The organism is Gilliamella sp. ESL0250, from assembly GCF_013345045.1.
In the GTDB taxonomy this organism is placed as follows: Bacteria; Pseudomonadota; Gammaproteobacteria; order Enterobacterales; family Orbaceae; genus Gilliamella; species Gilliamella apicola_H.
This window is the reverse complement of sequence record NZ_JAAEDV010000003.1, coordinates 1-115343: the sequence shown is the minus strand read 5'-3', so window position 1 is coordinate 115343 and position 115343 is coordinate 1. Positions and strand designations below refer to the sequence as shown.

Below are 115343 nucleotides of genomic sequence, written 5' to 3'. Positions count from 1 at the left end.
TAAAACAACATATTCCTCATCAAGAATATCATGGTCTAAACTTGGGACTCCTAAACGTACTTTTATGAGCCAATAGAGATGGCATTGGTTAAGGCATAATTCCCCAATTGTTGTTTAAAGTCACAACTAAATTTTTTGACAACAATATGTGCTGCTATGATTTTTATTTATACTATAGCGATCATCTTTCTCCTCTTTTTGGCAAGGAGAAATAAGTTGCCATCTGATTCCAATAAGATGAAACGGTATAGAATCCAGAATAATTTTTACAAGCAGAAGACTAAAATAAAAGCAAAACGGTCAAAAATGCGTGTCGAGAACAAAACATACGTTAGCATAAAAAACTAAGGCAAAGCGAATTGCAACTAGCTGATAACCGAAACAGTCAGGGAAATGAATAATAAGCAACACCAATGATGAAAAGAGGAGGCTATCTGAATTTTTGATAGAAGATAATAAAAAAGCCCACTTGGATAAGTAGACTTTTTTATTGAAATTTGGTCGGCGAGAGAGGATTCGAACCTCCGACCCACTGGTCCCAAACCAGTTGCGCTACCAAGCTGCGCTACTCGCCGTTAGATGCTCTTTGCGTTCTATAAATGGGGTGGCTAATGGGATTCGAACCCACGACAACTGGAATCACAATCCAGGGCTCTACCAACTGAGCTATAGCCACCATAGAAGCAGGACGAAATATTACGCATAAAAAATAACATTGTCCAGCAGAATTTTAAAAAAACTCACTGATTGATTATATAAGAAGCGCTAAAAGTATAAAATTTGATAATCTCCAATTCACTCTTTAGTAAAGGCACTTTTGGCTGAAATACTGATTTCTTTGTTGGATCTATTATTGTTAGCAATTTTAACACGCCCAAATCAATGAGTTGCTAGTAATCCCTTTTTAGCATAATGTTTTGGTACTTTAAGTTCAACATTAGCACATCAGTAACTACGCCTGTAAGCTATGGCTGTTCACATATACCTTAGATTCTAAAGATAATGGGCATGCTTTTTTATTAAATTAGGAAAACATAAGCATTTTTTAATAGTTAGTTTTAGCTATTTGGTGGTAACAGAAGCAGAAAAGACAACAATATTGGTTTTGTCAATCCTAAAGCCTGTAAGACGTCAAACTTCAGAAAATTTATTCTTTCTTAATTACTTGTAGTTTTATTTTTTATCTCCATATTCTATCCATAAAGTAGATATTTGATAGTGAAACATTAAAATATTACTTTATTATGTTTTAGCTGAGAATTGAATGATGTAATTGCAGAATAAACAATCAATTCTACTTATATTCTTGGGTTAGAACATATGCTACAACATATAGCTAACCTAAAACTTTTTACACTATTAATAACAGTAAATTAAAACATCTGGGATCGTTCAAAATATGTAATATTTTAGTAAAAGAACCTGACTTTTTTTTTATTATTGCAATAATGTAAAAATCTAAATTAATTAACAATGGCGATTGCGATTATGATAAATATTTTATTAATTGATGATGATATTGAACTATCACAAATGCTTAGCGAATATTTGACTAATGAAGGTTTTAATATCAAAAGTGTTTATTTAGGTAAAGATGGTATTGATGAAGCATTATCAGGAAAATATCGTGCCGCAATTTTAGATGTCATGTTACCCGATATTAATGGCATTGATGTTCTTAAAAGCATACGACAACAATGTAATATGCCAGTTATTATGTTAACAGCCAAAGGCGACAATATTGATCGTGTATTGGGGTTAGAATTGGGGGCGGATGATTATATCCCTAAACCATGTTATCCTCGAGAATTATTAGCCAGATTACGTGCTGTTTTACGTCGTTTTGATGAACGTTCAGTTGAAATGGTTGATGATAAAAAATATCATTTTAATGGTTTAACTTTAGATCTACCACAACGATTATGTACTTGGAATGGACAAGTCATTGATTTGACATCAACCGAGTTTAATTTATTAGTCTTATTGGTAAAACATAGTGAGCGAGTGGTGACTAAAGAAGAGTTATCGGAAATCGGGCTTGGTCGAGCACGAGAACTTTACGACCGCAGTGTCGATGTTCATATTAGTAATATTCGTCAAAAATTACATCAAATAGCACAAAATGATGTAACGATTGAAACAATTAGAGCGGTCGGTTACCGTATCCGTTAACGACCAATAGGCTTTTAGTATGAATCGTCGATTATTTTGGAAAATACTCATTATATTTTGGGTTATTTTTTATCTCACCTTCCAATTAACTTGGATTGCATTTTCGATTTATGTAGAAAATAAAAATCAAAGATTCCTCAATCATATGCCGACAAAAGTCGATATGATTGCTCAGTTATTACATGTGGCAGGTGAAGATGAAACACTTAATTTTATAGCACATTTGCCCGAACAAGAAAGGGCTTTATTATCAATAAAATTGGTTTCTCCAATAAATGAGCAAGTCAATATACTGACAGATGAATTAGAAACGCCAACATATGTTTATCAACGTATGGCAGCAGCGCCTGACGGAACGCTTTATTCTGTTTCATTTAAAGAAGATAAGGACGATCATACTAAAAAAACATTGTTCAATATGCCAATGCCAATAGTGTTAATGGGAATATGCGTTGGACTTGTCTTTAGTCTTTTTTTAGCATGGAATTTAACTAGGCCGATGAGACTATTAAGACAAGGTTTTTTCAGGGTCTCTCAAGGCGATCTTTCTGTCCGATTATTCAATAAATTAAAACCTCGCCGCGATGAGTTGAGTGAACTCGGTAAAGATTTTGATATGATGGTTGAACAACTTAATATCTTGATATCTGATCGTCAATCTCTCCTTCATGACGTCTCACATGAGCTCAGAACGCCACTTGCTCGTTTACAGCTAGCAATTGGGCTTGCTCAACAAAATAAACAAAACATTGATACGGCTTTGGCTAGGATAGAGTTAGAATCACAACGATTAGATCAGCTAATTGGTGAGATTCTAAATTATTCTCGAGCCGAAATGAATAACCGCACCGATGAATATTTTGACTTAAAAGATTTAATAAGTGTAGTTATCAATGATGCTAACTATGAGGCGAATCACCAGTTAATTGATGTACATTTTATTTCATCACCAATTACTCATTCAATTGTTAAAGGCAATTCAGAACAAATACGCCGTGCTATTGAAAATATTATCCGTAATGCTATTCGCTTTTCACAGGCAGGACAAGCAGTAGAAGTTTCATTAAAAGAAACAGGCAAGTATTTGCAAATTGAAGTAAAAGATCGTGGACCTGGTGTTGAAGCTAATAAACTATCCAGTATTTTTGAACCGTTTGTTCGTATTCAGTCTCCGCAATTAGGCAAAGGTTATGGGTTAGGGTTAGCAATAGCCAGAAAGACGGTCATTATGCATAACGGTACTATCCAAGCAACTAATCGCGATGGTGGTGGTCTTATTGTAACAATAAGTTTGCCATATTGGAGAAAACTTCAATAATAAAAACATGTTAATAACAATCAGTATTAACAGTTAACACATACTCTTTAACTAGGTTTTCTAACTTGATTTTATCGTGACCTGTAAAAGTTAAGGCTTTCATGATAGCATTTGGATCGCTTTCTAATATAGCTTTATATTGTGCGATATATTGGCTAGCGATCGGTTTGTATGACCAATGCCATTCTTCAGGTTGATATCCTCCTTTTCTTCCATCATTAAATGCTTGGCAAAATCCATATTTGGGAAGATTTTCTTGAAGCCACTTATAAAGAATTACGCCTTTTTTATCATTTCTAAAATATTCAGAAGAAACACTCGTAATATCGATATCAGTACCCCAATGATGGCGAGAAGTACCTGGCATGGATGAGTATTTTAAAATCTGTTTCGCAATTTTTTGCGGATCATTGAGCTTAGCAAACAATGCATCCCATTTCCGTTGCCAAATTCCATTTTGGTAAGTGTAATTTCGCGTTGCACTTACTACAACAAAAGGAATATCTGGGTGAACTTTTTTAAAGTCATTATAAGCCTTTATAAGTTGTCTAGTTGGCTCTTTCTGCAGGTACATTCCTTTTTTATTAACAGGCAGTATGGTTGAGTCCAAGGCGATAAAGTTATCGTCTTTTTTTTCATCAAACTGTCCAATCAGTTTATTTAATGGGATTTGTTTTGCCATAGTAAAAGTAGAAAATAGAAGTAACGCTAAGTTTAAAGCCAACCTACCAGTTTTTTTAAATATTATGGATTTTATCATCTTTTAGCATTACCAATATTCTATTAGCCAGATTAAGTTAAAAACAGTATAATCTTTTTCCTAAAAATTGAAATAGCCATAATGTGTAAAAACGAGGCCTTATGTTAACACCATCTACATCCAACACGTCTATTAATTGTTCAGGCGTTACAAATACAATGAATCTTAATACAACTAATCACACAAACGAAAAAATAAATTTACTCAATTTTACACGCCAACAATTAAGAGAGTTTTTTATATCACTTGGCGAAAAGCCATTTCGAGCCGATCAAGTGATGAAATGGATCTATCATTTTGGGATAGATGATTTCGATAAAATGACCGATATCAATAAAAAGTTACGTGAGCAACTAAAAACTTTAGCTGAAATTAAAGCACCGATGATTGCAATGGAGCAACGCTCATCAGACGGCACAATTAAATGGGCGCTTGATGTTGGAAACAATCAAATGATTGAGTCTGTTTATATTCCTGAGCGTGATCGTGCAACATTATGTGTTTCATCACAAGTTGGCTGTGCATTAGCGTGTAAATTTTGTTCCACAGCACAACAAGGATTTAATCGAAATTTAACCGTTTCTGAAATTATTGGTCAAGTATGGCGGGCATCAAATGCTATTGGTGTAACCGGTAAACTGGCTGATAGACCTATCACCAATGTCGTTATGATGGGGATGGGAGAGCCACTACTTAATTTATCTAATGTGGCACCAGCTATGGAAATCATGTTAGATGATTTTGGTTATGGTTTATCAAAAAGACGTGTCACACTATCAACGTCAGGAGTTGTTCCCGCTTTAGATAAACTAGCTGGTATGATTGATGTAGCATTAGCGATCTCACTCCATGCGCCAAATGATACTATTCGCAGTGAAATTATGCCAATAAATGAAAAGTATAACATGGCAATGCTACGAGATTCTATTTTACGCTATCTTTCTACTTCAAATGCCAATCATGGTAAAGTAACAATTGAATATGTATTACTTAATCAAATTAACGATGGCGTTGAGCATGCGCACGAGCTGGCAAAATTTCTTAAAGATGTACCTAGTAAAATTAATTTAATTCCTTGGAATCCATTCCCTGGAGCACCGTATGCTCGCTGCTCTAATACACGCATTGACCGTTTTATGAAAACACTGATGGCATACGGTTTTACAGTAATTGTTCGTAAGACACGTGGTGATGATATTGATGCAGCATGTGGACAATTGGCTGGCGAGGTTGTTGACCGTACCAAAAGGACACTTTATAAAAAACAAAATCTAGTTCAGCAAACAATATAAAGATAACTCTTTATAAAGGAAGAATAGATGCAAAAATCGTTAATTATATCTAGCTGTTTTTTGATGGTGATACTATCAGGCTGTCAAATGAAAAACAGCAATGAGTTTGATCCAGAAAAGGCGGCTTTAGCTAGAATGCGACTTGGATTAGGTTATCTTGCTAAAGCAAATGAATCAGCAGAAAATATCAAAGCAGCACATTATAATCTAAAATTAGCGGCACAATATTCCCCAAATAATCCTAAAGTTATGTTAGCTATGGCAATGTTTGATCAGCATGTGGGTGAATACAAAGAAGCCGAAATAATTTACAAACGTATTACGCAAATGCAACCAGGTAATGGATTATATCATGTGCATTATGGTTCTTTTTTATGTGGTCGGGATCGTTATCAAGAAGCACAGCAGCAATTTCAGCAAAGCCTTGATTTAGATCGCCACCGTTGGAAAGCCGATGCTTATGAGCAATATGGCTATTGCGCTATCCAAAATAAAGATAAAAAAACAGCTGACTTAATGTTTAACCTACTTTTTCAATATGATGCAAACCGTCGAGATAGCGTCAAACAAACAGCTGAACTATATCAAAGTAAAGGCGATATTAAAGTCGCAAATTATTTATTTTCAGTAACAAAAAAATAAATCATAACAAATTATTATTTAATAATAATTAAATTAATATAATGTAAAGCAAGAGTATATGTCATGAGTTTTTGGGCTATTTTGTTGTTAGCACTGGCTATGTCAACCGATGCCTTTGCTGTCGCTGTATGTCGTGGAGTTACGCTTAAATCAACCCGATTTTTAGGGGCACTCAAAGTCGGTATTTTATTTGGTTTTGTCGAAGCTATTACGCCATTACTGGGTTGGTTAATTGGTTATATTGCACTGCAATATATCGAACAATGGGACCATTGGGTTGTTTTTGCTGTCATGTTATTTTTGGGTATTAACATGATTTACAGTAGTTTTAAAAATTCTGATGAAGATTGCCAAGATGATAATGGAGACTCATCAAAAAAATCTTCTTTAATATTAATTTTTACAGCAATATCAACCAGTATTGATGCATTTGCTGTTGGGATTGGACTGGCATTAGCAAGCGTCAATATCTTTTTTGCTGCAACAATGATTGGGATAGCAACCTGTTTAATGGTTACCATTGGGCTATTGGTAGGCAATAAATTAGGATGTTTAATTGGAAAGCGAGCAGAATTTTTAGGTGGCTTGGTACTTATTCTGATTGGTATAATTACACTTTATCAACACCTATCCAATTAACCTTTTCTGACTTTCATCTAGCATAATACCCCTTGATTTTTTAAAGGGGGAATTATCATAACAATATACTCTAACATTGAGATACGCAACGGGTAACATTGGAACCAATTTTGGTAATTTTCCATAAACCGTTACCACCTAAAGGTAACAGTTTATGAAAAGCACTTCTATTTGTCCTTTTTAAATTTTACAAAATGTCATATCAAAACTATGTGTATCTTGATTATAAACTGCTTTGAATGTGCCTTTATCATGATGGTTTTATAAATTGAGTAATCATTTGTTAACGATTAAGTTGCAAATCTTTACTGGCTAACATGACCATTTTTTTATTTTGTAGAATTTCTATATCAATTTATATTTTATATCTATCAATTAAATTTTATATTTTTATTTAGCTTTAACTAATAGTTCTCGGAAGGGGGAAATTATGAAAAAGCCATCTGCATCAGCGGATGGCTTAAGTTGATTTGTATCGGTTGGATTATCGCCGAAAATTACATCATTCCGCCCATACCACCCATGCCGCCCATACCACCAGCAGCACCTAAATCAGCTTTATCATCTTTAGGTAAATCTGTCACCATACATTCAGTAGTAATCATAAGACCAGCAACAGATGCAGCATATTGTAATGCACTACGAGTTACTTTAGTTGGATCTAAAATACCCATTGCAATCATGTCACCATATTCTTCAGTCGCAGCATTATAACCGTAGTTACCTTGACCACCTTTAACTGCATTGATAACAACAGATGCTTCTTCACCACAGTTAGTCACGATTTGGCGTAATGGTGCTTCCATTGCACGAAGTGCAACTTTGATACCGACGTTTTGATCTTCATTCGCACCTTTAAGTTCTACAATTGCCGACGCAGCACGAACAAGAGCAACACCACCACCAGCAACAACACCTTCTTCAACAGCTGCACGAGTTGCATGTAAAGCATCTTCTACGCGAGCTTTCTTCTCTTTCATTTCAACTTCAGTTGCAGCACCCACTTTAATGACAGCAACACCACCAGCAAGTTTGGCAACGCGTTCTTGAAGTTTTTCTTTATCATAATCAGAAGTTGATTCTTCGATTTGTTTACGGATTTGCTCAACACGAGCAGAGATTAAAGACTCTTCACCAACGCCATCAATAATTGTAGTATTGTCTTTATTGATAACAACACGTTTGGCTTGACCTAAATCTTCAAGTGTTGCTTTTTCAAGTTCTAAACCGATTTCTTCTGAAATAACAGTACCAGCAGTTAAGATAGCAATATCTTGTAACATTGCTTTACGACGATCACCAAAACCAGGTGCTTTTACCGCAGCAACTTTAACAATACCACGCATAGTATTAACAACTAATGTTGCTAATGCTTCACCTTCAACATCCTCTGCGATAATTAATAAAGATTTACCTGCTTTAGCTACAGCCTCTAAAACAGGTAATAATTCACGAATGTTAGAGATTTTTTTGTCTACTAATAAGATATAAGGGCTTTCTAATTCAACAGTTGCCGTTTCTGGTTTGTTGATAAAGTATGGAGATAAATAACCACGATCAAATTGCATACCTTCAACAACATCAAGCTCATCTTGTAAGCCTGTACCATCTTCAACGGTGATGACACCTTCTTTACCTACTTTTTCCATTGCTTGCGCAATTAAAGTACCAACAGTTTCATCCGAGTTTGCAGAAATTGTACCAACTTGTGCAATAGCTCTAGAATCGGCACATGGCGCAGATAATTTTTTAAGTTCTTCAACCGCAGCAACAACCGCTTTATCAATACCACGTTTTAAATCCATTGGATTCATACCCGCAGCAACAGCTTTTAAACCTTCATTAACAATTGCTTGAGCAAGCACGGTTGCAGTAGTTGTACCATCACCCGCTGCATCATTCGCTTTAGAAGCGACTTCTTTCACCATTTGTGCGCCCATGTTTTCGAATTTATCTTCTAATTCGATTTCGCGAGCAACAGAAACACCGTCTTTAGTAATTGTTGGTGCACCAAATGATTTATCTAATACTACATTACGTCCTTTTGGACCTAAAGTCACTTTAACTGCATCAGCTAATACATTAACGCCTTGAAGCATTTTGATGCGAGCATCATTACCAAATTTTACATCTTTAGCTGCCATCTTCGTATTTCTCCTAAATTCTGTCTATAAGTTTAATTATTTGCTGGTTATGCTTGAACAATAGCTAGAATATCGCTTTCTGATAAGATAAGCACTTCTTCATTATCGATTTTTTCTGTTTTAACGCCATATCCTTCATTAAAAATTACGATATCACCAACTTTAACATCTAACGGCTGAACTTGGCCATTTTCTAAAATGCGACCATTACCAACAGCTAAAACTTCACCACGTGTTGATTTACCAGCTGCTGAACCAGTTAAAACAATACCACCAGCTGATTTTGATTCTACTTCTTTGCGTTTAATGATCACACGATCATGCAATGGACGAATTTTCATTAGTTATCTCCTAGCACTAATTTTTAAATAGACAATTATTAAAAATAAATCATAAAATTACGATTTTATAATATAGTCCACTTTACATGGGGACTATTTTAAAATCTTCAAGAGGAAAAAATTAAAAAAAATTCCAGTTGATTATTTATTCATCATCCTTACGTTTAAACTCTCCCTCAATAATATCCTCATTTTGGTAACGTGTTTGTGATGATGCAAATGTTGATTTAATCGGCATTTTTTTAACAATAAATTTAACAATATGTTCTTGAACATTGGGTATTAATAAAATTGCACCTAAGATATCCGTCAAAAAACCCGGGATAAGCAATAAAAAACCAGCAAAAAGCAAGGCTACACTTTTAATGATTTCATTTTTAGGACTTTGGTTATTTGCTATCTTTTGTTGCATAATACTAAGATTCTTTAAGCCTTGAGATTTAACTAATGAAAAACCAAGAATAGACGTTGCAATAATACAAATTAAAGCAAGGAAAACCCCCATTGTATTTGCAACTGTTATGAAAAAGCTAACCTCAAAATAAACATAAATAAAAAAAATAATAAAACCAATAAATCGCATATAACAATTCCTATAAGCATAGAGACATATTATTAGACACTAGCTATTAATATGAAGATGATTAGCTATTTTTCAACCAAACGATATATTTTTTTCAAAAAATCTTACAAAAGGGATTGACTGATAATCACGAATCGTGTTTAATGTGCATCCATTGTTGCCCGGATAGCTCAGTCGGTAGAGCAGGGGATTGAAAATCCCCGTGTCCGTGGTTCGATTCCGCGTCCGGGCACCAATCACCAAATTCTAAGACCTGCTTCTAGCAGGTTTTTTTATGTCTGAAGCCTTTTCAGATAAGCCTTTCACCTTGTTTCACTACTCAACTGAATTCAACTGGAATTACCCCAAATCAAGTGGAAAATCGGATACAAACCCGGATACATTTGGTTCGATAATGGCATGTATCCATAAAATGGCTTTAAAGATTGTTTATAAAAGTAATTATAGGAAGCAGATCCTCGCAAAAAAAAGTGAACAAAAGTCGCCTCTATGATATAAACAAAAATCATAGGAGACAAATATCATGGTCAAAAAATTTAGTATCGAATTCAAAAAACAAGCTGTCGATTATGCGTTATCTCATACACACCTTTCTATAAGCGAATTTACCCAGAATAAAACTAGTCATCGAGAGTTAACGACTGAGTAACAGCAAATTATGGTGCTAGGGGGTAAGATATCGAGTTTCAGAAAGGACAATTAGCCGTGTTTTACAACAATTGGAATTGCGGAGTAAAGCAGCACGTAAATTCAAGTATAAAACAGACACGGCTCATCGCAATATTGCGCTCAACACGTTAGATAGGCAATTTAACCCTGATAAGCCGAATACGACATGGGTAATCGATATTACCTATATTAAAACAGGTGAAGGTTAGTTCGATTTATATGGACAAAAAGTGATTGCTAGGTAAACCAGTCGCTCATAGACCATCATTTAGTGTGTAATACATTAAAGAAGCTTTGTTTCGTCGTCACTTTTCTAAAAATGAACTCATTCACATTGACCAATGTAAACCAATATTGCAGTGCTGATTTCAAGCAGTTATTGTTACAATATGGACTAAGGCAAAGCATGAGTCGAAGAGGAACTGCTTTGATAATGCGGTTGTTGAGAGTTTTTCCCATACACTCAAAACACATATTATTCATGACTTTTACTACAAAACGAGGAAACTGGCTAATAAAGCACTATTTGAATATATTGAAATCTATTATAATCGGATACCCGTCATTCAGCCAATGGCTGGGTATCACCTGAACAATATGAACAACAATATTACCAAAACGAAAAAGTGATAGAGGTGGGCACTGTCTAATATTTTGGCGAGGATCACTTCTGGGGTGCAGTTCACCGAAGGTTAGTATCACCCAATGAAACAAAATCCGCTGGTTTATATGTTAATGGTATTATTGATATAATCATTCTTAATTCAACTTGTTTCTAATATATGTTATATTTTGTCTACTTTTAGCGATGATCTATAATACATGAAATTTTTATGAAAAAAGAAGTTCAAACAGATTTGTGGGTTTATGATTTATTAAAAGAGGCTAACATTAAATTAGATCCTCAAGGAAGCCAAATTAAAGAGATTAATAAAGCATTGAAAACGGCTTCAAAATCAAAAACAGGAAATGTTGGATTTCCTGAATTTTGTGGTGTTGTTAAAGATTTTTTAATTGTCATTGAGGATAAAGCTGATTTATCGAAACATATTAATAGGACAGATACAGATTTAATTGCTCAAGATGTTAAAAGTATAAAAGATTATGCTGTGAACGGGGCATATTTTTATGGTATGCATTTAATAGAACAGACTAATTACACAAAAGTAATTGCAATTGGTGTTTCAGGAAATGAAAAGCGCCATAAAATTACTCCCATTTTTATTAATGAAAGAAAAGATTATATAGAGTTACCCGATATAGAGACATTTATCTCCTTTAGTGAAGAAAATATTGATGAATATTATACTAAAGAAATTTTGAATGAAATAACTGACGTTGAAAAAGAAACATCTGAAATATTAAAAGATGCGGCAGAACTTCATGAAGACTTAAGAAATTATGGCAGTATTCAAGATAAAGATAAACCATTAATTGTTTCTGGAATTTTATTAGCATTAAGAGAAATTGAACATAAAACCTTTTCAATCGATTCTTTAAATGGCGATAGAATTAAAACAGATGGTCAAAAAATTTATGATGCGATTAAAAATAATCTTGATAGGGCAAATGTTACACCTGAAACAAAAAAAGATAAACTACTCAGTCAGTTCTCAGTAATAAAAGATACGACAAAAATTAATTATATCAATAAGACACTAAAGAAAACACCATTAAAGCACTATACCGAATTTCTCTATAAAAGCATTTATCAAAGCTTAAAATATACAAGTTCGGCAGAAGATTACTTGGGGCGTTTTTATGGTGAATTTATGTCTTATTCGGGTGGTGATGGTCAAACATTGGGGATTGTATTAACGCCGAAACATATTACAGAGCTTTTTTGTGAGTTAATTGATATTAAACCTGATGATAAAGTCCTCGACCCGTGCTGTGGTACAGCTGGTTTTTTAATTGCAGCCATGCATCATATGTTAGCGCAAACAGAAGATGAAGAACAAAAAAGGAAAATTAGACAAAATCAGCTTTTTGGCATAGAAGATCAATCTTATATGTTTACCATTGCAACAACGAATATGATTCTACGTGGTGATGGAAAAAGTAATTTACAAAATTTAGATTTTTTGACTGAAAATCCATCTAAGCTTCAGTTAAAAGGTTGCACTGTTGGCATGATGAATCCACCTTATTCTCAGGGTTCTAAAACTAATCCTGATTTATATGAAATTAATTTCACCGAACATCTATTGAATTCAGTTGTAGAAGGTGCTCGGGTACTAGTGATTATTCCCCAATCTTCTGTCACTGGTAAAACGAAAGAAGAGCAAAGTATTAAGGCTAATATTCTCAAAAAACATACACTAGAAGGTGTTATAACTTTAAATAGAAATACTTTCTATGGTGTTGGTACAAATCCGTGTATTGCTATTTTTACTGCAGGTATCCCTCATGATACCAAGAATAAAAAATGTAAATTTATTAACTTTGAGGATGATGGCTTCGTCGTTGCTAAGCATATCGGTTTAGAAGAAACTATCAGAGCAAAAGATCGTAAACAGCATCTTTTAGATGTATGGTTTAATCGAATTGAAACTGAAACTAAATTTTGTGTTGAAACGACAATAGAAGCCAATGATGAGTGGTTACACTCATTTTATTATTTCAATGACGAAATTCCAACAGATGCGGATTTTGAAAAAACAATGGCTGATTATCTCACCTTTGAATTTAATATGATATCTTCTGGGAGAGGTTATTTATTTGAAGAAGGGAATGATAATGATGAATAAATTATCTCTTGGACAAGTAGAGTGGAAAGAATTTTTAATTGGTGGCAAGGATGGTATTTTTTCCATCTCATCATCTAATAGTGGTATTGATAAAAGTAAACTGATAGAAGTTATTGGCAAAATTCCCTATATTACTCGTTCAGAGGTTAATAATGGCGTAAATTTATTTGTAGGAAAAGAGCAAAGTAAAAAATACTCTTTAAATAAAGGTAATGTCATTACTATAGGGCTAGATACTCAAACTGTATTTTATCAGTCACACTTTTTTTATACTGGTCAAAATATACAAATATTAGAACATAAAAATATAACAAAATATATTGCCTTATTTATTATTCCACTATTAAAAATTCAGATGAGAAAGTTCAATTGGGGGGGAAATGGCGCAACTCTTACGAGATTGAAACGAACTAAAATTCTTCTTCCAATTGATTCTTTAGGTAACCCTAATTGGAAATTTATGGAAGATTATATGAAAAGAATAGAATCAGAAAAAATAAAAACCTATTTTCAGAAAAAGAAATTAACTTATTAAATCTAAACAGGTTTTATACTATAAAACCTGTTTCACCAAATTTTGAATATATTTATTTTTCCAAAATTTTCTCAACTTTTTTAGTGTAATTATTTCCTAAAATACGAGTAGATAATGGACCCGTATTTTTAATGGATACCCATGATATTCGGCCAGTTTATCTAAGTAACGGGTAATTCTTCCTGTTGGTAAGCTTACTGCAATATCAATGCCTAGCGCCTCACGATTAAAGTCATCAATGACATTGAATGTCCTAAAGCGACGTTGATTACGACTACAGTCACTCATAAAATCCATTGACAGCATTCACCTTGCTTCTTGGGTAAGTTATAACTGTTTTGGCGCTCGTAGTGGAATACGCTTTTTACGCTTTATTCTAATATTAAGTTTTAACTTACAATATACCCGATAAACACGTTGTAAATACCCCAAACTCAGTACACAACTAACGTAGAAGGTTCCCCATCCTATTTTAATAATTTATATTCAATAACGTTTATGCTATTTATTTCTTCGATATTTAAACACCACTTCACCTGTATATCAATTTGCTATACAATGCATATTCATACTAAATTAAAAAACGGCAATTAAAATGAGAACTGAAACCAAAGAATCGCCTATTAATATTAGAGCTAAGGCATCCCAAAAAGAATTGATTGATATTGCGGCTCATTTACTATCTAAATCACGCACTGATTTTATTTTAGAAGCGGCCTGCTCAAAGGCTGAAGATGTTTTGCTTGATCAGCGTCTTTTTTTAATCGACGATGAACAGATAAATGCTTTCAATCATGCAATCGAAGCCTCTTTTGATAGTAATGAAAAAATTCAAGCTTTGTTGTCACGGAAGTCACCATGGGAAAAATAGAAGCGCCACATTTATTGAATGAACATCATGATTTTACGTCATTTGACTGTGAAGAGTTGTCTTTGAATGAATGGTTGAAGAAAAAATCCTTAAAAAATCAAAAAAGTGGTGCTTCTCGTACATTTGTCATTTGTGACAATAACAAAGTAATCGGTTTTTATTGTTTATCAACTGGCAGTATCCAACATCGACAACTAACATTGAGTAGATTTAAGCGCAATATGCCCGATCCTATTCCGGTTATTATCTTAGGCCGTTTAGCTATTGATAAAAATTACAAAGCAAAAGGATTAGGTGCAGCATTATTAAAAGATGCTATATTACGCTCGAAAGAAGTCTCTAAACAAGTTGGTTCTAGAGCACTATTGGTACATAGCTTAACAGATGAAGCCAATGCGTTTTATATTAAATTTGGATTTGTTGATTCTGGGATTCAGGAAAGAACAATGCTAATCTCTTTATGGTAATAAAATTGAGCTTAATTGTACATTTTTAAAGCCGCTTAATTTAGGGATACAAATACGGGTACATTTTTCATCTAAATTTTTCAAATCCAGTAACCACAAGAATTCAACCCACATCTTCGATTCCGCGTCCGGGCACCAATCACCAAATTCTAAGACCTGCTTCTAGCAGTTTTTTTTATGCCTAAAGCCTTTTCAAATAAGCCTTTCACCTTGTTTTACTCCTCAACTGTGTTCAACTGAAATTAAGCTAAATCCAGTAATAAGTTAATTTTACATCATTAATTTAATGATTATTTTATTTACAATAATTATAATAGATTCTATAAAAATCAATTATTAAGTAACAAACTCTATAATAAATTTAGAACTATATAAATTAAACAAAATTCAAAGAACATATTTATATGCTCTTTTTTAGTATTACCTTTAATATGAATTTGTGAATTAAAAATGGCACTATTTTTGCATGTTATATCTGTTACACAGTACTTAACTGCCGTTATGCTCGTGTTAGAAATTATTTTAATCAAAAATAGAATGTTATTGTAAATTGCTAGGCAATATCGTAATTTTAATTATGGTGCATTTTTGCACCATAATGGTGCGATAGATAGCGAAAATATGAATTTAAACAAAGTAAAAATTAATTGATGTAACAATCAAAATTAGAGTGTTTTACTAAATCTGTATTAAAAAAATATTAGAAATACGAAGATTTTAACTTTGTATAAGTATTACAAAATCGGTTTACAGTTAAATAATTGGGGTGATTTTATGAGGAATCTAAGGAAATATAAACGTAAATTTTTGTTGGGCGCAGGGCTAATAACAATGCTTGCTAGTGCACAACTTCATGCTGCGGGGACGTTAGTCTATTGTGCAGAGGCTTCACCTGAAACATTTAGTCCACAGTTAGTGACAAGTGGTATTTCAATGGATGCGAGTGCAGTTCCTGTTTTTAACCGTTTGGTGGAATTTAAATTAGGTACTACCGAAATTGAACCTGCTTTAGCGAAATCTTGGGATATCAGCCAAGATGGTTTAACTTATACTTTCCATTTACGCGATGACGTTAAATGGCATAGCAATAAAGAATTCAAACCAACCCGAAACTTAAATGCTGATGATGTTATTTTTACATTTATGCGACAAAAAGATAAAAATCATCCTTATCACAAAGTTTCTGGTGGACAATATGAATACTTTGAAAGCATGGGATTCCCAGATTTAATCAAAGAAATTAAAAAGATTGATGACCATACTGTCGTATTTGAATTAAACCATCCAGAAGCTCCTTTCTTAGCAGATTTAGCAATGTCATTTGCTTCCATTTTATCAGCCGAATATGCCGATGCTATGCTTAAAAATGGCACACCCGAAAAAGTTGATTTAGTCCCCGTTGGTACTGGTCCGTTTACCTTTGTTCAATACCAAAAAGATTCAAGAATTCTTTATAAAGCAAATCCCGATTATTTTGGCCCTAAAGCCCAGCTTGATCGTTTAGTGTTTTCAATCACCCCAGATCCTGCAATTCGTTATGCCAAGTTACAAAAAGGAGAATGTCATGCTATGCCATATCCAAATATAGCAGATATTGAACGAATGAAGTCAGACAATAATATTGTTGTTAAAGAAATGGCAGGGGTTAATATTGGTTATTTAGCCTACAATATGGATAAGCCACCACTTGATAACTTGCAAGTTCGTCAAGCATTAAATATGGCCGTGAACAAAGATGCGATTATAAAAGCTGTTTTTCAAGGTGCGGCAGAACCAGCTAAAAACTTTATTCCACCATCAATGTGGGGTTATAACGATGAAGTAAAAGATTATCCTTATGATCCAGAACAAGCAAAAGAGTTATTAAAATCAGCGGGATTAGAGAAAGGGTTTACTATCAATTTATGGGCAATGCCAGTACAACGCCCATATAACCCAAATGCACGCCGTATGGCTGAAATGATTCAAGCTGATTGGGCTAAAATTGGTGTAACAGCTAAAATTGTGAGTTATGAATGGGGAGAATATCTATCTCGTATTCGTGATGGTGAACATGATGCAGTGCTAATGGGATGGTCGGGAGATAATGGCGATCCTGATAACTTTTATTCTGTTTTAATGAGTTGTGATGCGGTTAAAGCAGGTTCAAACTATTCACACTGGTGTTATAAACCATTTGATGATTTATTACAGCAAGCTCGCATTGAGCCTGATCATGAAAAAAGGGTTAAGCTTTACAAACAAGCGCAAGTTGAGATGCATAACCAAGCGCCTGCATTAATGATTGCTCATTCAATGATTTATCTGCCATTACGTAAAGAGGTTAAAGGCTATATTATGGCTCCTTTAGCATTACATAATTTTAACCAAGTTACGCTTGAAAAATAGTATTCCTAACGATTAACCACCAATGTGTGGTTAATTACTACGTTGGGTTTTGCTAAATTTAGAGCTATAAATCTATTTTTTAATAACAATAAAAATTTTATCTATTTTATAAACGATAGTTTAAAAGAGCTACTACATGTTTCAATTTATTCTAAAGCGGTTAGGTGTACTTATTCCGACTTTTATCAGCATAACACTGCTGACTTTTATTTTCGTTCATCTCATTCCTGGTGATCCCATTATGGTGCTTGCAGGAGAGCGAGGTTTAACCCCAGAACGCCATGCTGAATTAATGACTCAACTGGGTTTAGATAAACCACTGTATCAACAATATTTTCAATATATTATAAACATGCTTCATGGCGATTTAGGCATCTCTTTTAAAAGCCAAATTCCAGTATGGGATGAATTTGTACCCCGATTTAAAGCAACTTTTGAGCTTGGATTTTGCGCGATGTTGTTTGCAGTTAGTTTTGGGATTCCAATTGGCGTGCTTGCAGCAGTAAAACGCGGTTCAATATTTGATCATACAGCAATAGGTTTGTCTTTAACGGGTTATTCCATGCCAATTTTTTGGTGGGGAATGATGCTCATTACGTTAGTTTCTGTGCATTTAAATTTAACTCCAGTATCAGGTCGTGTTAGCGATATGCTTTTCTTAGATGAAAGTAAACCTTTAACCGGATTTATGTTAGTTGATACTTTATTATGGGGTGAAACAGAAGATTTTATCGATGCAGTTACTCACTTAATTTTACCTGCCATTGTATTAGGAACCATTCCATTAGCGGTCATTGTCCGCATGACTCGTTCTTCTATGTTAGAAGTATTAAGTGAAGATTATATTCGAACTGCACGAGCTAAAGGCGTTAGTCGAATGCGAATCATCCTTATTCATGCATTACGCAATGCGATGATCCCAGTGATGACAGTCATCGGCTTACAAGTTGGTACAATGCTTGCTGGTGCAATATTGACCGAAACCGTCTTTTCATGGCCGGGAATTGGTCGTTGGTTAATTGAAGCGCTACAACGTCGAGATTATCCCGTAGTGCAAAGTGGCGTTTTAATTGTTGCGGTCATGATTATTTTGGTAAATTTATTAGTTGATATGTTATACAGCGTTATCAATCCGCGTATTAGACATAAATAAGAGTGTGTTTACAGATGAATAAACAGGTTATTACTGAATCGACCAATACGAGAGACACCAGTTTGGTTGAACCTAAACCATTAACACCTATGCGTGAGTTCTGGTTTTATTTTTCAAAAAATAAAGGTGCTGTCGTTGGATTAGTTTTTATTATTATTATTGTTTTACTCGCTATTTTTGCTAATTTTGTTGCACCACATTCTCCTTCTGAACAATTTAGAGACGCCTTATTAGCACCACCTGTTTGGATGAAAGATGGCAGTTGGCAATTTATTTTAGGCACAGATGATGTGGGGCGAGATATCTTATCGAGGCTCATTTATGGTGCGCGTTTATCTTTATTAGTTGGTTGCTTAGTCGTCATCATCTCATTGATTTTAGGGATTACAGTAGGATTGATTGCCGGTTATGTAGGCGGTTTTTTAGACAACATCATTATGCGTGCTGTCGATATCATGCTTGCTTTACCCAGTTTATTACTTGCACTTGTTTTAGTTGCGATATTTGGCCCATCGATTGTTAATGCCTCAATTGCATTAGCTTTTGTTGCGTTACCTCATTATATCCGTTTAACCCGCGGAGCAGCGCTTGCTGAAATTAATAAAGATTATGTGATTGCTTCCCGAGTTGCTGGGGCAGGTGCTTTACGGCAGATGTTTATAAATATTCTGCCAAACTGTTTAGCGCCATTAATTGTGCAAGCTTCATTAGGATTTTCAAATGCGATTTTAGACATGGCCGCATTAGGTTTTTTAGGTATGGGTGCACAGCCACCGACCCCTGAATGGGGAACAATGCTTGCTGACGTATTGCAATTTGCACAATCTGCATGGTGGGTAGTCACCTTTCCGGGCTTAGTAATTTTAATGACAGTGTTAGCTTTCAACTTAATGGGAGATGGTTTGCGAGACGCGCTTGATCCTAAATTGAAGCAGTAATGGAGATACAGTCATGGCACTATTAGAAGTAAAAGAATTATCTGTTCAATTTGGTGGATTTAAAGCGGTAGACCACATTAGTTATGACGTTGAACAAGGGCAAGTTGTTGGCATTGTGGGTGAATCAGGCTCAGGAAAGTCAGTGAGCTCACTCGCCATAATGGGGTTAATTGATTTTCCAGGTAAAGTCAATGCCAATGCATTACATTTTGATGGCAAAGACCTGCAACAGATCTCAACCAAAATGCGCCGTAAAATTGTGGGTGCAGATGTTGCAATGATCTTTCAAGATCCGATGACGAGCTTAAACCCATGTTTTACCATAGGTTACCAAATCATTGAAACCTTGAAAATTCACCAAGTTGGCAGTAAAAAAGCACTCAAAGCAAGAGCGATTGAATTGCTTAAATTAGTGGGTATTGCTGATGCAGAAAATCGATTAAATGTTTATCCGCATCAGTTATCTGGTGGCATGAGCCAACGCGTCATGATCGCAATAGCAATTGCATGTAACCCAAAGCTCTTAATTGCTGATGAACCAACAACCGCGCTTGATGTTACAATTCAAGGGCAAATTATCGAGTTATTGCTTGAGTTGCAACGCAAAAATAACATGGCATTAGTTCTTATTACGCATGACTTAGCGTTAGTTTCTGAGGCGGCACAAAAAATTATTGTGATGTATGCTGGACAAGTCGTTGAAATAGGTGATACTGAAATTATCTTTAAAAAGCCATTACACCCTTACACACAAGCATTATTACGCTCGCTGCCTGAATTTACGCAAGACAAAGAGCGATTAGCATCATTAGCGGGTGTCGTTCCAGGAAAATATGACCGGCCAACAGGCTGTTTACTCAATCCGCGTTGTCCTTATGCTACTGAACGCTGTTATACTGAAGAACCTGCATTAATGAGTTATTCTGCAACTAGAAAAGTAAAATGCCATTATCCATTATCAAGCGAAGGGATACCACAATATGAACAATAATATGGAAAATAAAGAATTACTGCTTGATGCCCGAAACCTGACAAAATATTATCATGTCAAAACGGGGTTCTTTTCTGAAGCTAAACAAGTTAAAGCTGTTGACGGTGTATCTTTTACATTAGGTAAAGCCAAAACACTTGCGATTGTTGGTGAATCGGGTTGTGGTAAATCCTCATTAGCAAGATTATTGACCATGATCGAAAAACCCACATCAGGAGAACTCTATTTTAAAGATCAGAATCTGTTGGATGATGACCTGCAAGCTCAAAAATTGCGTCGCCAAAAGATCCAAATTGTTTTCCAAAATCCATACTCATCACTCAATCCACGCAAAAAAATCGGTTCCATATTAGAAGAACCGCTAATTATCAATACCGATTTAACAGCCAATGATCGTAAAGCAAAAGTGCTATCAATGATGAAAAAAGTTGGATTAAAAGAAGAGTTTTATAATCGTTATCCGCATATGTTTTCAGGAGGACAACGCCAACGCATTGCTATCGCAAGAGGTTTAATGCTTGATCCCGAAATAGTGGTTGCTGATGAACCCGTTTCAGCACTAGATGTTTCTGTGCGTGCACAAGTACTAAATTTGATGATGGATCTACAGCAAGATCTAGGTTTATCTTATGTTTTTATTTCTCATGACCTTTCTGTCGTTGAGCATATTGCTGATGACGTAATGGTGATGTATTTAGGGCGTTGTGTTGAACAAGGACGGAAAGATGAAATATATCGCAATCCAAAGCATCCATACACTCAGGCGCTATTATCAGCAACACCAAGATTAAATCCAGATCTTAGACGGGATAGAATCAAATTAGAAGGGGAATTACCAAGCCCTCTTAATCCTCCTTTGGGTTGTGCTTTTAATGCCCGGTGCCGTTTAGCATTTCCACGTTGCACAATTGAACAACCGCAACTTATTAACTATAACGAACATAAAATTGCCTGTTTCTGTATAGAGGAAAAAGTTCATAATGAATAATAAAGGTGACAGTTAATTCTGTCACTAAATTCTATAATAAACCTACTTATTGTATTTCTCTTGTTTACAATAGGAATTGTTGATTGTTATATGTGAATACTAAATCGGTTAAAAGGAAAAAATATTGTCTAAAACTCATTGGGTTAATAACGCTGAGATCTGGATGAGTAAAACAAACTCAATACCTAGTGATATTGCAACATAAACAAAATACAATGCTAAAAATTTAGAATAGCAATTGATTATAAAAACAGCCCAAACTAACAAAGCTTGGGCTGTTTGCTTGATCACGCTTTAAACGTGATCCAAGGTTTAAGTTTTACCACTGACTGAATTAAATCAGCATTTTCTTGCGATTCGATTACAGGTGTGATCGGTTTATAAGCCGCAGGGGCTTCTTCACGTAGACGTTCTTCTTTTAAGGTGATACATTGCCATGGCAAATTAACCTTATCAGACACCACTTTTTTGCTACGCATTGATTGCCGTCTTTCAGCTCTACCCGCACCATGCGAACAAGACCATAACCAATCCGAATTCCCTTTACCAACCGCCACATAAGAGTAATCGCCCATCGAGCCGGGAATTAATACTATTTCCTCTTGATTAGCTGGCGTTGCCCCTTTGCGGTGAATATTCATGCCATGCTCAGGTAAAATAATATTATGCGAAATATCCACGATTAACTGACTATTATCGTGTTTAAAGATCGCCATGAATTCTTTACGTATCAATTCCGTGATAACAATTCGGTTGATCCAAGCATAACGTGCTGCAACGCCCATAGCTTGCAAGTAATTTTGAGCATTATCATCGGCCAAACCAAATAATCCTGATGTTGGATATTTTTCGTTTACTGGCCATAATTCTTTGGCTTTATCTTGCCAACGCTTGCCAATATAAAATCCCACATCACGTGAACCAGTATGAATCATTATCACAACAGCATCTTTCTTTAGCCCCATTTGATAAGCTAAATGTCGATCAAGGATCTCATCAACAATTTGTAACTCAACAAAATGGTTACCTGAACCAACGGTACCTAAGCTTGCTGGACGGATAATACTGCGTGACTCAAAAAAGGCCTCTGGCGCGTATTTGCTATCAGCGGTGATTAACGACTGCCCCGATATTTGGTTAATTTCGGCAAGTAATCGCTTAACATTAACCTCTTGCCACAAACCTTGTTGTGGTAGGGCAGCAATCCATTGCGCTATTCCTTGATCAAACAACGCTTGAAAAGATTGCGGCGTAACAGGAATATCTCGTTCATCTTGCAATAATACGCGTTTTAGTTGCGCGATAATTGCTGATTTTTGGTCATGCACTTGATCATAGCTTAAGCCAGTTGTCAAAAGGCGCATACCACAGTTAATATCAGTGCCAATAGCTGCTGGAATAATTAAATCTTCCGTTGTTGCCACAATACTGCCCACTGGCGCAATCGCACCTGGATGGAAATCGGGAGTAGCACGTGCAGCACACACGTGTCCTAAGCTATTAGGCACTTTAACCGATGCAAAATCCAGTAACTGCTTGACAGCTTTTTCTTCTAAAGGTAAAGCCTGCGGTAATAAAACTTGAGCGGTCGTATTTTGTTGATTAAAAGTATAAATATCATTATAAAAATGACTTTCAATCCCTAGTCGGGATAAACGTTTTTGTAAACGGGTAAATGTAGACATCATTGCCACCTAGAAAACAATAAAAAACGGTCTCCTCTGTTGAGAAGATAATTACTGTTTTCCTGCAGCAGCACGATTCAGGAAAGCGGGCTTATTCTATACAAAAGGTAACAATCTGTAAAGTGTCAGTAATTATTAAGTTTTGTGCAAATTAAACAACATCTTTTTAACTTAATAAAGTTAATATAATTAAGTAATAACATATGGCTTTGGTCGAGACTGAAAAATTTTTCTTCTAATATCATAGTATTAACAGGAAAAGTAGCTAACTTTAGTTTACCTATTATCCATTTGGATATAAAAAACATTGAATATTTTCAAGATAACGACAACAATTCGTTAAACCATATCGAGTTAACAAATTGTAGATTGTAGAGCAAAGCTAAATCGGTATAACCACATTGCAGCCATAATTTAGTTTTCTAATAGATTATTTTTGCTTTTATTTCTGATATGCTTTTTTCGTTATAAAATAAATTAACTTTTAGATTAACTAAATATTATTGCATTTTAAGTGATAATTTTATTGTTTTAAATCACTGAAATACTTTAAGGAATAAATTGTGACTTATAAAACTATAACACCACTATTTCCAACATATGCCCAGACAGCAGCAATGATTAAAGCAGTATCTGGATATACTAAAAAGTCTGTACATGGCATGATTAGTGAGATTCGAGGACAGTCTGGGACACCACAAAAACCAGTGGACTGGTCAAACCCTAATAGCTGGATCGATGAACGACTAAGTGGCGAATACGCTGAAATAGCGAATAAAATATGGTCACAGGATAACCACGTATTAAATCCTCGTCATAGTTATGGTACTTATATGTTTATAAATAATGGCAACCTAATGACTGTCGATATACAAGGCTGTTGGCAACCCTCAGCAAAAGGGAAAGCTTTTTTAAAAGGTGATAAAACAGTTTTGCGAGAATTGGATGATGCAGAAGCAATATTACAACTATTAGAATTACTTAGTGTACGTGGACAAGCTAAAAATGGCGATTTATTACCAGAATGGATCACTTATTTGCGCCAGAATTCAAAATGGAATAGTGAACGTGCATGTAAATCAACTTTATATGCTCGACTAGTGAATTTAGTCGATCGCAAACTTGTTAAACGTAATGGTATTGTTTATCAGATAACGGATAGTGGTCAAAAATGGTTAGATGATCTTCCACAAACTAAATTACGTGACCCATTGGATGACATTATGGATTCTGTTGTTCGATATAATGAACAACAAAAAGCATTATTATCAGAACAATTACATAATATGAACCCTTATCATTTTGAAATATTAATTGGTCAATTATTACAAGCGATGGGTTATGAAGATGTTACGGTTACTAAAGCTTCGGGCGATAAAGGTATTGATGTAATAGGTAATGTACAAGTGGGTATTACGCGTATTACAGAAGTCGTTCAAGTAAAACGAATGCAAAATTCAGTTAATCGCCCATTGATCGATCAATTAAGAGGAGCTTTACCTTATCATAAAGCTATCCGAGGCACATTAATCACAACAAGCAAATTTTCATCAGGTTGTGCAGAAGCAGCTAACTACCCTGGTGCTGCGCCAATTACCTTAATTGATGGCTCAAGATTAATTGAATTACTTATTGAAAATGGGGTAGGTATAAAACGTAATAATTCTTTAGAATTACTTAGTATTGATATGTCAGTATTTGAAGAACAAACAGAAGATTAAAATAAGAGTTTTGTCTTTGTATGCAGAATCTAATAATTTGTTAGCCAACCTTTCAACATTTAATCATCAGTCATAATTAAATTGAATAGCTAAGACTTTGGTCAAAATAAATCCACTTTTGATACCAGTGGATTTACCTCTATCATGTTAGGATTAAATGATTTGCTATTGATGAATCACCTCCCAACTCAAACCAAATTTAGCTAAATATTTCTTTAGCCGATCTGCATCATTACTACGTTGTTTTTTGGTGCGAGAAACGGCAAATAAATGCCTGCCTGCGGCAGATAATGTTTCACTTTTTTGGCATATTTCGATCACTTTTTCTAGTTGGTAGCGATCAAATTCATCAATATCCGTTGGGATTAAAGAATGATCATTTCTGCTTTGTCCCCAATTTTGTTTTAAGCGCGCAATCTCTTTTTCAACTTGTTCAAGCGTGATATTAGCTTGTGGTGCTAACGTCGCCATTCGAATAATCGAACTATTTAGTTCACGAAAGTTACCCAACCATAAAGCATCGGGACTGGTGGCAAAGGCCAAATAGGCGCGTCGTGATTGTTGATTAAAGCGTGGCATTATGCCATATTCTTTGGCATAACGTGCCAACTCATAATCAATGTTCGGTTCAATGTCTTCTTTACGTTGAGCTAAACTTGGCAGTTGATAACTCCATAAGTTAATTCTGGCGAACAGATCTTCTCGAAACTCGCCTTGTTTTATTGCCTGTTTCAGATCTTTATTCGTGCCAGCAATTAGCTGAAAATCACTCTGTATCGGTTTATCACTACCAAATGGATAAAATTGCTTTTCTTCAATCGCTTTTAATAACATGGCTTGCTCATCAAGCCCCAGTTCACCAATTTCATCTAAAAACAATAAACCGCCATCAGCATTTTTAAGTAATCCAGTGCGGGCAAGATTAGCACCAGTAAAGGCGCCTTTAACATGACCAAACAAGGTTGACATTGTACTATCTCCACGCAAAGTGGCGCAATTGATTTCAACAAACTGACCGCTAATTTGATGATTACTGTGTTTAAGCAAATAAATCTGTTTAGCTAAAAATGATTTACCTGCACCTGTAGGCCCACACAACAAAATAGGTGCATGCGATCGACTAGCGACTTGTTCTATTTCGGCAATTAACTGATTGAATTGTTGATTACGCGTTGCGATACCTGACTTTAATAAATCGGTTGCTTGATGGGCATATTGTTGAAAACGAGTTAAGATTTTATCGTAACGATGCAAATTTAAATCGATGATATTCATTTTACCGCAAGGCACTTGCCTAATCAGTTCATTTTCGGTTAACTCCATATAAGATTGCGAGGCAGACTGATGTTTCTCTGGCGGTGACATTTGTAATAATTTAGCGGGATAATAGCGTGACTCAGCCAGTAAAAACCAACAAATCTGAGCAACATGCGTGCCTGTTGTAATATGAACATAATAGTTTTCTTGTTCTGGATTAAATGCGTAATTCTTGGAAATATCAAAAAGGCAGGTATAAACTTGCTCAAAATCCCATGGATCGTCTATGTTTATTGCAATTGGTGTTACTTCGATTTGCGGTGATAAAGTTTTAATATCTTTAATCACTTCACAAAGTAGATGATAATCATTTTGATAATAAAGTAGTTCTAACCGATTAAAGCCTATCTCTGACTGATAACATAAATCAATAGTCGGTCGCCAATGCCGCCAGCGTCGTTTACCTTTACCACGTTGATCCAGTACATTTCCTAAAAAACCAAATACTACATTCTTTTTCATTTTTATAAATATTTATAAAATAATATATAAAATTATAATAAATCAGTAATAAAAAAACCATTACAATTCAATCTTAATATATAAATTATTTTTTATTTAATTATAAATCAATTAATTATGTTTTTATTTTAATATTTTTTATTTTTTGGCACGCTTTTCGCAATATTACCTATACCTAAGCAAACAAAACTGTTTTTGATAACAGTAAGGTACATAGCGAATACTTAAGCGAATTATCTATAAGATGAAAACGTAAAAGATTATCAACATGTATTCCTGATTGGGTGATTAGGTTGCTGTGTAAAAGCAATTTTTGAATAGTTCATCAGGTAGAACAATCGATACCATCGATATGTAGTAGGTTCGAGTCCTACTTCAAAAACCAAGAAACAAAAGAAGTAATAAACACAGTCAGTTATCGTGTTGGATAAGAAAGGTATAAAGTTGTATGGCATCAAACTTATCCACTAGTTTAAACCGATTAACTTAGTGATTAATTAGGATGACTAAGATAAAAAAACTGGATAATAGGCAGAAAGTTAAATACCAATAAGAAGGGTTATTTTCTTATTCGCTTTAATACTCCCCCTATTATTTCGTTACTTAAGCCGTTTAAATTAGCACAAACACGATGGCTGATTGTCATAAAAAGGACAATAAAATGATTAAAACAATTAAAGTAAAAAAATATGAAATTGCCGTGTTATATAAACATGATGAGATCGATCAGATCTTAACTGCGGGTGTATACCGAAAAATCGATCCGCTAAATACAATAAGTTACAAAATCATAGATTTAGCATTTCCTAGAGTATCAGATGAAATGACCGAACAGTTACTTAACTTCTATCCAGACATCGTTAAACAATATTGTTATTTGGTTGATGTAGCTGATAATGAGATCGTGTTACGTTATGAACAACAAAAACTGGTTGAAGTGATTTTACCTGCGACCAAAACATTGTATTGGAACAGCTATAAATCGCACTCAATAAAAAAAGTGTTATTACAACAGGATTATGAATTACCAACAGAGATCGCTAACGAATTAATAGAAGCAAAAAATACTAACGCAACAATTACTCATATCGATAAATTGGTTCTACATCATTTTATTCATGAACAAATCGGTACCTTATTTGTTGATAATCAATTAATAAAAATCATTGCGCCAGAAACTGTAGTCGGTTACTGCCAATTTAAACACACCATCGTACTGGGTAAATTTAATTTACGAGAAAGCCGTATTGATGATCGGATCGCTAATGCAATCGAACAACGTGCGCCACAACAACTATTACAATTTTGTGTTGCGATGGAAGTTGGAGCCAATGAAGTAGGGCTACGTTATGAAAATGATTTACTCGTTGAAATTCTATCACCTGGAACCAAACGACTTTACTGGCAAAACGGTGATAAACAACATATAACCAAAGTTGATTTAAACCAAGGATATACTTTAAGTGATGAAATAATTGAACAATTATTACAACCAGAATTACGACAAAAAAATATCATTGGTAATAGTGGCGTATTGATTGCCCAAGTGCCTGCTTATTATGTTGGAATACTAAAGGTAAATGGCAAAATCGAGCAACTATTAACCGCTGGCATTACCGCCTATTGGCGTTTTAACCGTGAAATATCGGTTGATGTTGTTGATATGCGCTTACAGGCTTTAGAAGTAACGGGACAAGAGATTTTGACCAAAGATAAAGTAAATTTACGTATTAATCTAGTCGCAAACTGGCACTATACCGATGTATTAACGGCATTTGAAAAAACAGCAACCCCAGTAGAATTGCTCTACCGAGAGTTACAATTTGGTTTACGTGAAGCGATTGGAACCCGAACACTAGATGAATTGCTTGAAAATAAAAATATTATTGATGAAGTAGTAACTAAACATGTGCAAATACGTTTAGACGGTTTTGGATTAACAACGGTTTCACTTGGCGTAAAAGATATTATTTTACCCGGTGATATGAAATCGATTTTATCGCAAGTTGTAGAAGCTGAAAAATCAGCACAAGCCAATGTAATTCGCCGTCGAGAAGAAACCTCAGCCACTCGTTCATTATTAAACACGGCTAAAGTGATGGAAAACAACCCAGTTGCTTTACGCTTGAAAGAGATGGAAACACTAGAACGCATTGCCGAACGGATCGACAAAATCTCGGTGGTCGGTGGGCTTGATCAAGTGTTACATGGTTTGATTAATATCCAACCGAAAATGTAGATATAACCGTAAATATAACCAAAGATATAACATCATGCCATTAACCACGGCATAATAAAACCAAGGAATGAAAAAATGAATCAATATGAAGTATTAAAAACCGAAAATGCTAAGCCAATAAAAATGTGGACAAAAGGTGTACCTGTTGAAGATGAAGCTAAATCACAATTAACCAAAACCGCACAATTACCATTTATTTTTAAACATATTGCTGTAATGCCTGATGTGCATGTAGGTAAAGGATCGACTATTGGTAGTGTGATCCCAACCATGGGCGCAATTATTCCAGCGGCAGTGGGTGTTGATATTGGTTGTGGAATGATTGCGGTGCAAACTTCCTTAATGGCGAGTGATTTGCCCGATAATTTATCACCGTTACGGCATGAAATTGAAAAAGCGGTACCGCATGGCATAACACCAAAACATAAAGGGCGAGATAGCGGTAGCTGGCAAAATCCACCATCACTAATCGATGGCTATTGGCAACAGCTATTACCGGGTTTTGAAAAATTAACCGAAAAATACCCACGTTTTTTAAATACCAATAACTACCGACATTTAGGCACACTCGGTACCGGCAACCATTTTATCGAAATCTGTTTAGACGAAGCCGATCGAGTTTGGATTATGTTGCATAGTGGATCACGTGGTGTAGGTAATGCCATTGGCAGCTTTTTTATAGAAATGGCTAAAAAAGATATGGAAGCCCATATTAAAAATCTACCCGATAAAGATTTGGCTTATTTACAAGAAGGCACTGAACATTTTCAAGATTATGTTGATGCCGTACATTGGGCACAAGAATTTGCAAGGCTCAACCGTGAAGCCATGATGAATAATGTCATCTTAGCGATGCGTAAAGTCATTACTAAACCGTTTACTACACATATGTCGGCGGTTAATTGTCACCATAACTATGTGCAAAAAGAACAGCATTTTGGTGAAGACATTTTTATTACTCGTAAAGGAGCGGTATCAGCTCGTAAAGGTGAGCTAGGGATTATTCCGGGCTCAATGGGCGCTAAAAGCTATATTGTCCGTGGACTTGGTAATGAAGAAAGTTTCTGTTCATGCTCACATGGTGCAGGGCGAGTTATGAGCCGAACAGCGGCCAAAAAACAATTTACCATTGAAGACCAAATCAAAGCCACCGCACATGTTGAATGCCGTAAAGATGCTGATGTGATTGATGAAATACCAATGGCATATAAAGATATTGATGCGGTAATGACAGCCCAAAATGAACTGGTCGAAATTGTCCATCAATTACGGCAAGTCGTGTGTGTGAAAGGGTAAAAAATATCGAGGAGCAATCCTCGGTATTGGTGGAAATAAAAATATAAACAACTTCAATTATATCAATTACAATCTAAAAATAATGCATAACTATCGCGATTATTCAATTTAATTTAAATAACTGATTAATCATTCTAACAATAAAATATTTAAAGGATTAACGATGAAAGAAAATACTCAAAATTCAACCACAGAACCCTCAAATAGGGCGACTACTCAACCATTTCCAATGGTATGGGATAACAATAAAATCAGTATTTATCAATTTTTACTGCCTTATCAACATGCTGAAAAACTGCCTGAAATAGCCCAAACACTTCCTGATGAATCATCTGATGATACAAAATTAAAATGGGCAGCCGGGGCGATGGATGGGGTTAGCAATCATCATGGCGCATCATCTGAACAAACATGTGTTGAAGAAATTTTAACGTTACTAATCACAATATCAACACAACCCAATAAACACGATATCGAAAAACTTTACACCTTAATAAATACGGAAGGTACTTTAAGTTTTATTGATGATTTGAGTGATGCAATACCAAAAATTGACCTTGATTTTGATAAGTTATATGAATTTACCTATTGGTTAGCAACAAATAGCCCTGATCGTGAAATCATTAAGTTTAGTATTGCTGTATTAGGATGTTTTACTACCGAACAAACTGACTTATTTTTATTATTAGGCATGCATGAAGAGTTTACCTTATATTCAGCAGTTGCATTACAAAACACCTTATCATCACCAGAACAAGTCGAAAATGCCTTAGTTACTTTAGCTAAAAAAGTGGATGGTTGGGGTAGGATCCATATCGTTGAACGATTAGCCGAATATCAATTATCATCAACAACTAAAGATTGGTTATTAAGAGCGGGTTATCAAAATAGCGTTATGAACGAATATCTTGCTTATACTTGCGCAACCACAGGTGAATTAAATCAGGGTTTAGAACAAGATTATGTTGATTTACCTTTATTAGAATCTGCGGGTGAAATTTTAGAGGCACTCATCATGGGCGGACCAGCCGAAGATATGCATTGTTATGAGGAAGGTGCTATTGTTTGTTTAAATTATTTAAAACATTTACTAAAACTACCCTCATTAGCTAAACTCCCCCCTTTACGGACAGTACTGACTATACGTGATTTTGTTAGCAACCAGCTTAATGAAAGCTATCCTAATTGGAATGAAAAAATAAAAAACGCAATTATTGAAAAAGCGAATGAGTTTATCCATCAAGATAAATGGTTAGCATTAATTGAGCATGATTTAATGGCTGATGATAGCAGTAAATTTTGCCTAGCTGCTGATCTTTATACGCAATTTGGATTTGATGCATGGGATGCGCGTTTTGCATATCAAAAAAATCATCAGGGTGAACAGTGGTATTATTTAATGCAAACCGATGATATACAAAGAGTACAACAAGTTATACAGTTAGCTGGGCAACAATATGACTTTACAAAACTCGCAACTGGGCCAGCGCTAGAATCTGCATTTGGCATCAAATATAAAGCACACCGTGCATTGGATGCTATTTTACAAGAGCTCAATCGATTTCTGGGTATGGGTGAAGATCTTATATTAATAGGTCTAAACAGCCCAGTAATACGCAATCGAAACATGGCATTAAATGCCATTGAAGCTTGGGATCGGCAATGTTGGACAGATAAACTAACGCTTGCCCTGCAAGAACTTATTGCAAACGAACCTAATGATGAAATTAAACAAAGGTTAGCAACGCTACTTGCTTCTCACAATAGTTAAATATTCTATTTATGTGCTAACAAACTTAAAAAGATCGACGCAGTTATGGCCGCCCCAAATGGGGGGCGGAATTGTCGTTTAAGCTGTAACTCCGTTACAGCTTAAGAAAATAAAAGCGCCAATAAATCAATTTAGTTTTTAACTAATTTTTGCCCATAAGCATTAATCTGGTTATTTTCTACTTTGTATTTAAATTGCCATTTCTTATTCAGTTCTTCGATTATTTTTTGGTTCAAAGCTATATTTTTAAAACTTGAGCTTTTTTCTTCTATAAATAGGTTTGAAAAAAAACTTTGATTTGTAGCATCTTGCTCTATTGTTTTGAGTGCCTTATATGTTTTTTTGGCATCTAGATGCGGTATATGGTTACATAATAGGGTGTACTTATCATCTAATGAAAACGCTTCACATGTGAATAACTCGATTAATAAGTTATAACAAATAGACTTAATTTGTTTAGTTTGTTTTTTATATTCTATGCATAATTGTTTTATTTTATTTTTTATTATATTAGTTGTGAAATTATAGTATTGATTATTCGTGATAATGGCTAAATCATCAGTATTAAAATTATTTTCTAAAATGTGCTTTTGAAGCTCTACTGAATCCTTTGCATAATTAATAGAAATAGGATCATTTGTTAAACCTAACAATAACGTTTTTTGCGCTACACTTAAATCTGTTGATAATAGGTCAATTATCTCCGTGCGCTTAATAAGTGAAGCATCCTTTGTTAGTTTATTAATATAATCGTCAAAATTATGGGTAATAAGTTCTAAAATATTGTCTGGATAGCTTTCTCTTATAAAGTTCAGATCTTGTTCTACTCCCAGCCTAATAACTTTATGCTTAATTAGAATTGATATTTTTGTTTTTTCAATATTTTCATAATTAAAATTTTTATAATATCTACGATTAAACCACGATATTAACATGCGGTACTTAGTATCATCTAAATTTGAATTTATAGTTATTCTTCTAAAAAATAGACTTTGTTCATCGTCTTTAGGAATTAGACTTGTTAGATTCGCCTCGCTTGATGAGATATTTTTAGTATTTTGATTGATAAACTTGACGAGCTGCTCATTGATTACTCTTGTTTCGCTTTTACCATCAGCTAGTTTATAATTGAAGAAATAGCCGACAATATTTTTTGCTGAATAGGCTATTTTTTGCTTTTCAAGCAGCTTATCCCAAACGCCCTTATCGGTTATTTCATTTAAATTAGTCATAATGGTGGCAAGTTTATTTATATAGGCGGTTTTAACCACCAAAGAGATATCATTATGATTCAATATAAATAATGCAGTCTGTTCACTATCATCGATCGTCGGGATATCGGATTGAGCAATAGATAAAACTAACGCTTCAGTCTGATTCTGAAAATATAATTTAATTGGAGCATCATCATTTAATGCCAGTATAGTTTGAATAATGTGACCATCAAAATGAGCCAGATTATATTGATTTTCTAATATATATTTGGCGTTAATATAATTTAGTTGATAGTGATTATTTTCTTCAACTAATTCTAATAGTTTTGGTGTTGACATATCAATTTGTTTGAATTTAATGTCTAATTCCGAAAAAACGATATCTATTATTCTCAAATTCTTCTGATTAAGTAGTCCAAAAATCGTACTCGACTCATCATCAATAAATAAAAAATCAGTTGAATTTTCAATGTGGTTTTTTAAATCACCGCCTTCATGTATTTTATTTATCTCTTTTGGTTGATTTTGGATAAACGAAAGATAAAGATAAAGTTTTTGGTCAAAAAGATTAATATATTTCCATAGTTGGGGAAATTGTTCGTTGAATTTTTCTATAAATAAATATAGAGAATTTGGAGCATAACTAGTATCTTGATTTAATAAGAAAGCATAGTATCTAGCTAAATATTCATTCACAAAATCAGTTTTAAAATATGACTTTAATATAGTAATAAATCGAGATAAATCGTTTGTTTTACTTTTTTCTAAGATATAATCTAGCAAAGAGTAATTTAAAACAGACTTTCCAGTAAACCTACTTGCATTATCTGCATTCAATCTTTGTAGAACTATCTCCGGTTTTTTTAATTCATGCTTCCATTCAGTATTGATATGCTCATTAATATTACGCAAAAATAACGTGTCATTTTTGGACAATCCTTGCTCATCAAACAAGCTGGTATAGTCACTATAATATTCATCAATATAACCTTGAATAATCAGTACACGCAAAAGAGGAAAATAACATGAAGATGATAGTTTTTCATACTCAGCCTTATATAGTTTAGACCTTTTATTTTCTCTTATCAGTTCTGCTTTTTCACTGATATGTGCTTCAAATAATGCCTCAGTAGTAACGGTATCACCCTGATTAATCGTGAATATTTCTTTGATTTTTTTAGGTAATTTTAATTGTGATTTTTCTTGCTCTAATTTTTTAATTTCAGCTTCAAGTGTTGATTTGTTATTTGTGGTAATAATTTCAATTTTTTTCTTCCTTGCTTGATATTCCAAATTTTGCTCAAGCTCATTAAAATATTGTTTGCAGTCATGTTCACGATAATAATAAAAACTATCTTTTGAATCGCCGTTGGCGATTTTCAAATTATTTTTCTTTAAGGCATAAATAAACTCTTTTGGGTTTAATGTGAAAATATCGTCACCATTTATATAATGATATTCATTTTTAATATTCTGTGGGATATTGATATATAACGCTTCTAGCTCATCAAGATTTTTTAGATGACAGGTTTCTATTGTATTAATATTTTCTTTTCTCAACTGAATTTCATTATTAATCTTTTTTAGTTGTTGTTGATGAAATTCACTTTGATAAAATTCATTTTTTTCTGCTTTAATGATTCAATAATTCGATGAACCACACCTTGCCCTAACCCCAATCGCGTTAAAGCGTAATCTGCTGGAAAAATATTTTTATAAACGATAATGGCTAATAAGTTTTCATTTTTAAACCAACCAGCGCTGTGGGCTAATTTAGTTTTATAAATGATATACTCGTTACAAATATTTTTTATCAGTCGTATATCATCTAAGTAGTCAGAAAGGATATCCAAGAAAGTATTAGTAAAATCACTATAAATATTTTGGCTTTTAAACAGTTCATCCATTTTGCCTAATGAATTTGAGTTATCCATAACAGGCACAATCGGTAAAATATAATCAAAAAATTTTGTTCGCTCTTTTGATTCAAATATCTCATCTTTGATTAAATAGAAGAATTTAATCGGTTTTGGTTTATTTTTACTCTGTTTTTTATTATAAGTGTAATTGAGTTCCCTTAATTTATTAAGAATCAAATTATCATCATAACGGTCAATATCTTCAAAAACGATATAATCTAATTTTGATTTATCTAAAATATAAATAATTTCATTTAAATACTTATCAAAATAAGAAACATCACATTCCGATGATGAAATATCAATTTCATTCTCAAAAATTTTCAGTTTTCTAATTAGGTTGTTACGGCTTTGCAGGTCAAGTATTTTATAAAAAATGAAATATACAATTGAAAAAAAAGAAAATACTATCAATAGTAAAACAATATTATTGTGTTCACTTTGCCAATTAGTTAGCCAAGTTTTATCGATAAAAATTAAAAAAGAGAGAATAAACGTAATAGCTCCCGCCCAAATTGCTTTAGTTAAAATTGTTGATTCACTTTTTACTTTAAATTCGGTCGCAGGAATTTTGTCTGGCTCAATTTGATGAATAAGTTGGTTGATAATTTTCCTTTCTAACATTAATTCATCTTCAAAGGCTAATTCATGATCTGTCTTTTTACCTTTAATTTTTGATTCTAATGTGGGCGAAAAGTAGGAAAGTGAAATGTGAATACCATTAAGTTTTTTGTGATTTTCTTCATATGTTTTAATCACACTGCTTTTTCCTGAGGCATATGGCCCAGTAATAGCAATGTTAAGCAAATCATCTTCTTGAAATACAAAATCAAGGGCTTGGGTATAACCCTGCATTTCATCATCAGAAAGGTATGTCGGTGTCAGTTTTTCAAAGGTAAGTTTCTTTTGGGATTCTTGACTAGATGATTGTGCTCCACTTTGGTTATCTGTCATTCTATATTCCTTATTATGATTTTTTATTTTTAAAAGCAATTAGTTTGTTTATAAAATGCACTATTATTTTAAATTAATAATTCCCTTAACCGCCCTCACGGTAATGCCCAAAATCTTCGCAATATTTTCAATCGATACGCCCTTTTCCAGTAACGCATTAATCAGTATTTTCTTTTCAGTTTCGGCTTTTTGTTTTATCTCTTTTAGTTTCTGCTGAGCTGTTTTGGTCTTATCCCTCTCAACCGCTAACTTCTCTTTCGCAATTTGCTTTTCTTGTTTACGGATGCGTTCAACCACTTGGTAAGTCGGAACATATTTCAGGCTTTGTTCAAGTTCTGCCATTAGTTTGATGCTGCGAAAGCTGATATAGGTTTTTGGAGTGATAATTAAGTGGTCGATAAGCTCGATATTTAAAATATGGGCAACTTGAATTAAGCGGTCGGTGATGTCTTTATCCGCCTCTGAGGGGATCAGCGATCCTGACGGGTGGTTATGCACCAAAATCACGCGAGAGGCGTTTTTCATCACCGCAACACGAAACACGTTCATTGGCTCAATGTTGACCGATTTATACGACCCAAGCGCAATTAGTTCAATATACAGGATATAACCCGCTTGATTCATACCAATAATCCAAAGATGTTCCTTTTCTTGGTCGATCTTGTTTTCACGCAATAACACACGCTGCATAATACTGTACACGTCGTCCGTGCTTTCAATATAGCGTTTGTCATGTTTGGTTAGTTTAATATCCATCTTATCGCCTTGTAAAATCATACAAAAAATAATATAGCATATTCTGTTTATGCTGGGCAGTCGTTAACCAAATAATTCCACCTGTTCACTTTTTAGGTTATATTATTTGTAAAAAATATTCAGGAGTCTATACCGTTTCAAAGGGGATCAACAATGTATCACTCTATTTTACCCGACGAGCAGCATTCTGCTGCTGAGCGATTTTTGCAACGAGTGCCAGCGTTAATCGCAACAAGTTCATTATGTCGACGCCTTAAACCTGTCGCATTACTGATTGATATTGCGCCCATGACGTTAATTGCCCTGCCACATAGCTTGATTGCCAATAAATTTCACCTGTCACCGCGAGCTGCTCAAAGGCGAGATAACGTTATTCGTCAGTGGCTAGCGCAGTATGAGCCTGATCTTTATCAAGCGGTACTTAACCTTACACAAACGATGCCGGCAGAAGTGTCTCGACAAGCTCAGGCATTTAAGTCATGGCTAGCCGAGCTACTTGGTACGTCAGTTATGCCTTGCGATTATTGTGGATCGCTCAGTACAGTTCGCATTGGGCATCGTCTTAATTTTCGTTGCCGAACCTGTCACCGAACGTTTAATCCACTGAAAAAGTATTACCTTGATAAGTTATCTTATTGTGAACTGTGGTTGCCTTTTGTTGATTTATTGCTACAAGGTGAAACATTTAAAACCATTAACCAGCAATTGGGAATTAATACCGATACCGCCGCTAAGTGGCAACGTTATTTTTTTGGGGTAATGGAATTACAAGGATTTTTAGCATTGGCTAACTATTGTCAAATAAAGCGACGCCAACGTTACCGTCAAACATGGTTAGACGTTCAAGCAGATACCACATTTTTACCGACTGGTAAGTCGCATTTTAGATCTAAGTCATAGTAAAAATTAATACGGTTGTAAAAAATATTCAGGAGTCTATACCGTTTCAATCATAACTCATTATGTTCAATGATTTTTTAATAGTAATAGGCAAAGGGCTTTAAAAGCCTTAAAAGCAACCATGACTGAATTAACGCCTATTACTATCGAGCCAAAAATCTTATTGTTTATTGAACAATCCATGAGTAAGATTAGTGAAAGCGTACAAGCTATTGCTGAACAACATTTTAAGGCAGATAAGTTAGATCACTTTTTTATACAAACATTGATGAGCTTAAAATAAGACAAGGAATACAGGATGACAATCCAATCTGATGAGTTCCATAGTATAAAATAGTTGGGCGATTTTCTGGCTGATTTTGGCAATTGATTATTGCTTCAAAGCAAGCTTACTTGATATTTTTTGTATCCCACCAATAGAATAATGACAGCATAATAAAATTGCCGGATATATTATAAAATTAAGGGTTACCAGTGATGTGATACCTAAAAGTCCCATAATAAAATCTAGATTAAAAACCGATTTATTAATATCTTCCATAACTAACATGAAGACAATAGGTGACAGTAAGGTAATTATAATACCAATTAGCACTCCACAAATCACTAAATCCATCGGTTGTTTTATTTTATTTAAAAGAAAGATTGAAATCAGAATAAAACAGAAATAACACAAACCATAACATATCAAATAATATAATTCTGGTGTGCGATGTTTTGCGATAATCATTCGATAACACCATTGGTAACTTAGATAGGCACCTATAAAATTAAATAAAATGATAATTAATAAATTAATTATTTTCATTAGGTTGTCCTTTATTATCTTCAATCTCTTTTACAGCTTCTTCCAAAGAGCCAGGTAACAAATAAAGTTCTTGTAGACCATATTCATCTAAAACAGATGAAATGGCATATGCGCAATATGGGAAATAAGGAGGGATTGCATAATTACCATTAATAATTCTTTTTTCAATATTTAGGGCAGTAAGCATAATCCCCAATACAAGCGACCCCTTCAATTGCGCAAAAACTTTGATCCGATGCTGAAATGATTTTGCCACCGGTAGTGGTATTATCCCCTAGAACGGCTATCCGTTTAATCATAATGATGCTTCTGTTGTTTATTTAAGCATGTATTGGATTATATTGTATTAATTAACCAAATGGCAATGCTATTTTATTGGGTTGCTGGAGGATAAAGGATATGTGGCATTGGCTAACTATTGTCAAATAACGCGATGTCAACGTTACTGTCAAACATAGTTAGACGTGCACACTGGTGACACGTTTTTACTCGCTGGCGGGTCGCATTTTAGATCTAAATCATCGTAATGTTTAATGCGGTTGTAAAAAATATTCAGGAGTCTATACCGTTTCAATCATAACTCATTATGCTCAATGATTTTTTAATAGTAATAGGCAAAAGGCTTTAAATGCGTTAAAAATTCAGATATAAAGTAAAATAAATAACCTAAAGGAATAGTTGCAATGCAAAACCGAATAAAACAAAAGTTAGCAGAATTAGCACAACAACATAATATCCATATACTTTACGCCTGTGAATCAGGTAGTCGGGCGTGGGGGTTTCCATCGCCGAATAGTGATTATGATGTGCGTTTTATTTATGTGCATCGGTTTGAGAAATACTTAGCCATTGATAATCCTGCTTCACATTTAACTTTTCCTATTGATGATGAGCTGGATTTGCATGGTTGGGATTTAAAAAAGACTTTACAATTGATCCGTAAATCGAATACTACCCCGTTTGAATGGTTGCAATCACCCATTATTTATCAACAAAATGCACCAATTGCTAACCAATTATGGCAACTTTGTGCTGATTTTTTTAATGCTCGTGGCAATATTCATCACTATTTAGGGATTGCTAAAAGCGCCTTACAAAGCAGTGAAGGGCAGCAGATCGGTGTCAAAAAACTGTTTTATGTATTAAGACCATTATTATGTGCCAAATGGTGTTTAGAAAAACAGCAAATCGCCCCCATGGCCATTACGCCATTATTGACACTATTACCTAATGAGTTAAGCCAGCAAATCAATGATATTATTGCCTTAAAAGCAACCATGACTGAATCAACGCCTATCACTATCGATCCAGAAATCTTATTGTTTATTGAACAATCCATGAGTGAGATTAGCGAAAGCGTACAATCTATTGCTGAACAACATTTTAAATCTGATAAGTTAGATCACTTTTTTATACAAACATTGAAGAGCTTAAAATAAGACAGGAATACAAGATGACAATCGATGATTTAAAAGCACAAAACTTAATCTTATTTGAAGTCATCAGCGGTAGCCGTGCATTTGGTTTAGCCACTGAAACATCAGATACCGATATCAAAGGCGTTTTTTATCTACCTAAAGATAAATTCTATGGAATTGATTATATTCCACAAATTAGTAATGAAACCAATGATATTGTTTATTATGAATTAGGGCGATTTGTGGAGCTGTTACTGAAAAACAACCCGAATATTTTAGAAGTGTTAGCCTCGGATCCAAGCTGTATTGTTTATCAGCATCCAATAATGCAGCATTTGACACTCGATCTGTTTTTATCCAAACAGACCAAGCAGACCTTTGCCCACTATGCCATGTCGCAAATAAAAAAAGCCAAAGGATTAAATAAGAAGATTAATAACCCCGTTGCCGTAACACGTAAAACCGTGCTGGATTTTTGCTATATTATTGAAGATCAGCGGGCTTATCCATTAAATGATTGGCTAACTGAGCATGGTTTTAAACAACATTTATGTGGATTAGTGAATGTGCGGCATGGGCGGGATTTATATGCCCTGTTTTACGATCCATTGGGCAGTTGTGGTTATCATGGCATAGTACAGCAGCAAGATTCGACCGAGCTTTGTTTATCTTCCGTAAAAATAGATACCCCTGTGACAGCTTATTTAAGTTTTAATCGTGATGGTTTTTCATCGCATTGCCGTGACTATAAAGCCTATTGGCAATGGGTCGAAAAGCGTAATGAACAGCGTTATCAAAGTAATATTAAAAGTGGCAATGATTTTGATGCAAAAAATATGATGCATACTATTCGCTTATTGCAAGTGGCGCATGAAATTATGACACAAGGCACAATAACCAATAAACGAGCTAATCGCGATGAACTGCTCGCAATTAAAACGGGTCAATTAAGCTATGATGAGATTATGCATATCGCAGAAACATTGTTAAGCAAAATTGAAACCGCATCAATCACTTCACTATTGCCAGAAGTGCCTAATTTTACAAAAGCGATTGCGCAGTTGGTAAAAATGCGTGAATGTTTATATAACCATTAGTGATATCACTCGATAATAATGGTTCTTGATCGAATCATAAAAAATTAGAAATAACGCAATTGGTTATTTCTAATGTATATCATTTTGTTGATAGTATTTTACTTCCTAAGCTAACCTAATTTGGATATTAAATTATTTTAATTCCGCTTTTTTGGTTTCTTTTCTTTCTTTTAGCGCTTTTAATTCAAATTCCCAAACCTGCCAAAAATCCATGTTTGTTGGTTCTAAAATATTCATTTCGTGATTAAATTTTACAATATCACCACTTTCGTTAACACAATACATATCGGCATCATTAATAATTTTCAAAATTGGGATTGCTTTAAGCCCTGTTTCCTGCATAAATTGATGAGCAACCAAATCAAGCCTCATCCAATCAGCACTTAATTTAGAAGCCGTATAAGTATGAAAACCATATAAAAATGTCCAAAAAGGTCCTACATCCATTGCTTGTGGACGACGCCAGATCTCTTCTTTTACTTCAATATAAATACCTCTATTGGGGAGAGCATCGCAATCTTCAGCAAGTAAATGAGCAACATATTCATCAGGAAACTTCATTGCTAAACTATTTTCAATATCGCGGATATCTTGCAACGCTGTTTTATCTTCAGCCATTGGAAAAACACGATAATCACTGTCTAAATACTGGTTCATTAATAAAATTGTTTTGTCTTCCATCATCATGCCTCTTTAATTTTTTAGATTTATCCATTTTTTAAACAAAATATTATAACTTTTAGGCTAATTTTTAAAAGGTATTTTAATCAAATCGATCAACCATTTGGCACTAACAATGAGTGATTATCGTACATAAAAATGGACAACCTGTTATAGATTGCCCATGCCACTTGCTTAATCCGCTTGTTGTAACCAATATATAGCTTCATAAGGTCTTAACCTTATTTCAGCACCTAGCGGTGAGTTATCTTGGTAATTACTCAATAAATGCTGCCAATTTTGGTATTGTAACGATTTGGGTAATGACCAAGTTTGCATTTTATCGGTTAAATTGGTGATCACCAGTAATTGTTGGTTATTCCAATGGCGACGGTAGCACCAATACTCGGCAATATCTGCCGTTAGATCTTGATAATCGCCAAAAATAAAGAGCGGATATTCTTTGCGTAATTTAATTAGGTTTTGATAGCAATAAAATACCGAATCAGGATCATCTTGTGCCATCTTGACATTGATTTGCGGATAATTGTTAGCAACTTCAATCCATGGCTTACCTTGTGTAAAGCCCGCATTGGCAGAACTATCCCATTGCATGGGCGTTCGGCTGTTGTCTCTGGATTTACTGGCTAAAATAGCTAAGATTTCCTGTTTTGCCATGCCTTGCGCAAGTTTTTCGTGATAGATATTAAGGCTTTCTACATCGCGATACTGAGTAATATCAGTAAAATGGGGATTAGTCATCCCAATTTCTTCGCCTTGATAAAGATAAGGTGTGCCTTGTAAACCATACAGTAGCATCGCTAACATTTTAGCTGATTGTGTATGATATTGGTTTTCATTGCCAAGGCGCGAGACAATGCGCGGTTGATCATGATTACACCAAAAAATTGCATTCCACGCCTTACCCTGCATACCCGTTTGCCAATAACCGATAATTTTTTTAAGTTCGATTAAATCTGGTTTGGCTAAACACCACTTATTCCCATTAGGATAATCAACTTTGAGATGATGAAAATTAAAGGTCATGGTCAACTCTTTGCCGTCTAAATTGGCATATTTTTGGCAGTTTGCTAATGTGGTAGATGACATTTCACCGACTGTTTGGAGTTGATTAGGTTGAAATACCTCACGGCTGATCTCTTGTAAAAACTCATGAATGCGAGGTCCATCGGTATAAAATCTTCGCCCATCGCCCTTGCCATCATCTGGAAAATCTTGCTGTTTTGATACTAAATTAATCACATCCAGTCTCAGAGCATCTACCCCTTTATCGGCCCAAAATTGACACACTTTTTTGATTTCATTGCGAACGGTTGGGTTTTCCCAGTTAAGATCAGCTTGCTCTTTAGCAAATAAATGCAAATAGTACTGCCCTGATGGTTGATGCCATTGCCAAGCTTTACCACCAAATTTCGATACCCAATTATTAGGCTCGTGCCCGTCTGCATTGGCATCTTTCCAAATATAAAAGGAGCGATACGGACTGTTTTTATCTAAAGCGGCTTTAAACCAAGGATGTTCGGTTGAAGTGTGATTAAACACCATATCCATCATAATTCGCATCCCTCGCTGGTGCGCTTGTTTAACCAGTAATTCAAAGTCAGCCATTGAGCCATAGCTTGGATCAATATCATAATAATCAGACACATCATAACCGTTATCGATTTGTGGTGATGGATAGATTGGCGTTAACCAAATTGCACTAATCCCCAGCGTTTGCAAATAATCTAAGCGCCGAATAATACCTTGCAAATCACCCGTTGGGCTTGTGCCACTAGCTTGAAAGCTTTTGACATAAATTTGGTAGATAGTGCCATTTTGCCACCAAGGAATATTGATTTTGTTCATTGTGTACTCTTTTGTTAATCAGTTGAAAACTGCCATTTGATTAATATAAATGGCAAGCTGTTACCACATATGGCTTAGTGAATATTTAACGTGCCCTTTTTTAGTTTTATTTTATAAACTAGTGCGGTTAAGGTGATTGGTACTACTATCGCCACCAACATAGCGACAGCATAAATCGTCCAATATATCGGCTTAATAGTTAAAATTCCAGGTAATCCCCCCACGCCAATTCCGTTAGATAGCACACCCGCTAAGCCACAAATTAATCCCGCTAACGCCGAACCAATCATCGCACACAACATCGGGAACTTATAGCGTAAATTGATGCCATACATGGCAGGCTCGGTCACCCCTAAATAAGCCGATATCGCCGCTGGTACTGACACTTCACGTTCATTTTGTTTTCGACTAACCCAAATAATGCCCACCACCGCCGAGGCTTGCGCAATATTGGATAGGGCGATAATAGGCCAGATTGGCGTTCCCCCCATACTATTGGTCATCTGTAAATCAATTGCGAGTGTCGTATGATGAATGCCAGTAATCACCAATGGTGAATAGATAAAACCAAAAATGGCTGCCCCAATAAAGGCATAATTTCCCGTCATTAAATATTTAACAATATCAGCTATGCCATTGCCTAACATTCGCCCCGCTGGACCTAAAATAAAATGGGCTAAAAAGACCGAAGTGAGTAACGCAACAATAGGTACAATCACTAAATTTAAATAATCAGGAACGATTTTTCGTAAATGAGTTTCGATCCAGCCAAGAGCCAGTCCTGCAAAAATCGACGGAATCACTTGTGCTTGATAGCCAACTTTAGCAATCGTAAACCAGCCAAAATCCCACACTTCGGGTATTTTGCTACCAAGATCATAGGCATTCATTAACTGGGGGGAAACCAACGTAATGCCAAGCACAATACCGAGCACTGGCGAACCGCCCATTTTTTTAGTAGTTGACCAGCAAATAGCAACTGGTAAAAAGTGAAAAATCGCCTCGCACGGCAGCCAAAGCAGACTATAAATCGGCACTAACCAAGAATAGCTATCAGTAAGTGGCTTGTTATCAATAAATGGCATATCACCAATCACATTACGTAATCCCAGCAATAATCCACCTGCGATTAAAGCTGGCAATAGGGGGATAAAGATTTCGGCTAAATTGGAAATCAGCCTTTCAAAAATCGACATATTCTGCTTGGCTGCGGCTTTGGTCTGCTCTTTGCTTGCCTCAGTAAGATTTAATTGTTGGATGAGTACTTTGTAATAACGATCAACATTGGTACCAATAATCACCTGAAACTGCCCAGCATTTATAAAGCATCCTTTGACAAAGGGTAATGCTTCTATAGCATCAATCTTGGCTGCCTTGGGATCAACCAGTGCAAACCTTAACCTTGTCAAACAGTGGGTGACACTGGCAATATTTTTACTGCCACCAACAAAATCGATTAGTTGCTCGATTGATTCTGTGGTTATGTTTAAATCTGTAGCCATAATAACATCCCCTTTTTCCGGTAAAAACTCAGCCGACATCATTTTATTTTTATCAATAATCTGGCTATTTTTTGATTGAAATTAAGCATAGATTGAATTGCTAAATTAATAAATGGGAACGTTCCCTTTTTTGTGATTAATATCACAGATTAGAGTGAAATAAGCACAAATTAAATAGTTATGGCTGAAACTAGCTTATTAAACGACAAGGAACAGTGATGCAGTTAAGCTCAAAATGATTTTGTAACAGATTCAATAACGCTTGCGCTGCATAGCGACCTGCTTGATCAAAACCGAGCTCAACCGCACATGTCTTTGGGAAAAGAAAACTCAGCAGCTCACTATTACCAATGCTGGCAACGGTAATATCATCAAGCTGTTTTTCGTGTAAATATTTATTTAATCCTAAGGCGATGCTATCAGTTGCACAAACAATCGCTGATGGATTTTGCGCTAACACCAACTCGGCAAGCTCATAACCTGAGCGATAACTTAATTGCCCTAAAGCCGAATTCGGGGTAAGTTGATATTGCTGGCAAAAATCCACATAGGCTTGATAACGCAGTGCGCCAGTGGTTTGGTCTTGTTGCTCAACACCGATATAGCCAATTTTTTGATGTTGTTGCGATTGATATAAATGGGCAAGTAACATGTTTACCGCGCCCACATCATCATAACAAATACAACTGTGTGCGGGGAGTTTTCTTGCGATCACCACGCTTTTATCTCGCCAGACGGATAATAACGACTGCTCAAGCCCAGTAAAAGCAAAGATAATAACGCCATCAGCTTGCTTGTCGTTGAGCATGGATAGATGTTCGTTAACTTTGGTGGTACTAAATTGACTCTCCATAATGATCGGATCATAACCATGCTGGTAAAAAATAGGCAACATACTTTGCACCGCTTGGTTTTCAGACAGTGAATCAAGCCGAGTGACAATAATACCAATAACTTTATTCCCATAGCCACGCATGGCTCTAGCCGATTTCGACGGTATAAATTGATGCTGTTCAATGATTGCCATTACATTGGCACGGGTACTTGCTTTCACCATCGGATCATGATTAATCACCCGTGAAACCGTCGATTTACTCACCCCACAAAGCTTGGCAATATCTTTAATGGTTAAGTGATTTGAAGATCTGCTCATCATAAATTAGCCAACAAAAATCAATAAAATCATACTAAGCTATTTTAGAAAAAATAGCGATTTCAGATTGTTTATGTTGAAAAGTATTTATTTTGATTTTTTATTAAAAACAGTAAGGTTATTATTGTTCTTTTATCATCTTTGATACAATCATCAAAATTAATAAAACGGATTGATTAAATGTTCACGATAAAAACGCATAATGATGCAAAATCTGAAATTCTAGATTTACCTGTGGAATTGCAAGGTCGAACAATTAAATTGATTGAAAAGCTGGAAAAATTTGGCCTAATGCAAATGTTGCACAGCAACTCCTTAGGAAGTGGATAATTAGAATTACGAGCGTTAGAGCGCATACAAAACTAAAAGAGATGATTGATGATGAGTAAAAAACACAGTACAACGTTTAGTGAAATAAAAAATATCGCGCTTGCTGATCCGGTGGCGCGCGCTGCTTATGATGATGCAGAAGATGAGTGGAAATTGCGTGAATTTTTGCTGAAAGCACGAAAAAAAGCTAAACTATCTCAAACTGAGCTAGCGAAACGTTTAGATATTGAACCATAGAACATAAAAGAATTGAACGTGCACCACTCAATACAAATATAAAAATGATTTTAAAATATTTAAACGTGTGTAATACAAAAATGGATATCAATTTATCTACACTATAAATTTATGTTATTCTGAAATTTTTGTTCATTCTTATATCTAATTAATTTACATCAATGCGATGTCAATAAAATACGTTATTTTTTCCACAATTTTAACTATCCTTCATTGCTTTCTTGCATGTCTATCTCAATAACACATTGTAATGTATATATTTTTACATTAGCTTCATTAATGAACAATTCTTGAGTGTTTTTATTTGGCTCTACAGACGTTAAATTATTAACGGCATTTATTGCGTTATATGCTCTGTCATGTTGCTCGGCTGTGATTTCAACAGAATCGGCGGAGATTTCATTATTGATTTTATCAACATAAAAAGACTGTATTCTGTGATTATAAAAACGTTGTTTGGTAGATGGGTATTGCTAACCAATAACTAAAATCAAAATAAGATTTAATATAATATTGACCATTTAACCATTGATATTAAAATAACTTTATTTAACTAAATTTTGATAAGCGCTATTCGATAAAATCATTTTTTGTAATAATATGAAATAATTGAAATGATGATTTTAAAAGGAAAAAAATAAAGGTGCCATACAAATTTTTATGCAGTTCACTGCTCATTTTCGGTTTCTCAACATATGCATTAGCGACCGAAACAAATAATACAATTGAAGCACAATTTAAAGCGGCTTTATTATGCAAGGTTGCTCCAATTGATGGTCGTGATGCAAAAGTGGTTAAACAACTTAACCAACAAAACATTACCGTAAAAAACTTAGAAGATGATGGGTTGATTAATTTAGAGTATCACTTTGCCAAACCGCTGGAAATAATGAATACGACTATATCGCAAATTAAATACCAAGGCGATAGCGGTTCATATTTTTATGCTGTTGCCAAAGGTGATATAGATACATTTGCCAAAGCAATGGGAGCAATCCCAATCCCTGCCCATTTAAAAGAACAAATGTCTTGGGGTGATATAGGACAATATTATCAATATACAGCCCCAATCACAGAAGAAAATCATTTTCCTAGTATCATTCTTATCGGTCGTGACAAAAATGCCAACTCAGATGAGTTTTATTTTGGCTGCGAAGAATTTGATAGTTAATTATGATTGATTGACGGATGAGGAAAAGGTGACTCATCCGCACTTAATTTGTAAGCCTTTCCCCACGCTAACATGGCATCATGCACCTGTTTTAGACTTTGTCCAACCTCGGTTAATGTATATTCAACTCTTGGTGGAACCTCGGCATACACTTTGCGGGTTAATAACCCATTTTTTTCCATAGCTCGCAGGTGCTGAGTTAAGACTTTTTGTGATATGCCGGTCAGCGATTTTTTTAGTTCACCAAAGCGTTTGGTTCCCGTAAGCAGATCTCTCACAATTAAGACTTTCCACTTATCACCCATTAACATTAATGTTATTTCAACAGGGCAAATAGGCAAATCATTATTTAATTTAATCATTAATCCTTAAAATTCAACAATAGTTTCAAAAAAGTTACTATAGCACTATTTGGTACCTACTTTACAGTAGAAACGTTAAAGACTAATCTAAAACCATTCTTATATCATGTTAATCATTAAACGCTTGAAAGGAGCAAAGTATGAAAATTGCAGTCATTGGTGCTAGTGGTAAAACAGGGCAACTTTTAGTAAAAGAGGCGATTTCACGAGGACATGACGTTACCGCAATAGTGCGTAAAGCAAGTCAACAGCTCGATCCCAAAGCAACCGTGATGATTAAAGATCTATTCGAATTAACCTATACTGATTTAAAACCCTTTGATGTGATTATCGATGCATTTGGTACTTGGGCACTGGAATCACTGCCATTGCATCAAACCAGTTTAAAACATTTAACGGATATATTAAGCGGTAAAACAAATCGCCTATTAGTGGTGGGAGGAGCAGGCAGTTTATATGTTAATCCACAGCATTCACTGCGTTTGGTTGATTCACCTGATTTTCCTGATGCATTTAAACCATTAGCCACCAATATGGCCAAAGCACTTGATGCGCTTAGAACGTGCGATGATGTGCAATGGACTTATTTAAGCCCAGCCATTGAATTTAACGCTGACGGGGAAAGAACTGGGCATTATATCTTGGGCGGTGAAGAGGTGTTATTTAACAGCCAAGGAAAAAGCCAAATCAGCTATGCCGATTATGCCATTGCCATGATTGATGAGGCAGAAAAAGCGAAGCATATTAAGCAACGTTTTACTGTTGCTAGTGAGTAATATTGCTAAAATACTGCAAATAAGCTTTCTTATGCAGAAATAAGCACCGATTTTTCATAATAACGAATACAATATCCCAACATATTTTTCAACACGCTTCAAGGTTTATTATTTTAGGAACGAGTTGGATCTGACTTGGGATATTTTTGAATTTTAGTGAAAAAATGAATTTAACGGCAACGTATTAACCAAAAGAGGGTGAGTAGCCAAAGTCAAAAATCTTGTCAAAAAGTTTCAGGTAACTATACGTTTAAGTATAAAAACTGTTTTTTAGGCAAAAAATAGACCTAAAAAAGCAAATATTCATCATCTTTTTTAATGAATAAATTTAGTTTAGATTACGTTTTTAGAGCCTCTCTCACTTGCATCAAAACTTCACCAAGTAGATTTTTGCCGCGCCATTTAGTCATATTAAATCTCATTTCGTCATCAATGCTTAAACCAATTCCCCAGATCTTGTCATAAGGGCTTGCTTCGGCTAACACTTTATCTTTAGTTGATAATAGATATTGTTTAAGTTCATCATTTTGCGAAAACTTGGCATAATTACCGGCAAAAACAATCTCTTTTTTATGCTGATTCCAGATATTATCATCAAAATGACGTACTGCTTGCCCCAACTTTTTTTGCATTTTGGATGACGGGATAGATAAAATGGCGTTGGCACTGTCGATATCTTTAAATAACAACGCTTTAGAATACATCATCCACTGTTCTGCACTAGTAAATTGAATATTATCAATAATAAAATGGCAAGGATACCACTGAGACAAATAATGATCAGGGCTAAAAAAGAAAATCATTTTCTTCTTTCCGACTTGTTTCATCGATTGAAATCGCTCCTTTTGCAAAATAGATAACCTAAAAATAAATCAACTGACCAATACAATCTAGCTGTTGATAAAAATGATAAAGATTGTATTGGTTTTATCGTATAATTGCTAATTTAAAAAATCGGTTATGAGTAATCAGCTCTCATTTTAATGGACAGTTTTGCCTATGTCTGTTTATTTTCAATATTTAAAAGGCAATAAAGAATTCAAATGTGAATATTTTGTAGGTGATGATAATAATCTTGAATATAATAAAAAAATCATTAAGTTATCCCAGCTATATTTTCTCACTTATGCTAATAAAACTATTCTATTTTTAACATAGAGTCGCAATAATAACCTTACTCTTTTGTGTAAAACTTACGAATCTTGATAAAAATCGCTTAGGTATGGCATTGATCTTATTGAAGCTTTCTTTAATATTTTTAATTAAAATCAAAAAGTTATAGGGTGATTGCTATTTTAGTAGTTAGGTTTCTGGCGTATTCGGTTTTGACGAAAATGAAAATACGGGTCAAAACGTTTGGGCAGGTATGTTTATGTAAAAAAATAGTACATATTTACTCAATAGTGTTTAAAAATGGCGCGGTTGAGTTAAATAGGTATTGCTTTATTATTTTATTACTATAAGATAACTATCTCTTTGACGCGGGGTGGAGCAGCTTGGTAGCTCGTCGGGCTCATAACCCGAAGGTCGTTGGTTCAAATCCAGCCCCCGCAACCAATTCCTATCAATTCTTGATATATCCTTTTTTCCTCATCACTATTTTGATTTTGGTACAGCTAATAACGTTGCGACTGCTTCGCTGATGCGTCTGGCTATGTAGCTATTGTTCATAGTGTATAAATGAATGCCATCCACATTTTGTGAAACTAAATCAACAATCTGATCAATTGCATAAGCAATACCCGCATCACGAAATGCATCAGGATGATGTTCATATTTTTCCATCATTTGTTTGAATTTTTTCGGTAAATTCACCCCACACATCGATACCATGCGCTCAATTTGGTTTTTATTAGTCACTGGCATAATGCCTGCTTCGATCGGCACATTAATGCCCATATCGTGTGCTTTATCTAAAAATGCATAAAAATAGTCATTATCAAAAAATAGCTGTGAAATAAGTTGATCAGTACCCGCATTGACCTTTTCTTTTAAGTGGATCAGATCTTGTTTTAGAGTTGATGCTTCAAGATGACCTTCTGGATAACATGCACCAATCACGTTAAAATCACCGTTTTCTTTAATAAATGTCACCAGTTCGCTGGCGTATCGAAAATCATCTTTAGGCGGTACATTCGGGCTGATGTCACCACGCAAAGCAAGCACATTATCAATCCCTGCACATTTAAGATCGTGAAGAATTTTTTGCATCTCAGCTTTAGCAAAATTAATGCCGGGTAAGTGAGCAACACTTTCAATCCCATAAGTATGTTTAACAGAATGCGCAATATCAATAGTGGTTTGACCATTTAAGCTGCCACCAGCACCATAAGTAACACTAATAAAATCGGGCTTAAAATAACCAAGCTCGCGCAGAGTGCTGTAAATGGTTTCTAAAGGTGATGTTTTTTTAGGAGGAAAAACTTCAAAAGAGAACACCGTTTTTTGATTAAATAATAGATTTGTTTTCATTTGTATCATCCATTCGTTATATCACTTATTTTCCTTATTAATATTTCCGCCACCAAAATAGGCGACGGAATTTTCAGGCTCGTAAAGTACGATGTCTTAGTAAATAAGCTCAGTTTTTTGTAAAAACAGTGCCTAATTCAGTGTTTTTCTTACTGCTAATGTAGCCTCAACAAGATGCTGTAAGCTTTCAACGACTTCTTTTTCGCCACGTGTTTTTAACCCACAGTCTGGATTAATCCATAATTTTTGCTTATCAATCTTCGCCAGTAATTTTTCGATCGTCGCTTTAATTTCAGCAACAGGTGGAACGCGTGGCGAATGGATATCGTAAACGCCTGGTCCAACTTCGGTTTTAAAATTATTGGCATTGAGTACATCGATTAATTGCAGATTAGAGCGAGAAGCTTCGAACGAAATCACATCGGCATCCATTGCATCAATATCTTTAATGATGTCAGCAAATTCGCTATAACACATATGTGTATGAATTTGAGTATCAGCTTGTACTTTGCTATGTACTAATCTAAATGCCGGAATCGCCCAATCAAGATATTCGCTGTTCCAATCCGCTTTACGCAGTGGTAATTTTTCTTTTAACGCGGCTTCGTCAATTTGGATAATCTTAATGCCAGCAGCTTCAAGATCTAACACTTCGTCACCAATGGCCAATCCAATTTGGAATACCGATTCTTTTTGGGAAATATCTTCACGTGGGAATGACCAATTTAAAATGGTGACAGGCCCTGTTAACATTCCTTTAACTGGTTTATCAGTCAGGCTTTGTGCATATTTTGAATATTCAACCGTAATTGGTTTAGAACGTGAAATATCACCCCAAACAATCGGTGGCTTAACGCAACGTGTACCGTAAGATTGTACCCAAGCTTTTTCGGTAAACACAAAGCCATTTAAGCTTTCACCAAAATATTCGACCATGTCATTACGTTCAAATTCACCATGCACTAACACATCAATGCCGATCTCTTCTTGCAATTTAATACACTCAGCAATTTTTTGTTGATTAAATTCAGTGTATTGATTCAAGCAAATTTCACCTTTTTTGAATTTAGCACGATTTAAACGCACATCAGGCGTTTGCGGGAATGATCCAATGGTTGTGGTCGGTAATAATGGTAAATTAAAGGCCTTTTTCTGCGCTGCTTCACGCACTGAAAACTCAGGTAAACGGGTAAAATCAGACGCATTTAATGCCGCCACTTTTTGGCGAACCGCGTGGTTTGCACCTTCACGTTCACGGGTAAATAGTGTTTGATTGGCTTTATAAGCCGCATTATTTTCAGGATTTGCTTCTTTAAATAGCAGACCAAGTTCAGCAAGCTCTTGTAACTTTTCTTGAGCAAAAGCAAAATAAGCACGTTGTTGAATGGTTAATTTGGTTTCATTTTGCAATGTATAAGGAACATGCAGTAATGAACAAGATGTATTAATTACAATATTTGTGGCTTTTTGTTTGATTTTGCCAAGTAAAGCTAAAGTTTTTTGGTAATTGTTTTTCCAGATATTTTTGCCATTAACAACACCAGCAAATAATACTTTATCAGCAGGGAAGCCATTATTTTCAAGTAAAGCTAATGACTGTTTACCTTCAACAAAATCAAGCCCAATCCCATCAAAAGGTAAAGCGACAAGTTCTTTATAACAATCACGCACATCACCAAAATAGGTTTGTAGAACAATTTTGGTGTTACCTTTAACTGATAAAATCGCTTGATAAAGCTCGGTAAATAAGGCGATATCGTCTTGATTAAGATCGGTTACTAAAATTGGCTCATCAATTTGGATCCATTCAGCGCCAAGCGTTGTGAATTTTTGGATGATCTCTTGATAAGCTTTGATAATATCCGATTTAAAATCACCAAGCTGTTTTTTACCTAAATACTGCGCTAATTTAAAAAAGGTTAATGCACCAATCACAACTGGCTTGGTTTGCACGCCTAGCGCTTTAGCTTCTTGATATTCGTCAAAAGGTTTCGTACCTGTTAACTTAATCTGTACTGAATCTTCAATTTCAGGCACTAAATAGTGGTAATTGGTATTAAACCATTTTTTCATAGCCAGCGCACGCACATCACCTTTTTCGCCCTGATAACCACGCGCCATGGCAAAATAACGGTCAAGTTCAGGTAAACCTAAATCTTGATAACGTTTTGGAATGACATTCAACAAGCATGCGGTATCAAGTACGGCATCATAAAATGAAAAATCATTCGATGAAATAAAAGCAATTTTTTGTGCGGCTTGTTGTTTTAAATGCTCGGCGCGTAACGCCTTGGCTTCGTTTAATAATTCAGCTTGGGTTTTATTGCCTTTAAAATAGGCTTCTGTTGCAAATTTAAGTTCACGAAGCTTACCAACTCGAGGATATCCAATAACAGCAGTATTCATTTTTATTTCCTTTTTATCGTTTTTCTTTAGTGATAAAAAAGATAACAAAAAAAACAGATATTGAATAATTCTAGTTTTTTATGGATTGTTATAGTTTTTAACTATAACAACTAAAATAAAAAATCCCACTATTTAAATAGTAGGATTGAACATTAACAGATGAAAGCTAAGCCAGTTATTGGCGCCAGTTACCATGAATTGGTCTTGCAAAATGAGCAAGTACCGCAATCATACACACTTCGATCGATGCACCCCAATAGATATGACCTAGAATTTCACTCCAAAGCTCATAACCATTTAAATTCCATAACCAACCAACCGTACCTTCCGCATCATAAGCAGGATGGCGGAAACCAAGCAATGGAATTAAAAAGCCGTGCATCACAACGGTAATAATAATGCCGTACAATGCCCCATACCATAAGCGGATTTTGTTGCAATAATATGCACCTGCAACATAAACAAAGGCGAAAGCAAAACTAAATAACCAGTGATAAAGTGTCACTGCACCTAAAACGCTTGCCCCTTGGTAAATATAATCAAGCGAGTGGGAATTAATCCCAAGCCAACCAAGCCACGCATCAATATGTGCCGCTGGTGGCGAAATTTCGCCAGGTACGCGCGGAGGCATATTGACCTCTGAACCCCATTTTACTAATGAACTAAAAAATCCGCCAATAATGGTGGTCCATATAATAACTTGGCGATTTGTTTTATTTCCAAACATACTGGGTTTCCCATAGTTAAAATAAATACGTTATCGAATTATACTCCACAGCAGTAGATAAAAGAAGAATAAATGGGATTGGCTGATTGTAAAAGTTATTGGAATGATGGGGATGATTATTGATTAAAATAATCCTTGAAATCTTTATAAAGTGTTTTATGCCAACTTTAGGTAAAGGTAATTTTCAAAGCAATTAGTCCATGTTGTTGAAAAATAATCGAGCATAACCACTATGTAAATCTAGCTTAAATAAATCATTGAATGTGATTATTTATTATTAAAACGGTATAGAATCCTGAATATTTTTTACAAAAAATATAATTTAAAATGTGAATAGGTAGAATTATTTGATTGATAAATGTTCAATACAAATAGAATGTGTTATATTATTTTCGTGTGATTTTACAATATGATCGGGTAGGTGTTAGGCTGAACTTGTAAATACCCCAAACCTAGTACACAACTCACGTAGAAAATTAAGCTGCCTGTTTTAGTGTTTTATACTCAATCGGCGTCATATTATTTAGTGCTTCATGAGGTCTTTCGGTGTTATAACTGGTTAGCCATTCTTCGGTTACCTTTCTTACTTGTTCCAGATTATTAAATAAATATAAATCTAATCCTGCCGGTAAGCTTACTGCAATATCAATACCTAACGCCTCACGATTAAAGTCATCGATGACATTGAAGGTCCTAAAGCGACGTTGATTACGGCTACTATCACTCATAAAATCCATTGACCAGCATTCACCTTGTTTATTAGGAACCAATAGCTTTTCTGGTGTTCATGGGGAGATACGTTTGTTACGTTTAGCTCTAATATTAAGTTTTAACTCACAATACACCCTATAAACACGCTTATGATTCCATTTATAGCCGAGCTTTCTGATGCGATTAAAACATTTGGGAAAGCCCCAGCGTAAATGCTTGTCAGTGATAGTACTTAATACTGATATAATCACCGAATCATCCGGTAATTTAGGTTGATAATAGTAAGCACAACGACTTAAGCCAACAATGGCACAACTCATAGCAATAGTAACAGAATGATTTTGTTGTAATTGCTGTGCCCACGTTTTACGTGCCTTTGTGGGCACTAAAGCTTTTTTATGATTTCTTCCTGAAGCTGGGATTTTAAGCTCAGTTCGGCAAATATCTGCTTAAGCTTGCGGTTTTCGGCCTCCAGCTCCTTTAAGCGTTTGATGTCTGAAGTTTCCATTCCGCCATATTTTTCCCGCCATTTATAGAAAGTTGAATTCCCCATGCCATATTTACGACAGAGCTCCTTGACAGGAATACCGGCTTCAGCTTCTTTTAAAATAGATACAATCTGATGTTCAGTCATTTTTTTCATAATTAAATCCCCCTTTTACTTTTATCATAGAGAATTTTCTACTTTTTTGCTGTACTATTTTAGGGGATAGTTACATTGAAATTAATGCTTTACTAAGAAAAGGCGTTTCAATTGCGAAAATTTTGGCGATTACGATGGAAAGTATTGTTGGAAAAATTAAGGACAATTGATATTGCCCTTTTCATAACCATGTGTCGTTAAATTAATTTATTACCATCCGTTGTCCAACGTTTTCTTACAAACTGATCAAATTCAGGCTCATCTGCATGCTCCAGTAATATTACTTGAGTATCAACATTATATTCATCCTTTATAGTCTGAATTTCTCTGAGGATAACATTAAATATATTTTTTACTTGAATGATATTTTCATCAAATGTTTTTTCAGGATCAGCACCTTCTTCCAAAGAAGTAATTTTCGTAATTGCTCTTGGAAAATAAACTTGACTTGGTTGATCAATAAAAAGGAATGCTGGCATTGAAGAGTTTTCTTTGCAAATTAAATGCAATAATGCGAGAAATAAAGATAGATGACAAGCTAGCCAGTTTGCTCCACTTCCCATCTCAGACAATCTTATTTTTTCGTTATTGTGGTTATAATAAAATTCAAAATCTTTTAAATTAAAATACATTCTACCTGGTTGCAACTCTTTCTCAAAATCTAATTGCTGACTGATAGATGTCATTTTTTCACTTAAAAAATAATTGGCGCGATCAATTTTTTGTTCTAAATTATATATTTTTAATTGTTTTTTTATATCTCTAATTTCTTTTTCATAACCTATAACATCAAAAAAGTTTTCCCCTAATGTTGGTTTTTCTTGAATTTGTTCTAAGACGATTTGAATTCTTCCCTTCAATACCAATAAACTATCGCGTAAACTTCTATGTTTATTATTTTCTTTTAAAGTTTCTTGTAGGTTTCTAATTTGAGCATTAATTTCACGGATTTTATTTTTTAATTCATCTTTTTTTTCTATCAGCAATAATAAATGTTCTGTATTATCACTTTTATAAGATACTATTTTCCTTAATTCCTTTAATAGCTCAATTCTTGACAAATGAGCTAGCTCGACTCGCTTATTAACTTCATTCACATGGTTATTACATAAAGGGCATTCATAATTGGTGTGATCATTTTTTTCAGGAATTGAATCTATTATTCTAGTTATATTCTTTTCATATGTGAAAAGCTCACTACCATTATTATCTATTTTTTTTATTAATTTATTAGTTTCACTTAGCTGCTCTCTAAATTTTATGCGTTGTTCTTCTAAGTTCTCTAGTGTTTCTGCAACATCGCTATTTTCATAAATATTTTGGGGTATTCCTGGTAATTCTTTGGCAATTTTTTTTAATTCATCAATAGTAACATTATCTTCTAAAACTAATCCCAATGCTTGATAATATTGTAAAATAGGCATTCTTAATTTGTATAATTGTTCTACTAACTTCTTTTCTTTACTAATTTTATCTCTTGTATTTTGCTTTAACTCTTTATTTAATCTTTCTAAACGTTGATTTAAAGCATAATATTTACCATCAACCCAACCTAAAAAAATAGGAAATTGAGAGATAACATCTTTTCTTTTATAAAAATCATCAAATCGATAAAAAAAACTATGTTTATTTGCAATCAGGTTTTGATGTTGAAAAATTAAAGATATCGCATTTCTTATGGATACTTTACCAGCTAGCCTTCTATCTGTATCTTTGCTTACTCTTGTATCGGATACAAACAACCCAAATTGTTCTTCAGTTTCTTTTTGAATTTCTTTAAAAGGACGAAGTTGTTTATGATTAAAATAACTTAAATCAAAAGAATCAAGAAAAGTTGCATCAGATTCAATGGAAAAGTATTCACTTGCTCTAAACTCACTATTCCAATTTGGTCTAGCTAATACAATAAAACATGTTTTAAACTCTAATACAATTGAATATAGATAAGTAAATTCAGTTATTTTACCCACAGGAATTGTTGAACGTGAAGCAAAAAGACAATAATCAACTATTTCTAAAAGAGCACTTTTCCCTGTTTTTGAATCACCAGTTATTACATTTAGTCCTTTCTCCAAAGAAACTTCTCTTTTTCTACCATCCTTAGCAAAAAGAACAATACTTTTTAATGTTGCCTTCATAAATTTGTTATCCTAAATTTTAAAAAAATAGTAAGGTAGTCCTCTTTAGCCAATATAATTCCTAATTGGTAAGCTGCTTTAATGTAATCTTTTTTACTATTTGAAATATTTTTATATAATAATGGATTTGATATTGAAATATATTTGTCAAACTTTAGTTGAGTAAAATTGCTTAAGTAAATCAAACCATTTTGTGTTGTATTCTTAAATCTTAGGTATTGGTCATTTTGCTCTGCTAAGGCGTTTTTTAAGTCTAATGATACATTATTAAAAAATGTTGTATTTATATTTGAATTAGATCTTGAAATGATTAAACGGTTTCGAATTGCTTCATTAAAGATAAATGGTAAAACCATATAAATAAGCTCTAATTTAATGCCTTCAGCTTTTACTGATTGTGCTCCACTTAAGAAATAATGTAAAAGCTCTGCAACCCATGGGGGAGAATAAATTGCATTAGCTAGTCGACCGATTTTCATGTAATATCCTCGTCATTAAATACCCAAGAAAATTTTTCTTCATCAACATTGTGATGTATTCTACCATTCTGATAATACATTCCTGTATCACTGACATTTGGGATATCTATTTTTTCAGTATTCCCGACACAATCATGGTAAAGTTGCCTAGAAAAATATAAAAGCTCCTCGCTATTAATATTTTTTTCTTGAATATTTTCTGCATGTTTCTGTTTTTTATTTCTTAAACGATCCAAAATAGTTTCATTATGATTTTCTAAAATATTAGAAAGAGTATCTGCATATTTATTTATTAATTGTATATGGCTATTTTGTGCACGAAGGTAATCTGAAACAGCAGTTAAAATAGCCATTTTTTTTAATTTTATTTTTTCTAACTCGTTAATGAATTTAAATTTGCACTCTTTAATATCAAAATGTATTTCGTTTTGAGATACAAAAGGAAATGGGATCTTTTCTCTTTTAAAAACTTTAGAAAATAATGTTAGTTTTTCATCCATATCATTAACATCTATGCACCATTTTTTATGTTCAATAATTGCTTGTTTATTGAATTGCCCATATAGCCAATGTAATGCATCTTCTTTAGATTTACAAAAATGATGAATAAGTCGACCATCCTTTATTAAATTATTCCATTTATTTTCAACTGATTCCTGAGATGATTTAATTGAAAATCGCTCAAGAACGGAATTAAGTTTAACTTTTAACTTATCGGAAAAAATGAAATCATAGTACTTTTGTATAGTACTCACTGGACTATGTGATTTTAAAATTTCATATTTTTCCTTAACATTTTTATCATTCCAATTATAAAAAATTGACTCAATAGGCACATCTGAGGTGGTATGTAAAATGAAATATTCAACAGTATCAGTATTTTCTTTTAAAAAGTTATATAATGTTTTCCAGAAATCTACAGAATTACTTGTTAAATCATGATGTTCTAAATGACTTTTAGTTTCAATAATAGTAGTACCATCATATATATCACCATAGCATTCTAACCAAATAGTTTGGTTCTTTTTTGCATTAAAATAAGATTCAATAGCAATTAAAACTTGATAGACATACCCTAAATATTTGGGCGTAGCTTGATTAGAAAATATTTTATCCATAAAAGCTAACCTTTTATTTTTAGTCATTTTAATTATAATGATTGGCAAAATTATTACATAAAATAAGTCATCAGTAAAACCTTTCATTGAATTAAATTTAATCACAATATTATAATAAGAAATCACCATAACCACGATTCCTTTCAATCATTTTGATGAATCAACTGTAAATCATATAAAAATATTGCATACCGCATAGGTGGATTTGTTACGATTTCATATAAATAACGCTTACTTAATATAATGGGAAGCTGCGTATTGATAAAACCCGAAATACCTAAAGTTAGGTTTCCTTTATGCACACAAAGTGGGAATATCTTGACTAAGACTATACGTAAATTTTGCTTTTGGAGGTGCACTTAATCATTATTGTCAATATTGATACGGCAGAATCCCCCCGTGTGCTTTCCCCCCAAAATTTCGAAAAAATAAAAACAATCACCTGTATTTATTTACAGTGTTTTTACTGCTATACTGCCAATATTATAACTAGCCTTATGTATTAATTTATTATGATAACTCAACTAACTATTAATAATTTTGCTATTGTGGATCAGCTTCTTGTTGACTTTACTACGGGGATGACCACTATTACGGGTGAAACGGGCGCGGGGAAATCTATTGCTATTGATGCATTAGGATTATGTTTGGGTAATCGTTCTGATGCCTCATCTATTCGGCATGGTGCTGATCGTGTTGATATTTCTGCAAGCTTTGTGCTTGATGATACGCCGGCTGCATTTGCGTGGTTGAGAGAAAATCAGCTTGATGAGGGCAATGAATGCATTTTACGCAGAGTGATTAATCAAGATGGGCGTTCTAAAGCATTTATTAATGGTCGTGCGGTACCTATTTCGCAATTAAAAGATTTGGGGCAAATGTTGATTCAAATTCATGGGCAACATGAACATCAGCGCCTGTTACGCAGTGATTATCAACAGTTGTTACTAAATCATTATATGAATGAACCCACCTTGCTCGCCCAAATGCAGCAAGCCTATAAACAGTGGAAAGAAGCAACACGAGCTTACCAGCAATACCAAACTACACGGCAAGAGCGTGATGCACATATACAACTTTTGCAATATCAGTTAAAAGAGTTAAACGAATTTTCACCAATTTCTGGTGAATATCAACAAATTGATGAAGAATATAAACGATTGTCCAACAGTGAACAATTAATCAATCTAAGTCAACAATCTGTAATGTTGTTAGATGAAGCCGATGAATATAACGTCAGTAATTTGCTCAGTAGTGTTAAAAATAGTGTTCAAGAATTGGTTGAGCTCGATCCAACTTTACATAATGTTTGTAACATGCTTGACGAGGCTTCCATTCAGATTAAAGAAGCTAGCTACGAACTTCGTCACTATAGTGAACGTTTAGAAATTGATCCAGCTCGCGTTATGCAGCTTGAACAGCGATTATCTAAACAAATTGCTTTAGCGCGTAAACATCATGTTGCTCCCGAAGCATTACCCGATTTGCATCAGACCTTGTTAGCTGAATTTAAACAAATTAATCAACAGGATGAACAAAGCGAACAACTTAAAACCGATATTAGCAAATACCATCAACTCGCGGTTGACATTGCCGCTAAATTGCATCAAAAAAGGATCACAATAAGTAAAACTTTAGCCAAAAAAGTAACCACCATTATGCATGAATTATCCATGCCTAATGGGCAATTTAGTATCGATATCGCTTTTGATGAAAATCGATTAAATGAAGATGGCGCCGATCAAGTCACTTTTTTAGTCAGTACCAATGCGGGGCAAAGTGCACAACCGCTCGCTAAAGTGGCATCTGGTGGTGAATTATCACGTATTGCCTTAGCCATTCAAGTTTTAACGGCGCAAAAAATGGATACTCCTGCTTTAATTTTTGATGAAATTGATGTTGGTATTAGTGGTCCAACTGCCGCTAAAGTGGGGCAACTATTAAGGCAACTTGGGCAATCGACCCAAGTAATTACCGTCACACACTTACCACAAGTGGCAGGGCAAGCAAATCAGCACTATTTTGTGAGTAAACAAACAGATAGCAAACAAACCTCAACCGATATGCAAAAATTGGATGAAAATGGACGGTTAAATGAGTTAGCCAGATTATTAGGTGGCGATAAAATTACAGAAGCAACATTAGCCAATGCAAAAGAGCTACTTATTATCTAACTGAATTGTGGTAATATAGCGCTTTCATCTTGATGTGAAGGAAGCTTGATCATGAGTCTATCGGGTAAACATATTTTGTTAGGCATTACAGGTGGCATTGCTGCGTATAAATGCCCTGATCTTGTTCGCCATTTAAAAAAAGCAGGAGCGCAAGTGCATGTCGTGCTGACGGATTCAGCTAGCCATTTTGTGACTAAAATGACCCTGCAAGCTGTTTCTGGCAATCAAGTATCTTGTGATCTCTTTGATCCATCGGCCGAGCTTTCTATGAGTCATATTGCACTGGCCAAATGGGCTGATTTAGTCTTAATTGCGCCAGCAACTACCAATATTATTGCCAAAATGGCCAATGGTATTGCTGATGACCTGTTATCAACTATTTGCTTAGCCACGCCAGCACCAATAGCCATTGCTCCAGCAATGAATCAACAAATGTATAAAGCTGTGGCAACTCAACATAATTTATCAGTATTAGCCTCAAGAAATACCTTAATTTTAGGACCAGATAACGGGTTTCAAGCCTGTGGTGATATTGGACCTGGGCGTATGCTTGAGCCACACGCAATTGTTGAAGAACTTGCACTCTATTTTAAAGCAACTTCAGTACTTTCAGACATATCCATTACCATTACAGCAGGCCCAACGATCGAAGAAATCGATCCAGTTCGTTACATTAGTAATTACAGTTCAGGAAAAATGGGCTTTGCAATTGCAAACGCGGCGGCGCAAATGGGGGCTACCGTTACATTAATTAGTGGACCAGTCCATTTAGATACGCCAAATGGTGTCAAGCGAATTGACGTTAAAAGCGCTAAACAGATGTATGATGAAGCATTAAATTGCGCGCAAAAATCAACTATTTTTATTTCGTGCGCAGCGGTTGCCGATTATCATGCCAAAACAATTGCGACACAAAAAATCAAAAAAACCAGCGATAACGAAGAACTTATTATTGAATTAGTAAAAAATCCCGATATTGTAGCAAGTGTCGCAGCACTAAAAACGAATCGCCCTTTTGTGGTAGGATTTGCAGCAGAAACTCATGATGTCAAAACTTATGCACTAAAAAAATTAATCACAAAAAATCTAGATTTAATTTGCGCTAATGATGTTTCAGATAAAACCATCGGCTTTAATTCTGATCAAAATACATTAACGCTATATTGGCAAAATGGTGAGCAAACGTTACCATTAAGCAGTAAACAACAATTAGCAACACAGTTACTTCAAGCTGTTATAACACGATATAAAGCGAGTCATGATGAAAAGAAAAATTGATATAAAAGTATTAGACCAACGTTTGGGTAATGAATTTCCACTCCCAACCTATGCAACCGAAGGATCTGCTGGCATTGATTTACGCGCGATGTTTGATAAAACCACCGAAATCAAACCAGGTGAAACAATCTTAACGCCGACGGGCTTATCAATGCATATTGCCGATCCTAGTTTGGCTGCTTTAGTATTACCTCGTTCAGGGCTTGGTTCAAAAAATGGTATTGTGCTTGGTAATTTGGTCGGTTTAATCGATTCTGATTATCAAGGCCAATTATTTGTTCCAGTTTGGAATCGTAGTCAAATGCCTTTTGTTATTGAGGCAGGCGATCGAATTGCCCAATTAATTATTGTTCCGGTTGTACAAGCCGAATTTAACATTGTTGATGAATTTGTTGAGTCAGCGCGTGGAGAAGGTGGATTTGGGCATTCGGGTAAAAAATGACTGTGAGTAGCAAAAATAAAAATCGTAAAGAAGATATTTTACAAGCATTGGCAAAAATGCTTGAATCTAATGAAGGTACTCAACGAATTACGACAGCCAAATTAGCCGCAACAGTTGGTGTGTCTGAAGCAGCGTTATATCGACATTTTCCAAGCAAAACAAAAATGTTTGAAAGCTTAATTATCTATATTGAAGATATTTTATTGTCGCGCATTAATGTGATTATTCAAGATGAGCCTAATACCTTTACGCGTTTACAACTTATTCTTGCCTTGATATTAGGTTTTTCTGAAAAAAACCCGGGATTAACCAGAATTATGACCGGTCATGCATTAATGTTTGAGCAAGAACAGTTACAAGAGCGAATTAGCCAGCTATTTGAACGCATTGAAACTCAAATTAAACAAGTTTTACGTGAACGAAAAATTCGTGAGGGAGTGGCTTTTATAACAGACGAACGGATTTTATCTAGCCAGTTATTAGCTTATTGTGAAGGTATGATGGCGCGTTATTCTCGTTCAGGTTTTAAATATCTACCAACCACTAATTTTGATACACGTTGGACTTTATTAGTTAAACAACTGGTTTAGCCAATTTTGTACAAAAACACATTAACAGAAATTTCTATTCCCTATTACCGAGGATAATAAGATGAATTTTGAAGATTTCTTAAATCATACCCTTACCTTTATCAAACGATATGATGGGGTTGTATTTAGCTATATCGCTCATTTCTGCTTTGCTATTCTTATTTTTGTTATTGGTAGAACTATTGCCAGATTTATTAGCAACCAATTAAAACGGATATTATTCAACCGACACGTTGATCCGACCGTTGTTAAATTTGTCAGTGCTTTGTCGTACTATGTCATCATTGTCATGACCTTGGTTGCCGTTTTAGGTCAATTAGGCGTACAAACGGCCTCGATTGTTGCTGTTATTGGTGCCGCTGGTTTAGCGATTGGTTTAGCATTACAAGGTTCGCTATCTAACTTTGCCGCTGGGGTTATTTTAATTATTTTTCGCCCATTTAAAGTGGGTGAAACTGTCATCATCAATAGCCAGCAAGGCGTTATTGATTCTATACAAATCTTCTCAACCTCTATTGTTACCCCAACGAATGAACTTGTTGTGATCCCGAATAGTCAAGTAGTGAGTGCCAATATTATTAACTATACACGTTTGCCTGAAAGACGTTTAGATTTGGTGATTAATGTGGGTTATAATTCAGATATTCAAAAAGTTTATCAAGTATTAAAACAAGCCGTTGATAAAACCAATAATATATTAACCACCAAAGAGCCAACCATTCGATTAGATGTATTAGATGCTTCCTCAATGAATTTTAATGTTTTAGTTTGGACATTAAATGAAAATTACGGCACCGTAAAAGGTGAATTGCTTGAAAATATCAAAAATGGGCTAACTGAAAATAATATCAATATTCCATATCCAACCATGGATGTAAACCTTAATACTAAGTAACAGTTATACAAAACGCCGTCGATATCTATTTGCGGCGTTTTTTATTCTTTAATAACAATTAAATATCTTGATCCATATTTAAAGCTGGCTTGTCGCAATCAGGGCAACCCACCACTTTTGCTGGCACGCCGGCAACGGTGGTATGCGGTGGCACAGGATCTAACACAACTGAACCTGCACCAATTTTAGCCCCTTTGCCTATTTCAATATTGCCTAAAATCGTGGAGTGTGCACCAATCATCACACCCTCACGAATTTTTGGGTGGCGATCACCATTTTGTTTACCCGTGCCACCTAAGGTGACAGATTGTAAAATAGAAACATCGTTTTCAATTACCACGGTTTCACCAATCACAATGCCTGTCGCATGATCAAACATCACCCCATAGCCAATTTTTGCTGCTGGGTGAATATCTACCCCAAACACTATCGCAATCTGGCTTTGTAAAAAAATAGCCAATGATTTACGGTTTTGCTGCCAAAGCCAATGTGCAATTCGATAAGCTTGTAGTGATAAAAAACCTTTGTAATAAAGCAGTGGCGTTGAATAATAATGAGTTGCTGGATCGCGAATATAAACAGCTAGAATATCGTTTATTGCGGACTGAATAATATTTTCATCAGCTTTATATGCTTGCCGAGCAATTTCACGAATTTCAATAGCCGGCATAACCTGAGAAACAAGCTTATTAGCTAAAATATAGCTTAAAGCACTACCCAGATCTTCATGATTGAGTAAAGTTGCATGGAAATAACTCGCCAGCATTGGTTCACTTTCGACTAATGTCGATGCTTCTTGTCGAATGGCTTGCCATAACATCTCGGGTTTAACAACTATTTTTGCATCGTTCACGACATGTTCCTGTACACAATAACTAAAATTGTTAACATTGTTTCGCAAACTTAACCTAGAAGCAAGTTTTGTATTCATTTATCATCACGTTAAAAAACAAAATGGAAATTCCATGTTTCCATTTTGTTATTATTGTTAGTGCGAATTTAAAATTATTATTGTTTTGATTTTTGCTCATCGCTTAAAGTAAATATTGCTATCACCGAAGTCAGTAAAACAACCCCGGCAAGGACATAAAATGTTGTCGCATATCCGGTATTATCAAATAATTTACCAACTAACCATGACAACACAATAACGCCAAGATTGGATGAAATATTAAACCCAACTAAATAAAGGGTCGCTGATAATCTTGCATCAAAATTACCCACAATATATTTGAACATTGCCAAAATAAATAGTGGAATTTCAATCGCATGAAAAAGTTTAACGAAGGAAATCAAATAAATATTATCCAATGTTGCCGATAACGCAATTCGGCAAATCATAACCAGTGCGGCAACTAATAATGATTTTTTAGCCCCCATTTTATTAATAAAATAAGGCGCAATAATCATACAAGTTGCTTCTAAAAAGACTTGGAAAGAATTTAAATAGCCATAAACTTGATAACCATCTTCTTTCTTTTCAAAAAAACTGGTATAAAAATTCGGAAATAATTGCTGATCATAGATGGTATAAAAGCTGTAAGTACCAATAACAAACAAGACAAACAACCAAAATTTTTGTAAGCCAAATAGTGAGAAAATTTCACCCATTGTGGGTATGGTCGATGTTTTTTCTGTTAAAGCAGTATTGTTATTTTCGGTCTGCGATCCTTGATAGTGTGTTGGTTTAAATACAATATTAATAATTAAAAAGATAGCAGCAACAACCGATGCCATCCAAAAGTTAATATGCGGATCAATACTAAATAAAATACCCGCAACAAAGGTGGCAGCCGCATAACCAAACGATCCCCAAAAACGCGCAGGACCGAATTCAAAACCAAATAATCGACTAATACGCTCAATAAACGAATCAATCAAAGCACTACCTGAAATAAAGCTAGCACTTAAAACAGGGGCGCCGATACACACACCAAAAATAAAATCATTTTTCAATAAAGGTTCATACACATAAATTAAGAATGGACCAATAAGCACCATAATAATACTTTGAAAGGTTACTACCGCTTTTCCTATTTGTAATTTATCTTGGATAATGCCATAGAAGATCATAAAAAACATGGCTGCGGCAGAATTAGCTGCATAAACAATACCTAACTGTTCGCCCGATAAGCCAATTTTACCTTTTAACCAAATGGCATAAAAAGACCACCAAAGCGACCACGCAGCGTAAAACGTAATAAGGTAACCAGACGAGAACCAATAGTTTCTATTTTGTATCATATTCATGTTTATTACTCTTATATTGTTGAAATTTGATAAAGTTTAACGTTAACATGTTAATGTTAACATTATGACCATATTTAATACGAAATAGATAGAATCGATTATCATAAATGTTAACCTCCTCACACTTTTTATCATTTATATTTGTGGTATCATCTCCCATAAGTAATGACCGATAATAATTTTATCTTGTTAAGCAAAAGGATTAACAATGGCTTCACTTAAGGATGTTGCAAAATTAGCATCTGTTTCACTGATGACGGTTTCACGTGCAATAAATAATCCTGACAAATTAAATAAAGAAACTTATAAACGCGTTAAACAAGCTATTGAGCAACTTAATTATGTGCCTGATTTATCGGCAAGAAAGATTCGTGGTGATAACTCAGGACCTTCTGCTATTGGTGTTTTAGCATTAGAAACCGCCATGACACCGTTTTCAGTAGAATTGCTCCAAGCCATAGAAAAAACAGCCCAAAATCATGGATGGAATACTTTTATTGTTAATTTATTTGATGATAAAGATGCCGATCATGCCATTAATACCCTACTGTCATATCGCCCTAACGGTATCATCTATACCACAATGGGATTAAGAAAAGTTGAACTACCTGAAAAGTTATTAGATAAAAACGTTGTATTAGCTAACTGTATAAGCGATTCAAAGCAACTTGCTTGCTACATTCCTGATGACTATTTAGGTCAATATCAAGCCATGCTACAGGTCATAAATAAAGGCTATAAAAAGCCGCTATGTATCTATTTATCAGAAAACACATTAGCAGGTAAAACCAGACGTAAAGCCGTTGAGCAAGCGTGGCTCGATGCGGGTTATCATTTAAATGCTCTTACCAGTTATCACACCTCAATATTATCGGGTGACCTTGCACAAGAATATATGATGACGGTTGATATATTGAAACAACATTGTCATAAAACACCTGATTTTGATGTACTGATTTGTGGTAATGATCGAATCGCTTTTGTTGCTTATCAATTTTTACTCGGTCAAGGATTAAGTATTCCAAATGACATTGCTGTATTAGGTTACGATAATATGGTGGGAACGGGTGAACTATTTTATCCTCCATTAACAACAGTCCAGTTGCCTCATTATGAAATTGGCCAAAAAGCTGCGTTACATATTATTCATGGCAAAAGCCAAAAAGAGATAATACAGGTAGCATCACCTTATTTAGAAAGAGCCTCTTTGTAATTGAAATAAAATATATTAGCTCAAACCAAATAAAGGCATAAAAAAACAGATCTAAAACGTTGTTTAACCGCCAATGCCCAATCCCATTTTCAATTTTGTCTATTTTGCTTTTAATGATGACGGTTAATGCCGTCATTAAATCCTATAATAAATAGATCTATTGCAACGGTATCATTTAAATTTGCATGGTTAGATTAAAATTTTTAAGCAATAAAAATATTATAACTTTCAAAGATAATGAGAAAATTATTCATTGTACAATGGGTTAAGTTCTATTATTATAAAAAATATAATTTCATTATGGAGTATACCTGTGTAGCTTTTTGCGCGTTCTTTCTATCAAGAATAATTATAGTTACTCGCGTGATGCACACAAGTCATATCTTCCCTATCAACTTTTGATAACCTTATAAGTGCATTGCTTCACGCGGCAATTTTCTTTTTTTCAGTGGTGATTAAATTCAATGCAATCTTTACGTAAACAATGGTTTTCCAATATCAGAAATGATGTTCTATCGGGCATAGTTGTAGCACTTGCCCTTATTCCTGAAGCAATTGCTTTTTCTATTATTGCCGGTGTTGACCCTAAAATGGGGCTGTATGCGGCTTTTTGTATAGCGGTTATTACTGCTTTTGCCGGTGGTCGCCCAGGAATGATTTCTGCCGCTACTGGTGCAATGGCGCTCGTCATTGCCGGACTGGTTAAAGCACATGGGGTTGAATATTTACTGGTCGCGACAATCTTATGCGGTATGTTTCAGATTATTGCTGGTTTTCTTCAATTAGGGAACTTAATGCGCTTTGTTTCTCGCTCTGTGGTAACGGGTTTTGTTAATGCATTAGCCATCTTAATTTTTTTAGCACAACTTCCTGAGCTAACCAATGTCACATGGCATGTCTATGCAATGACCATTGCTGGGCTTGGCATTATTTACCTGTTCCCTTATATCCCCAAAGTAGGAAAAATCATTCCTTCACCGCTACTTTGCATTCTTATTCTTACCGGTATCTATATGTATTTTGGCATGGATATACGCACGGTGGGTGATATGGGTACATTACCCACCAGCTTGCCTACGTTTTTACTCCCGAATGTCCCTTTTAACCTTGATACCTTATTGATTATTCTGCCTTACTCTCTTTCATTAGCCATTGTCGGCTTATTAGAATCAATGATGACCGCAACCATTGTAGATGATATTACCGATACACCGAGTGATAAAAACCGAGAGTGCAAAGGACAAGGTATTGCTAATATCGTGACAGGCTTCTTTGGCGGTATGGCGGGGTGCGCAATGATTGGGCAATCAATTATAAATATGAAGTCAGGCGGACGAACGCGTCTATCCTCATTTATCGCTGGAACTGTACTTCTATTATTAGTTGTTTTTTTACAAGACTGGGTAAGCCAAATTCCAATGGCTGCGTTAGTAGCAGTGATGATCATGGTTTCCATTGGTACCTTTAGCTGGGACTCGATTAAAAACCTGAAATCATACCCACTTTCAACCAATATTGTGATGCTGGCAACTGTAGTTGTCGTTGTATTTACCCATAACCTTGCTTATGGCGTATTTGTTGGGGTATTACTGGCATCGCTGTTTTATGCCAATAAAGTCGCTCATTACCTACAAATAAAAACAGAGCAACCCAGCAAGGAACAACGTATTTATACCGTGTATGGACAAGTATTTTTTGCTTCCTCTACAAAATTTATTAGTTCATTTGATTTAAAAGAGGTTATACAAAAGGTAACAATCGATCTTACCCATGCACATTTTTGGGATATAACCGCTGTAGCGGCTTTAGATAAAGTGGTGATTAAATTCCGCAAAGAAGGTGCACAAGTGGAAGTGTTAGGGCTAAATAAAGCCAGTAGTACAATTGTAGACCATTTTGGGGTTTATGATAAACGAGATGCAAAACAAAAGCTAAATAATCACTAAACCAATAGAGTAGTGAAAAAATAATGCGCTGCATTGATAGTTTTAAATCATGATTTATTGTTTGTGATTATATGGAATAGGGCGATAAAAATGCAGTTTTTAAAACGAAAATTCACTGCCAAAAGGCAGTGAATTGATATTACGCATAAATAGATTTCAATTGCCAACTTTCCAATTTTTTAACTTTCGCTTTTCCGTTTTCAGCAAAGAGGTTGATGACTCGCTCGGCCGGTAATTGTGGATAAATACGACTAGTGAGACTATACAAATCATCATTAACAAAAACCTCGACAGAGGAGGCATCAACAAAAATATGCAAAGTTAGCTTATCTGTTTTTGGTAGCGGTACGCTACGATAACCGGTTAATTCAGGACCGGATAAACTGCGATCAAGTATAAGGCGTTCTGATTGTAGATCAATATACAAAAGTGTCGCCTGCTTACCATCATTAGTTGCTGCTAGTTGTAAACCAAAGCGTTCAGCGGTACTTTGTGTTAAATCAAATTCAATAGTAAGTTCGCAACTAATGGATTGAATATTGGTGTGTTTAATTTCACTACTCAGCATTATTTCACCAAATAATTCCGGATTTTCTCGCAATGCTTCAAGTTCTTTAATCGGGCGGTTTCGGACTTTATTATCTTGATCTAAAATGAGTTCACGCGGCAGCGTAAATGCACCAGCCCATTTATCTTTTTTGCTCGGCATCGCTGACTCCCACATATCCATCCAAGCAAACACAATACGACGCCCATCAGCAGCAAGAAATGATTGCGGTGCATAAAAATCATGCCCAAAATCCATCTCTTGAAAAGGTTTAACCGTTGAAAATTGTTGCCCTGGTTGCCAATCACCCACAATATAACCTGATTGAAATCGATTACGGTACTGATAGCCTGTTGCTTTCATACCCTGTGGCGAGAACATCAAAACCCATTTATCACCTAGCGGAAAAAAGTCTGGACATTCAAGCATATAAACATCAGGATCGATATCACTTACCACGACATGATCAAATATCCAATTTTTTAAGTCATCTGAACTATAAAGTAAAACTTGCCCCACATCATTTGGTGTTCGTTGACCGACCACCATCCACCACTTGCCATGTTGTTGCCACACTTTAGGATCGCGAAAGTGCATAATACCATTTTTTGACGTAAGTACTGTACCTTGCTTTTCAAAATGAATACCATCTTTGCTACTTGCCAGACATTGGACTTGCCGAATCTGCTCATCATTACCCTGACCTGCTAACCAAAGATGACCTGTATAAATTAAGCATAATTCACCATGGTTATCAACCGCTGAGCCAGAAAAACAACCGCTTTTATCAAATTCTTGATCAGGAGCAATCGCGATTGGCAATCTACGCCATGTAACCAAATCATCACTAACAGCATGTCCCCAATGCATTGGCCCCCAATTTTCATCGTAAGGATGATGCTGATAAAAAGCATGATATTGACCGTTAAAGTAAATCAAACCATTAGGATCATTCATCCAACCTGCTGAGGGTGCTAAATGAAAATGAGGATAGTATTGCTTATTCATCACTTTTTCTAAATTTTTAACAGCTTGATTAGCTTTATCTATAGCAGTAGACATAAAAACCCCTTTTTATCCAATAGTAGATATCTTTATTTAATAGTATCTTAATTTAATTGTTAACGTTAACTATTAATGAAATTAGCGATAAAATATGTGATGATAGTCACACATTTTTAACGTTAACAATGAATTTTTTGCCAAATGATTTAGTCTATGACAAACTTTTAAAAAAATAACCATCATTAATTCAACAATAAATTAAACATCAATGACTTTATTAAAAAGCAAAAAGATGACATATTTTACAAAGCTTAGCGGTAATCTATATTTATTCTAGATTACCTTAGTCACTAATTATAATCGAGTAAAAAATGAATAATACTAAAGTTTGGTCTCTTGGAGATGCTGTTATTGACTTGTTACCATTTGGCGATATGAATTATCAAGCTTGTGCGGGTGGCGCACCGGCTAATGTCGCAATTGGTATTGCAAAATTGGGGTTACCTTCCGCTTTTATTGGCCGAGTGGGAAATGATCCTTTTGGTCATTTTATGGAAAAAACGTTCCTTGAATATCATGTTGATTGCCAAAGCCTTGAAAAAGATGATCACCATAAAACAAGTACTGTTGTTGTTGATTTAGGCCAAAATGGAGAACGAAGTTTTACTTTTTTGGTTTCACCTTCTGCTGATCAATTTTTGTCTCAGCAAGCGATACCTGATTTTAACCAAGATATTTTGCATTTTTGCTCTTTGGCACTCGTGGGACACACTTGTCGGCAAACGCTTAAAACCGCCATTGAAAACCTTACCGCTAAAAATGGCTTAATTAGCTTCGATGTTAACTTGCGTGAACAGATGTGGGCAAATAAAGATGAAATGCGCACAACTATTACTCAATTTTGTCATGATGCCGATATCCTTAAGCTATCAGATGAAGAACTATTTTGGCTCACGCAATCCAATGACTGGCATGAAGCATTAAGTAAACTACAACAACACTATGAGGCACCATTAAAGTTAATTACTAAAGGTAAAGATGGCAGTATTGCCTTATGGCAAGGCAAAACATTTTCGTTTGATTCTTACCATGTAAATAGTATTGATACTACCGGTGCGGGCGATGCCTTTGTGGCAGGACTACTTAGCAGTATTGCCTCATCAGGAATGCCTGAAGATAAACTCATGTTAGAAAGCATGATGACAATAGCTAGTGCTTGTGGTGCCTTAGCGACCACCCAAAAAGGCGCGTTAACTGCGCTACCCGATAGCAGATTTTTACAATCATTTATTAGCGATAATCCAACATTAACCGCTAAACAAATCGCTTAGTCAAGAAAAGCATGAATAGGGCAGCAACGTTGAACATAATACTTTCAAAATGTCATTGCGATTGACTGCCCTTACGACCTATTTAACTCACTGTTTATAAAAATCAAATCGCGTTTAGTGCTGGCCACATTGCGATCTTGCCCACTGATCAATCATAAAAACCTCGTCAATTGTCCTTGGCTCAGGGAAAGCTAATTGATCTAATACTTTTGCTACATTTTTGGCAATATCCATAAAACCAATTTCATGTTGCAAAAATGCTTCTACCGCAATTTCATTGGCTGCGTTAAGTGCCGTTGTGGCAGCTTGCCCTTGATTGGACGCTTCTATTGCCAATTTTAAACAAGGATAACGATTAAAGTCAGGCTGTGTAAACGTTAAAGCCGAAATTTGACAAAAATCCAAAGGCGGTACACTTGAAGCAACCCGTTTGGGGTAAGACATAGCATAAGCAATCGGCGTACACATATCAGGCACACCTAGTTCTGCCACCACACTACCATCTTGGTAACGTACCATGGAGTGAATAATCGATTGCGGATGAATAATAATTTCCATTTCGTCGGCACTTGCATTAAATAACCAACGAGCTTCGATATACTCAAGTCCTTTATTCATCATGGTTGCCGAATCCACAGAAATCTTTTTACCCATCGACCAGTTAGGATGTGCAACTGCTTGCGCTGGCGTAACCGATGCAAGCTTATCGAATTCCCAATCACGAAACGGCCCACCCGAACCCGTTAAAACTATTTTAGTAATACCCTGTTCAGCCAAATTAGCAAAACCTAAATTATGCTGTACCGCTATTGGCAAACTTTGAAAAATCGCGTTATGTTCACTATCCACAGGTAACAGTTCAGCGCCATACTCTTTAACCGCTTGCATAAACAGATGCCCACAGGTCACAAGAGATTCTTTATTGGCAAGCAAAATACGTTTACCTTTTTTAATTGCCGCAAGGGTTGGTTTTAGCCCAGCAGCACCAACGATAGCGGCCATCACTTGATCGACTTCGGGCAACTGCGCTAAATCACAAATGGCTTGTTCACCGCTTAACACTTCAATATCCAATTTTAGATTAGCAAGATTTGCTCTTAGCTCCTTAGCCGCTTGCGCTGTTGCCATAGCAACGTATTTAGGCTTAAATGCCAAACATTGCTCAGTCATTTTGGCAACATTATTGCCACCCACTAAGGCATACGCCTTAAACAGATGAGGATTTTGAGCAATAACCGCTAGCGTACTGCAACCAATTGAACCAGTCGACCCTAAAATTGTGATATTTTGCATATTAATACATTAGTTTTAAATTATGGTTATTGAAAAAAGAGATAAATTCTTTAGTCGGGGCTTTATCGGTAATAATTTGATTAAACAGCGTTAATTCACTAATAAAAGCCGGCTTGACTTGACTAAATTTAGTATGATCGGCAATCAAAATACGCTGATCAGATTGTTTCATAGCTTGCAACTTCATATCAAGTTCATCAAAATGGTAACAAGTGACTCCTCGTGATATATCAACCCCAGCAGCTGAAATAAACGCTTTATTTGGGCAAATCGAATTTAATTGGCAATGCTGTCCAATAGAGGTAAAAATAGCATTATTAACCTGATAATAACCACCACATAAAATTGTCTTACAATTAGGTTTTTTTTGTAATGCTAAAAATGCGTTTAATGAATAACAGATAGCGGTAAAGGTTATTTCATCATCAATAGCATCAATGATAAAAGGGATTGTGGTACCGCAATCAAAAAAAACGGTATCGTTTGCAAAAACAAGTTTGCTAGCTAGTTTAGCAATATGTAGCTTTTCGTTAACTTGTTTATCTTGCTGATCGGAAACAAAATATTGCGTTGCTTGATAACGAGCTTCACTAACAATATAACCACCTAAAACCGTTAATGATGTAGGGATGTTACTTAAATCACGTCGAATGGTCATTTCAGAAACCGCTAACAACTTAGCGGCCTCTTTTAAATGGATCTTATCTGTTTTTTTTAAAATTTGAATGAGGTCATTAATTCTTTTTTGCGATTGCGTTTCCATTCAGATTCCATCAATATCAATAAGCGACATAAAGTCGCTTATTGATAAGTTTATTGATTAATAACTGCTTGATGATGTGGTATCACCCGATACAATAGCAATGCCTGCGCTTGCACCTAAACGCGTTGCACCTGCTTGAATCATTTTTTCAGCAGTTGCACGATCGCGAATACCGCCCGATGCTTTAACGCCCATCTCTTTACCTACAGTATCACGCATTAATTTAACATCCTCAACAGTTGCACCCGACAAGCTAAAGCCGGTTGAAGTTTTCACAAATGCAACGCCAATTTCTTTACAAATTGTACAAACTTTAACAATTTCTTCTTTGGTTAATAAACAGGTTTCTAAAATGACTTTTAATGGCACTATACCGCAAGCTTTAAATACCGCTTCAATATCCCGTTTAACGGCATCGAAATCATTGCTTTTTAACCAACCTACATTAATAACCATATCGATTTCTTGCGCGCCAGCTTTAACCGCCATTTCAGTTTCAAACGCTTTAGCGCTAGTGAGCATAGCACCAAGTGGAAAGCCAACCACCGCACACACTTTTACATCACTACCGTTAAGTAAACTTGCTGCTAAAGGCACATAGCCTGAATTTACACAAACCGAATAAAAATGATATTCCTTAGCTTCATCACAAAGCTTACGAATTTGATCTTCCGTCGCATTCATTGCGAGTAAAGTATGATCAATATACTTTGCATAACTCATAACGAGATCCTTAAAATGTCTTTGTAATAATGTTTAATTAAATATTGTTAGTATGTAAATAAATAGGGATGTTATAAAAATAACAAATATAGCCAAGTACTGTTATTTTTATAACATTATGGCGTAATTGATTGAAATAGTACAGATAAAAATAGTGTTTAAAAAGTCGCGTGTGATTTTAAGACTTGTGGTAGAGGTCATTGGAAAACGGTTGGATTTTAGATGTTTTAGACTTTTTGTGAAAGAAATAACATTCATGTCAACGCCTCGTCAAACATTCCTGTTTGGCATGCTGACCTCACTTAGTTATCGGCGCACTCTGATGCAGGAATAAGACAAATAAAATAACCTTGGAACGTTCATTCTTACTAGCTAAAGGAATAAATAGCTTCAACCTGACTTTCTTTAGCACTTTATAAATGGTCGGACGACTAACCATAAACATTTAGCCAAATCAATAACGGTTATCTGCTCTTTATGATATAAGCGCCATATCGCTTGTCTGTGATACGATGTTAGAATACGAAAATGAAAATTACCACATTGAGCCACCCACAGACGTGGTAGCAATTAAATTTAGAATGGAACAACAAGACCTAACGGTAAAAGACCTTTCCCAAGCAATTGGATGACCGAATCAAGTTTATGAAAGATTAAACGACAAACGTAAATTAACGCGACCAGTGATTAAAAGATTTAATCATCTGTTTAATATCCCACTTGATAGCTTAATCCATTAATCGAAATCAATCCCTCGCTTGAGGGATTTTTAAAAGAGCCCTATGCTTATTTTTGTGCACGTTGTTATTAATATAGGAAATTATATTTCTTTCAGTGGCAACAAGCGCAAGCTAATGGGAAGCCTAAACTGCGCGAAGGCTTGTTTCTTTGTTATATTACCCTCTATTTGCTCCATAAGCGCCCTCCACCCCCTAACTAAGGAGTAGTACAAACAGCAGGATGTTTGCCGCCGCGGTATCTGTAGACGTAACCATTATCCGAGTTGACATCAAAATTAGTGTCGTATATTGCATCACTCGTCCAGTAGCCTCTGAAACGGCGGAAGCCCGCATCGGCGTAATAGCCCATGCTACCCCACTCCGTAAAAAACCCTGCACCTATTCGACGCTGGTAATACCTAGCATCTGATGACGGCTTGGCGCCATCTATCCCATCTACACATGGAAACCCATCATCCGCCTGTACACCACATTTTGCATTGGTTAAATCCCTTATCCTAGACAGACGATAGCCCAAACTACTACACCATGTTGTTTGACGTGAAGGAGTATCCTCTTTATCAGCCCGATTGACAAACCACTTCTGCAATACAAAACCGTACTTAATCACCACATTACCACTTTTATCCCTACCCTCTAATTCAAAGGTCTGAGGTAAAATAGGTCTACGAAGTGGACTAGGATTATCTGACTGTATTCGCGCATCATCCGCTCTAGGACCATTTAATGTTACCCGCGTTACATACATGGATTTATCAGAAATCCATGTATCATTATCGTTTGGTTTTACCCATGTGACAATAGCAGTTATCTCACCATGAGGAGGAACCGAAGACCAAGTCAACTGACTTGCATCAACCCCGGCTATATCTAAATCAAAAAACAATCCATAAGCACCCGTAGTAGGGAAATTAAGCCCATAAGATGATGGATTTATTGACTGAGTAAGAAAGCCCTTATTACGATTCCATATGTCTTTACCTGCGTTATCTCCAATGTAACTAACATTCGGCCTTGCGTAACAAACTTTAGGCGGTGAATTTGGATTGATATAATACGTTACCCTACTACCTCCGAAAGTCCTGCCTTTCGGTATGCCATACTGAGTAGTTAAATTACCATTTGTACTACTTAATATTACCTTATAAGGTGCACTACATATATCTAATGTATCGCTACGACTTACTGTACTGCCATTCTTATCAGTAAAACTCACCGATATACGCCCTCCTGATGCCATTACACCATTAGTACCCTGACCATCTCCATCATCATCTCCCCAATTACCTTGAGTAATTAAGTCACTTAAGTTTACTGTGTTTACCCCTAGCGGCAGCACCATGTGTATATCATCAAAAGTACTTCCATTTGTTATCAGTATCGGATTGGTTGCACTTGAAGTATTGGATGAAGGGGTGACCTTTGTACCATCCGGCAAAATAATAGTCAATAAATCATCATTTGAAGTTACCTTAGTTCGACCTCCATCAAACGTTAAATAAGGCGCACTACCCTCAATCACCCTTGTTGTTTTTGCCGATAACGCCTGTGTATCAAACGAACACGGCAAAAACAACAAGGGCGCAAAGACCAATGAATACATTGATAAGAACGATAAAAGCTTAAACCTAGACCTCAACGACAGCCCTGCCGATAAACACAGCTTCGCTACGCGAAATGACTTAGTTGATAAAAATAAGAACTGTGCCTGTTTCTGACTATGGTGAAATTGAAAAAGATTTATAGCGGAAGTTTGGAAGGCAAGATGCCGTAGATGGTAACGCATTTCGATTACCCCTTCAATTAATTATTTGTTTTATTTTATTTTTTATGGTTAACCACTCAACTAATGAGCTTTCCCTTGCTTTGAGGGAGTTTGGATTATAGCCGGTTGATTAATAATGCGCTAGTTTTTTTGTTAAAATTTTGTAAAGATTTGTTAAGTGAGTAAAGTTGAGCTTTTGACGGCGTGTTTTGGAGAATGGTTTTGGCGGTGTTTTTTGAATAAAAAAAGCGCCAATAAAAACTTTAATAAAATCAGCACATTTTCTGACCGATTTTTAACAAAAAACCATCTAAAACACTCATCTGTGTAAGTCCAAAGCTTATTTGACTTTTTGCCAAATGCTCTATGCCAATTAACTCGCTTGGCAATACTGAGCGGTAACAAAGAGTAACCTATCCAACTTAAATCATTTGTGATAAAACATCTGATGATTTTTAAAAGATTATGTTAATAATGGAAGTAAATATTCGTCATATTCTGACATAACATTTTTTAAACATAAAAATCAAATAATTGTTAAACAAGAATGATGGGAAAAGGAAATGATAGATATAAAAATTTTACGTTATTTTCTTGCTCTTGCTAAAGAAGAAAGTATTACCGCTGCCGCCAACCATTTGCATCTAACTCAACCTACCTTATCTCGTCAGTTGATGGAGCTTGAACAAACACTTGGCACCCCCCTATTTATTCGTGGCAGTAGGCGAATTACCTTGACCGATGAAGGAATACGATTACGTAAACGTGCCGAGGAAATACTGGAACTTGTGCATAAAACAGAAGAAGAGTTTCAAGCACCCACCGAAAGTATTAGTGGTGATATTTATATTGGTTGTGGTGAAACCGATGCAATGAAGTTGGTGGTGAATGTGATTAAATCAATGCAAGAGGTTTACCCACACATCCGCATCCATATTTATAGTGGTAATGCAAATGATGTCACCGAACGTATTGATAAGGGATTACTTGATTTTGGTGTGTTAATTGAACCGACTCATCTAACAAAATATGAATCATTGTGCCTTCCTCAACAAGATACATGGGGAGTATTAATGAGAAAAGATTGTGCGTTGGCAAACCTTGAAGTCATTTCTCCATCTGATTTATGGTCATTACCACTGATTGTTTCCCAACAAAAATATGTTAGTGATAGCATTGAACAATGGTTTAAACGAAACTATGAAAAATTAAATATTATTGCAACATATAACTTAATATTTAATGCTGCTTTAATGGTTGAACAACATATTGGGTATGCCTTGTGTTTAGATAAACTGATTAATACAACAGGCAATAACCCGCTTTGTTTTAGACCTTTATATCCAAAATTGAAAGTAGATGTGAATATTGTCTGGAAAAAATATCATGTATTTTCTAAAGCTGCTGAACTGTTTTTAAAACAGCTAAAAGAACATTTTTGATATTCATCTGCTATTTTATAATGATGAGCAAAAGCAAGGGAGCTTCGTAAATTCTTACTCCCTTTGCTATGGGACAACATTTCATTAAAAATTAATGGCTATTTTAAATGCGTTTTAAAAAAGGTTGTTAATTTATCAAAAGGGATTAAATCGATTCGATCATAAAGATCAACATGCCCAGCTCCTTTTACATAATAGAGTTCTTTCGGCTCTATTGCGCGATTATAAGCATCTTCACTGAACTCTTTAGAATGAGCCTGATCACCTGTGATAAATAACATTGGTCGTGGTGAAATGGTTTCAATATCGTTAAATGGATAGAAGTTCATAAATTTTACATTACTGGTTAATGTTGGGTGAGTCGTTAGTTCTGGCGTTGAACTGGCTGGCGTATATTCACCACGAGGCGTACGATAAAAATCGTAAAATTCATGGGCAATTGGACCATCTTCTGGTTTGAGTTGCCCTTTATTGACCGTACCACTTGTATATAATGTCTGACCACCGGTAAATTCAACATAACGTTGTTCTGCCGCCTGTTTAGTGATCTGTTTTCGCTGTTCAAGTGTTAACGAATGGTGAAGAGCATGGCGATTGGCCGAACCCATATCGTACATACTTACCGTTGCAATAGCTTTCAAACGAGGATCAATTTTAGCGGCACTAATAACAAAACTACCACTACCACAAACACCAATTACGCCAATATTGTGACGATCCACAAAAGTTTGAGTACCTAAATAATCAACTGCAGCACTGAAATCTTCTGCATATATATCGGGCAATACAACATTACGCGGCTGCCCCTCACTCTCGCCCCAAAAAGATAAGTCAATGGCTAATGTAATAAAGCCTTGTTCAGCCATTTTAGTCGCATATAAATTGGCACTTTGTTCTTTAACCGCACCCATTGGATGTCCAACAATAATGGCTGGATATTTATTTTTTGGATCAAGCGTTTTAGGCATAAATAAATTTCCAACCACGCTCATTTTATATTGATTTAGAAAACTAACTTTTTGCATAGTGACATTATCGCTTTGATAAAAATTATTCGCATTGTTAGACATATCGGCTCCCATTACTGATGGTGATAAAAATAACCCAAAAAGACTTAAAAAGACGATTAAAGCAGTACTATCTTTGAAATAAAATAAAACCTTTTTCATTAATGTGATCCTTTTAATAAGTGAATTTTAATTTAATATTTTCAATCAATTGCAAAAAATATTACTATGCAATAGGATGTGCTGTTACACGAGTAAATAACCAAAAGCTGAGTTTAATTAATATCAAGGCACATAAAAAAATTAGCGCAGAACTAAAAAAGATACCTTGCATCCCCTTATGATCAAAGATGATGCCTCCCATTGCCGCTGCCAATCCGATAGAAAATTGAATCGCCGCAACAGATAATCCGCCCATCATTTCGGCTTTATCGGCAAGTGTACGTACAATCCAAGTAGACCAACCTACCGGAATAAAACCAAACATCAACCCCCAAACAATAACGATTAACATATTGAATGTTATATTTTTATTGATAAACATTAAAATAATAGCAAGCATCAATAAAATAAAATGAATAACTATCATCGTTATTTTAAATTGTTTACCCATCACAAAACCGGCAATAAGGGTGCCAATACAGTTAGCAATGCCAAATAGAAGTAAAAGCGTAGAGAGGGTATTTGTTTGCAAGGCAAGATTATGTTCTAAAAATGGTCTTAAATATGTAAAAAATATGTGATATCCCCCATAACTAAATATCGTAGCTACTATTCCTATCGTTATCCAGCGCTGTTTTAAGAGAAAAAACATATTTTTAAAACTATTACCTTGCTGTGCAGGTAAAGTAGGTAATGCAATAAATTGCCAAATAAAGGCGATAGCACCCAGTAATGCCGATAGCAAAAAGATATTTCGCCAACCAATCAGATTACCTAAATAGCTTGCTAATGGTAGTGAAATAATCGTTGCCACTGAAACACCAGCATAGATAATACTTAATGCACGAGATAGATCTTTTGTCGGTACAAGTTGTAGCGTCACCGCTGAGGCCATGGACCAAAAGCCACCAACACATATCCCCAATATGCTGCGCCCTATCAGTAGAATGATATAATTAGGTGTAAATGCGACTAATATATTAGCTATCATCAATAAAATAGAGAGCGTTAATAACACTAATCGTCTATTTATTTTTTTTGTTAGCGGCGCTAGTAGCAAACTTGCAATAACAGCAAAAATCCCAACAGCAGTGATCGTTTGACCTGCCATTCCTTCAGTAATTTTTAATGTTTGTGCAATAGGTGTTAATAAACTAATAGGAATAAACTCAGCCGCAATAAGGCTGGTTACCCCCATAAATAATGAAAAAACAGCAGACCAATGGGATGTTTTTTCTGATTCTGTCTGACACGATAATAGTGTTTTCATGACATAAAGTACCTTTTATTCAACTAGCTCCATAGTGGAATTAACGTTGAAACCTTGGCCAGTAAAATGCCTCTAAACCAAAAACCAACTTATCTATATAGATAAGATTAGAGCGGATAACACAAGCAGAAATAGTTTAAAATAACTAACTTCAAAAAAGTATAGGCACTTCATCAATCTATGTAAAATACTTATATTTTATAGTTATGTATGCCTTAAAAGCATGGGATATAAGCCGGTTTTGTTGAGGATAATTAGGTTGTTTTTTTTGAATAATAGTTAAAAAAGTAAATATTACATCTGTCTATATTACATTTTTAAATGCTTTTTTACCGTTATCATTGAGGGGGGACTTTCTATATTTTTTAAATGGGCTATTTTTAAAGGTAGTAATAGTTAAGAGTTTGGCGCTGAGTCATTTGATAAAGGTATAAATTCTTCTATATCTTGTATAAATTTACTAGCTTTAGCTATACTAAGTTCGGCTTCTTTTTTGTCTAATGTTTCTTGTAAATGGTAATCACATTTAATTCTAAGTGCTTTTTGCTCTAACAATCTTGCCCTTAAAGAAATTAATTTCATTCTTGGAATGGCTTCATCTTTACCCGGAGCTGCTAAATAATCGGTCACACTTTTATGAGATGGTTCATCTTTAGGTAATCTAAAATTGATTGGAGATAAGATAGCATGGTAACAACTATAATATGCTCTAGCAATTGCATTACGATAACAGATTTCATCATTCCGTTTTAATGAATCTTCAGCAAAAGAGAGAAAGTCTTTGCAGTTTACTGACACTTACTTTCGCCTCCTAAGTAATAACTTGATATTCTGATTTTAGATAACGAATAGAGACGCCGAAAGCCTTATCATGAAGGAGTTCATTTTCAGCAATTTTATCAGTCAACTCACCATCTATTTTAGCCAAACGTACAAAATCAGTTTCGTTGGTTGTTAGTATCATAATATTAATATCATCGTCTGGATAATACTCACAACAAATTTGAGAATGTGATAACCGATAGGTATCTGCTATATCAAGAAAAGTTTTAAGTAAAAATTGCATATTTTCATCACTCAATTTTAAATTACTTTGAAATTGACGCCATGAATCAAGGCGTTGAGATAACTCAGAAATAACATCTTTTTTATTTAATTTATCAAGTTCTTGATATACTTTATTAATTCCCTCAAAATTACCATTCCATAAATATGCATCAAACAAATATATTAAAAAATTAGAGTTATTTGAAATTTGATTATTTGCCCTAATGATTTCTGCAATATGTTTTTTAATGAAACCTATATCAAATAAATAGGTTATATAATTCATCATAAAATAAGATTCATTATAAGAAAAAGATTTTTCAAATAGCGATAATGCAGTTGAAACATCCCTCTTACAAGCATAAAAAAATGCCCACAATTGATCCCCAATTAAGTCTCCTTGAGGAAAAGGCTTCAAATCTTTACGGAACTCAAATTCTTCACAACCTTCGAAAGTTCGTTCAGAAAAAAGAATCTGTATTAGCTTATCTAATATCATTGTGCTTTTTGTTGCAGGTACATTAGATTTTGCCATCGTTGATAATCCTTATACAGAATTGAATTGAATTGAATAATACATAAAATAACTAAGCGATAGTAATATCGGACGTCCAGTAATTAATCATTATAAATTATTGCTTATGATTAACAAGAAAAAGATTTTTCCTATCAACCAATAAAAATTTAGATTACTTATATTGGTATTTTCCATCCTAAAATAGGTTTCAGTATAAAAATTAGTTTTTCAAGGGAAAAACGCTCTGCTTTATAAAACAGAGCGTTTAGAAGAAAAGGGAAAAAGTAGAAGAATTAGAATTCCATTAACTCTTTTTCTTTATCGGCAAGCACTGTATCTAATTTTTTAATTGCGGCATCTGTCGCTTTTTGGATTAAATCTTGTGCTTTACGTTCATCATCTTCTGAAATTTCTTTATCTTTTAGTAACGCTTTGATTTGATCGTTGGCATCACGGCGGATATTACGAATAGATACACGACCTTGTTCCGCTTCGTTACGAACAATTTTAGTTAAATCACGACGGCGTTCTTCTGTTAGTGGTGGCAATGGTACGCGAATAACAGTACCTGCTGATGCTGGGTTTAACCCTAAATCAGACGTTAAAATTGCTTTTTCAATAGCTGGGGTTAATGATTTATCAAATACGGTGATAGCTAGCGTTCTTGCATCTTCAGCAACGATGTTGGCTAGTTGACGCAGTGGCGTTGGGCTGCCGTAATATTCAACCATAATGCCATCTAATAAACTTGGTGATGCACGACCGGTTCGAACTTTAGAAATATGATTTTGAAACGCATCAATGCTTTTTTCCATGCGCGTTTGCGCTTCTTTTTGAATCTCGTTTAACATAATAAAAGCCTTATTTAAAATAAAGATAATTAACTGGTTACTGTTGCTTTGTTATTAATTAATGTCCCTTCTTGTTCACCTAAAATAACGCGACGCAATGCACCAGGTTTATTCATATTAAAGACACAAATGGGTAGATTATGATCTCTTGCTAATGTGAATGCAGCTAAATCCATCACTTTAAGTTCATCATCAAGCACTTTGTCATAACTTAATGTTTTATAAAGTGTTGCTGTTGGATCTTTAACGGGATCGGCCGAATAAACACCATCAACTTTGGTGGCTTTTAAAACAACATCAGCTTCAATTTCAATACCACGTAAACATGCTGCTGAATCGGTGGTAAAAAATGGATTGCCTGTTCCAGCAGACAAAATAACCACTCTACCATGACGAAGCAAGCTAATTGCTTCGGTCCAGCGATAATCATCACATACACCGTTTAATGGAATGGCTGACATTAAACGGGCATTGACTTCAATTCGGTGTAACGCATCTCGCATCGCAAGACCATTCATTACAGTTGCTAGCATTCCCATATGATCGCCAACAACTCGGTTCATTCCCGCTTTAGCAAGCCCTGCACCCCGAAATAGATTACCGCCCCCAATAACAACAGCGACTTGAACATTCATTTCAATTAGCTCTTTGATTTCTTGCGCCATGCGATCTAGAACGGTTGCATCAATACCAAAACCTTCGTCGCCTTGTAGTGCTTCGCCACTGAGTTTAAGAAGAATACGTTTATAGAAAGGGGTCACCATACTGAAGTCTCACTATTTCGTTGTTTTATTACTCAATAAGCTAAAAAATTAGCCTATAGTAATTTTAAAATATTTTGTAGATAAACAAAACCGCCTTAACGGCGGTTTTTTGAAACGATTAAGATTGTTTCGATATTGCAGCAACTTCTGCAGCAAAGTCAACTTCAACTTTTTCAATACCTTCACCCACTTCAAAACGGATGAATGAAGCAACTGCTGCGCTCTTTTCTTTTAATAATTCGCCAACTGTTTTTGCAGGTTCCATAACAAATGGTTGTCCAGTTAGTGATACTTCACCAGTGAACTTACGCATACGGCCTTCAACCATTTTTTCAGCGATTTCACGTGGTTTACCTGATTGCATTGCGATATCGATTTGAATGTTACGTTCATGTTCAACAACATCAGCTGGAACATCGCTTGGATCAACATATTCTGGTTTGCTTGCAGCAATGTGCATTGCAATATGTTTAACTAATTCATCATCAGCACCATTAGCAGCGACTAATACACCAATACGCGCACCATGTTGGTAACTACCCACAACATCACCAGCGATTTGTGCAACGCGACGAATGCCGATGTTTTCACCAATTTTAGCAACTAAAGCTGTGCGCTCTTCTTCAAATTTAGCTTGCAGTGCAGCAATATCACTAGTGCGTTCAGTTAATGCTGCTTCAGCAACTTTATCACTAAATGCTAAAAATCCAGCATCTTTCGCAACAAAGTCTGTTTCACAGTTCACTTCTAAGATAATACCAAATTTTTTGTCCGCAGAGATTTTAGAAATAATAACACCTTCAGCCGCAACACGACCTGCTTTTTTAGCGGCTTTTGCTTGACCTGATTTACGCATGTTGTCAATTGCAAGTTCGATATCACCATTAGCTTCAACTAATGCTTTTTTACATTCCATCATACCTGCGCCAGTTCTTTCGCGCAGTTCTTTTACCATAGAAGCGGTAACTTCAGCCATTTTTTAATCCTCTATTTAACCATTGTGATAACTTTCATTAGAATAGGTCGATAGCATTAAGTATCGACCCTGAAAATATTTGAGTTTATTACTCTGCTGCTGGAGCTTCTTCTACGAAGCTTTCTTCAGATACTGGAGATTGGTTTTGCTCGCGACCAGAACGTACTGCTTCAGCAACTGCATTAGCATATAATTGAATTGCACGGATTGCATCATCATTACCTGGTACGATGTAATCAATTCCATCAGGATCTGAGTTAGTATCAACAATAGCAATGACTGGAATACCTAAATTGTTAGCTTCTTTGATAGCGATATGTTCGTGGTCTGCACCAATCACAAAGATCACATCAGGTAAGCCACCCATATTTTTAATTCCGCCCAAGCTATTTTCTAATTTAGCCATTTCACGAGCACGCATAAGTGCTTCTTTTTTGGTTAATTTATCAAATGTGCCATCACTAGCTTGTGTTTCTAAATCTTTTAAACGTTTGATTGATTGACGTACTGTTTTCCAGTTAGTCAACATACCACCTAACCAACGGTGATTAACATAGTATTGTCCACAACTTTCAGCTGCTTGTTTAATTGCTTCGCTAGCTGCACGCTTTGTACCAACAAATAAAATTTTACCTTTACGAGCAGCAACCTTGTTTAATTCAGCTAATGCTTCGTTGAACAATGGTACTGTTTTTTCAAGATTGATAATATGAACTTTGTTGCGTGCACCAAAAATAAATGGTTTCATTTTTGGGTTCCAATAACGAGTTTGGTGTCCAAAGTGTACACCCGCTTGTAACATATCGCGCATTGATACTGTAGTCATGATTTCCTCATTTTGACGTTGGGGTTATGCCTCCACATATCCGCTTTAACCGACCTAATTACACAAGATAAAAGGCACCCCGGAAAAGTGTAATGATATGTGTGTGTTATAACGTTAATTAATCATTAAATTTAATACTTTTATTCATCATTAATTTTACAAAAAAATAATATGAAATGTAGCGCGCGTTTTATACCATAAAAAGTATAAGATTACCAGCTTTATTTCTATTTATTAGCTGTTAGAGAAGCTAATTATCGTTATTTAGATGTAGGTAAGTTTTATTAAGCTTACATTATTTATTTAATAAGCAAATATTAAAACAAACAATAAAAACTTAAATAAAATCAATATTTTTTATAACAATTTTTGAGCGGTGATTTTTATATTAGATTATATTTTTTGAGGGGGTAGGTTGTTCTGTAAGCGTCCGCTTACAGAACAATGATAATAAAAATTAGCTGAATAACTTATGGCACTGTAGGCAGATCCAATCCCATATACCACCGAAAAATCCTGTTTCTTCGATGTTTTGTAAAGTAACCAGAGGTTGTTCGCTAATCACTTTGCCATCTAATAGAAACTGCATTTTACCCACTGTAGTGCCTTTAGTGATTGGGGCATAAATATAATCATCAATTTTATATTCAACTTGCACATCTGCAGAGCGGCCTTTTGGTACAGTGATATAAGATCCATCAATCGCACCTAATTGAACTTTATTTTCATCACCATACCAAACCGTTTCGGTCGCTAATGGCGTACCTGCTTTTATAGGGTTTGCGGTTTCAAAAAAGCGGAATCCCCAGACTAATAACTTTTTACTTTCTTCTTCACGGCCTTTAAAGGTGCGACCACCCAGTACCGCTGAAATTAAACGAGTATTGCCATCAACCGCTGAAGCAACTAAATTGTAACCTGCGGCATTGGTGTGACCTGTTTTGATGCCATCTACATTTAATGTGGTATCCCAAAGTAATCCATTTCGATTAAGTTGGGGTTTTGATAGGGTATAGGTAAATTCTTTTTGTTTATAAATGGAATATTCTTCAGGTAAATCACGAATTAATGCTTGTCCTAAAAAGGCCATATCTTTGGCTGTTGTGTATTGCCCTGGTGCATCAAGTCCATGTACAGTTTCAAAATGGGTATGATTTAGTCCAATTTTTTTGGCGTAATCATTCATTAAATTAACAAAAGCACCTTGGCTACCAGCAACATGCTCAGCCATAGCAATACACGCATCGTTACCAGATTGGATAATGATGCCTTTGTTAAGATCAGAAACCGATACCGTTTTACCGACTTCTAAAAACATTAATGATGACCCTTTTAACACTGGGTTACCTGTCGCCCATGCGTCTTTGCTGACCACAACCATATCATCATTTTTAATGCGCCCTGTCTGTAGCGCTTGACCCACCACATAGCTGGTCATCATTTTTGTTAGACTTGCCGGATCGCGCTGCTGTTCAGCATTATATTGCGCCAAAATTTCACCTGATTTTGCATCGATTAAAATATAAGATTCAGCATCTAACTGTGGAATAGCTGGAATAGGAAATGCCATTTCGGCCGATGCTGATGAACAAACTGTAAGCACGAAAAAAGCAAAAGATAATTTAAATTTCTTTGTCATTTATTTAAATTCCGTTAAATATTTTTAGATAACATATATCGATGTGTGTGGATAGACATCATAATGCCAAAACTTGCCATTAATACGACTAAAGATGAGCCCCCATAGCTTATGAGTGGTAATGGTACACCAACTACAGGTAAGATTCCACTGACCATACCTATATTAATAAACACATAAACAAAAAACACTAAAATTAGCCCACCCGATAAGATTCGCCCAAATGTGGTTTGGGCTTGCGTAGCAATAATCAGCCCGCGCACAATTAAGCATAAAAATAGAATCAGTAAAACGATAGATCCAACAAAACCAAACTCTTCAGCAATAACTGAAAAGATAAAATCGGTATGCCTCTCTGGTAAAAATTCAAGTTGCGATTGTGTACCTTCAAGCCAACCTTTACCCCATATACCGCCCGATCCAATTGCTATTTTCGATTGAATAATATGATAGCCAGCCCCACTTGGATCAAGCTCAGGGTTGATCAGCATTAATACGCGTTTTTGCTGATAATCATGCATTAAAAAGAACCACATAATCGGTAAAAATATTGCTATTAAAATAAGTGCAACAAGAATATAGCGCCAGTTCATGCCCGCTAAAAAGATAATAAAAATGCCTGACATGACAATCAAAATTGCGGTACCTAAATCGGGCTGCATCGCAACAAGTAACGTCGGTACGCCAATAATAGCAAGTGTTTGTAAGGTGGTGTTTAATGGTGGCGGACATCCGTCACGATGAATGAATTTGGCAACCATTAATGGCACCGCTATTTTGGCTATTTCGGAAGGTTGAAACCGCAAAATACCTAAATCTAACCAACGTTGTGCGCCTTTACTGGTATAACCAAAAATATCCACTAATAATAGAATCAAAATACAAACGACATATAGATATGGTGCCCACTTTTCATAGGTTCTGGGTGAAAACTGAGCCAGTACAATCATTACAATAAATCCAAGCAATATTTGTATTACTCGCTTTTGTATCATATCAATACTTTGCCCAGTTGCACTCCAAAGAATATAAAGGCTATAAGCAAGCAATAATGTAATAAATAAAAAGAACAGGGGATCAATATGTATTTTTTGCCAAAAACTCTTTTTGATATTATTCATCATTAGTCCTCTATTCCTGTATTGGATGATAGTTCATCTAGCTCTGTTGAATTATTACCAATAAGGTAAAAATCTAAGATTTTACGCGCTACCGCACCACCGTTCGAGCTTCCGCCCCCACCATTTTCTAAAACAATGGCTAATGCAATTTTTGGCTTATCGTAAGGGGCATAAGCAATAAATAATGCGTGATCGCGTAAATGCTCAGGGATCTTATGCGCATTATAGATTTCATCTTGTTTCAAACCGTAAACTTGTGCGGTACCTGATTTACCTGCTGCCTGATATTTTGCATCAGCATAAATCTTACGTGCCGTTCCTCGTGATCCAAACATGACACGGTTCATACCTTCTTTAGCAAGTGACCAATAAGTTGGGTTGACATCAACTAAGCTATTTGTTTCGATATAATTTTCAGAATTAACTATTGGTTGATGTTCATTTGAATTTAAAATATCACTCTTTTTATATAATAAAAAATGTGGTGTGTAAGTTTTACCATTATTGATCAAGGTCGTTAATGCTTTTGCCATTTGGATTGGGGTTGCCGTCCAATAACCTTGACCAATACCAACTGGAATGGTATCGCCTTGTAACCAAGACTTTTTATGGCGCTTCATTTTCCATTCACGGCTCGGCATAACCGCACGAGTTTCTTCGTTTGGTGATATATCAATACCTGTTCGCTCACCATAACCAAATTTAGTCATCCATAAATTTAAGCGATCAATCCCCATATCATAGGCAACTTGATAAAAGTAGGTATCAACTGATTCTTCAATCGCTCTTAATACATCAACGCGACCATGCCCCCATTTAAGCCAGTCTCGATAACGTCGTTCAGTACCAGGTAATTGCCACCAACCGGGATCGTTAACCACACTTTTTGGTGAAATAACACCTTCACTTAAAGCCGCAATAGAAATAAAAGGTTTCACAGTCGAAGCAGGCGGATAAGCGCCCAGTAAAGCCCGATTAAAAAGAGGCTTATTTGGATCTTTAAGCAATTCGCTATATTTACTACTTGATATTCCGCCTACAAATGGATTGGAATCATAGCTTGGGCTAGAAACCAAGGCTAAAATCTCACCATTATTCGGATCAATAGCAACTACGGCTGCTTTACGTCCAGCGAGTAATTGCTCAATATAAAGCTGCAATTTAAGGTTAATAGATAAATAGATATCCTCGCCTGCTTTCGGTGGATGCTGGTTAAGTTGTCGGACAATACGCCCTCGGCTGTTGACTTCAACCTTTTCATAACCCGGCGTTCCGTGTAATACGTCTTCGTAATACCTTTCTATTCCCATTTTGCCGATATTAAACGTTGCCACGTAATCACTGGTTTTATTTTCATCATCTAAACGCTGTTTATCTTGGCTGTTAATTTTAGAAATATAGCCAAGAATATGAGTAAGAGATGCACCATAAGGGTAGTAGCGATGCTGTATATCGGCGATTGAAACATATGGAAACCGATGCTGATCAACAACAAAACGAGCAATTTGTTGTTCGGTCAAATTATCTTTTAATGGAACAGGCCTGTGCGCTTTATAATTACGACGTTCTTTTTGGAAATTTTCAATATCTTCATCAGTTAAATCGACGATACTTTTTAACTGTTCAAATTGTTCATTGAGATTTTTTATCTTATCGGGAATGATATTTAATTGATATGTAATATTATTAATGGCTAATGGGGTACCATTACGATCATAAATCATGCCGCGATTAGGTGGAATAGGAATAATTTCAATGCGATTATCATTGGATTTTGTGCTGTAATAACTGTAATTCAAAATCTGTAACCCCGAAAGGTTAACCAGCAAAATAATAATTAAAATAATAATAACAACAAATGAAAATAACGCTCTGCGAAAAAACAACGTTGCTTCTGCTGAATGATCTCGAATGTTCGTTCTCTTTTTTTTACTTGATATAGAGATAATAGAGCTCCTCTAAATACTTTTTTCTGTTTGTGGCTTATGTTGCTGTTCTTCCCATTTTTCATAAGCGTTAACAATTCTAGCAACCACTGGATGACGCACCACATCTTCACTATTGAAAAAATTAAAGCTAATTTCTTCAACTTGGCTGAGTACTTCAATAGCATGACGTAAACCCGATTTTTGATGACGAGGTAAATCAATTTGGGTGATATCGCCAGTGATGACCGCTTTTGAATTAAAGCCAATACGGGTTAAAAACATTTTCATCTGTTCAATAGTCGTATTTTGGCTTTCATCAAGAATAATAAACGCATCATTTAACGTTCGCCCACGCATATAGGCGAGTGGTGCAACTTCAATCACACTTTTTTCAATTAATTTTTCGACTTTTTCAAAGCCAAGCATTTCAAATAAGGCATCATAAAGTGGACGTAAGTAAGGATCCACTTTTTGGCTTAAATCACCAGGTAAAAAACCCAATTTTTCACCTGCTTCAACAGCAGGTCGAGTTAATACAATACGGCGAATTTGTTGCTTTTCAAGCGCATCAACTGCGGCAGCTACTGCTAAATAGGTTTTACCTGTTCCAGCAGGTCCAATGCCAAATGAAATATCATAATCTAAAACATGCGCAATATATTGTGCTTGGTTCGCGGTTCGGGGTTTTATCAAACCTCGTTTAGTTTTAATCGTTACTAATTTTCCGCCTTGATGATCGATATAAGCAGGTAAGTGTTCACTGACCTTTTCAAGCGCACCTGTTTCTTTAATTGCTAAATGAATTTGCTCAGGTTCAATATCAATAATTTTATCTTTTATTTTGGTTTGTTTATAAAGAGACTGCAAAATATCGACAGTCGCTTGCACACAAATTCTATCACCAGTTATTGCAAATAAATTCCCACGGTGATTAATTTCAATACCTAATCGGCGCTCAAGTTGTTTAATATTGTCATTATAAGGACCACAAAGACTATTGAGCCGCTGATTATCAGCTGGTTCAAGCATGGTTTCATGTGTCGTAATATTCAAAGATAAAACCTCTAATCAATTAGTTTTAATTACTAAGACGCTGTTCACATAAAGAACATTTTTCAACGCCTTTAAAAAAATCCATTTTACATTGATGACAAGAAACAATGTTTCCGTTAACAACATTATCTACTGCATTTGTTGATTGTTTTTCATCAAATCCTTGTGCCTTTAATTTATTGACCAGCATTGAAATAGGTGTTCCGCTTTTTAACTCTTGTTCAACATATGATGCAACTTGTTCTTCAAATGTTGGCGGCACATATTCGAGCACTTTTTCATTATAATCACTATTGCACTCATTACACTTTATATAACGCCCTAATGTTTCATAACTGAAAATAGGAATAAAAAACAGTGTAAAATACTTAGCTACTTTTATCTGCGTATATTTTTGTTGTTTTTCGTCGTTAGTAATATTTTGTTGTGAACAACAATTTGGGCAATTAAATTGTCCACTATGTTCGTCAACTTCTCTTCCGCGAGTTCCAAAAATAATAAACATATTTTCCTTTCTATCCTTTATTTAATTATTTTCTAAGTTCTATTATAAAAACTAGCTAAATATTTTACGTTTCACTTTTACGGTTGATAGATCCCAACGCCTAAATCATTTTCCTTTCGGGTTCGTGATATAACTGACATTGGTGATTCGCTTACACGTAGATCCATTTCATCTTCAGTCCTAATCACTTTTCCTCGTAATGAATTTGGATAAACATCAGTAATTTCAACGTCAACAAACTTGCCAATCATATCAGGACGACCTTCAAAGTTAACAATTCGATTGTTTTCTGTTCGACCCGTTAATTCCATAAGGTCTTTTTTGGACGGACCTTCAACTAAAATACGTTGAACAGTATTTAACATACGACGGCTAAATTGCATGGCTTGCTGATTGATTCGTTCTTGAAGAATGTAAAGACGTTGCTTCTTCTCCTCTTCTGATACATTATCTTCCATTTCAGCAGCCGGTGTACCTGGGCGCGATGAATAAACAAAGCTATAACTTAAATCAAAATTAACATCAGCAATCAGTTGCATGGTTTGTTCAAAATCTTCTTGTGTTTCGCCCGGAAAACCGACGATAAAATCCGAACTAATTTGAATATCAGGGCGCACTTTACGTAATTTTCGAATAATGGATTTATATTCAAGCGCGGTATGCGTACGTTTCATTAAGTTTAATACACGATCTGAACCACTTTGTACCGGCAAATGTAAAAAATTAACTAGCTCTGGTGTATCACGATAAACGTCGATAATATCATCAGTAAATTCAATTGGATGACTGGTAGTAAAGCGAATGCGATCGATACCATCAATGGCTGCTACTAAGCGTAATAACTCAGCAAAGGAACAAATATCACCATCAAACGTTGGTCCACGATAAGCATTAACATTTTGACCTAATAAATTGACTTCACGCACACCTTGTTCAGCCAGTTGCGCAATTTCATAGATGACATCATCACAAGGTCTGCTAACTTCTTCGCCACGAGTATAAGGAACCACGCAATAAGTACAATATTTATTGCATCCTTCCATTATAGAAACAAATGCGGTTGGTCCCTCGCTACGAGGCTCTGGCAGGCGATCAAATTTTTCAATTTCAGGAAAACTAACATCGACAATATGATTATCGTTACCACTACGAATCTGTTCAATCATTTCAGGTAAGCGATGAAAAGTTTGCGGTCCAAAAATAATATCTACAAATGGTGCACGTTTACGAATTTGAGCACCTTCTTGCGAAGCAACACAACCACCAACACCAATGATGATATTTGGATTATGTTGTTTAAAGTTTTTCCAACGTCCCAATTGATGAAAGACCTTTTCTTGAGCCTTTTCTCGAATAGAGCAGGTATTTAGTAATAAAATATCAGCTTCTTCGGCATTGTCTGTTAATGTTAAACCATGGGTGGATTCAAGGAGATCTGCCATTTTTGTTGAGTCATACTCATTCATTTGGCAGCCCCAAGTTTTGATATGTAATTTTTTGCTCATCAATAACTCAGCTATATTTAATTGTTAAAATGAAAACGGGTTTAAATCCGCGATTTTAGCGAGCCATATTGTAATCCTTTGTAGTTATAGGGTCTATAATAAAATAAAAAATGGCAACGCAAAACGTTAGATAGGCCTTTTAGAATCCCTAAAAATACTGTCAAGAAGTTTCAGGTAGATATGTGTTTTAGTATAAAAAACTTTTTAAGATGTTTTGTTATTTTTACTATTATCAAATATACCATCTGATGTTAAGATGGATAAAAACCAATAAAATCAATTTTGTAATATCATATAATTGTTTATTAAATGCTAATTGAGCTATAACATTAAAAATGGATGCGTTATTGATTAAAAAGTGGGTGAAGATAAGAATCATTCTTTTTAATATCTTTATAATTTATGTTATTATTTGCGATTAACTCATATAGAAAATAAAGTGTTTAGATTAAATATGTCAAAAACATTTAGTCCTACAAAGCGCCTATTAGTTAAAGGTATTATTGCGACTTGTTTGTTATCTGTCACTCGTATAGGCTTTGCTGCAACAATGGCGCAAGTTATTGCTGTGCGCGTTTGGCCATCATCAACCTATACAAGAATCACTTTAGAATCAAATATCAAATTAAAATACAAACACTTTCTATTGAGTAATCCAAATCGGATCGCAATTGATATTAACAATATTAATTTAAATCCAACCTTAAAAAAAATTTCTTCAAAAGTATTAAAGCACGATCCTTATATTAAATCGATACGCGTTGTTCAACGCGATCCTAAAACAGTGAGAATATTGATCGAATTAAAACAGGGAGTTAAACCTAATACTTTTACCTTAGCACCGATAGCGAAATTTAAGCATCGTTTAGTGATGGATCTTTATCCATCTAAACCTGCTTCCACCACAGATGATGATCCTTTACTTGCACTTTTAGAAGAGTATAAAAAAGGTGATCTCAATAAAAAACAATCTGAGATCAAAACACAAACGAATAAAAATAAAAATGCCCCGATTATCGTGGTACTCGATCCTGGACATGGTGGAGAAGATCCTGGCGCTATTGGCTACAATAAAACACGTGAAAAAGACATTGTTTTACAAATTGCACGTCGTACTTATAATTTACTTAAGAAAGAGCCAAATATAAAAGTCTACATGACACGTAATGAAGATGTGTTTATTCCTTTAAAAGTACGAGTAGCTAAAGCACGATCTTTACATGCTGATCTATTTATTTCTATTCATGCTGATGCGTTTGCTAATCGTTCTGTCGGTGGTTCCTCTGTTTTTGCATTATCAACACGTGGGGCAAGTAGTTCCGCCGCAAGTTATTTAGCTCAAACTCAAAACGAAGCAGATCAGATAGGTGGCGTTAGTCGCAGTGGCGATAAATATTTAGATGATACTATTTTAGATTTGGTTCAAAAAACAACGTTAAGTAATGGTGTGTTACTTGGTAATGCTATTTTAAATCGAATGAAAAAAGTTAATAAGTTACATAAACCATCACTTGAAAAAGCAGGCTTTGCAGTATTAAAAGCGCCGGATATTCCATCTGTTTTAGTCGAAACAGCCTTTATTAGTAATGTTACTGAAGAAAAAAAATTAAAGACTGCTTCATTCCAAAATCAGGTATCTAAATCAATTGTTGATGGTATTAAAGATTATTTGAAAAAACGTAAACATTAATATTGTACAAAAGTTTCAGAAAAACCTGTGTTTTAGTATAAAATCATTGAATAATAATTAAACATCTTTCAGCATCTAACTCTGGTATAGTTAATTTGATATTTTGTTTAAGCGTAAAACCTTCAGGAATAGGATCAATATCACTTCCTTTTAAAGCGTAAAAAAATCCTTGTTGATCGGGAAGGTGCTTACACCAATTAAGCATATCTTGCAAAGAGGCAAAAGCTCGGCTAATAACCCCATCAAATTTTTTATCGTTATACTCTTCGATCCGGCTTTGTATTGGGTTAATATTTATTAGCTTTAATTCAAACTGTACTTGCTTTAAAAAACGAATACGCTTACCTAAACTATCAACCAAATCAAATTGTTTATCGGGGTTAATAATCGCTAATGGAACGCCTGGTAAACCAGGACCTGTTCCTACGTCAATAAAGGTTTTGCCAGTTAAATAAGGAGATACAACTAAGCTATCCATAATATGCTTAACTAACATCTCGCTCGGATCGCGCACTGCTGTTAAGTTGTAAGTTTTGTTCCATTTGCTTAGCATCTCAACATAATGGATCAATTGATCTATTTGCGATTGAGAGATCGAAAGATCTGTTTGATCAATTAGATTAGTGAGTTTCTTTTTTAACATAATTTTTCTTTTTTAAATAAACTAATAACATTGAAATAGCGGCTGGTGTAATACCAGAAATACGCGAAGCTTGTCCTATAGAAACAGGTTTATGTTGCTTTAATTTCGCCACAACTTCATTCGATAATCCAGATATTTCGGCATAATCAATATGCTCAGGAATAAGCGTTTCTTCATTGCGCTTTTGACGTTCAATTTCTTCTATTTGCAGTTTAATATAACCATCATATTTTACTTGAATTTCAACCTGCTCGGCAGCTTGTGGGTCAGATAACCCAGGTGCAAATAATGAAAGTGATTTCAATGTGTTATAACTCATTTCAGGCCGTTTAAGTAACTCTTCACCATTGGCTTCTTTAGTCAAATGAGCACTTAAAACAGCATTGACTTCATCGATACTTTCAATATGAGGATGTACCCAGATATCACGTAGACGCGATCTTTCTTGCTCTATAGCATCAAATTTTTCATTAAAACAACGCCAACGGTAATCGTCGACCATGCCTAGATTGCGACCTATTTCAGTTAAACGAATATCAGCATTATCTTCGCGTAACATTAAACGATATTCAGCACGCGAGGTAAACATGCGATAAGGTTCGTTAGTACCAAGTGTACAAAGATCGTCAACTAGCACACCTAAATAAGCCTGATCGCGACTTGGATACCATTGATCTTGATCATATGCAAAGCGCGCTGCATTTAAACCTGCAAGCATACCTTGTGCTGCCGCTTCTTCATAGCCTGTTGTACCATTGATCTGTCCAGCTAAAAAGAGACCTTTGATCACTTTACTTTCGAGTGTTGGTTTAAGATCCCTTGGATCAAAATAATCATATTCGATCGCATAGCCAGGTCTTACAATATTTGCTTTTTCTAATCCTTTCATACTGCGCACAAATGCAAGTTGCGTATCAAATGGTAAGCTTGTTGAGATCCCATTTGGATAGATCTCATTACTGTCTAATCCTTCTGGCTCTAAATAGATCTGATGAGAATTACGATCAGCAAAACGCATGATCTTATCTTCAATTGATGGACAATATCTTGGTCCTACGCCTTCTATAATGCCGGTGTACATAGGGCTGCGATCTAAATTAGATCTAATAATATCGTGTGTTGTTTCATTAGTGCTGGTGATATAGCAAGGGATCTGTTTAGGATGTTCATTTGCATTACCCAAAAATGAAAATACTGGAACAGGATCATCGCCATATTGCGTGCCCAATTTTGAAAAATCAATGGTTCTAGCATCAATTCGCGGAGGGGTACCGGTTTTTAATCGCCCCATTCTAAATGAGTATTGATGTAGTGATTTTGATAAACCGATCGAAGCTGGATCGCCAGTGCGACCGCCACTATAATTATCAAGTCCTATGTGGATCTTACCGTCTAAAAAAGTACCGGTTGTTAATACAACAGCGTGGGCTTTAAAAGAAACACCCATTTGAGTTTTTACACCAATGATCTGATCGTTTTCAATGATCACATCTTCAACGGATTGTTGAAACAACATTAAATTTTCTTGGTTTTCAAGTGCTGTCCTTATCACTTTTCGGTAGAGAGATCGATCCGCTTGTGCACGTGTAGCCCTAACAGCTGGACCTTTGCTACTATTTAAGATCCTAAATTGGATCCCTGATAGATCGATAGCATGAGCCATTAATCCACCCATTGCATCAATCTCTTTAACTAAGTGTCCCTTGCCTATACCACCAATGGCTGGATTACAGGACATTTGTCCTAATGTGTTGATATTATGGGTTAAAAGTAGTGTTTTTCGTCCCATTCTTGCTGATGCCATTGCGGCTTCTGTTCCTGCATGACCGCCACCAACGATGATGACATCAAAAAGATCTGGATAAAACATAAAAAAGCCTCGTATTTATTTTTTGTAAAGATGATCGCTAATTTAGATCGGGAGATTTGGTTTATTTAGCGTAGGGAATTTTACTCATCTTTTCGATTACGTCAAATGATCTATTTTGATCGCCATTTAAATTAAATAAGATCTTTTAGATGATCTTTTTATTTTTATTATTATTACTATGGATCGTTTTTGTTGATAACTCATTTTTATAATTATTTTATAGGATCTTATCGATCATCTAATTCTGTTAATTGATCGGATCTTTTTAAGTTTAAACTTGTTAATAACTATTCTCTTTATCCACAGTTGATTTATTGATTAAGGTTATTAAAGCAGTGATAACAGCTTATGATCCTAATTGATCACAGAGTTATCCACAAAAAATAAATCTGTTTGCTTGATTTTTTACCTTTTATTGGTTTTATTTTATACTTGGATGAAAGATCCGTTATTAAATAATTTAATCATGTTTCTATCTTTGTAATGTTGTTTTTTAATTTACTTTATATTTTTGCTTGGAATGATTTTTGTCAATTACTTTATTTTATACCTAACTGTATCTCCTTAATGAAGCTAACATTAATTGGGAATATTATTTTTTATTATATAGAAATGTTTTTTTAATTTATGCTTGGCTTTAGGAAAAAAGCTGCATAGTTATTAGCTTCAACCGAATAAAAAATATTTTTCTGATGGAAATAATTTATTTTTTTATAAAAAAACGACAGTATGGTAAGTTATTGTCTAAATATGAGTATAAAATAATGCTATAAAAGTCAGGAAAAGAATCAATAAGTCATGATCACATTAGTCGATAGATTCAGTTTTGTCTTATTATGTGATGAATTAAGCTATATTTGTACAACTAAAGTACACATTAAATAATTTAAAGGGTAGGATATTTCACTTTTCTATAAAAGTGATTGATTTTTATAAAAGCAAATTTATACTTAACATGATTATGTTTTTATTGTGAGGTTCGTTTATTACTCTTTCGCAGCTACCTTTACCTTTTTCATTACCCAATAATGAAACTTTTGATAGTTTTTATGTCGGTGATAATCGATTATTGTTTGATTCATTGCAAACCTTATTAGGTAAAGAGGGGTTTAATATCTTTTATATATGGTCGGCTAGCGCTGCGGGTCGGACTCACCTTTTACATGCATCAAGTCAAAATAAATTAGCCAGTTATATTCCGCTAAAGCAGTATTATCATCTTGTACCTGAAATTCTGCAGGGATTAGATCATTATGATTTAGTCTGTTTAGATGATATTGATGCAATAGCAGGCCATAGGGATTGGGAAGAAGCTATTTTTGATTTATTTAACCGTTTAACTGAAAAAAACGTGAGCAAATTATTGATAACGGCAAGTAGACCACCTAAACAAATTTCTTTTATATTACCTGATTTGGTTTCTAGGTTATCTTGGGGTCAGGTTTATCAATTAAAAGAGCTTAGCGATGATGACAAGCTTAAAGCCTTACAATTAAGAGCGCAATTAAGTGGGTTTGAATTATCAACAGAAGTTGGGTTATTTTTATTAAAACGTGTTAACCGTGATATGCGTACACTGTTTTCTTTATTAGAAAAGTTTGAGGTGGCAACGCTTGCGCAACAACGTAAATTAACTATTCCTTTTATCAAACATATTTTGGATTTGTGATATGAGTCAAAAACCTGAAGCTATTGTTTTTTTTGATCTAGATGGGACACTATTTAATAGCCAAATTGATGTATTACCCAGCTCTTTTGAAGCTATAAAAAAATTAAAACAAAAAAATATTACGCCAATGATTGCAACGGGTCGAACTCCTTGTGAAGTGGTTGATTTAATGAAAAAGACTCAAATTGAGTCGATAATTGGCATGAACGGGCAAGTTGTTTTATATAAAGGCGAAAAGGTCTTTACTAATGATATTGATAAGGGCGTTATCGATCGTTTGTATCAATACTCTAAACAGCAAACAGGTATTCCGTTGTCTTTTTATAATCACGAAATTATGCGAGTGTCGCAAGATAGTGAACCGACTAAAAAATTTTATCATTTCCTAAAAGAACAAGTTCCGCCTGTCGATGATCAGATTTATTTAAAATCACCTATTCAGATGCTTTTATTACTTTGTGAATCTGGTGAGGCGCTTTATCGAGATATCTTCCCTGAGTTAACCTTTATTCGTAATACACCTTACTGTGTTGATGTTTTTAATAACGGTGGTTCTAAAGGTTATGGTATTACTCAATTGTTAAAAAATAAAGGATTTACTGATGTGCCAACCTATGCCTTTGGTGATGGCATGAATGATTTTGAAATGTTCCTAACCGTTGATCATCCAATTGCTATGGGTAATGCTGTTGATGAATTAAAAGCGCAAGCTGAGTTTGTTACAGATACTAATGATAATGATGGAATAATTAAAGGGTTACAACATTTTGGATTGATTTAATCAAAATTTATCTATATTTTTAGTTTATTGATAAATAACCCCTAAACAAACAGCTTGACTTGCGCCAGTTACCTCTGGAATGTTTGATGGAATATTATTGATTCGACAATGAGCAAGCCAAGCAAAGGCTATTGCCTCCATATCGTCTCCATTTATACCTTTTGTATCGGTTGTTAATACTGCCCATGCGGGTAATAAAGCCGATAATCTTTGCATAATTAGTGGATTTTTAGCACCTCCACCGCAAACTAAAAGCTCACAAGGTAATGCGCTTACTATAGGTAATTTACTAATTTCATTGGCAATGGATAAAGCGGTAAATTCAACTAGTGTTGCTTGAATATCTTGTGCTTTTAAATGTATTCCTACTAATTTTTTATAAAGCCAAGATAAGTTAAATAGTTCTCGTCCTGTACTTTTGGGGGCGGGTATTTGAAAATAGTCTTCTTGATATAAAAGGTTTAATAATTTTTGGTTTATTTTACCTGTTTTTGCCCATAATCCGCCCTTATCATAGTTTTTATCTAAGTGCTCTTTTATCCAACCATCCAGTAATACATTACCTGGACCAGTGTCATAACCTAGGATGGGTTGATTGGGTATTAATACCGAAATGTTACTAATACCGCCGATATTTAGTATCACGCGATTTATTTGTGGATCTTGTAGTACTGCTTTATGAAAAGCTGGAACAAGTGGTGCGCCTTGTCCACCATAAGCCATATCTTTACGACGAAAATCAGCAATAGTAGTTATACCTGTTTTTGCGGCAATAATATTAGCATCACCAATTTGTAAGGTAAAAGGATTATCACCGTTTGGTGAATGGTAAATTGTTTGTCCGTGACAGCCAATAGCTTTAATTTGTTGTTTATCAATATTATTATCTTTTAAAAACTGATTTATGCTATCAGCAAACAGTTTGCCTATTTGATGATCTATCTCACCTAAATTTTGTAATGTGGTTTGCTGGCTTTCACATAATTTTAGTAAATGCTGTTTTAAATCGGCAGGCATTGGATAGCAGTTGCTCGCTATTGATGTGACATTTTTTGCGGTAATATTTACCAAAGCAATATCAACTCCATCCATGCTAGTACCTGACATCACACCAATATATAAATTTCGCATAAAGTTACCCTTGCCGAATGATTTGCCCTGTTTTGATGTCTTTAATTTGCGATGGTTGTGATCGATGGCCTGTTTCACCATCTAAAATAGGAAAATTTTCACCAAACTGTTTGGCAACTTCGATGGCGGTTTTGCAAGGGTTATAAGTGGAAAGATTAGCACTAGTTGACACAATCGGTTTGCCATAAAGATCACAAAGCTTACAAACTAAAGGATGATTGGTGACGCGCACCGCAATAGAATCAAATTTACCTGTCAAAAAATAAGGCGTATTTTTATTTTTAGGAAAAACCCAAGTAACAGGCCCTGGCCAGTTAGTAAATGCTAACTGTTTTTGTTCATTGGTGATGGCTGATTCATCTATATAGGGAATTAGTTGTTGGTAACGGCTAGCAATTAAAATCAAGCCTTTATCTATTGATCGTTGTTTTAGTTGTAGTAACTTTAATACGGCTGATTCACAATCCGGATCACAACCTAGACCAAAAACGGCTTCAGTTGGGTAAGCGATCACTTCACCATTTTTTAAATAATTACTTATTTCCGATAGCGTTAATAAATTAGCCATTAAATTTGAATATTAACTGAGTACAATTGATATTTATATTAAACCTAGGTTTTAGGTTTTGCAAATTAGTATGATTTAGCTTTTAAATGGTGGTAATAGTAAATGTCTTAGTCTATAGTCATTCCCAATTCATTTGTGGAAAATGGTTAGCTGTAAGTTCAACAACCTGTTGCATATTAATAATTTTAAGCCTTGAATCGATAATATTACTTAGTCCACGAGCTTCAATATCACTATTGATGATATAGCAATGCTCGGTTTTATGGATAATATCATTTAATAATGGATTATTTTGTATCGCCAGAACAACACCATTTTGCCAGAACAATACGGCATCTTGATCTGATATTAATTGTGGGTTTATGGTTGAATGGTTTGCTGTCGAGATTGTATGTAGCATTTTTTTCACTTTTTATACTAAAACGTAGGGTTTCCTGAAACTTTTTTACAAAATTAAGGTTATCTTGTTTGGTACATCTTTAATGGTTATTAGTATATAATAAGAACTATTTATTGAACAAAGAATTCATCATGAATCCGATTATTTTAACCGATGAGCAACAAACAATTTTGTTTGGTAGTAGAATTGCCAAACTGTGTTTAAACTATTTGTCCAAGCATGATGATACTATTGTTATCCATTTAATTGGCGATCTTGGTGCAGGTAAAACGACTTTTAGTCGTGGTTTTTTACAACAATTAGGTCATAAAGGTAACGTAAAAAGTCCAACTTATACATTAGTAGAACCCTATCATTTTGAAAACTTTTCTGTTTATCATTTTGATTTGTATCGACTTTGCGATCCTGAAGAGCTGGAGTTTATGGGGATTCGTGAATATTTTGCTTTGCGATCGATTTGTTTAATTGAGTGGCCAGAGCAAGCAAAAGGTATTTTGCCTAGTGCTGATCTTGAAATTCATTTGGCTTATTTAGCGCTTGAGCGTACCGCTTTTGTGCAAGCAACAAGCGAAAAAGGTCAAACAATTATTAAGTTATCACAATAGAAGTAAACAATAAAAAGACGAATGAAAAAATTAATCACTATTTTTATATTATTGCTGCTTTGTAGCTCTGTTTATGCAGCCAATGTTGTGGTTGCCGTCGATGCGGGTCATGGCGGTAAAGATTCCGGTGCAATAGGAAAAAATAACTTATATGAAAAAACAGTGACGCTTTCAATCGCCAAAAAGCTCACTACTTTGCTAAATAAAGATCCCAATTTTAAGGGAGTATTAACCCGTAGTCGTGATAATTTTATCTCTGTTTCGCAGCGCTCGGAAATCGCCCGTAAAAATAGAGCTAATTTATTAGTTTCAGTACATGCTGATGCTGCGCCAAATAGGGAGGCTACAGGTGCTTCGATCTGGGTCTTGTCAACTAAGCGAGCTGATACAGAATTGGGCAGATGGCTTGAACAGGGCGAAAAACAATCAGAATTATTAGGTGGTGCTGGTGATGCATTAAGCGACGATCATAATCCTCACTTAAGCCAAGCAGTATTAGATCTACAGTTTTCTTATTCTCAACAAGTGGGTTATGAGTTAGCAACACAAGTATTAAAAGAAATGAAAAAGACAGTAAAACTACATAAATCTGCCCCAGAATATGCAAGTTTAGGCGTATTACGTTCGCCAGATATCCCGTCAATTTTAGTTGAAGTTGGCTTCATTTCTAATGAAGGTGAAGAACGCTTGCTAAGTAGTAATGTTCATCAAGATAAGATAGCGAAAGCTATCTATCAAGGTATAAAAAATTACGTTAAACAAAATCCAAAATTTGGGGAACAACATTAATGGCAATTCATATTCTTTCTCCCCAATTAGCCAATCAAATTGCTGCTGGTGAGGTGGTAGAACGCCCCGCGTCTGTCATCAAAGAGTTAGTTGAAAATAGCCTTGATGCGGGTAGTACTCAAATAGATATTGACCTTGAGCAAGGAGGCTGTAAATTAATTCGTATTCGTGATAATGGTTGTGGTATTGCTAAAGATGAATTAGCGTTGGCACTTGCTCGTCATGCGACAAGTAAAATCAATACGTTAGATGATTTAGACGCAATTATTAGTCTTGGGTTTCGTGGTGAGGCATTAGCGAGTATAAGTTCGGTTGCTAGATTGACATTAACTTCACGTACCGCTGAACAATCCGAAGCATGGCAAGTTTATGCTGAAGGACGGGATATGAAGCCGATGATTAAACCTGCAGCTCATCCTGTAGGATCGACTGTCGAAGTCCTTGATCTTTTTTATAATACACCTGCAAGACGTCGTTTTTTAAAAACAGAAAAAACAGAGTTTATGCATATTGAAGAGTTTGTTCGGCGTATTGCACTTGCACGCCCCGATGTTACCTTTAATTTACAACATAATGGTAAACTCGTTAAGCAGTATCGTTCATCAGCTCTTGAAAAACGAGTCGAATTAGTTTGCGGTCGATCTTTTATGCAAAAAGCTGTAAAACTGGATTGGCAGCATGATGATTTACTCATTCAAGGTTGGGTCACCAGTAGTGAAAGTAGTGATTTGCAGTATTTTTATGTTAATGGGCGAGTCATCAAAGATAAATTACTTAATCATGCATTGCGTCAGGCTTACATCAGTCGTACTAATGAACAACAAAGTTATGTGGTGTTTTTACAAATTGATCCAAAACAAGTTGATGTTAATGTTCACCCAGCCAAACACGAAGTCCGTTTTCATGAAGCAAGACTGGTTCATGATTTTGTTTATCAAGCGATAGTGATGGCCCTTGAATCAAATTTATCTGTATCAGAAGAAAAAGTTACCATAACACCTAATCGACAAGCAGCGGGTGAGAATATCTTTAATCAAAAAACGGCTGCTAATTCTTATCAAACGCGTAGTCAATTATCGAAAAAAACAAGTAATTATGCTAAAGAAAATGCATTGTATGGTGAGTTAGTCAATGTTGCACCTTCCCAAGAGACAGTGCAATTTGAGCAAAAACAGTCATTCTTATCGGCAGAAGAAAATGAAATAACTGAACCACAAAAAGCGGTTATTGAAGCATTATTTCCTAAAAGAAGTACGCCACTACAAGCATTACAACAGCAACTTGATAGCTCATCATTAGTACAATTTGGTCGGGTATTAACGGTTATTCAGCCCGATATTGCATTACTTGAAAAGTATGAAGATAATCAGCAAAAATTAATGTTAATGAAATTATCTATTGCTAAGCAAAAAGTGACTGCTATTAAATTATTATCACAAGATTCTGAAAAATTGCTTATTCCATTAACAATTTTAATCAATCATCAAGAGCAGCAAGTGCTTTCCAGTTATCAACCTCAGTTGAACTTTTTAGGTTTTGATTTTTATATTGATAAAGCAAAATTGTATTTGCAAAATGTTCCTAAAATGTTGCGCACTATGAATTGGCAGCAATTATTACCTGCTTTAATTGCTTTTATATCAGATTCAAAAAATGGAGTGTTAGATCCTACACAAATAGCGGCTTGGTTAGCTAATCAGTATGGTGATAATTGCACTATGATCTGGAGTGTGGCTAAAGTCATTCCGTTGCTTGCTCAATTAGAAGAGATAGATATTAATCTATTACAACAAGAATCATTTTTATATCCGATTGATATACAATCTTTAACTCAATCAATTTTATCATGAATAAACCAAAAATTATTTCGTTAATGGGACCAACAGCATCGGGTAAAACGGCATTTGCTATGGCGCTTTACGATCGTTATCCTATTGATATTATTAGTGTCGATTCTGCTTTGATTTATCGCGGTATGGATATCGGTACCGCAAAGCCAACTAAAAAAGAGCAACAAAATTATCCACATAAATTGATTGATATGTGTGATCCCGCAGAGAGTTATTCAGCGGCTAATTTTAGGCATGATGCAATTGTAGAAATTGAAAAATCACTAAAAAAAGGTCGAATTCCATTGTTAGTAGGTGGGACAATGCTCTATTTTAAAGCTTTAATTGAAGGGCTTTCACCACTTCCAGCGGCCAATAGTGAAATTCGTGAACAAATAGAAGAAAAAGCCAATAAATTAGGTTGGCAAGCGATTCACGATGAACTAAAAAAAGTCGATCCCGTTTCGGCTAAAAGAATTCATCCTAACGATCCACAGCGCCTTAATCGTGCTTTAGAAGTTTATTTAATCTCGGGTAAGAGTCTAACGGAACTGACACAAGAAAGCGGTGAAGCATTACCTTATGATATTATGCAGTTTGCTATTATGCCGCAAGATCGGGCACAGTTACATAAACGAATTGAACAACGTTTTTTACAGATGCTAGATCAAGGCTTTGAAGATGAAGTAAAACTGCTTATGCAGCGATCTGATTTGCATTTAAATTTGCCTTCTATTCGTTGTGTGGGGTATCGCCAAATGTGGGAATATTTAAATGGTGATATAAGTTATGATGAAATGGTATTTAAAGGTATTTGTGCTACTCGTCAATTAGCCAAACGGCAGATCACTTGGCTTCGTGGCTGGAAACAACCGATCACATGGCTAAATAATGATAATATGGACTCAATTTTCCAAAAAATATTATAAGTAGTAATTTTTATAGCGAGAATAATAGTATACAATTATGAATTGTATTGTTGGTAAAATTATGTACATTATTGTCAATAATTTAGTATTTTTTTATTTTTTTAGTTTAAATTTATTAAAAATTTAGTTATTTGTGCATAAATTTTAGTTGATCGGTTCAAGAGAAGCGCTTTTTATGTTATTTTGGTAGATACTAAAGATATATTTCAAATAGTATGTAAAAATACATTGATTACATTATAAATGTATTTATTTTATCTTCATATAATTATTTTTTAAAGGATAAACTTATGTCAAAAGGGCAGTCATTACAAGATCCTTATTTAAACTTGCTTCGTCGAGAGCACATTCCTGTATCAATCTATTTAGTTAATGGTATCAAGCTACAAGGACAAATTGAATCATTCGATCAGTTTGTTATTTTGTTAAAAAATACTGTAAGCCAAATGGTATATAAACATGCTATCTCGACAGTCGTACCATCTAGACCTATTTCTGGATTGGTATCTCAGCCTGAAGAGGGAGCTGAAAGCTGATATTTCAGTGGAGAATCTGATTGTTTGAACGATATAAAGGCGGTGAAACTGCCTTATTAGTCCATGTATTCTTCCCTCAAGAAAGTGATATCGAGGATCTTAAAGAGTTTGAAGTATTAGTTTCTTCAGCTCAAATAGATATTCTCGATATCATAACAACTTCAAGAAAATCGCCTCAAACCAAATATTTTGTTAGTGAAGGTAAAGCGCAGGAAATCGCTGAAAAGGTTGATCAACTTGATGCTTCCGTTATTTTAGTAAATCATACTTTAACCCCCTCCCAAGAACGCAATCTAGAACAGTTGTGTAAATGTCGTGTTGTTGATAGAACAGGATTGATTCTTGATATTTTTGCACAACGAGCCAGAACACATGAAGGTAAATTGCAAGTCGAGCTAGCGCAGTTACAACACCTTTCAACTCGATTAGTCCGAGGTTGGACGCATTTGGAACGACAAAAAGGGGGAATTGGTTTACGTGGTCCTGGTGAAACGCAACTAGAAACAGATAGACGATTGATTCGTCATCGTATTCAGTTGATTTTATCAAGGCTGGCAAAAGTCGAAAAGCAGCGAAATCAAAATCGTCAATCAAGAAATAAAGCTGATCTATCAACAGTATCTTTGGTTGGTTATACTAATGCGGGTAAATCAACACTATTTAATGCATTAACAAATGCTGAGGTGTATGCTGCTGATCAGTTATTTGCTACGCTCGATCCAACGCTACGGCGGATTACTGTTGATGATGTTGGAGAAGTTGTTTTAGCTGATACAGTTGGTTTTATTCGTCATTTACCCCACGATTTAATTGCCGCTTTTAAAGCGACACTACTTGAAACGCAAGAAGCCACTTTATTATTACATGTTATTGATGCTGCTGATCCAAATATATTGGATAATATGCATGCTGTTGATGAAGTGTTGCTCGAAATTGATGCCAATGAAATTCCAACATTACTCGTTATGAATAAAATTGATTTAATTGAGGGTAAGCAGCCAGGTATTGATCGGGATGAAAATGGCATACCAATTCGAGTTTGGATTTCAGCGCAAAATAGTTTAGGATTGGATCAATTATTTATTGCTTTAAAAGAAAGGTTAGCCAAGCAAATTCAAGTTTGCCATTTAAGTTTACCTGCTCATTTAGCAAGACTTAGAAGCCGTTTATATCAGTTAAACGCGGTAGAAAATGAATTTATTAATGAGGATGGTAGTTTTCATTTAGATGTGAGAATTCCCTCAATTGAATGGAATCGCCTCTGTAAACAAGAGCCAGATCTGTTATACTTGATCAATAAGCAAAATAACAACTAATTGTTAAATGGAGCATATAAAATATGGCGTGGAATCAGCCCGGAAATAACGGACAAGATAACGACCCATGGGGAAATAATAACAAAAAACCAACAAATAATTCATCTGGTGGTTTATTTGATAAAATTAAAGACCTCTTAAAAAAAGGTAATTTAGGCAATAATAGAGGGACCTCTGGAATTAAATTACCAATGAATACTACTAAAATTATTATATCTATAATCGCTTTATTTGTTCTTGTTTGGAGTGTCAGCGGTTTTTATACCATTAACCAAAGTCAACGCGGTGTGATTACTCGCTTGGGGCAAGTCCAACCAGAAATTATTCAACCTGGTTTAAATTGGCATCCACCATTGATTGATAAAGTATATAAAGTTGATACGCAAGGTACGCATAATTTTAATGTAAATGGTTTTATGATAACAACTGGTGAGGATCTAGTCTTTGTTGAGATGAATGTTCAATATCGCATCAGTAATCCTATAAAATATTTATTTAATGTCACTAATGTTAAAGATAGTCTACAACAAGCTGCTGATAGTGCTTTACGTACTGAAGTGGGTAGCTCAAGTATGGATGATATTTTAACTGATGGACGTTCAGCATTGGAAACCCGTACAAAAGATGAGTTAGTCAATGTTATCAATAATTATGATATGGGAATTAGTATAGTGGATCTTAATTTCCAATCAGCTCGTCCTCCTGAAGCAGTACAAGAAGCCTTTAATGATGCAATGAATGCTCGAGAAGACAAAAAACGTGAAATAAATAAAGCTGCTGCAGAAAAAGTTCAACAAGTACAACAGGCAGAAGGGCGCTCTGCAAGAATTTTAGCTGATGCTAATGCTTATAAGGTTAGAGTGGAACTCGAAGCTGCAGGAGATGTGGCTCGTTTTGAAAAAATCTTACCACAATATAAAGCAGCACCAGAAATCACTAAAGAACGCCTATATATTGAAACCATGGAAAGAGTATTATCTAAAACCAATAAAATTATAGTTAATGATAAAAGTGGAAATTTAATGGTATTGCCTCTAGAACAATTATTAAAAAATAAAAATGACAAAAAATCTGAAACAATGACTTTATCAAACTCAAATAGTGAATCTAATTTTAATGCGCCGATCTCCTCTGAAACGATAAAAGATCAACCTCAGGCAACGCAAGTATCCCCAAAAGAGGCTAACAGCAGCACCAATAACACTATTAACGCGGGCAATACTACACGGACTCCGCGGTTTATGGGAAGATAAGGAGAAAAATATGCGCAAATTATTGATTCCTACAATATTGATTTTAATCGGTGTGTTTTTTTCTAGTGCTTATGTTGTTGAAGAAGGGACCTGTGGCATCGTTTTACGTTTTAATAAAATTATAGAATTATCTGGTCCTGGATTACATTTTAAAATACCAGGAATGGATAATGTAAAAGTTGTTGATGCTAAAATCCAAACGACAAATAGTTCTGATAGTGCAGGTCGAGAACAAAAGTTCATAACACGTGAAAATAAAGATTTAGTTGTTGATTATTTTGTACAATGGAAAATTGTTGATTTTAATCGATACTATGAAACTATTGCTGGTGGTAATAGTGTTGAAAACCTGTTACTTGCACGCTTAAATGGTCGTTTAAGGGCAGAAATTGGAAAATTAGATATCATCGATATTATTAATGACACAAATAATAATTCTCGTAATTCTATAATGACTCGGGTAAAAGAAGCGTTAAATGGCACTGCTCAGGAAGAGTTGGTAAAAAGCGAATCGGTTGAAAAGTTTATTAGTGAGACTGAAAAAGATTCTGAAAGTAATAAAACAAGTATGAGATCTTTTGGTATTGAAGTCATTGATGTTCGTATAAAGAAAGTAAACTTTCCTCAAGAAATATCTAATTCAATTTATGAACAAATGAAAGCGGCTCGAAAAGTTGTTGCACAAAATCAACGTTTTCAAGGTGTTAAAAAAGCGGATGAAATACGAGCAGAGACTACGCTAGAAGTAACAAAGATATTATCCGAAGCTGAACGCCAATCTCGAACTATTCGTGGTGAAGGTGATGCAAATGCCGCTAAGCTTTATGCAGATGCTTTTGGTAAAGATATGGAGTTTTTTAGCTTTATTCGTAGTTTAAAAGCTTATGAACAAAGCTTTACAGGTAATGATATTATGGTCATTAGTCCTGATAGTGAATTTTTTCAATATATGAAATTAAAATCTAATAACTAATTGAATGAGATAAATAATCTATGAGTAATAATGTTGTTGTGCTAGGTACACAATGGGGTGATGAAGGCAAAGGTAAAGTTGTTGATTTACTCACAGAAAAAGCAAAATATGTTGTTCGTTATCAAGGTGGACATAATGCTGGCCATACATTAGTGATTAATGGTGAAAAAACTGTATTACATTTAATTCCATCAGGAATCTTACGCAATGATGTGATAAGTATTATTGCTAATGGTGTTGTACTATGTCCTGATGCCTTAATGAAAGAAATGAACGAGTTAGAAAAAAGTGGTATTCCTGTTAAGAAAAGACTCCTTATTTCTGAATCATGCCCTTTAATTTTACCCTACCATATTGCATTAGACCAAGCGCGAGAAAAAGCGCGTGGTAGTAAAGCTATTGGAACAACAGGTCGCGGTATTGGTCCTGCTTATGAAGATAAAGTGGCACGGCGTGGGCTTCGAGTTGGTGATTTATGTGATCGCCAAGCTTTTGCCGAAAAATTAAAAGAAGTAATGGAATATCATAATTTCCAATTAGTTAATTATTACAAAGCAGAAGCCGTAGACTATCAAAAAGTTCTCGATGATACATTAGCGATAGCTGATATTTTAGTTGCTATGATTGCCGATATTCCTGCTCTTTTAGAAGAAGCACGCAAAAAAGGTGAGAGAATTATGTTTGAAGGGGCACAAGGTACATTACTTGATATTGACCATGGGACTTATCCTTTTGTTACTTCTTCTAATACTACCGCTGGCGGTGTTGCAACAGGTTCTGGTTTTGGTCCGCGTTATGTTGGTTATGTACTAGGTATTGTCAAAGCTTACTCTACACGTGTTGGTGCAGGCCCGTTTCCTACTGAATTATTTGATGAGACTGGTGAGTACTTATGTAAGCAGGGTAACGAATTTGGTGCAACAACAGGTCGTCGTCGTCGTACTGGATGGCTTGATACTGTTGCTGTTCGCAAGGCTGTACAACTTAATTCTGTTTCAGGATTTTGTTTAACTAAACTTGATGTGTTAGATGGGCTTAAAGAAGTTAAGATCTGTATTGGTTATCAATTACCAAGTGGTGAAGTTATCAAAAACGCTCCTGCGGCAGCTGAAGAGTGGAGTTTAGTTAAACCTGTTTATGAATCAATGCCTGGCTGGAGTGAATCAACCTTTGGTATAAAAAGTTATGATGCTCTTCCACAAGCAGCTAAAGCTTATATTAAACGGATTGAAGAGTTAACCGAAACACCAATTGATATTATTTCAACAGGACCAGATCGAAGTGAAACAATGATTTTACGTGATCCATACCAAAACTAACTTAGCATCAATCAAATCGGGATAATTGTCCCGATTTTTTGTTTTTAGGATGTTGTTTTCTAGACAATTCACTGTGTAAGAGGAATTTATGACTAAACTAGGAACGCCATTATCACCAACTTCAACTAAAGTATTACTTTGTGGTGCGGGCGAACTTGCTAAAGAAGTTGTCATTGAGTTACAACGATTGGGGTGTGAAGTTATTGCCGTTGATCGTTATGCAAATGCGCCTGCGATGCAAGTTGCTCATCGGTCTCATATCATTAATATGCTTGATGGGGATGCTTTAAGAAAAGTCATTGAAGCAGAAAATCCAGATTATATTGTTCCAGAAATTGAAGCTATTGCAACATCTACACTAATTGAGTTGGAAGAAAAAGGATTTACAGTTATTCCAACAGCAAAAGCAACACAACTTACCATGAATCGTGAGGGAATCCGTCGACTTGCAGCGGAGGAATTAAAATTACCAACGTCACCTTATCGATTTGCTGCAAATGCAATTGAATTTAGAAAAGCAGTCAAAGAAATAGGTTTTCCTTGCTTAGTTAAACCTGTTATGAGCTCTTCTGGTAAAGGACAATCATTATTAAGAGGCGAAGCTGATATTGAATCATCATGGAAATATGCACAAGAAGGTGGAAGAGCTGGTAGTGGAAAAGTTATCATTGAAGGCTTTATTGATTTTGATTACGAAATTACTTTACTTACAGTTAGACATATTAAGGGTGTGTCATATTGTGAACCAATAGGGCATCGTCAAGAACAAGGTGACTACCGAGAATCTTGGCAACCTCAGCAGATGTCTGATAAGGCATTAAAACAGGCAAAAGATATTGCAGCTAAAATAACAGATGCATTAGGTGGTCGAGGGTTATTTGGTGTTGAATTGTTTGTTAAAGGTGATCAGGTATGGTTTAGTGAGGTATCACCTCGTCCACATGATACTGGCATGGTGACATTAATTTCACAAAATCTATCTGAGTTTGCACTACATGCTAGAGCAATATTAGGCCTGCCTATTCCTATTATAGAACAATATGGATCATGTGCATCAGCTGTTTTATTAATTGAAGGTGATTCAAAACAAGTCACTTTTGCTAATCTCGATAAAGCATTAAGCGAATCGCAAACTGATTTACGTTTATTTGGTAAACCAGAAGTGAAAGGTACTCGCAGAATGGGGGTTGCGCTAGCGAAGGCTTTAACGGTTAACGATGCGATTATTAAAGCCATTAATGTAGTAAAACAACTAAAAATAACCCTATAATGAACTTTCTTGTCTGAAAAGTAATCGTTCAATTCAAAAAAAGAAAAAATTATAAAATAGGGGTTGACGTATACCAGTGAAGTAAGTAATATACGCAACCCTTGAGACAGCAAACTAAATTAACAAAAAGTTGATTAGATATTGAAGCTGTCAGCTCTTTAAAAAGAAGAAACAGACAATCTGTGTGGGCACTTGCGAGACAAAGAATGAAAAGTCTACGGACTTAAAAATTAAGTCTTGATAAGTGACACT

The 115343-nt window shown here is 35.1% G+C and carries 99 protein-coding genes, 4 tRNA genes and 2 pseudogenes; 51 read left to right on the top strand and 54 right to left on the bottom strand.

Features of this window, described 5'->3' with window-relative positions:
* Window positions 1–498 precede the first annotated feature (498 nt).
* Window positions 499–575 (bottom strand) — tRNA-Pro (locus GYY69_RS03675).
* Between the two features lie 25 nt (window positions 576–600).
* Window positions 601–676, bottom strand: a tRNA-His gene (locus GYY69_RS03670).
* Window positions 677–1491: 815 nt separating this feature from the next.
* On the opposite strand from GYY69_RS03670, the gene GYY69_RS03665 reads away from it, so the two are divergent.
* Both GYY69_RS03665 and GYY69_RS03660 read left to right on the top strand, forming a co-directional pair.
* Complete coding sequence (locus tag GYY69_RS03665) at window positions 1492–2172, top strand: response regulator transcription factor (RefSeq protein ID WP_065638031.1); 681 nt, start codon at window positions 1492–1494, stop codon at window positions 2170–2172.
* A 19-nt stretch (window positions 2173–2191) separates the two neighbouring features.
* The gene (locus tag GYY69_RS03660) at window positions 2192–3490 is read left to right on the top strand and encodes an ATP-binding protein (protein WP_174796473.1); all 1299 of its coding nucleotides are present in this window, start codon (window positions 2192–2194) and stop codon (window positions 3488–3490) included.
* Between the two features lie 10 nt (window positions 3491–3500).
* On the opposite strand, the gene GYY69_RS03655 is transcribed toward GYY69_RS03660, so the two are convergent.
* On the bottom strand, window positions 3501–4250 hold the full coding sequence (locus GYY69_RS03655) for a M15 family metallopeptidase (protein ID WP_174796472.1): 750 nt from the start codon (window positions 4248–4250) through the stop codon (window positions 3501–3503).
* Between the two features lie 158 nt (window positions 4251–4408).
* Here GYY69_RS03655 and GYY69_RS03650 point away from each other — a divergent pair, with 158 nt between their 5' ends.
* From GYY69_RS03650 to GYY69_RS03640, 3 genes are all read left to right on the top strand, one after another.
* A complete protein-coding gene (locus GYY69_RS03650) occupies window positions 4409–5542 on the top strand; it encodes a bifunctional tRNA (adenosine(37)-C2)-methyltransferase TrmG/ribosomal RNA large subunit methyltransferase RlmN (RefSeq protein ID WP_342354061.1) in 1134 nt (377 codons plus the stop codon).
* A gap of 27 nt (window positions 5543–5569) precedes the next feature.
* Window positions 5570–6184: a tetratricopeptide repeat protein gene (locus GYY69_RS03645; RefSeq protein ID WP_174796470.1), complete on the top strand. Its 615-nt coding sequence runs from the start codon at window positions 5570–5572 to the stop codon at window positions 6182–6184.
* Window positions 6185–6247: 63 nt separating this feature from the next.
* Entirely contained in the window at window positions 6248–6823 is a 576-nt protein-coding gene (locus GYY69_RS03640; RefSeq protein WP_174796469.1) for a manganese efflux pump MntP, read from the top strand.
* Window positions 6824–7320: 497 nt separating this feature from the next.
* On the opposite strand, the gene groL is transcribed toward GYY69_RS03640, so the two are convergent.
* The 3 genes from groL to GYY69_RS03625 form a co-directional block, all read right to left on the bottom strand.
* Window positions 7321–8967 carry a chaperonin GroEL gene (gene groL, locus GYY69_RS03635; protein WP_174796468.1) on the bottom strand — a complete coding sequence of 549 codons (1647 nt, stop codon included), beginning with the start codon at window positions 8965–8967 and terminating at the stop codon, window positions 7321–7323.
* Window positions 8968–9014: 47 nt separating this feature from the next.
* The gene (locus GYY69_RS03630) at window positions 9015–9308 is read right to left on the bottom strand and encodes a co-chaperone GroES (RefSeq protein WP_034915350.1); all 294 of its coding nucleotides are present in this window, start codon (window positions 9306–9308) and stop codon (window positions 9015–9017) included.
* 145 nt (window positions 9309–9453) lie between these two features.
* A complete protein-coding gene (locus GYY69_RS03625) occupies window positions 9454–9891 on the bottom strand; it encodes an FxsA family protein (protein ID WP_174796467.1) in 438 nt (145 codons plus the stop codon).
* Window positions 9892–10050: 159 nt separating this feature from the next.
* On the opposite strand from GYY69_RS03625, the gene GYY69_RS03620 reads away from it, so the two are divergent.
* The 5 genes from GYY69_RS03620 (at window position 10051) to GYY69_RS03600 (ending at window position 13845) form a co-directional block, all read left to right on the top strand.
* Window positions 10051–10126: transfer RNA gene (locus tag GYY69_RS03620), tRNA-Phe, on the top strand.
* A gap of 484 nt (window positions 10127–10610) precedes the next feature.
* A complete protein-coding gene (locus GYY69_RS03615) occupies window positions 10611–10769 on the top strand; it encodes a hypothetical protein (RefSeq protein ID WP_174796466.1) in 159 nt (52 codons plus the stop codon).
* Window positions 10770–10938: 169 nt separating this feature from the next.
* Entirely contained in the window at window positions 10939–11190 is a 252-nt protein-coding gene (locus tag GYY69_RS13030) for an IS3 family transposase (RefSeq protein ID WP_174796588.1), read from the top strand.
* A 203-nt stretch (window positions 11191–11393) separates the two neighbouring features.
* Window positions 11394–13310 carry an HsdM family class I SAM-dependent methyltransferase gene (locus GYY69_RS03605; RefSeq protein ID WP_174796465.1) on the top strand — a complete coding sequence of 639 codons (1917 nt, stop codon included), beginning with the start codon at window positions 11394–11396 and terminating at the stop codon, window positions 13308–13310.
* Complete coding sequence (locus GYY69_RS03600) at window positions 13300–13845, top strand: restriction endonuclease subunit S (RefSeq protein WP_202984941.1); 546 nt, start codon at window positions 13300–13302, stop codon at window positions 13843–13845. Before GYY69_RS03605 ends, GYY69_RS03600 begins: the two co-directional genes overlap by 11 nt.
* Before the next feature lie 96 nt (window positions 13846–13941).
* Here GYY69_RS03600 and GYY69_RS03595 read toward each other — a convergent pair whose 3' ends face one another.
* The gene (locus GYY69_RS03595; protein ID WP_174796464.1) at window positions 13942–14142 is read right to left on the bottom strand and encodes a hypothetical protein; all 201 of its coding nucleotides are present in this window, start codon (window positions 14140–14142) and stop codon (window positions 13942–13944) included.
* A gap of 298 nt (window positions 14143–14440) precedes the next feature.
* Between GYY69_RS03595 and GYY69_RS03590 the strand changes: the two genes are divergently transcribed.
* The 7 genes from GYY69_RS03590 to GYY69_RS03560 all read left to right on the top strand — a co-directional run bounded on the left by GYY69_RS03590 (window position 14441) and on the right by GYY69_RS03560 (window position 21641).
* The gene (locus tag GYY69_RS03590; RefSeq protein WP_065561594.1) at window positions 14441–14716 is read left to right on the top strand and encodes a type II toxin-antitoxin system TacA family antitoxin; all 276 of its coding nucleotides are present in this window, start codon (window positions 14441–14443) and stop codon (window positions 14714–14716) included.
* Complete coding sequence (locus GYY69_RS03585; RefSeq protein ID WP_373408125.1) at window positions 14713–15183, top strand: GNAT family N-acetyltransferase; 471 nt, start codon at window positions 14713–14715, stop codon at window positions 15181–15183. Before GYY69_RS03590 ends, GYY69_RS03585 begins: the two co-directional genes overlap by 4 nt.
* Window positions 15184–15957: 774 nt before the next feature.
* Window positions 15958–17571: an ABC transporter substrate-binding protein gene (locus GYY69_RS03580; protein ID WP_174796463.1), complete on the top strand. Its 1614-nt coding sequence runs from the start codon at window positions 15958–15960 to the stop codon at window positions 17569–17571.
* Between the two features lie 136 nt (window positions 17572–17707).
* Window positions 17708–18724, top strand: a complete 1017-nt coding sequence (gene dppB, locus GYY69_RS03575; protein WP_174796462.1) for a dipeptide ABC transporter permease DppB — start codon at window positions 17708–17710, stop codon at window positions 18722–18724.
* A 14-nt stretch (window positions 18725–18738) separates the two neighbouring features.
* Window positions 18739–19662 carry a dipeptide ABC transporter permease DppC gene (gene dppC, locus GYY69_RS03570; RefSeq protein WP_174796461.1) on the top strand — a complete coding sequence of 308 codons (924 nt, stop codon included), beginning with the start codon at window positions 18739–18741 and terminating at the stop codon, window positions 19660–19662.
* Window positions 19663–19675: 13 nt separating this feature from the next.
* Window positions 19676–20653 (top strand): dipeptide ABC transporter ATP-binding protein, encoded by a 978-nt coding sequence (gene dppD / locus GYY69_RS03565; RefSeq protein WP_174796460.1) that lies wholly within the window; start codon window positions 19676–19678, stop codon window positions 20651–20653.
* Complete coding sequence (locus GYY69_RS03560; RefSeq protein WP_174796459.1) at window positions 20643–21641, top strand: peptide ABC transporter ATP-binding protein; 999 nt, start codon at window positions 20643–20645, stop codon at window positions 21639–21641. The genes dppD and GYY69_RS03560 overlap by 11 nt, the downstream gene beginning before the upstream one ends.
* A gap of 287 nt (window positions 21642–21928) precedes the next feature.
* Here the strand turns inward: GYY69_RS03560 and GYY69_RS03555 are convergent, their stop codons facing one another.
* A complete protein-coding gene (locus tag GYY69_RS03555; protein ID WP_174796458.1) occupies window positions 21929–23326 on the bottom strand; it encodes an RtcB family protein in 1398 nt (465 codons plus the stop codon).
* A gap of 560 nt (window positions 23327–23886) precedes the next feature.
* Here GYY69_RS03555 and GYY69_RS12945 point away from each other — a divergent pair.
* Window positions 23887–25047 (top strand): restriction endonuclease, encoded by a 1161-nt coding sequence (locus GYY69_RS12945; RefSeq protein WP_174796586.1) that lies wholly within the window; start codon window positions 23887–23889, stop codon window positions 25045–25047.
* A gap of 165 nt (window positions 25048–25212) precedes the next feature.
* Here the strand turns inward: GYY69_RS12945 and rtcR are convergent, their stop codons facing one another.
* The gene (gene rtcR, locus GYY69_RS03545; RefSeq protein ID WP_174796457.1) at window positions 25213–26826 is read right to left on the bottom strand and encodes an RNA repair transcriptional activator RtcR; all 1614 of its coding nucleotides are present in this window, start codon (window positions 26824–26826) and stop codon (window positions 25213–25215) included.
* A gap of 1096 nt (window positions 26827–27922) precedes the next feature.
* On the opposite strand from rtcR, the gene GYY69_RS03540 reads away from it, so the two are divergent.
* The 3 genes from GYY69_RS03540 to GYY69_RS03530 all read left to right on the top strand — a co-directional run bounded on the left by GYY69_RS03540 (window position 27923) and on the right by GYY69_RS03530 (window position 32132).
* Window positions 27923–29065, top strand: a complete 1143-nt coding sequence (locus tag GYY69_RS03540; protein WP_446718879.1) for a slipin family protein — start codon at window positions 27923–27925, stop codon at window positions 29063–29065.
* 75 nt (window positions 29066–29140) lie between these two features.
* Window positions 29141–30361 carry an RtcB family protein gene (locus GYY69_RS03535; RefSeq protein ID WP_174796456.1) on the top strand — a complete coding sequence of 407 codons (1221 nt, stop codon included), beginning with the start codon at window positions 29141–29143 and terminating at the stop codon, window positions 30359–30361.
* 163 nt (window positions 30362–30524) lie between these two features.
* Window positions 30525–32132: a hypothetical protein gene (locus tag GYY69_RS03530; protein WP_174796455.1), complete on the top strand. Its 1608-nt coding sequence runs from the start codon at window positions 30525–30527 to the stop codon at window positions 32130–32132.
* A 131-nt stretch (window positions 32133–32263) separates the two neighbouring features.
* On the opposite strand, the gene GYY69_RS03525 is transcribed toward GYY69_RS03530, so the two are convergent.
* From GYY69_RS03525 to GYY69_RS03515, 3 genes are all read right to left on the bottom strand, one after another.
* Window positions 32264–34906 (bottom strand): hypothetical protein, encoded by a 2643-nt coding sequence (locus GYY69_RS03525; protein WP_174796454.1) that lies wholly within the window; start codon window positions 34904–34906, stop codon window positions 32264–32266.
* Between the two features lie 23 nt (window positions 34907–34929).
* Complete coding sequence (locus GYY69_RS03520; protein WP_174796453.1) at window positions 34930–36219, bottom strand: YobI family P-loop NTPase; 1290 nt, start codon at window positions 36217–36219, stop codon at window positions 34930–34932.
* 63 nt (window positions 36220–36282) lie between these two features.
* Window positions 36283–36975 carry a JAB domain-containing protein gene (locus GYY69_RS03515; protein WP_174796452.1) on the bottom strand — a complete coding sequence of 231 codons (693 nt, stop codon included), beginning with the start codon at window positions 36973–36975 and terminating at the stop codon, window positions 36283–36285.
* A 153-nt stretch (window positions 36976–37128) separates the two neighbouring features.
* Between GYY69_RS03515 and GYY69_RS03510 the strand changes: the two genes are divergently transcribed.
* Both GYY69_RS03510 and GYY69_RS03505 read left to right on the top strand, forming a co-directional pair.
* The gene (locus GYY69_RS03510; protein WP_174796451.1) at window positions 37129–37875 is read left to right on the top strand and encodes an IS1 family transposase; all 747 of its coding nucleotides are present in this window, start codon (window positions 37129–37131) and stop codon (window positions 37873–37875) included.
* Window positions 37876–37996: 121 nt separating this feature from the next.
* A complete protein-coding gene (locus tag GYY69_RS03505; protein WP_174796450.1) occupies window positions 37997–38158 on the top strand; it encodes a hypothetical protein in 162 nt (53 codons plus the stop codon).
* 87 nt (window positions 38159–38245) lie between these two features.
* On the opposite strand, the gene GYY69_RS03500 is transcribed toward GYY69_RS03505, so the two are convergent.
* From GYY69_RS03500 to GYY69_RS13025, 3 genes are read right to left on the bottom strand one after another with little or no spacing between them, the layout of a single operon-like run.
* Window positions 38246–38683 (bottom strand): hypothetical protein, encoded by a 438-nt coding sequence (locus GYY69_RS03500; protein WP_174796449.1) that lies wholly within the window; start codon window positions 38681–38683, stop codon window positions 38246–38248.
* Window positions 38670–38870, bottom strand: a complete 201-nt coding sequence (locus GYY69_RS03495) for a hypothetical protein (protein ID WP_446718878.1) — start codon at window positions 38868–38870, stop codon at window positions 38670–38672. Before GYY69_RS03495 ends, GYY69_RS03500 begins: the two co-directional genes overlap by 14 nt.
* Window positions 38848–38982, bottom strand: coding sequence for a PAAR domain-containing protein (locus GYY69_RS13025; RefSeq protein ID WP_446718877.1), 135 nt, complete (start codon window positions 38980–38982; stop codon window positions 38848–38850). Before GYY69_RS13025 ends, GYY69_RS03495 begins: the two co-directional genes overlap by 23 nt.
* Before the next feature lie 384 nt (window positions 38983–39366).
* Between GYY69_RS13025 and GYY69_RS03490 the strand changes: the two genes are divergently transcribed.
* Window positions 39367–40122 carry a nucleotidyltransferase domain-containing protein gene (locus GYY69_RS03490; protein ID WP_174796447.1) on the top strand — a complete coding sequence of 252 codons (756 nt, stop codon included), beginning with the start codon at window positions 39367–39369 and terminating at the stop codon, window positions 40120–40122.
* Window positions 40123–40136: 14 nt separating this feature from the next.
* Window positions 40137–41198, top strand: coding sequence for a nucleotidyltransferase domain-containing protein (locus GYY69_RS03485; RefSeq protein ID WP_174796446.1), 1062 nt, complete (start codon window positions 40137–40139; stop codon window positions 41196–41198).
* 132 nt (window positions 41199–41330) lie between these two features.
* Here the strand turns inward: GYY69_RS03485 and GYY69_RS03480 are convergent, their stop codons facing one another.
* The 4 genes from GYY69_RS03480 to treR form a co-directional block, all read right to left on the bottom strand.
* Window positions 41331–41882 carry a hypothetical protein gene (locus tag GYY69_RS03480; protein WP_174796445.1) on the bottom strand — a complete coding sequence of 184 codons (552 nt, stop codon included), beginning with the start codon at window positions 41880–41882 and terminating at the stop codon, window positions 41331–41333.
* A 171-nt stretch (window positions 41883–42053) separates the two neighbouring features.
* Window positions 42054–43727 (bottom strand): alpha,alpha-phosphotrehalase, encoded by a 1674-nt coding sequence (treC, locus tag GYY69_RS03475; protein WP_174796444.1) that lies wholly within the window; start codon window positions 43725–43727, stop codon window positions 42054–42056.
* A 74-nt stretch (window positions 43728–43801) separates the two neighbouring features.
* Window positions 43802–45229, bottom strand: a complete 1428-nt coding sequence (treB, locus tag GYY69_RS03470; protein WP_174796443.1) for a PTS trehalose transporter subunit IIBC — start codon at window positions 45227–45229, stop codon at window positions 43802–43804.
* 190 nt (window positions 45230–45419) lie between these two features.
* Complete coding sequence (gene treR, locus GYY69_RS03465; RefSeq protein WP_202984938.1) at window positions 45420–46385, bottom strand: trehalose operon repressor TreR; 966 nt, start codon at window positions 46383–46385, stop codon at window positions 45420–45422.
* 375 nt (window positions 46386–46760) lie between these two features.
* Here treR and GYY69_RS03460 point away from each other — a divergent pair, with 375 nt between their 5' ends.
* Window positions 46761–46949: a hypothetical protein gene (locus GYY69_RS03460; RefSeq protein ID WP_174796442.1), complete on the top strand. Its 189-nt coding sequence runs from the start codon at window positions 46761–46763 to the stop codon at window positions 46947–46949.
* Window positions 46950–47592: 643 nt separating this feature from the next.
* Window positions 47593–48120 (top strand): hypothetical protein, encoded by a 528-nt coding sequence (locus tag GYY69_RS03455; RefSeq protein ID WP_174796441.1) that lies wholly within the window; start codon window positions 47593–47595, stop codon window positions 48118–48120.
* Here GYY69_RS03455 and GYY69_RS03450 read toward each other — a convergent pair.
* On the bottom strand, window positions 48117–48482 hold the full coding sequence (locus GYY69_RS03450) for a winged helix-turn-helix transcriptional regulator (RefSeq protein ID WP_174796440.1): 366 nt from the start codon (window positions 48480–48482) through the stop codon (window positions 48117–48119). The genes GYY69_RS03455 and GYY69_RS03450 overlap by 4 nt on opposite strands.
* 140 nt (window positions 48483–48622) lie before the next feature.
* Here GYY69_RS03450 and GYY69_RS03445 point away from each other — a divergent pair, with 140 nt between their 5' ends.
* The gene (locus tag GYY69_RS03445; RefSeq protein WP_174796439.1) at window positions 48623–49258 is read left to right on the top strand and encodes an NAD(P)-dependent oxidoreductase; all 636 of its coding nucleotides are present in this window, start codon (window positions 48623–48625) and stop codon (window positions 49256–49258) included.
* A gap of 338 nt (window positions 49259–49596) precedes the next feature.
* Here GYY69_RS03445 and GYY69_RS03440 read toward each other — a convergent pair whose 3' ends face one another.
* Window positions 49597–50085, bottom strand: coding sequence for an NADAR family protein (locus GYY69_RS03440; RefSeq protein WP_202984937.1), 489 nt, complete (start codon window positions 50083–50085; stop codon window positions 49597–49599).
* A gap of 653 nt (window positions 50086–50738) precedes the next feature.
* On the opposite strand from GYY69_RS03440, the gene GYY69_RS03435 reads away from it, so the two are divergent.
* Window positions 50739–50815, top strand: a tRNA-Met gene (locus GYY69_RS03435).
* A gap of 39 nt (window positions 50816–50854) precedes the next feature.
* Here the strand turns inward: GYY69_RS03435 and metF are convergent.
* From metF to GYY69_RS03400, 7 genes and pseudogenes are all read right to left on the bottom strand, one after another.
* Window positions 50855–51730, bottom strand: coding sequence for a methylenetetrahydrofolate reductase [NAD(P)H] (gene metF, locus GYY69_RS03430; protein WP_174796438.1), 876 nt, complete (start codon window positions 51728–51730; stop codon window positions 50855–50857).
* A 132-nt stretch (window positions 51731–51862) separates the two neighbouring features.
* The gene (gene metE, locus GYY69_RS03425; RefSeq protein ID WP_174796437.1) at window positions 51863–54136 is read right to left on the bottom strand and encodes a 5-methyltetrahydropteroyltriglutamate--homocysteine S-methyltransferase; all 2274 of its coding nucleotides are present in this window, start codon (window positions 54134–54136) and stop codon (window positions 51863–51865) included.
* 175 nt (window positions 54137–54311) lie between these two features.
* A complete protein-coding gene (locus GYY69_RS03420) occupies window positions 54312–54863 on the bottom strand; it encodes a YagU family protein (protein WP_065583181.1) in 552 nt (183 codons plus the stop codon).
* 476 nt (window positions 54864–55339) lie between these two features.
* Window positions 55340–56217: pseudogene (locus GYY69_RS03415) on the bottom strand (IS3 family transposase).
* A 197-nt stretch (window positions 56218–56414) separates the two neighbouring features.
* Window positions 56415–58355 carry a DUF3732 domain-containing protein gene (locus GYY69_RS03410; protein ID WP_174796436.1) on the bottom strand — a complete coding sequence of 647 codons (1941 nt, stop codon included), beginning with the start codon at window positions 58353–58355 and terminating at the stop codon, window positions 56415–56417.
* Complete coding sequence (locus GYY69_RS03405; protein WP_174796435.1) at window positions 58352–58834, bottom strand: three component ABC system middle component; 483 nt, start codon at window positions 58832–58834, stop codon at window positions 58352–58354. Before GYY69_RS03405 ends, GYY69_RS03410 begins: the two co-directional genes overlap by 4 nt.
* Window positions 58831–60081, bottom strand: a complete 1251-nt coding sequence (locus GYY69_RS03400) for a hypothetical protein (protein WP_174796434.1) — start codon at window positions 60079–60081, stop codon at window positions 58831–58833. Before GYY69_RS03400 ends, GYY69_RS03405 begins: the two co-directional genes overlap by 4 nt.
* A gap of 383 nt (window positions 60082–60464) precedes the next feature.
* On the opposite strand from GYY69_RS03400, the gene recN reads away from it, so the two are divergent.
* The 5 genes from recN (at window position 60465) to GYY69_RS03375 (ending at window position 65331) form a co-directional block, all read left to right on the top strand.
* Window positions 60465–62126: a DNA repair protein RecN gene (gene recN / locus GYY69_RS03395; protein ID WP_174796433.1), complete on the top strand. Its 1662-nt coding sequence runs from the start codon at window positions 60465–60467 to the stop codon at window positions 62124–62126.
* A gap of 51 nt (window positions 62127–62177) precedes the next feature.
* Complete coding sequence (gene coaBC, locus GYY69_RS03390; protein WP_174796432.1) at window positions 62178–63404, top strand: bifunctional phosphopantothenoylcysteine decarboxylase/phosphopantothenate--cysteine ligase CoaBC; 1227 nt, start codon at window positions 62178–62180, stop codon at window positions 63402–63404.
* Window positions 63388–63846 (top strand): dUTP diphosphatase, encoded by a 459-nt coding sequence (dut, locus tag GYY69_RS03385; protein ID WP_174796431.1) that lies wholly within the window; start codon window positions 63388–63390, stop codon window positions 63844–63846. The genes coaBC and dut overlap by 17 nt, the downstream gene beginning before the upstream one ends.
* Window positions 63843–64436, top strand: a complete 594-nt coding sequence (gene slmA, locus GYY69_RS03380; protein ID WP_174796430.1) for a nucleoid occlusion factor SlmA — start codon at window positions 63843–63845, stop codon at window positions 64434–64436. Before dut ends, slmA begins: the two co-directional genes overlap by 4 nt.
* 61 nt (window positions 64437–64497) lie before the next feature.
* Window positions 64498–65331, top strand: coding sequence for a mechanosensitive ion channel domain-containing protein (locus tag GYY69_RS03375; protein WP_174796429.1), 834 nt, complete (start codon window positions 64498–64500; stop codon window positions 65329–65331).
* Between the two features lie 58 nt (window positions 65332–65389).
* Here the strand turns inward: GYY69_RS03375 and cysE are convergent, their stop codons facing one another.
* Both cysE and GYY69_RS03365 read right to left on the bottom strand, forming a co-directional pair.
* Window positions 65390–66151 carry a serine O-acetyltransferase gene (gene cysE / locus GYY69_RS03370; RefSeq protein ID WP_065638036.1) on the bottom strand — a complete coding sequence of 254 codons (762 nt, stop codon included), beginning with the start codon at window positions 66149–66151 and terminating at the stop codon, window positions 65390–65392.
* A gap of 188 nt (window positions 66152–66339) precedes the next feature.
* The gene (locus tag GYY69_RS03365; protein WP_202984936.1) at window positions 66340–67581 is read right to left on the bottom strand and encodes an oligosaccharide MFS transporter; all 1242 of its coding nucleotides are present in this window, start codon (window positions 67579–67581) and stop codon (window positions 66340–66342) included.
* Between the two features lie 208 nt (window positions 67582–67789).
* Between GYY69_RS03365 and GYY69_RS03360 the strand changes: the two genes are divergently transcribed.
* Together GYY69_RS03360 and GYY69_RS03355 are read left to right on the top strand one after the other, a co-directional pair.
* Window positions 67790–68794 carry a LacI family DNA-binding transcriptional regulator gene (locus tag GYY69_RS03360; RefSeq protein WP_174796427.1) on the top strand — a complete coding sequence of 335 codons (1005 nt, stop codon included), beginning with the start codon at window positions 67790–67792 and terminating at the stop codon, window positions 68792–68794.
* A 464-nt stretch (window positions 68795–69258) separates the two neighbouring features.
* Window positions 69259–70740, top strand: a complete 1482-nt coding sequence (locus tag GYY69_RS03355) for a SulP family inorganic anion transporter (RefSeq protein ID WP_174796426.1) — start codon at window positions 69259–69261, stop codon at window positions 70738–70740.
* Window positions 70741–70879: 139 nt separating this feature from the next.
* Here GYY69_RS03355 and GYY69_RS03350 read toward each other — a convergent pair whose 3' ends face one another.
* Window positions 70880–72349 carry a glycoside hydrolase family 32 protein gene (locus GYY69_RS03350; protein WP_174796425.1) on the bottom strand — a complete coding sequence of 490 codons (1470 nt, stop codon included), beginning with the start codon at window positions 72347–72349 and terminating at the stop codon, window positions 70880–70882.
* 314 nt (window positions 72350–72663) lie between these two features.
* Here GYY69_RS03350 and GYY69_RS03345 point away from each other — a divergent pair, with 314 nt between their 5' ends.
* Window positions 72664–73623: an aminoimidazole riboside kinase gene (locus GYY69_RS03345; RefSeq protein ID WP_174796424.1), complete on the top strand. Its 960-nt coding sequence runs from the start codon at window positions 72664–72666 to the stop codon at window positions 73621–73623.
* A 114-nt stretch (window positions 73624–73737) separates the two neighbouring features.
* Here the strand turns inward: GYY69_RS03345 and ispC are convergent, their stop codons facing one another.
* The 4 genes from ispC to GYY69_RS03325 form a co-directional block, all read right to left on the bottom strand.
* The gene (gene ispC, locus GYY69_RS03340; RefSeq protein ID WP_174796423.1) at window positions 73738–74916 is read right to left on the bottom strand and encodes a 1-deoxy-D-xylulose-5-phosphate reductoisomerase; all 1179 of its coding nucleotides are present in this window, start codon (window positions 74914–74916) and stop codon (window positions 73738–73740) included.
* A 1-nt stretch (window position 74917) separates the two neighbouring features.
* Window positions 74918–75679, bottom strand: a complete 762-nt coding sequence (deoR, locus tag GYY69_RS03335; protein WP_174796422.1) for a DNA-binding transcriptional repressor DeoR — start codon at window positions 75677–75679, stop codon at window positions 74918–74920.
* A gap of 57 nt (window positions 75680–75736) precedes the next feature.
* Window positions 75737–76402 carry a deoxyribose-phosphate aldolase gene (gene deoC / locus GYY69_RS03330; RefSeq protein WP_174796421.1) on the bottom strand — a complete coding sequence of 222 codons (666 nt, stop codon included), beginning with the start codon at window positions 76400–76402 and terminating at the stop codon, window positions 75737–75739.
* A 936-nt stretch (window positions 76403–77338) separates the two neighbouring features.
* Window positions 77339–78745 (bottom strand): hypothetical protein, encoded by a 1407-nt coding sequence (locus GYY69_RS03325; protein WP_174796420.1) that lies wholly within the window; start codon window positions 78743–78745, stop codon window positions 77339–77341.
* A 728-nt stretch (window positions 78746–79473) separates the two neighbouring features.
* Between GYY69_RS03325 and GYY69_RS03320 the strand changes: the two genes are divergently transcribed.
* Window positions 79474–80349 carry a LysR substrate-binding domain-containing protein gene (locus GYY69_RS03320; protein ID WP_174796581.1) on the top strand — a complete coding sequence of 292 codons (876 nt, stop codon included), beginning with the start codon at window positions 79474–79476 and terminating at the stop codon, window positions 80347–80349.
* Between the two features lie 98 nt (window positions 80350–80447).
* Here the strand turns inward: GYY69_RS03320 and GYY69_RS03315 are convergent, their stop codons facing one another.
* From GYY69_RS03315 to miaB, 14 genes are all read right to left on the bottom strand, one after another.
* Window positions 80448–81518, bottom strand: coding sequence for an alpha/beta hydrolase (locus GYY69_RS03315; protein ID WP_174796419.1), 1071 nt, complete (start codon window positions 81516–81518; stop codon window positions 80448–80450).
* A gap of 64 nt (window positions 81519–81582) precedes the next feature.
* Entirely contained in the window at window positions 81583–82788 is a 1206-nt protein-coding gene (locus GYY69_RS03310; RefSeq protein WP_174796418.1) for an MFS transporter, read from the bottom strand.
* A 396-nt stretch (window positions 82789–83184) separates the two neighbouring features.
* Complete coding sequence (locus GYY69_RS03305; protein WP_174796417.1) at window positions 83185–83586, bottom strand: HEPN domain-containing protein; 402 nt, start codon at window positions 83584–83586, stop codon at window positions 83185–83187.
* Window positions 83587–83599: 13 nt separating this feature from the next.
* The gene (locus GYY69_RS03300; RefSeq protein WP_174796416.1) at window positions 83600–84370 is read right to left on the bottom strand and encodes a hypothetical protein; all 771 of its coding nucleotides are present in this window, start codon (window positions 84368–84370) and stop codon (window positions 83600–83602) included.
* A gap of 275 nt (window positions 84371–84645) precedes the next feature.
* Window positions 84646–85203, bottom strand: coding sequence for a ribosome recycling factor (frr, locus tag GYY69_RS03295; RefSeq protein WP_065636398.1), 558 nt, complete (start codon window positions 85201–85203; stop codon window positions 84646–84648).
* A gap of 29 nt (window positions 85204–85232) precedes the next feature.
* The gene (pyrH, locus tag GYY69_RS03290; protein WP_065587088.1) at window positions 85233–85967 is read right to left on the bottom strand and encodes a UMP kinase; all 735 of its coding nucleotides are present in this window, start codon (window positions 85965–85967) and stop codon (window positions 85233–85235) included.
* Window positions 85968–86085: 118 nt separating this feature from the next.
* The gene (tsf, locus tag GYY69_RS03285) at window positions 86086–86943 is read right to left on the bottom strand and encodes a translation elongation factor Ts (protein WP_174796415.1); all 858 of its coding nucleotides are present in this window, start codon (window positions 86941–86943) and stop codon (window positions 86086–86088) included.
* 88 nt (window positions 86944–87031) lie between these two features.
* Window positions 87032–87769: a 30S ribosomal protein S2 gene (rpsB, locus tag GYY69_RS03280; protein ID WP_065638006.1), complete on the bottom strand. Its 738-nt coding sequence runs from the start codon at window positions 87767–87769 to the stop codon at window positions 87032–87034.
* A gap of 457 nt (window positions 87770–88226) precedes the next feature.
* Window positions 88227–89408 carry a serine hydrolase gene (locus GYY69_RS03275; protein WP_174796414.1) on the bottom strand — a complete coding sequence of 394 codons (1182 nt, stop codon included), beginning with the start codon at window positions 89406–89408 and terminating at the stop codon, window positions 88227–88229.
* A 14-nt stretch (window positions 89409–89422) separates the two neighbouring features.
* Window positions 89423–90529: a peptidoglycan glycosyltransferase MrdB gene (mrdB, locus tag GYY69_RS03270; RefSeq protein ID WP_238786510.1), complete on the bottom strand. Its 1107-nt coding sequence runs from the start codon at window positions 90527–90529 to the stop codon at window positions 89423–89425.
* Window positions 90530–90531: 2 nt separating this feature from the next.
* Complete coding sequence (mrdA, locus tag GYY69_RS03265) at window positions 90532–92415, bottom strand: penicillin-binding protein 2 (RefSeq protein WP_194240593.1); 1884 nt, start codon at window positions 92413–92415, stop codon at window positions 90532–90534.
* Between the two features lie 72 nt (window positions 92416–92487).
* A complete protein-coding gene (locus GYY69_RS03260; protein WP_174796412.1) occupies window positions 92488–93510 on the bottom strand; it encodes a PhoH family protein in 1023 nt (340 codons plus the stop codon).
* Window positions 93511–93535: 25 nt separating this feature from the next.
* Window positions 93536–94015: a hypothetical protein gene (locus tag GYY69_RS03255; RefSeq protein ID WP_174796411.1), complete on the bottom strand. Its 480-nt coding sequence runs from the start codon at window positions 94013–94015 to the stop codon at window positions 93536–93538.
* A gap of 77 nt (window positions 94016–94092) precedes the next feature.
* Window positions 94093–95520, bottom strand: coding sequence for a tRNA (N6-isopentenyl adenosine(37)-C2)-methylthiotransferase MiaB (gene miaB, locus GYY69_RS03250; RefSeq protein ID WP_174796410.1), 1428 nt, complete (start codon window positions 95518–95520; stop codon window positions 94093–94095).
* Window positions 95521–95974: 454 nt separating this feature from the next.
* Between miaB and GYY69_RS03245 the strand changes: the two genes are divergently transcribed.
* On the top strand, window positions 95975–97210 hold the full coding sequence (locus GYY69_RS03245; RefSeq protein WP_174796409.1) for an N-acetylmuramoyl-L-alanine amidase: 1236 nt from the start codon (window positions 95975–95977) through the stop codon (window positions 97208–97210).
* A 43-nt stretch (window positions 97211–97253) separates the two neighbouring features.
* On the opposite strand, the gene rsmG is transcribed toward GYY69_RS03245, so the two are convergent.
* Together rsmG and mnmG are read right to left on the bottom strand one after the other, a co-directional pair.
* Complete coding sequence (gene rsmG / locus GYY69_RS03240; RefSeq protein ID WP_174796408.1) at window positions 97254–97853, bottom strand: 16S rRNA (guanine(527)-N(7))-methyltransferase RsmG; 600 nt, start codon at window positions 97851–97853, stop codon at window positions 97254–97256.
* The gene (gene mnmG, locus GYY69_RS03235) at window positions 97831–99723 is read right to left on the bottom strand and encodes a tRNA uridine-5-carboxymethylaminomethyl(34) synthesis enzyme MnmG (RefSeq protein ID WP_174796407.1); all 1893 of its coding nucleotides are present in this window, start codon (window positions 99721–99723) and stop codon (window positions 97831–97833) included. Before mnmG ends, rsmG begins: the two co-directional genes overlap by 23 nt.
* Before the next feature lie 985 nt (window positions 99724–100708).
* Between mnmG and hda the strand changes: the two genes are divergently transcribed.
* Both hda and GYY69_RS03225 read left to right on the top strand, forming a co-directional pair.
* Window positions 100709–101392 (top strand): DnaA inactivator Hda, encoded by a 684-nt coding sequence (gene hda, locus GYY69_RS03230; RefSeq protein ID WP_085247622.1) that lies wholly within the window; start codon window positions 100709–100711, stop codon window positions 101390–101392.
* Between the two features lies 1 nt (window position 101393).
* Complete coding sequence (locus GYY69_RS03225) at window positions 101394–102173, top strand: Cof-type HAD-IIB family hydrolase (RefSeq protein ID WP_174796406.1); 780 nt, start codon at window positions 101394–101396, stop codon at window positions 102171–102173.
* Between the two features lie 24 nt (window positions 102174–102197).
* On the opposite strand, the gene GYY69_RS03220 is transcribed toward GYY69_RS03225, so the two are convergent.
* The 3 genes from GYY69_RS03220 to tusB form a co-directional block, all read right to left on the bottom strand.
* Window positions 102198–103304 carry an anhydro-N-acetylmuramic acid kinase gene (locus GYY69_RS03220; RefSeq protein ID WP_174796405.1) on the bottom strand — a complete coding sequence of 369 codons (1107 nt, stop codon included), beginning with the start codon at window positions 103302–103304 and terminating at the stop codon, window positions 102198–102200.
* A gap of 4 nt (window positions 103305–103308) precedes the next feature.
* A complete protein-coding gene (locus GYY69_RS03215) occupies window positions 103309–103872 on the bottom strand; it encodes a Sua5/YciO/YrdC/YwlC family protein (RefSeq protein WP_174796404.1) in 564 nt (187 codons plus the stop codon).
* 118 nt (window positions 103873–103990) lie between these two features.
* Window positions 103991–104272 (bottom strand): sulfurtransferase complex subunit TusB, encoded by a 282-nt coding sequence (gene tusB, locus GYY69_RS03210; protein WP_065638019.1) that lies wholly within the window; start codon window positions 104270–104272, stop codon window positions 103991–103993.
* 128 nt (window positions 104273–104400) lie between these two features.
* On the opposite strand from tusB, the gene tsaE reads away from it, so the two are divergent.
* From tsaE to purT, 10 genes and pseudogenes are all read left to right on the top strand, one after another.
* Entirely contained in the window at window positions 104401–104877 is a 477-nt protein-coding gene (gene tsaE, locus GYY69_RS03205) for a tRNA (adenosine(37)-N6)-threonylcarbamoyltransferase complex ATPase subunit type 1 TsaE (RefSeq protein ID WP_174796579.1), read from the top strand.
* A 63-nt stretch (window positions 104878–104940) separates the two neighbouring features.
* Window positions 104941–105645: pseudogene (locus tag GYY69_RS03200) on the top strand (N-acetylmuramoyl-L-alanine amidase); the annotation flags it as partial.
* Window positions 105646–105665: 20 nt separating this feature from the next.
* The gene (gene mutL, locus GYY69_RS03195) at window positions 105666–107516 is read left to right on the top strand and encodes a DNA mismatch repair endonuclease MutL (protein WP_174796402.1); all 1851 of its coding nucleotides are present in this window, start codon (window positions 105666–105668) and stop codon (window positions 107514–107516) included.
* Window positions 107513–108424, top strand: coding sequence for a tRNA (adenosine(37)-N6)-dimethylallyltransferase MiaA (miaA, locus tag GYY69_RS03190; RefSeq protein WP_174796401.1), 912 nt, complete (start codon window positions 107513–107515; stop codon window positions 108422–108424). Before mutL ends, miaA begins: the two co-directional genes overlap by 4 nt.
* Before the next feature lie 290 nt (window positions 108425–108714).
* Window positions 108715–108960, top strand: coding sequence for an RNA chaperone Hfq (hfq, locus tag GYY69_RS03185; protein ID WP_065638023.1), 246 nt, complete (start codon window positions 108715–108717; stop codon window positions 108958–108960).
* A 20-nt stretch (window positions 108961–108980) separates the two neighbouring features.
* Window positions 108981–110276, top strand: a complete 1296-nt coding sequence (gene hflX / locus GYY69_RS03180; RefSeq protein ID WP_174796400.1) for a ribosome rescue GTPase HflX — start codon at window positions 108981–108983, stop codon at window positions 110274–110276.
* 23 nt (window positions 110277–110299) lie between these two features.
* Entirely contained in the window at window positions 110300–111529 is a 1230-nt protein-coding gene (gene hflK, locus GYY69_RS03175; protein WP_174796399.1) for an FtsH protease activity modulator HflK, read from the top strand.
* Between the two features lie 10 nt (window positions 111530–111539).
* Window positions 111540–112502 carry a protease modulator HflC gene (hflC, locus tag GYY69_RS03170; protein ID WP_174796398.1) on the top strand — a complete coding sequence of 321 codons (963 nt, stop codon included), beginning with the start codon at window positions 111540–111542 and terminating at the stop codon, window positions 112500–112502.
* A 20-nt stretch (window positions 112503–112522) separates the two neighbouring features.
* Window positions 112523–113821: an adenylosuccinate synthase gene (locus tag GYY69_RS03165; protein ID WP_174796397.1), complete on the top strand. Its 1299-nt coding sequence runs from the start codon at window positions 112523–112525 to the stop codon at window positions 113819–113821.
* A gap of 88 nt (window positions 113822–113909) precedes the next feature.
* The gene (gene purT / locus GYY69_RS03160) at window positions 113910–115091 is read left to right on the top strand and encodes a formate-dependent phosphoribosylglycinamide formyltransferase (RefSeq protein ID WP_174796396.1); all 1182 of its coding nucleotides are present in this window, start codon (window positions 113910–113912) and stop codon (window positions 115089–115091) included.
* The last annotated feature ends 252 nt before the right edge of the window (window positions 115092–115343 follow it).

Bases quoted from the DNA above. Each gene is read 5' to 3' on its own strand.
- GYY69_RS03660 (WP_174796473.1), top strand. From the start codon at position 2,192: ATGAATCGTCGATTATTTTGGAAAATACTCATTATATTTTGGGTTATT.
- GYY69_RS03655 (WP_174796472.1), bottom strand. From the start codon at position 4,250: ATGATAAAATCCATAATATTTAAAAAAACTGGTAGGTTGGCTTTAAAC.
- GYY69_RS03650 (WP_342354061.1), top strand. From the start codon at position 4,409: ATGAATCTTAATACAACTAATCACACAAACGAAAAAATAAATTTACTC.
- GYY69_RS03645 (WP_174796470.1), top strand. From the start codon at position 5,570: ATGCAAAAATCGTTAATTATATCTAGCTGTTTTTTGATGGTGATACTA.
- GYY69_RS03640 (WP_174796469.1), top strand. From the start codon at position 6,248: ATGAGTTTTTGGGCTATTTTGTTGTTAGCACTGGCTATGTCAACCGAT.
- groL (WP_174796468.1), bottom strand. From the start codon at position 8,967: ATGGCAGCTAAAGATGTAAAATTTGGTAATGATGCTCGCATCAAAATG.
- GYY69_RS03630 (WP_034915350.1), bottom strand. From the start codon at position 9,308: ATGAAAATTCGTCCATTGCATGATCGTGTGATCATTAAACGCAAAGAA.
- GYY69_RS03625 (WP_174796467.1), bottom strand. From the start codon at position 9,891: ATGCGATTTATTGGTTTTATTATTTTTTTTATTTATGTTTATTTTGAG.
- GYY69_RS03605 (WP_174796465.1), top strand. From the start codon at position 11,394: ATGAAAAAAGAAGTTCAAACAGATTTGTGGGTTTATGATTTATTAAAA.
- GYY69_RS03600 (WP_202984941.1), top strand. From the start codon at position 13,300: ATGATGAATAAATTATCTCTTGGACAAGTAGAGTGGAAAGAATTTTTA.
- GYY69_RS03595 (WP_174796464.1), bottom strand. From the start codon at position 14,142: ATGGATTTTATGAGTGACTGTAGTCGTAATCAACGTCGCTTTAGGACA.
- GYY69_RS03590 (WP_065561594.1), top strand. From the start codon at position 14,441: ATGAGAACTGAAACCAAAGAATCGCCTATTAATATTAGAGCTAAGGCA.
- GYY69_RS03580 (WP_174796463.1), top strand. From the start codon at position 15,958: ATGAGGAATCTAAGGAAATATAAACGTAAATTTTTGTTGGGCGCAGGG.
- dppB (WP_174796462.1), top strand. From the start codon at position 17,708: ATGTTTCAATTTATTCTAAAGCGGTTAGGTGTACTTATTCCGACTTTT.
- dppC (WP_174796461.1), top strand. From the start codon at position 18,739: ATGAATAAACAGGTTATTACTGAATCGACCAATACGAGAGACACCAGT.
- dppD (WP_174796460.1), top strand. From the start codon at position 19,676: ATGGCACTATTAGAAGTAAAAGAATTATCTGTTCAATTTGGTGGATTT.
- GYY69_RS03560 (WP_174796459.1), top strand. From the start codon at position 20,643: ATGAACAATAATATGGAAAATAAAGAATTACTGCTTGATGCCCGAAAC.
- GYY69_RS03555 (WP_174796458.1), bottom strand. From the start codon at position 23,326: ATGTCTACATTTACCCGTTTACAAAAACGTTTATCCCGACTAGGGATT.
- rtcR (WP_174796457.1), bottom strand. From the start codon at position 26,826: ATGAAAAAGAATGTAGTATTTGGTTTTTTAGGAAATGTACTGGATCAA.
- GYY69_RS03535 (WP_174796456.1), top strand. From the start codon at position 29,141: ATGAATCAATATGAAGTATTAAAAACCGAAAATGCTAAGCCAATAAAA.
- GYY69_RS03530 (WP_174796455.1), top strand. From the start codon at position 30,525: ATGAAAGAAAATACTCAAAATTCAACCACAGAACCCTCAAATAGGGCG.
- GYY69_RS03520 (WP_174796453.1), bottom strand. From the start codon at position 36,219: ATGACAGATAACCAAAGTGGAGCACAATCATCTAGTCAAGAATCCCAA.
- GYY69_RS03515 (WP_174796452.1), bottom strand. From the start codon at position 36,975: ATGGATATTAAACTAACCAAACATGACAAACGCTATATTGAAAGCACG.
- GYY69_RS03510 (WP_174796451.1), top strand. From the start codon at position 37,129: ATGTATCACTCTATTTTACCCGACGAGCAGCATTCTGCTGCTGAGCGA.
- GYY69_RS03505 (WP_174796450.1), top strand. From the start codon at position 37,997: ATGACTGAATTAACGCCTATTACTATCGAGCCAAAAATCTTATTGTTT.
- GYY69_RS03500 (WP_174796449.1), bottom strand. From the start codon at position 38,683: ATGAAAATAATTAATTTATTAATTATCATTTTATTTAATTTTATAGGT.
- GYY69_RS03495 (WP_446718878.1), bottom strand. From the start codon at position 38,870: ATGCTTACTGCCCTAAATATTGAAAAAAGAATTATTAATGGTAATTAT.
- GYY69_RS13025 (WP_446718877.1), bottom strand. From the start codon at position 38,982: ATGATTAAACGGATAGCCGTTCTAGGGGATAATACCACTACCGGTGGC.
- GYY69_RS03490 (WP_174796447.1), top strand. From the start codon at position 39,367: ATGCAAAACCGAATAAAACAAAAGTTAGCAGAATTAGCACAACAACAT.
- GYY69_RS03485 (WP_174796446.1), top strand. From the start codon at position 40,137: ATGACAATCGATGATTTAAAAGCACAAAACTTAATCTTATTTGAAGTC.
- GYY69_RS03480 (WP_174796445.1), bottom strand. From the start codon at position 41,882: ATGATGGAAGACAAAACAATTTTATTAATGAACCAGTATTTAGACAGT.
- treC (WP_174796444.1), bottom strand. From the start codon at position 43,727: ATGAACAAAATCAATATTCCTTGGTGGCAAAATGGCACTATCTACCAA.
- treB (WP_174796443.1), bottom strand. From the start codon at position 45,229: ATGGCTACAGATTTAAACATAACCACAGAATCAATCGAGCAACTAATC.
- treR (WP_202984938.1), bottom strand. From the start codon at position 46,385: ATGATGAGCAGATCTTCAAATCACTTAACCATTAAAGATATTGCCAAG.
- GYY69_RS03460 (WP_174796442.1), top strand. From the start codon at position 46,761: ATGATGAGTAAAAAACACAGTACAACGTTTAGTGAAATAAAAAATATC.
- GYY69_RS03450 (WP_174796440.1), bottom strand. From the start codon at position 48,482: ATGATTAAATTAAATAATGATTTGCCTATTTGCCCTGTTGAAATAACA.
- GYY69_RS03445 (WP_174796439.1), top strand. From the start codon at position 48,623: ATGAAAATTGCAGTCATTGGTGCTAGTGGTAAAACAGGGCAACTTTTA.
- GYY69_RS03440 (WP_202984937.1), bottom strand. From the start codon at position 50,085: ATGAAACAAGTCGGAAAGAAGAAAATGATTTTCTTTTTTAGCCCTGAT.
- metF (WP_174796438.1), bottom strand. From the start codon at position 51,730: ATGAAAACAAATCTATTATTTAATCAAAAAACGGTGTTCTCTTTTGAA.
- metE (WP_174796437.1), bottom strand. From the start codon at position 54,136: ATGAATACTGCTGTTATTGGATATCCTCGAGTTGGTAAGCTTCGTGAA.
- GYY69_RS03420 (WP_065583181.1), bottom strand. From the start codon at position 54,863: ATGTTTGGAAATAAAACAAATCGCCAAGTTATTATATGGACCACCATT.
- GYY69_RS03410 (WP_174796436.1), bottom strand. From the start codon at position 58,355: ATGAAGGCAACATTAAAAAGTATTGTTCTTTTTGCTAAGGATGGTAGA.
- GYY69_RS03405 (WP_174796435.1), bottom strand. From the start codon at position 58,834: ATGAAAATCGGTCGACTAGCTAATGCAATTTATTCTCCCCCATGGGTT.
- GYY69_RS03400 (WP_174796434.1), bottom strand. From the start codon at position 60,081: ATGGTGATTTCTTATTATAATATTGTGATTAAATTTAATTCAATGAAA.
- recN (WP_174796433.1), top strand. From the start codon at position 60,465: ATGATAACTCAACTAACTATTAATAATTTTGCTATTGTGGATCAGCTT.
- coaBC (WP_174796432.1), top strand. From the start codon at position 62,178: ATGAGTCTATCGGGTAAACATATTTTGTTAGGCATTACAGGTGGCATT.
- dut (WP_174796431.1), top strand. From the start codon at position 63,388: ATGAAAAGAAAAATTGATATAAAAGTATTAGACCAACGTTTGGGTAAT.
- slmA (WP_174796430.1), top strand. From the start codon at position 63,843: ATGACTGTGAGTAGCAAAAATAAAAATCGTAAAGAAGATATTTTACAA.
- GYY69_RS03375 (WP_174796429.1), top strand. From the start codon at position 64,498: ATGAATTTTGAAGATTTCTTAAATCATACCCTTACCTTTATCAAACGA.
- cysE (WP_065638036.1), bottom strand. From the start codon at position 66,151: ATGTTATGGCAAGCCATTCGACAAGAAGCATCGACATTAGTCGAAAGT.
- GYY69_RS03365 (WP_202984936.1), bottom strand. From the start codon at position 67,581: ATGAATATGATACAAAATAGAAACTATTGGTTCTCGTCTGGTTACCTT.
- GYY69_RS03360 (WP_174796427.1), top strand. From the start codon at position 67,790: ATGGCTTCACTTAAGGATGTTGCAAAATTAGCATCTGTTTCACTGATG.
- GYY69_RS03355 (WP_174796426.1), top strand. From the start codon at position 69,259: ATGCAATCTTTACGTAAACAATGGTTTTCCAATATCAGAAATGATGTT.
- GYY69_RS03350 (WP_174796425.1), bottom strand. From the start codon at position 72,349: ATGTCTACTGCTATAGATAAAGCTAATCAAGCTGTTAAAAATTTAGAA.
- GYY69_RS03345 (WP_174796424.1), top strand. From the start codon at position 72,664: ATGAATAATACTAAAGTTTGGTCTCTTGGAGATGCTGTTATTGACTTG.
- ispC (WP_174796423.1), bottom strand. From the start codon at position 74,916: ATGCAAAATATCACAATTTTAGGGTCGACTGGTTCAATTGGTTGCAGT.
- deoR (WP_174796422.1), bottom strand. From the start codon at position 75,679: ATGGAAACGCAATCGCAAAAAAGAATTAATGACCTCATTCAAATTTTA.
- deoC (WP_174796421.1), bottom strand. From the start codon at position 76,402: ATGAGTTATGCAAAGTATATTGATCATACTTTACTCGCAATGAATGCG.
- GYY69_RS03325 (WP_174796420.1), bottom strand. From the start codon at position 78,745: ATGTATTCATTGGTCTTTGCGCCCTTGTTGTTTTTGCCGTGTTCGTTT.
- GYY69_RS03315 (WP_174796419.1), bottom strand. From the start codon at position 81,518: ATGAAAAAGGTTTTATTTTATTTCAAAGATAGTACTGCTTTAATCGTC.
- GYY69_RS03310 (WP_174796418.1), bottom strand. From the start codon at position 82,788: ATGAAAACACTATTATCGTGTCAGACAGAATCAGAAAAAACATCCCAT.
- GYY69_RS03300 (WP_174796416.1), bottom strand. From the start codon at position 84,370: ATGGCAAAATCTAATGTACCTGCAACAAAAAGCACAATGATATTAGAT.
- frr (WP_065636398.1), bottom strand. From the start codon at position 85,203: ATGTTAAACGAGATTCAAAAAGAAGCGCAAACGCGCATGGAAAAAAGC.
- pyrH (WP_065587088.1), bottom strand. From the start codon at position 85,967: ATGGTGACCCCTTTCTATAAACGTATTCTTCTTAAACTCAGTGGCGAA.
- tsf (WP_174796415.1), bottom strand. From the start codon at position 86,943: ATGGCTGAAGTTACCGCTTCTATGGTAAAAGAACTGCGCGAAAGAACT.
- rpsB (WP_065638006.1), bottom strand. From the start codon at position 87,769: ATGACTACAGTATCAATGCGCGATATGTTACAAGCGGGTGTACACTTT.
- GYY69_RS03275 (WP_174796414.1), bottom strand. From the start codon at position 89,408: ATGACAAAGAAATTTAAATTATCTTTTGCTTTTTTCGTGCTTACAGTT.
- mrdB (WP_238786510.1), bottom strand. From the start codon at position 90,529: ATGAATAATATCAAAAAGAGTTTTTGGCAAAAAATACATATTGATCCC.
- GYY69_RS03255 (WP_174796411.1), bottom strand. From the start codon at position 94,015: ATGTTTATTATTTTTGGAACTCGCGGAAGAGAAGTTGACGAACATAGT.
- miaB (WP_174796410.1), bottom strand. From the start codon at position 95,520: ATGAGCAAAAAATTACATATCAAAACTTGGGGCTGCCAAATGAATGAG.
- GYY69_RS03245 (WP_174796409.1), top strand. From the start codon at position 95,975: ATGTCAAAAACATTTAGTCCTACAAAGCGCCTATTAGTTAAAGGTATT.
- rsmG (WP_174796408.1), bottom strand. From the start codon at position 97,853: ATGTTAAAAAAGAAACTCACTAATCTAATTGATCAAACAGATCTTTCG.
- mnmG (WP_174796407.1), bottom strand. From the start codon at position 99,723: ATGTTTTATCCAGATCTTTTTGATGTCATCATCGTTGGTGGCGGTCAT.
- GYY69_RS03225 (WP_174796406.1), top strand. From the start codon at position 101,394: ATGAGTCAAAAACCTGAAGCTATTGTTTTTTTTGATCTAGATGGGACA.
- GYY69_RS03220 (WP_174796405.1), bottom strand. From the start codon at position 103,304: ATGCGAAATTTATATATTGGTGTGATGTCAGGTACTAGCATGGATGGA.
- GYY69_RS03215 (WP_174796404.1), bottom strand. From the start codon at position 103,872: ATGGCTAATTTATTAACGCTATCGGAAATAAGTAATTATTTAAAAAAT.
- tusB (WP_065638019.1), bottom strand. From the start codon at position 104,272: ATGCTACATACAATCTCGACAGCAAACCATTCAACCATAAACCCACAA.
- mutL (WP_174796402.1), top strand. From the start codon at position 105,666: ATGGCAATTCATATTCTTTCTCCCCAATTAGCCAATCAAATTGCTGCT.
- miaA (WP_174796401.1), top strand. From the start codon at position 107,513: ATGAATAAACCAAAAATTATTTCGTTAATGGGACCAACAGCATCGGGT.
- hfq (WP_065638023.1), top strand. From the start codon at position 108,715: ATGTCAAAAGGGCAGTCATTACAAGATCCTTATTTAAACTTGCTTCGT.
- hflK (WP_174796399.1), top strand. From the start codon at position 110,300: ATGGCGTGGAATCAGCCCGGAAATAACGGACAAGATAACGACCCATGG.
- hflC (WP_174796398.1), top strand. From the start codon at position 111,540: ATGCGCAAATTATTGATTCCTACAATATTGATTTTAATCGGTGTGTTT.
- GYY69_RS03165 (WP_174796397.1), top strand. From the start codon at position 112,523: ATGAGTAATAATGTTGTTGTGCTAGGTACACAATGGGGTGATGAAGGC.
- purT (WP_174796396.1), top strand. From the start codon at position 113,910: ATGACTAAACTAGGAACGCCATTATCACCAACTTCAACTAAAGTATTA.